This window comes from Shewanella sp. YQ_9 (genome assembly GCF_043103185.1).
GTDB lineage: Bacteria > Pseudomonadota > Gammaproteobacteria > Enterobacterales > Shewanellaceae > Shewanella > Shewanella algae.
In genome coordinates this window covers 1-115,343 of record NZ_JBICJO010000021.1, presented here as the reverse complement: position 1 = coordinate 115,343, position 115,343 = coordinate 1, and the positions used below count along the sequence as shown (strand labels likewise).

Sequence of the window (115,343 nt, the reverse complement as noted above, 5' to 3'; positions counted from 1 at the left end):
GCTGCCACGCAAGTTCACCCCAAAGGGTATTGGCCTCAATGTCGCCATGGCGGCGTGGCTGACTGACCGACAGGTTAATGCCGTCTATCACGGCAACCCTGGCATTGGGTAAGTCATGAATACCGGCCGCATCCAAAATCGGTGGAATACCCTGCAAACGGTCAGTGCTTACGGTACGTGAAGCCAGGTGATATACGGCCAGCATGGTGTGGGTTTTACCGCCACCGAATGCAGTTTGCAGCTGTACCACAGGGTCGCCGCCTTTACCGGCCAAGCGTTCAGCCACCGATGCCAGCAGTAAACGCATGCCCTCGGTAATAAAGGTACGGGCAAAAAATTGCTCTGCGTCCTGATACTCACGCGGCGCCATACCATTGGCCACCTGGGTAATATCCGCAGCAAATTCCGACTGTTTAAAGGTGCCTTCCAGCACGTCCCTGTGGGGACGGGCAACTTCACGCCAAGGCTTTAGGCTCATAATGTTGCTCCATTGGGGTCAATACATCCGTAGTGCATCAGTTACTTCTGACCCACTACTTAAAAATCAAACGATAAGGTGTCGCCGGTTTTGGCAGTGTCAGCCATGGCGCTCATCATGGCCTCCCAGGCCAGCACCAGCTCGTTATAGGCGCGGGCATCGCTGGCCCAGCCTTTACGCTCACACAGGGTATAGAGTCGATAAGCCAGGGCACGAATGGCATCGCTCTTATCGGCCATACCGGCAAGCAGGGTGCCAGCGGCGGCAGCGCCCTGGCCGTTCAACACCCGTATCAGGTGATGCAACCCTTCCCACACTGGAGTGCGGTTATCATGGGCTGGGTCCCAGTCGGTTGGCAGCTCTTGCCACTTATAGAGCTGCACATCGCCCTGGCCTGCACGCAGCACCCCGGCTTCACTTAAGCCCTGCACGCTGGTGCCCTTGGCGCGGGCCAGCACATCGGCCTCACCAAAGCGGCCAACACTCCAACCCTGCTGCTCAAACCAGTGCAGGCAGAACTGAGTATCATGGTCAAAGTCGTCTTCGGCCAAAAAGCGGTTAATCAGTTGCAGTGCGGTTTTCACGCTCATCTTGCTGCCATCGGCCTCAAGCACAGCGGCATATTTACTGAATACCCCCATGCCAGGGCCGATAATGGCCTGGGACAAATCCACCGGCGCGACCGCCGATTGGCTGATACCCTGAGCGTCGATGCTGCCCTGGGTCATCTCATCCAGCGCCTCCGGCAGCACCCGGTTCAGCTCGCGGATAAACTGACGGCGGCTGATACTGTCGGCATTGGCATCCCGCTTATTGCACACCAACACTACACTGGAGGCCAAGGCATTTGAACCCAGTCCGATTGTTCTCCCTTCACGTTCCGTTCTCAGTGGCCAGGTGCCACTGATGGCAAACCCGGCATCAATGACTGCCTGTAAAAAGGTCTCCCAACCGGCACTGGAGGTGCCATCTGCCTTGGTTTCCGACTGTTTAAAGGCGTAGTAGATAGTGACCGGGAACGCCGGATGGGCCTGCTCCGCCAACCGGTGAATCGCCTTACCCATGCCGTCCAAAAAGAATGCCTCTGCGCCCTCTTTGCTGCCGTGGCGATAGGGGGTTGCCACCAGCTCCTCTGCTTTAGGTACAGCCATGGTGGCATAAAGACCAGGGAAGACTGGCCGTAGAGTTTTCCGCAACCAGACATAAAAAAAATCCGACAGATCGGCATAACCTATATTGTCGTAATATGGCGGGTCGGAGGAGATAACCTTATTTATACTAACGGACTGAGTTTGAGCATCAGCCTGTACAACAACGCCATTCGGTCTAGCTGGAAAGGCATCAAATGCTTTTTCGACCCAAACTAGAGCCCCACCAAAATTCCCTGTTGAATCGGAAAATGGGTTTGCTTCTGCGTAATCCCAAACCATAGGGATAGCTTGTCTGGCAAACGTATTTCGCAGTGTATCTCTTTGCGCGGTCCAACTTGTGATTGTTGAGTGTGAATCACTCATTCGATCGGATGCTAAACCTAAATAAAGTCCCACAGCCTGAGCATAAGCTGTCGCGCCTATGCCACCGGCATCGAGGCCTATGCCATCATCGGACATGCCAGCTGAGAGCGCATCTTGACGGCAGCGTTCAATTGCCTCCCCCACCAACTCAGAGAAGGTGGTTAAAGCGACTAATTGGCGAGGGGTGAAGAGATCGCCGTAAACATCTAAGCCGTAATTAGAGACGTTAACACGACACTTACCATGTAAGGGTACATCAGGTTTCCAGCTAGGTTGTGCCTGTGTTGATGCGAAAAATTGCTCTTCATTTGGGGACAAATACACCCGTCCCTTTTTGCCCTCTGCAACAATGGCCATCAGCCGTTGGCCCATTCGCCCTGCGCTGCCTTCGCTACGAATATATTTATAATCCACCGGAGAGCCTGACATCAGACAAAGAAAAGCTGCTCGTTTACCCGCTGTTGTGCCACCCTTGGCTGATTCTGGCGGTTGACCCACCTTCACTGTGAACTGGTAGCTATCACCGGATACCACAGGCTCGACATAAGCCTCTTTTCCAGCCTTGGAAGACAGGATAAAGGTGGACGCCAGCGGCACCTCGACATGGGCAAAGGCCGGGCTGGGGCTTTTGACGGTACGGGCCCAAAGCCAGGCAATCACGGTCAGCTCATCGCCAAGATACGGAGCCAGATCAGGGCGCTCCGCCACCATTTCAGCAGTAATCAACACCTTGGGATAGAGATGGCCGATGCGCTTTTGCGCCTCGTCGCGCATCCAGGTACCATAGCGACGCACATCTTCCGCCAGGCCTTTGGCACCGGACCAATCGGCAAAGGCATCTTTGGTGGCCTTTTTCTTGCTAGTTTTGTCGGCCACGGGCTCCGGCCCCACCGGCGCGCGACCATCAAACTTGGGCGGAATTTCAATCATGGCCTTGTTGATGGTGACCGCCACCGGGTTTAAGTCAGAGGCATAGGACTCAAGCCCCAGGCGCTGAGCTTCCAGCGGCAGCGCGCCGCCACCGGCAAAGGGGTCGTGAAAGCCGGGTAATTTTTCCGGGTTAAACAGCTCGGCGGCCTGTGGGTGGTCTTTATTGAGAGCACAAATTTCGCGCCAGCTTTCCATGATAGCGGCGCGCGCTTCGGCGAGTACCGTTTCGTTATTGGTGTTTTCCCACTTCACCAGCTCGCGCAGAATATTAAACAGCTTCTCACGCTTTTTGGCGGCTTCCTGCTTGTTCACACCGTACTTAAAACCATCACCCTGCTGGTAGCCAGGGTCGTTCACCATCTGGGCAAAAATCACCGCGCGGGCGGCGGCCAAAGGACGGCGGGCCCACCACAGGTGCAAGGTAGAAGGATGACCATGGCGAATGGATTTCTCCCTCGCTGCGGCAGCATTGATATCATCCAGCGGCAGCGCCACTTCAATCAGTTTTTTGGGGGATTTGATGGAATGCATGTTGATTTTTACCTACTTAAATATTCTGTAGTGCATGTTTTATGGCTGTCGCAAATGGCAAATGTTCAGTCTCTGCAAGTTCATCAGCCAGATATGCTGCTGCTAGCGCAGCATCTTCGGCGGCCAACTCAGCTATCTCTTCTGCTGTTTGCAGGTAGCCAGCAACTGCAGCCTGTCGCTGCCACCGCAGGGAACCGTCTCTTAAATTGAATAATCGCAGAGTCTCCTTCGCTCGGTTTTGCTCAACATCGCCCAAACCATCACGTATTGAAATCGTTCCATCGCTGTGGAAATGGAAATAGTACTCAGGATCTTCCCCATCAGGCTTTATCAACACTGCTGGCGGATAAACACCCTGTTCATCTTTATATTTGCCACAAGTATTGGGGTTATTACAGGACCCAAACAAGTTCTGCCAAGCAAAGGTCTGAGTTGGGTCTCGCCCCTTCTGACGAAAGTGTTCTATATGCCTTGAACCTTGGCTAATACCGACTTCACAGTAAGCACAACGCTCTCCTTGCATCGCTGTGAGTTCAACCCAAATGTCGTTCTTATTGTCTGAAGTCACATCTCCCCAGTTATGACGACCATGGTGAAAATGACTTAAACACGTCGGGGCAGCACCTCGCTTTAACTTATGCATCGGCGCCAGGCCCCTTCACAGACTTAGAGGCTGGTGGCAGCCGTTTCTTGAGCGATTGCAGACGAATAAGACGCTCGCATTCCAACATAAGCGGATGGGTGGCACCAAAATGCGCCAACAATTGCTCACGTAATTGATCTGCATCTGAACTACTGAGTTGATCCATTTCAATCATCTGCTTATATCGCGAAAGCGCTAGCGCTTCCGGCACACTTGGCACCGGATCGATCCCCATGATTGAGGCCAGCACATCAGCACTGCCTACACCCTTGGTCTGCCACTGCGGGGTAACAACTTCGGTTCTCGAAATATTATTTTCCGGACTCTGACGAAAGAGTCGAATGCAGTCTTTATCAATAGTTGTCAAAACTTGTGGGCTATGGGTAGTAACAATAAATTGCACCTGCGGAAACGCCTGTTGCAACGCTCCCAGCACCTGCTGCTGCCATGCAGGATGCAGGAACATATCCACTTCGTCGATAAGGACAATACCGCGGGTTTTTTTGGTAGCTAGTGCGCCAAATTGAGGGTTTAACTTGCCACATCGCCATGCCAGATCGGCCACCAAGGAAACCATGGCACGCACGCCGTCACTGAGCAGCTCCACCGGTAAAATACCTTGCTCGGGATGCGACATCGCCAGCTCTTCATGGGAAAAGCTGTAGTGGAAGTTGAGCCAGCCCGAGGCGGGTTGCAACACAGAGTCAATAGCCGCTTGAATGCCTGCTATTTGCTCCTTCAGTGAGTAGCCCTGATAAACATCGGTCATCTGCTGCTGCTGCAACTCAGCAAATGTGGCCTTGGTAAACCACTGTTGCAACTGTTTGAAATTTGAGGCTGGAGTCAGGCAATCTTCATAGCCCATACTTCGGCTGGCACTCACCACTGCTTTACGATCCATGTTGCGGTGTTCTAACCACAATCGGCTAGTGCCGTAGTAAGCGACAAGTGGTAAGTTCACGTCCTGCAGGTTGCGTACTTGTGACATCAAGCTCTCACCATAAGCGGCAAGTTCGCTGGCCTCCTTGATGGTGGTTTTGTTATTGATGCCAGTCAGCGCTCTTTTTATTTGGCATGCAGGCTCATTGAACCTGGCAGTGATTTCAACCGGGAACATTTGCTCACTGCTGGTCATCTGCTCCTTTCGCAAATAACGCGCATCCGACTTGGCAATCGGCCTGCCTTTACCCAAATCAAAGGCGGCAACATAAGGGCTAACAGCAACAGCAACGGCATCCAGAATTGTCGATTTACCTGCTCCATTGGGGGCAATGAGCACTGTCATCTGCGGATGAAAAGTCACATCGAGCTGCTCAAAACAGCGGAAATTTTTTAAGCTAACTTGTTCAATTTTCATAAGCTGCCTTTGGCATCTGTCGCTTTTGCCAGCAAATCGGCTAGATCGTAGTTAATACTGGCCACGCCGAAATCCGGCTCCTTTGTGAACGGATTGCGAACATAATAAGGCCCTTGCGTATCACCGTTACTGGCGACCAACACAATGGCCAGCAAAAACTTATGCCCTTGGTTTAACGCGTACATAATTTCGTTGCGGGTTACTGTGATAGTGGTTTGACCTTGGCTGCGGCCTTTGACCTCGATATGGCGATCAATAGGTAGCGAACCATCAGGGTTCAAAGGCGGCCTGGCAGTAATATCCCAGCCGCACTTATCGGCTGACACATCAAAAATCTGGTGACCCAATGCCTGCTCGGCCGCTATCACAGTTTGCATGGCTTTTTGCTCTACAAGAGCCCGGCTGGCAGCATCGACACTAAACAGAGTTTCACCCTTGCGCTTGGACAGCAGCCCCTGAGGAATAACCAAAGCGCAGCCCATAACAACCGGTGTGGCGGAAACCACATTACGCAGGGCATTAAGCTCCTGAGTACGCTGCTGCAGCCGCGCAGTCAGCTCGTCAACCCGGCGGCGGGCGTTTTCAGGCTGCAATCTTGGTTGCTTACCGGCTTTTACGTCGTCAGAAAGTTTAAGGTATCTGTCTTGCCAGTAATTGATTTCCTTGACCAGACGTTCATGCACTGCCTGTAAGGTTTTATCGGCCTGCAACTCGCGGCGTGATTTTACCTCATTGAAGTGCTCGGGCACCAATTTTTGCGACGCTAGTTGTATTGCCAGCGTATCAAGCGGCTGACTGAGCCAGGTGGAGCGCAAAATATCTTGAACCAAGGGTTTATCGGCATCGGCTATAGGCACCAAATCGAGGTGTGGTGCCCAACCGGCATAACTAGCCTGGCCTTGAGGATTAATGGCAACAAATTGCAGGCGTTTTGAGGCGACTGACTTGGGCTGCTCAACGGATTCACGCACTTGATGCTCAAGCATCATCAGGATGCGCGGCTCCCCACCGTCATCACTTGGGTCAACCAAGATAGCACCTTGCTTGAGTTTGCTTCTATGGGCCTGAAGCACTAAATCCAGCGTAGCGTGCATCAAAGGGTGAACAGGGTGGATGAGTTCAGCAAGCGCTTTGCCTGTTGGTCTAATATGTTGCTTCTCAAAACAAATCCGTTCATAACGGGTCAGTACCGGGGTACGACTTTCACCAATGCTGCGGTCACGCTCGCGAATAACACCTGGGACATGGTTAATTTCAAAACGCCCCGCCTCCCTCGGGCGCAGTTCGCCGCCCACGCTGGCAAACGCTTCCTGGAAGAAGGAACGGATAAAAAAGGGTTGTAAGCGTCTGGCTTCAGCCTTTTCCATTTCATCTTTAATAGCGTATAGCCCTTCGAGCCCCATGTGGGATTCGACCAGCGCATTGCGACGCACAATGTCTTTTAAATGGTCGGTATCGAGCGCCCCTTCAATTATCTGATCCATGCGGGCACGTACGTGGGGATCTTCACCGTAGCGAATGGCCTCAATCAACAGGTCTTTTAATGAGACATTGTCAAAAGCTTCACCGAGAATATCGAATACCTTACCTCCCAGCGCCTGCTTCTCTATTTCAAGCTTTTCGAACAGCTTTTGGAATACCGCACCTTCGCGGGTTTGGTCGGCAACCAGATTCCATAAATGGCACACTTCTTTTTGACCGATACGATGAATACGACCAAAGCGCTGTTCAAGACGATTGGGATTCCAGGGCAAATCGTAATTCACCATGAGATTGGCATTTTGAAGGTTTACCCCTTCGCCGGCGGCATCAGTGGCTATCAGCACCAATACATTGGGGTTGCTGCGAAACTCTGCCTGGATTTTGCGCCGCTCATCGCGATTGGTGCCGCCATAAATGACCCGAACGGAATCCGGACTACCCAATAAATCGGAGACCCGCTGCCTTAGATAGTTGAGGGTATCCTTATGCTCGGTAAAGATGATGAGCTTGCGACGGGACTCATCGCGGTTTTTCATTTCGGGTGCGTCTTGCAGCAAGCTTGAAAGCTGCTCCCATTTTTTATCGTTTCCTGATTGCACCAAGGCTAACGCCTGTTGCTCCAGATCCCGTAAAGAGAAGATTTCGGCTTCCAACTCGACGACGGTTTTCGCGGCAGTAGCCTGATCGACGACTTGCTCGGCGTATTGTTCGTACTCTTCAGCACTGAGCTCCTCATCCAGTTCATCCCAGTTGTCGGGCAAGTCGATTTGCTTGGTTACCAGAGAACTGCCAAGTGTTTCGGCGACACCTGACTGACGGGCCATTTCTCCTTTAGCCAGCAGCTTCATTTCTTCCAGCTTGTCTTTTAAACGGTTGCGGCGACGCTTAAGCGACTGATAAATGGCTTCGGGGCTGGATGCAAGGCGACGTTGCAATTGAGTAAGCGCAAAACCTACCGTGGTCTTATTTTTGTTGTCTAGCTTGTCAGCGCGATTCATCTCTTCCCGCACATAGGTGGTGACCTGCTCGTACAAGCTTGCTTCAGCATCGGACAACTCATAATTGGCCGTATAAGCACGACGCTCGGGAAACAGTGGCGTACCATCGAAGGTCAGCAGTTCTTCTTTGACCATGCGACGCATCATGTCGGTAATATCCACCTTATGTGCGCCCTCACGGAATTTGCCATAAAAGCGGTCGCTGTCTAGCAGTGACATCCAGACCTGAAAGTCTTCTTCTTTGCCGTTATGAGGTGTCGCTGTCATCAGCAAGAAATGGCGGCAAACCGAGCCCAAGAGCTCGCCAAGAACAAAGCGTTTGGTCTTATTGACTTTGGAACCATAGTAATTAGCGGATAGCTTGTGTGCTTCGTCAACGATGATGAGGTCCCAGTCGCTGGCCTTCAGTTTTTCCTGGTAGTCTTCGTTTCGTGACAGCTGATCAAGGCGACAGATAAGCCTGTCTGTTTCACTAAAGTAGTTGCCGGTAGCGCACTGCTCTTGTTTCTCGCGGCTGAAAATATCGAACTGCAGACCAAACTTTTCTAGCAACTCGTCTTGCCATTGTTCGGTCAACGAGCCAGGTGACACCACCATGATACGCCGGGCATCTGCGCGCAGCAGTAGCTCAGAGATCAACAGCCCCGCCATAATGGTTTTACCTGCGCCGGGGTCATCTGCCAGTACATAACGCAGTGGCTGTTTGGGTAACATTGACTCGTAAACTGCTGAAATTTGGTGTGGCAGCGGATCTACGTTTGCCATATTAACCGCCATCATGGGGTCGAACATAGCTGCTTGAGTGATACGGTAGGCTTCCAATCCTAGTTTGAACTCGTTCCCAGGCGCATCGAATGACCAAGCACGGCCCACATCGGCAAGAGATAAATTTGGCTCATCAGAGCGAAACAACATTCGCTCACCAAGACAGCCTTTATCATCCCGGTAATAAACCGTTAAAGCATGTTCACCAATGGGCTCAACTGTGACAACTTTCACAATCACCCCATCAATGATGCCTTTGAGCTGGGCGTCCTTTTTAATCTCTTCGAGTTTTAGCATCTTTAAGTTCCCGTTCATCCTTGATGTGGACGTCCGCCTAATTTTACACTAATCAAGTAAGACGTAATCAATAGAGCCTATCATTAAAACAAATCACTTAAAACCATTTTAAGATCATCACGTTAATCATAAAAAACATCTCATTGTTATACTAAAACCCGAGATACTAACCCACTTATTCAAAACTCTCACGCCTACACTTAGAACGTTAAAAACTTGTGTCAATTATGGAATACTTACGCACCTATCATCATACAAGGTTGGTATACAAACATCGACCAAATGTCATGGTCTTAAATTCGGGAGAAAGGTCAGTAAGCTTCAAACATGCACTAGCTGTTATTGCGCGCTCTTATCAGCGTAGCAATCAAGTTTGCACTTCTTCTTTCACTTAAGCCACCAGCCGGGGCGGGTTTTATGGATCAAAGAAAGCTGTCTTCATTGTGGAACGTCAAAAGCAACCGGCTGGTGTATTTGAAGAATTACTGCGCGTAATGTAATTGGGAGAGAAGCTCACTTAGGAGTTGAATTTGCGAGTACCAATCACTGCAAAACACATTTTGATCCGCACCGCTAATACAGGACACGCTACTAAGCAACACTCTTTAGTTCGTAGTTTTCTGGACTGATATAGCCCAGAGCACTGTGCCTTCTTGTTCGATTGTAATCAACCTCGATGTATTCAAACACAGCCCGACGCATTGTTTCTCGATTCATGATTGGCTCGTATTGCACCGCTTCAACCTTCAACGAGTGGAAGAAGCTTTCGGCGCAAGCATTATCCCAACAATTCCCTTTACGGCTCATGCTTATCTTCAAACCATGCGCCAAAGCTAGGTTTCGATAAGCGTGTGAGCAGTACTGGCTGCCTCTATCGCTGTGAACGATGACTCCTGTGGGCATGCCGCGACGAAACAGTGCCATACGGAGCGCATTACAGGTTAAGTCAGCTGTCATTCGGGGGCTCATCGCCCACCCTACGACAGCGCGTGAGTAAAGGTCGATGATAACGGCCAAGTACAGCCAGCCCTCGCTGGTCATTAGGTAGGTGATGTCGCCCACCCATTTTTCATTGGGCGCCGCAGCGGTAAAGTCTCTCCCAAGCAGGTTTGGCGCCACAGGAAGGCGATGGTCGCTGTTAGTCGTCACTTTGAATTTGCGGGCTGCTTTGGGCACGAGCTGTTGCCGTCTCATGCTATCAGCAATGGTTTTTACATTGGCTCTCTCGCCGTCATCTGCCAGTTCGGCCTGAATGCGTCGGGCACCATCGCGCTGTTTGCTGGCGTCAAATGCGGCCTTGATTTTCCTATCCCTGTCATCACGTTTCAGTTGTCGTTTACCAAGCTCGGAGCTGGCGTTACGCCATGCATAATACCCACTACGCGAGACCTTGAGCACAACAGTCATACGCTTTACCGAGAAGCGATGCTGGTGCTCAAGCATGAATGCAAACCGGTTCACTTTTGATTCTTCGCGAAGTAGGTAGCCGCCTTTTTTAGAATGGCTAGGTCCTCTGCTTGCTCTGCGAGCTGGCGTTTGAGTCGCGCCACTTCGGCCGTGAGCTCAGCTTCGCGCTGACTGGTGTTCGTATTCTTCTCTGCGGCATTACGCCAGTTGTAGAGTTGGGAGTCGTATATACCCAGCTCTTTAGCGGCGGCGCTTACCCCTTTGATTTTTGCTAGCTTAAGGGCTTCAGCTTTGTACTCAGATGTATAGGTTTGTCGTTTGGTCTTTGATGTCATTGTTCACCTCGTTAAACGATTTTACTCGCTTAGCGTGGTGTCCAAAACTATCGGGGCGGATCATTTCAAAGAAGAAAACCACATAGTTCAATGCCTCTCTGACTCATCCGCCGAATTTGATACTGAATCAAGTTGGTACAAAAGCTCTGAGAAGGAAATGAACTTAGGTCACTTCAGTTGAGGGGATATACTTTAAAAAAACGCTCTAAGAAAGAAGCACTCGATGTCCCACAAGCGATGCAAACAGCCTCCAACTCCAAAATCCTCAGTTGTCGCTCACCACTTTCATATTTAGAAACAAAGCTCTGAGGCTTGTTGAGTCTTTCCGCAAGTTGAGTTTGGCTAAGCCCTGCGTTTTTCCGCATTGCTTTCAGTTCATTACGTAGCGACTCTTCGCGTTCCAACCAGCTTTTTTGCATGGCTGGATAGTAAGTCATGTTGTAAAATATCCCATTTTGGGATATTTTGCTTTCGGCCATATTTAGGAGCGAATATCAAAGGGCTAAGCCCGATTTACTCAGGAGTTGCTGTAATGGATAGATACATTCGATATTTGATAATTAGCTTTGTCTTAATGTTTGTCATGGTGCTGGTAACAGTATTCAACAGCCATGTCTCTGTTGGTTTTTTGGGATGGTTGGCTTTTTTAGTGTCTGGCACTTTGCTTACCGGCACTGGGGCTTTTATAGGTCGCTTGTTTCTGGACTTTGTCAGACCCGATATTTACCTAACCACCGGCGCAGTAGACGCTTTTTACAAGCGCGTATTTTGGAGTATCGGCCCTCAGTTTATCGGTGGCCTTATTGGTTTTATGGCAACACAGGGGTTTATGTCCAATGTACTAGGTTACGCCCAGTTCAGTGGATAAAGCCGAGATTCAGTCAAATATGGGAAGAAGGGAATTGTCAGGTGCTACTGACAATTCCCTTCCTTCACTTGTTTAAACGTTACCTACGCCAAGCCTTCATCCCGGTCTTCAATTCGTTCAAGAATCCACTCCTCTACTTCAGCGCCAACCCAAGCCACAATTCTCGGTCCAAGCTTCACAGGTTTTGGGAAGCGTCCCTCGCTAATGTAGTTATAGATAGACGAGCGACCTAACCCTGTACAATCCATCACCTGCTTCAATCGTAATAGTTTCATGATGAGCTCCTGTTATTGACTCATCACATAAGCGCTGCCAGTAATTTTTAACTTTTCCGTATCCCCACTCTGCAGCCCGCTTTTCGAAACATTTTCAGATATATATCACCCCTGTGCATAAACCAGAGTCATCATCAAGGAGGCGATATGCACAGAACCATTTCTGCACCCAGCAACAACTGGTCTCACACATCCAGTCAAATCCTCGAAACCGCGGCCGGCATCATCGCCGAGCGCTATGTTCGAGATGGCGTATTCACCAACCCAAGCGCAACCATGGACTTTCTGCGCTTCAAGTTGCATCAACATGAACGCGAGGTATTCGCGGTCATGATGCTGGACAGCCAGCACAGATTAATTGAGTTCACGGAGCTGTTTTACGGCACGATTGATGCTGCCAGTGTTTACCCCAGGGAAGTTGTTAAAGCGGTACTGAGCTGTAATGCAGCGGCAGTTATCCTCACTCACAACCACCCTTCCGGCGTTGCCGAACCTTCTCAGGCCGACAGGCGTATCACCGAGCGGTTAATCAACGCTCTCAGTACCATAGATGTGCCGGTGCTGGACCACATTGTGGTGGGCGACCAGTGTGTATCGTTTGCCGAGCGAGGTTGGCTGGAGGGAAGACGCCATGATTGAGTTTACCGACAGCTTTTCGCAGGCTGCGGTGGCTGAAGCCTGTCAGGCATTCCCTGAATTGCGGGCGTATCTACTCAGAGAGCTTACCCTGCCCACATTCGAGCGGCCGCTGAATGACACTGGCGAGGCGATTGGTGCTCCCCAGGTGATGCCATTAACGTCGTTGCGCAAAACCGTGTTGTATGTATGCCGTAAGGATATGAATGGTCACATTCCCAGGGAAATCGGCTTTTGTCGCTACCTGCAGCGCTGCGACACTTACGGCGTGCCGTTTGGTCCTTGGCTTAAGGTGATCAACGGCTGCTATTTCAATCACGGCTCCAACACCCAACCCAATTGGAGCGCCCACAGCTGAACCGCAAACCTTTTATCTATCCCCCTGCCCGCTTGGCATTCCACCAAGCGGGCTTTTTGTTTATGGAGAATCGATATGAACATTATCCAGTACCAGGCTCTGACGTTACCCGCCGACTTTTATGAACTGCTAAAGATGCACGCCAAGGACTATCAAACCCAGGAAGCCCGCTTTATCACCCTCAATTTTGCCGATCCGGATTACAACGCCGAGCGGGGTGGCTTCCATCCGGTAGAGATAGGTTTGAGTCGTCAGGGCGATGCCTGGGCACTCAGCTACTTTACCGACTTCGCTTTCTATGGCCGGGTCATGCCGGAATTGGAGCGGGAGATTGACGTGCATTTTCAGGCTCAGGAGGTTTACAGCACCTTTTACGGAACTCGGCCTTTGCGGGAAGTCGCGGGGTTGGTGCAACTGCTGCTCAAGAACTTCCTCAGCTATGTCGCCATCGACGCTTATGTCGTCAAAGTGCAGGCCCACTGAAGTGGTTCTCAAAAAGGTATTGTGGGCACCAGCAAACCCAGGCCCGATAGGGGTTGGCAAGAGGCTGGTTCCCATATTCATCAAATAGCCAAATGAGGGAACTTCATCATGAAAGAAGTCGAGGCGGTGAAAAGCCGTGATACCATCAAGCTTATCAGTTATCTGCTTGAGCGTCACTTTGGTCAGCAGATGGCTGATGTCTGGAATATCGGTCTTAATCTGGCACTGCGGATCTCAGATCTACTGGCGATCAGATTCAGTGATATCCAAGGTGACAGGCTCAGCATCATTGAGCAAAAAACCGGTAAAAGAGCCGACATTAAACTCAACGCCAAAACCAAGGCTTTGATCGACGCTATCCGCCAGCGTCACCCTGACCACATCTATCTGTTTCAATCCTATCGTAGCCAGCAGATGCAACATGCAGCGCCTAGGCCGCTCAGTCGTCGAGCCGTGACCAAAGCCTTTGCCTTCGTTGGTGAAGACATCAGGCTTGCGTTAGGGACCCACTCAATGCGTAAAACTCGCGGTTATCACTTGTACCAATCCTGCAAGGATATTGGCCGAGTGATGCGTATGCTCAGGCACCAATCGGAAGCGGTCACGCTGCGTTACATCGGCATTACCCAACAACAGATAGACCGCGACTTTATTGAACTGGAAATCTAACCCTAAACCTTTCCCACTTGAGAGCAGTTGCCTAAAAGGGCGCTGCTCTCTTTTTATTTGGAGTACAACATGAAGAAATTCAAAGCCGGTGATCATCTGGTTACCAATATCGATCCGCTTGGACTGACTGAACACCATGGTCTGTGTGTTGGGAATGACCAAGTTATCCACCAACGTAAAGATGGTTTTGTTGAGCAACTCAGTCTGAGTGAATTCTCGGGTGGGGCCAAGGTTCGTCGCAAAGCGATTGCATATGATAGAGACAGCTCTGTGGAGCGAGCAAAGAGCTTACTCGGTTATCGGCCCTATCACCTGCTCAGCAATAACTGTGAACACTTCGTCAACTGGTGTATCGATGAAACAGAAACGTCCAACCAGGTCAGTAACAACCTCCATTTCACCGCACAAGTGACAGCACGAGCCGGATTGCTTGGCAATGCCGCTCAACGTGCAGCACAAGGGAGCCTGGCCAATATTACCCTTGCATCAACAGCAGCCAAAGCCGTCGGTGAATACATTGGGTTACCGGATGCAGTGAACAGGGCCATTGGGACTCCAGGCGATTTGGTAGCCAAACCACTTGAGACTTTTATCAATGGCACCTGTGAAACACTGAGTACGTCCTCCGGGCATTTAAGAGCAGGAAACTATAGTGAAGCTGCAACATCACTCGTCAAAGGTTCATTGGAAACGGCTGTAGATTGCACCATAGTCAAACCCCTTGAAGTTACCGGAGACGGTATTGTGGCAATAGTGGATGTTGGTAGGGATATCTGGAGCTGGCTACGCTACTGATATTTAAGCAGTCAGGCGCGAATGCCCCTGACTGCTTAGCCATTACCCCATGAAAATCTTCTGACTGCTACCAAAGTGGCGATTACCATCACCTATGTATTTTGTTTCTTTCTTCGCCAAATAACTAAGACGATTCATCCCTGCATCATAATGCATCACAAAGTCTGCTGCATTTTGATCTAGCCAGTACACACCATTTTGACAGATATGCACTAAGCCAATGGCATATTGTACATTCAGCCCAAGTGCACTAGCCCATGCCCCAAAAATACGGTTATATGTATTGTCCTCTCCGAGCACCTGAGTGCCAAAGGTGAATACCGCATCTTTGTTAAAAACAAAGGCCACGTGGTAGTGCCAATTCCCTGTACCGTCAACCTGCTCTCGACACCATATGTAACCGAAACCAATCGGATGGACTGAAGCACGTCTATCCTTCCAAGCCCTTAAACGACTTTTAAATGCCTCGATAAAACGAGAGATTACCGCGGTGTCATCTGATTGAAGGTAGGCTGGGAAGCGTAAATCAAATCTAAGAATCGTAACCCGCGTAAATCTCGCTAAATGTCGGTTCACCACTGCATGGATTGAATTGAGATAGTCGTTAGATAGATCGTACTTGCCTGCAATAGAAAAGCAGGTGTTAGTGTCAAAGCCTTTCATGGATATGTCCTTGTGTTTAGTTAGTTCAAACAACACGTATAAACACAAGATGAACAGGTACTGTAATTTTAAACTTACAATCATCCTCCCCCTGACCAAGGAGAAATAACCTACAGCTAATATATTACTATACCGAAATGACCGTTATCAGTTGAGCCTGGGAAATTTGAACTTATTAATGCTATTACATAGCCCTTTTATCGCACCAGTACTCTGGAGTTAAGGAAGGTGCGAATAAGTCCTCGTGACACTCTGGCTTACACAGCAATTGGCGTTCAAGGCATCTGACTGAAGGCATGCCGGGGCCTGTCGAAGTCGGATAACGCAGAGAGCCGGTTGCTGTGAAAGCCTCGAAGGGCGTGGCTTACAGGCCTGCCTGCGGTGTTGTGCTTCTTGCAAAGGACTAGGGCCATTTGCTGCGAACCACGCCTTGCATCCAAGCCAGTAAGCCGACGCAGACCACACATGGGACTTGTTCGCACCTTCCTTAATGACTGAAGAATGCCAGAGATACAGGAAACGTTTGCATTCGACCGTTGAAGAAATTTACCTATGCAATATGAAAAACTACCGTCAAAAACCAACAAAAACGTCTAAAACAAGGTATTTCCCCGCAGTAACGCTTACGTTTTTATGACATAAATAATGGAAATAATGACAATTACCAGTCAAAATATATCAAAAAGTTGGATTCTAAATGACGTAAGTTTGCGTTATATTATTTATAAATAAATGCTTTCTAACTGAACAAACGAATATGAATAGAAGACAGCGAAATTTCATTATCAGATGGTTGGAATTCAAAGGAGTCTCATACCTCCCATTCGGACAAGATGAGCTAAAATTAACTGAAGGAATTTACCTGAAAACATCGATAGGCCAAGCTAAACAACTCAAAGTAGATATAAAGAAATTTTGGGAGCATCAAGCAATTGCTCTAGATAACATCTCATGGCTCTCACCAAAATTAGAAAGACAATGCAATTGGATTTGGGGTCAACTCGTCATTGAGTTTAAGCAGAAAACTAAAGAAATTTACTTACCTCCAACATTTTCATTTGATACATATGCATTCACAACAAAAGATCGTTATCAGTCTATTATTGATTTTTTTGATTATCTGAATGTACCTATGGCTGAAAAGCTCAGAAAAGTAGAACAGCTCAAAAAAAACTGGGTTGAAAATGCCCCCCAAAGGGCAAAAATAGACTGGCTTGATATAGACAACAAAGAGCAATGCGATTGGATTTGGGAACACTCCAGTAAGCTACTGGACAACATTTTTCTGTTAGCGCCACGGGATAATAAAGAAAAATATCATGACGCCATTCTACTTTATGACACCTTTTTAGGAGTATTCGATAAAGATAAATTAAAAAAGCTCAAGAATGGCTGGGCCCAACAGAAATCTAGGACAAACCAGAAACAAAAAGGTGTGATAAGCGAGAAAAGCCTAAATAAAGTTCGCAAACAGGCTAGCAAGTTGAGCATTACACCTGATGAGTTAATAGAAAAGTTGCTGTTAGACTAACTAAAGCTCAATGACCAAATGGTGGGCAATACGGTGGGCATTGTTCATCCACGCTTAAAAAATACACAACAACTATATGTTTTTAAAAGAATTCACCAAATAGACCACAAGAAGATCCAGAACGTGGAGTGATATTCCGCACTGTTAAAAACGTTCAAAAATCCAGCAAATCACATTTCAAAAAGCCCCTTCAATAAGGGGCTCTGTCATTTCTAGATCCTACCTAATAGCTGGTCGGCACGCACAAATGAACACTAAGACCGGAGACAGGGCCTAATAGCGCAAACTCTGCATTGAACAGTGGCCAACTGTGGCAAGCTCATCAGCGAACCCGGCTTACCAACAGCGCCATGCTGCCGCAGGCGAACAGTACCCATCCCAAGTGCTGCACCGCGCCTGCCAGAGCCAGACCACTGCCGATGAGTAAGTAGTACATCAAGCCGAACAGGGCACCGGCGCTGCCGGCCTGCTGTCGGTACTGAGCCAAAGCCATGCTGAGCACATTGGGGATAGCTATTCCGAATGCCATAACCACGAGTAGCATAGGCGCCAGAAACCCGATGGAGTTCAGCGAGAGTTGTACCCCTATGGCTCCCATAAGCAGCAATAGAGCAGCGCCTTGCAGGAGTTTGCCTTGAGAGACTCCCTTGGAGATCAGGCATTTATTGCTGTAGCTGCCGACCAGTGAGCCTAGGCCAAGGATTAAGCCGCTGTAACCAAACTGTTCCGGCGTGAACCCAAGCCTGGCAAAGTTGAATCCACCGAGTTGGTAATAAGAAAACAGGGCGACGTTATAGGCAGTGACCAAGAGCGCAGATTGCCAGATTTGCCTGTCACCGAGCATACGTTTACTCAAGGCGAACAGTTGCAAATTCTGCCTGCTGGTTTGGGTTTCCGGCAGCCTGATAAAACAATAGGCGAATAAACCCAAGGCCATAATAAACAAAGCCAAAAACACCGCATGATGACCACCCACCTTGACCAATTGGCCACCGGAAAACATGCCGATAACAGGGCTGATGGCAATCCCAAGTCCCATCACACTAAACACTTTCCCCAACTCTTCACCGCTGAAGGCGTCACGCAGCATGGTTTGAGTGACGATTGAGCCGACAGCAATCCCAAAAGCGCTGCAGGCTCTGGCGGCCATCAGCACGGCGAAGCTGGTTGTTGACATGGCCACCCAGGCTGCGACGCCATAGATAAAGAGTCCCAGCAACATGGTCGGGCGACGGCCGCAACTGTCGGCCACTATGCCCCACACTGCCACGCCCAAAGCGAAAGCCAGAAAATAAACCGATAGGGTTTGCGCCGCCTGAGGGTAGGACACGGCAAATGTCTGCGAAATCGCCCCCAGGGCCGGGCTGTAAATGGTTTCCACTATTTGCGGGAACATCAGTAGCGCCAGCATCAACCATAGCGAAGGTTTGGTTTTCATCTCTTATCCTTATCACAATCAAGCAAGCTGCGAACAAGCCCTGTTACTCTATGCAGGCTTGATCCGCGCTTTTCCGGGTCGGCGCGCAGTGTATACTCGTGATGAAATGGAACGTTAACGACATAAAGACAAGAAACATCAAAATAGGGACATCATGGCGATTATTGAGCAGGAAACTGAGTTCGATGCGGATACCTTTCCAGCCAGTGTTATCGGCATTGCGGCCGATGTTGGCCAGCACGATTCGGGCATGCACCAACACCATAAAGGGCAACTACTTTATGCCCCCCACGGCTGCATGAGCTTTGCATTGGAGAACGCCATCTGCATCTTGCCGCCCACCAAAGCCGTGTGGATCCCGCCCGGTATTTCGCACCGCGCGGTAATGACCAATGTGGTGGCCTATCGTTCTTTGTATTTTGATTGCGCCAGGTTCAACACTCCGGCTGAACTTCGCATGATAGAGGTCAACGCCCTCTTGAAAGCCTTGATAGACAAGATGGCACTGTGGCCTTGGGACACACCGGAGCAGAATATGGCCAATAGCAGTGCGTTATTTTGGGAAGAGTTTTATGCCGCCAAGAAACATTCATTTCAGCTGCCACTGCCACGGGATCGCAGGTTTCGCCGATTCCGCCAGCAGCTTATCAAGGAAGAGTTTCTCGCGCCTGATATAGGCCGACTTGCCGGCAGTGTCGGCGCCAGCACCAAGACAGTCACCCGGTTATTCAAGGCTGAAACCGGTATGACTTATCAGCAATGGCGCCAACAGTGGCGCCTTTTGAAGGCCATTGAACTCCTATCCGGCGCCAGATCTGTCAGTGAAGTGGCCCACAATCTGGCGTTTTCTTCCGACAGCGCCTTCATTGCGTTTTTTAAAAAGCAGACGGGCCAAACGCCTTTGAGCTTTATTCACAATCCAATTAACTGAAAACAAGAGTAAAATGCACAAAAAACAGCCTAAAATCACAGTTCCCCAACCGGTTGATTTACATCTAACATCCTTAGTGGTAAAAATTGAACAGTAAACCTACTTTCAACTCTCATTGAGGCATTGATGCTGGAGATTGTAATCATCAGATAATCAGTTAACTGACCTTCCAAGGCCGGTCTGATTATCAATGCGCGTAAATCAAAGGTGGACACTGACAAGTGCCCGCATGTTTTGCTCATGATGATTATCGAGTTTTTCCAGTATGAATATATCCCGTCAGGAACAACGTACCCTGCACGTCCTCGCCAAAGGCGGACGCATTTGTTATTTCCGCGACACTTCAGGTCGCGTCACAGCCGTTGAATGTTATAGCCGCGAAGGGCTTGTTCTTTGCGACTGTACCCTCGCCATTTTCAAAAAGCTCAAAGCTAAAAAACTGATCAAATCTGTCAAAGGTCAGCCCTATCGCATAACCACGGCCGGCTTGCACAATGTGCGCGCCCAACTGGACAACCGTTGAGGAAAGAAAGATGAATACACTATTTTCCCGTGACTATATCAACAGCAACATGATGGGCCCCAACGCCCTGCGGCTGGCCGAAGAAGTCTGCCGGTCACTGCAACTGCAACCAGGGATGCGGGTGCTGGACTTGGCCTGTGGCACAGGCATGACCTCCATCTATCTGGTGAAGGCCTTCAACCTCGAAGTCACCGCCATGGATCTTTGGATAGCGGCCGAAGACAACCAGGCAAGATTCAAGGCCGCTGGCCTGGAAGACAGGATCACGGCAGTGAACTTTGACGTAACCCAGATGCGGCCGGGACATGCCCCATTTGCAGAAAACAGTTTCGATGCCGTCTTGTCCATCGATGCCTATCACTACTTTGGTGCCAGTTCAGCGTTTTTTGACACCCACCTCGCCCCTTTCATCAAGCCGGGCGGTCAGGTCGCCATAGTGGTACCCGGGCTGAAAAAGCCTTTTCCACTGCAGCAAAGCGTTGCCCCTGAGCTGGCCCCCTGGTGGCAGCCCGGGATGAACTTTTTCACCGTCGACTGGTGGATGCAACTCTGGCAACAGAGCGCATTTTTACAGTTGGAGCTGTGCGAAGAGAGTGGGCAGTGCACCCAGGCATGGCAGGAGTGGTTGGCATGCGACAACCCTTATGCCGTACGGGATCGCGAGATGATGGCCGCCGAAAACGGCCAGTGGTTCAACTTTACCAAAATGACAGGCCGCATACACAAATAAGCTTTAGAAAAGCAAGGAAATGTATGAATATCAATAAGCTAATCAGCCAGCATTTTCCAATAAGGCTGTTGCCGAACGAAAGCAAAATTCCCTGGAATGATGCTGATTTCAGCCAGCGAATGCTGGAAAATCACCTCTCCCAGGAACACGATTGGGCCAGTAGAAAACTGGCGGTGATTGAGCGCCAGGTAGATTGGCTCTACAGCCAACTGGCTCCTGGCGCAAAAGTGCTGGATCTGGGTTGTGGCCCCGGCTTTTACACTCAATTGCTGGCAAAACGCGGCTTTTGCTGCACCGGTGTCGACTTCTCACCAGCCTCTATAGCCTACGCCCAACAACAAGCGCAGGCGGCTGGACTGGATATCGACTATCAATTGCTGGATGTCAGAAGCTACCGGCCGACCAAGAAGTTTGACTTCATCATGATGACCTTCGGTGAGCTGAATGTTTTCAGCGCAGCGGATGCCAAGAGTTTACTCAAGGATTGTGCAAACTGGCTGACGCCGAATGGCAAACTACTTGTGGAAGTTCACAGCTTTGATGAAGTCAAACGGCAGGGACAGGCAGAGCCAAGCTGGCAAAGGCATTCACAGGGCCTATTTCTCGATGCACCCCACCTGCTGCTGACGGAGCATGCTTGGGACGAGGCACTCCAAACCAGTTCCACACTGTTTTGGGTGATTGAAGAAAACGGCAAGGTGACGCGATTCGGCAGCCGGATGCAGGCTTGGCAAGATGAGGAATATCTGCAGCTGTTAAACGAGTGCGGCTTCAACAAGATTCAGCGGGTAGACACTGCAGTGTGGCCCAGCAGCAATACCTTTGAGGGCAAGCTTTATACACTAATGGCATGCTACAAGGCATAACCTGAGTCCGTTTGAAAGAGGAAGGTGTTAAGGTCTAACCCCCGGGTACCTTCCTCTTTTTTATTGTTATCAACACCAATACATTTCAGTAGCGCTTTCTAAGCAGTCTCAAGGCGTTGGCGGTTACCAACACAGTTGCGCCTGTATCGGCCATCACAGCCAGCCAGAGGCCGGTTATCCCCAGTAAGCTGGTCACCAGAAAAATCGCCTTCAGCCCCAGCGCCAAGGCTATGTTCTGGCGGATATTGCTCAGAGTTGCCCTGGCCAAGTGGATCATTGCCGCCACCCCTCCCAACTGATTATGGGTCAGGGCCGCATCGGCGGTTTCCAGCGCGGCATCGGTTCCGCCGCCCATGGCAATGCCGATACGGGCTCGCTTCATTGCCGGGGCATCATTGATACCATCTCCCGTCATGGCCACATTGCGGCGCTCGGCCAATGCCGCCACCTCAGAAACTTTATCTTCCGGCAGCAGCCCGGCGCGCCAGTCGATGGCCAGCTCCTCGGCAATCGCCTTGGCGGTTCTTGGGTTATCACCTGTCAGCATTATGCTGTCGATACCGAGATGGCGTAGCTTGGCTATGGCTTCGGCGGCCTCGGCGCGCAGCTGATCCCTGAGGGCAATGATGGCCACAGGAAAAAGTGGCTCCTGCTCGGCATCACACAGTACGACCAGGGTTTGCCCCTGCTGCTCCAGTTCTGTGACACGTTGCAGCAGCTCAGGTGCTAAACTTGGCAACCTTGAAGGGGCCAGCAGTCGCCAGTTTTGCGAATCGACCCGCCCTTCAACGCCCATACCGGGTAAAGCCCGAATAGCTTCTGCGCCTGGCAGTTCCAGCTGCTGCGCTTTGGCATGCTTGACTATCGCCTGTGCCAGGGGGTGATGTGAGCCCAATTCAATGGCGGCGGCCACCCTGAGCCACTTGGTCGCATCCTGCTCAGTGAGGCTCTCCACCAAGGTAACTTCAGGTTTACCTTCTGTGAGGGTGCCCGTCTTATCGAAGGCGACGGTATCGACATGTGCCAGTGCTTCCAATGCCGCGCCGCCCTTAATCAAGGCTCCCTGACGGGTTGCGGCGGCCAGCGCAGAGGTTACCGCCGCCGGCGTCGAAATCACCAAGGCGCAGGGGCAACCTATCAACAACAGTGTCAAACCACGGTAGATCCATTGCTCCCAAGGCTCGGCGTACAGCAGAGGTGGCAACAGCACAGTCAACAAGGCCAGCAACATGATGGCTGGAGCGTACCAGCGACTGAACTTGTCGATGAATCTCTCTATCGGTGCTCTTTGCCCTTCGGCCTCTTCAATCAAATGCAGGATGCGGTCTATGGCGTTGCTGCCGGGCTCGGAGACAACCTTCATCTTCACCAGCCTATCGGCTGCCAGGCAGCCGGCGGCGACCCGTTCGCCCTTAACCCTTTCTACCGGGATAGATTCTCCCGTAAGGGCGCTTTCATCAAATGCCGCCGAGGCATCAAGCAGTTCGGCATCGGCCGGCAGGCGAGCTCCAGGCGCTACTTCTATGATATCGCCCGGGCGCAGCTCAGAGGCGGCCACCTCTTGCCTCTGGCCATCTTGCAACCTCAATGCCTTATCCGGCACCAATGCCATCAAGGCGCTGACTCCGGCGCGAGCGCGGCCGGCCGCAAACGATTCGAGCTGCTCACCGAGCATAAACAGGAGCAACACCATGGCCGCCTCGGCTGTTTCGCCCAGCAACATGGCACCTATGGCGGCAACTGTCATCAGGGTTTCAATGGCAAAAGGGGTGCCGCTGCGAATAAGGGCCCAAGCCTTGCGGGCAATAGGCAGCAGCCCCCAAACTGTAGCCAGAGTGAACAGGCTGGTGCTGATACTCGCAGGCGCCAGAGCCGCCAGCAGCATTAACAGTGCCAGTGACAGTGGTTGCCAGTATTTGGGTTGCCAGTATTTGCCAAGCCAGCTCGCCGGGCCGGGCTTGGAACCTTCCTTACCTGCCTGGGCCTGCTGCTTAAGCTTAAAGCCGGCCGCATGCACAGCATCGACTATGCCTTGGGGCGAAACGCCGGGCGTCAGTTCCACCAGCAGCTTTTCGGTGGCAAATACCACCCTGGTGCTGCAAACGCCGCTCACCCTGGAAACCGCAGTTTCGACTTTACGGGCACAGCTGGCACAGTCCATACCCAGTATTTGCCACTGATGCTGCTCACCTTGAGCAAGCCTGGCAGTGTTGACTTCGGCAGCGGAGTCGGCTTGATGGGACTCATGATGATCATGGCAACAAGCCGAATGACAGCCAGAATGCTCGTTGGAATGACTGACAGCGTGACTGACTATGTGACCATCTGTACAACTTGCTGTGCAATTTGCCGGGTCCTTAGCCCACGCCTTTACAGGCTCGGGCGTGGGTTTGGGATCACAACAGGAATGACTCATAACTGTGCCTCATGCTATGGCTCAAATGATGCCTCGGAACTCAAATGTGACTATCCGGGCCGTTTGTTATTGCCAAGGAGTGTAAAGCTTGGAGTAAGCTCCAGAGTCAAGCTTCTGTGCCAAAGTATTTGCCCGGCCCGAAAACCAAGCCCTATCAATTAACCAGCCATAGCCGCTATGCCGTCCTAGCCGACAGCGGCGCCGATTGTCCCATTTACCGGCGCCAGTGTTGCGCTTGACAGTCAACCGGCTTCCACCAAAAATGCGCCGGGGATTTAAAGTGCCAGTCGCAGTTTCGCCACAAAGCAACATACGGGTAAAGGCTCAGGAAGATGCTGAAAGACGCTGCATTGCAAGCCATCTTCTGTACAGCGCAGAGATATAGATGGCGCAACTTATACGGCTGAAGCAGGCTAAACCTCTTGTACCAATGCTTATGTGAGCAGGCCCTAACTCCCTGTCAACGCCAGCTTAAGATTGAAGCCTGGTGGCGACTGCGGTTAACATAGTCGGTCGATTTTTCTTTTTATGATCCTGAGGGAGCCCAAGTTGTCCTTGATTCGAGGTTGTCTTGCCTTTAGCGGCTATGTTATCAACACCCTGTTTTGGAGCCTGCCAATTCTGCTGGGCAGCCTGATAAAACTGCTTCCAATAAAGCCATTACAGCGCCTATGCAGCCACGCTTTGGATTTCTGCGCCAGTGCCTGGATCAGTGTTAACGGCGGCATAGAAAAGCTGCTTCATCCGCTGAAGATGCATATAGACGAGCTTCCGGAGCTGTCAGAGCAGGAGTGGTATATGGTGGTAGCCAACCACCAGAGCTGGGTCGATATTTTGATCCTGCAGCGACTGCTTAATCGGCGGATCCCTTTTCTCAAGTTTTTCCTGAAAAAAGAGCTGATTTATGTGCCCGTACTTGGGCTGGCCTGGTGGGCGCTGGACTTTCCCTTTATGCGCCGTTACAGCACGGCTGAGTTGAAAAAGAACCCGAAACTCAGAGGCAAAGACATTGAAATTACCCGTAAGGCCTGCGCCAAATTCAAGCACAAGCCGGTGAGCGTGATGAACTTTGTCGAAGGTACCCGCTTTCAGCCCAGCAAGCACCAGAAGCAAAACTCACCGTTCAAACACCTGCTCAGACCCAAGGCCGGCGGCATGGCCTTTGCGTTGTCGGCCATGGGCGAGCAGATCCACAAACTGGTGGATGTCACCATCTATTATCCCGGCAAGATCCCCAGTTTTTGGGACTATATCAGCGGCCGTTTGCCTGAGGTTTACCTCCATTTGGAGGTCAAGGAGATAGACTCGGAGATGCGGGGTGACTACGCCAATGATCGTCAGTTCAAACAAGCCTTTCAGGAGCGGCTGAACGCCCTCTGGCAGCACAAGGATGAAGTGCTGGAACAATTGGCCGCCAAGGCAAACCATTCTCAAGGGGACTCCTGATGTTGCACTTCCTGCCCGGGCCTGTGCTGTTTATTCTCAGCCTGAGCTTGCTGATCATCAATACCGCCGTTTGGGGGTCGCTGGTGTGTATCGGCGGCCTGTTCAAATTGTTGCTGCCCTGGAAGGGTGGCCGCATCGCCATGACCCGGTTAATGAACCGGTTCATGTGGGCCTGGGCCAGCTGTAATGGCGGCATACTGCACCTGATAGCCAAGGTCGAATGGGATGTGCAGGGACTTGAAAGCCTCAAGCCAGATGGTTGGTATCTACTGATCAGCAACCACCTCAGTGGCTTTGATATTGCTGCGCAGACCTATATCCTGCGCAACAACATCCCCATGCTGAAGTTCTTTCTCAAGAAAGAGCTGCTGTATGTTCCTATCATGGGCCTGGGTTGCTGGGCGCTGGACATGCCCTTTATGAACCGCACCAGCCCGGAAAAGCTGAAGAAGAACCCCAAGCTCAAGGGCAAGGATCTGCAAACGACCCGGCGCTCCTGCGAAAAATTCAAAGACTTGCCCACCTCCATCATCAACTATGTGGAAGGCAGTCGCTTTACCGAAGACAAACGGCAGCGGCAAAAATCCCCCTACAAGCACCTGCTGCGGCCAAAAGCCGGTGGCATTGCCTTCACCTTGTCAGCCATGGGCGAGCAGTTTGATGCCTTGCTGAACGTGACTGTGCTTTATCCCGATGCCCCCAAGGATATTCTCGGCGCCGTGATGCAGGGTAAAGTGCACAAAATTGTGGTGCGAATCGAGGCTCTGCCTGTGCCTCAGGTGGATTCTGTTCGCTACTTCAGCGAGCCAGAGTACAGGGTAGAGTTTCAACGCTGGCTCAACGACATCTGGCAACAAAAAGATGCCCAAATAGACCAGTTGCTGGCCGAATGCCATCCCGCCGACGACTACAACAAGCTGGCACAAAAAAGCCACTGACAGTGATTGTCCAGGACAAAACAATGCCGGGCCTAAGCCCGGCATTGTTGTTTTAAAACTGAGTATTTCGACTCAAGCGCTTTTATCGCATTCAGTAAGATACTTCTCGGCGGCGTCCAGCTCAAATTCGCTGAATACTTGAATACCATGGCGCATCAGCAAGGCGGCGGTCACGCCGTCGCCCTCTATAAGTTGGCGGGAGAAACTGCCATCGTAAATCTTGCCTTTGCCACAGGAAGGACTGCGGGCCTTGAGAATGGCCGCAACCACTTGCTGTTGCTGCGCCTTGGCCAGTGCCAGCTCGGCGCCTCGCTCAAAGGCCTCGGTCACGTCCTCACCGTCACAGGTCAGCACTCGTCCCTGTATCTGTTCGGCCGGAGCTCTGGGTGTCGGCAAGCCGCCGGCGCACTCGGGGCAGAAAGGCACAAACCGCCCTTGGGCCTGCCATAGCTGCACTCTGGCATCATTGAGCAAGTTATGGCCACCGTCATAGCGTACTTCTTGCCCCAATAAACAGGCGCTTATCAATATCCGATTCGGTTTTGCTGTGTTGATGATTTCTGCGCTCATGCTTTGTCCACTCTTGTCACTCTTGCCTCTCTCCTCACTCGAACGATTCACTCCGGGCAACCGCCCTCCCCTAATTGGCAGTGGCTCATGCTCTCGGTTTAACGGCCCAGGGTCTGGGACACTGCTACGGATAACAAGCTTCGCTCTTTTCCTTGTCTGCCGCTGACAAGGAGCATTCTATCAGTCGCCCCTCAAGAAAACTGTTTAAAACGGGATTGTCGACAATAGTTGCAATAGCAAGTGTAAACCCATGCTAACAGCAAGTTTAAAAAATAAACCCAAGACAATGTTAAGTAAGGGTTTAACCACCAAAAACACCAAATTATTAGACTTACGTCTAGGTAAAGGCATTGTTGACAATGACCCAGATCACATCTAATGTCGAACCATTGTTAACAATCGAGCGAAACTTAAGCAGTGACTCAGGCACCTGTATTGGACAAAAACGGCGTTGATAAAGCCACTCCGGAGAAGAGCAGTACCCTGGTGGATCAGATCCTGGTGCAAATTCAGACCAGCATCATCAAGGGTGAGTTGGCTCCCGGCAGCAAGATCAACGAGCAGGCGCTGGCACTCAAGTACGGTATCAGCCGCGGTCCAACCCGTGAGGCCTTGCAGATCCTCGAGCGTCAGCGCTTGGTAGTACGTATCCCCCATGTGGGTGCCAGAGTCGCCGCCATGACAGTGGCCGAGCTCAACGACCTCTACGAACTGCGCAGCACGCTGGAAGCCATGGCCTGTGAACTGGCCGCCAAACGGATAACCGATGAGCAGCTCAGCCAGTTATGGCAACTGCTGGCCCGTCAGGAAGCGGCGCTGGCAGAAGGCGATACCTATTTTCAGGAAGAGGGTGATGTGGACTTTCACTACCAGATCATCCGCGCCAGCGGTAACAAGCACCTGCAGGAAACCCTGATCGGCGGCTTATATCACCTGCTGAGAATGTATCGCTATCAATGCACCAATAAGAACCGCCCGGTCAAAGCCATCGCCGAGCACAGACGCATAGTCGAAGCCATAGCCCAGCGCGATGCCGAACTGGCCGGCTTGCTGATGCGCCGTCATATCGAACAGGGGCGGCGCAATACCGAACTCAGACTCAAACAGCTTCAGGCGGAGCATGCCGCCCTGGACTCAATATAAGGAAGCAAACAGATGACTCGCAGCGCAGGACTCAGATTCCGCCAGGCTCTGGCCAAGGCCAAGCCGCTTCAAATCGTGGGAACCACCAATGCCTATTTCGCCCTGATGGCCGAGCAATCAGGTGTTCAGGCCCTGTACCTTTCCGGTGCCGGTGTCGCCAACGCCTCTTACGGCCTGCCGGATCTGGGCATGACCTCAATGAACGATGTGCTGATCGATGCCGGTCGTATCACATCGGCCACCGAACTGCCGCTGCTGGTCGACATAGACACAGGCTGGGGCGGCGCCTTCAACATTGCCCGCACCATCAAGGAATTTGAAAAGGCCGGTGTTGCCGCCGTGCATATGGAAGATCAGGTGTCACAGAAACGCTGTGGTCACAGACCCAACAAGGCCGTGGTCAGCACCGAAGAGATGGTTGACCGTATCAAGGCTGCCGTGGATGCCCGCACAGATGAGAACTTCGTCATCATGGCTCGCACAGACGCAGTTGCCGTGGAAGGGCTGGATGCCGGTATCGAACGCGCCCAGGCCTATATCGAGGCGGGTGCCGACATGATCTTTGCCGAGGCGCTGACCGAGCTGGATCAGTACCGTCGATTCAAGGCGGCCGTCAACGCCCCGATCCTGGCCAACATGACCGAATTCGGCAAGACAGAACTGTTCAACAAGGAACAACTGGCCGAAGCCGGTGCCGACATGGTGCTCTACCCACTGAGCACCTTCCGCGCCGCCAACCTGGCCGCCCTGAAAGTGATGCAGGCACTGATGGCCGACGGTCATCAACGCAATGTGGTCGATGCCATGCAAACCCGTGAAGAGCTGTATAAGTTCCTCGGCTACCACCACTACGAAACCAAGCTCGATGAGCTGTTCAGCCAAAAGTAACGGCTGAATCCAGGGATGATTGACCGGCGCAGACGCGCCGGTTGCAGGGTTTGCCCCAAGAAACACCCGGGGTTGCCGCCCTACACAGCACCCCAGAGCGCTGAAAAAGGCAACCGCATACCAGACCAGCCATGGCTGGCCAACAAATTGACAAGAGTGTAACGGAAGAGGGAATGCATTATGACTGACAAGAAACTGAGCGGCGCCGGATTACGCGGCCAAAGCGCAGGCGAAACTTCACTGAGCACAGTCGGTAAGTCCGGCTCAGGCCTGACCTACCGCGGCTATGACGTCAAAGATCTGGCCGAAAACGTCAGCTTCGAGGAAGTGGCCTACCTGATCCTCTACGGCGAACTGCCCACCGAAACTCAACTGGCGGCCTATCGTCAGAAACTCAAAGGCATGCGCGGCCTGCCACAGGCACTGAAAGAGGTGCTGGAGCGGATCCCGGCCGATGCCCACCCCATGGACGTTATGCGTACCGGTTGCTCCATGCTGGGTAACCTGGAAACCGAAAAAGATTTCTCCGAGCAGAGTGAAGTGGCCGACCGTCTGCTGGCGGCATTTCCTTCCATCATCTGTTACTGGTATCGCTACAGCCATGACGGCGTGCGTATAGACACAGAAACCCATGACGACCAGATAGGCGCCCACTTCCTGCACCTGCTGCACGGCGAAGCTCCATCTGCCCTGCATGCCAGGGTTATGGATGTGTCACTGATCCTCTACGCCGAGCACGAATTCAACGCCTCTACCTTCACCGCCCGGGTTTGTGCCTCTACCCTGTCTGACATGCATTCCTGCATCACAGGTGCCATTGGCTCACTGCGCGGCCCTCTGCACGGCGGCGCCAACGAGGCGGCGATGGAGCTGATTCAGGATATGCGCGATGAAGACCATGCCCGCGAAGTGCTCAAGGGCAAGCTGGAGCGCAAAGAGAAGATCATGGGCTTTGGTCACGCCATCTACCGCGAGTCCGACCCCCGTAACGTGATCATCAAAGAGTGGTCGGAAAAGCTGTCGCAGGAATACGGTGATGATCGCCTCTATCGCGTTTCTGTCGCCTGTGAAGCCCTGATGTGGGAAGAGAAGAAACTCTTCTGTAACGCCGACTTCTTCCACGCCAGTGCCTATCACTTCATGGGGATCCCCACCAAGCTGTTTACCCCCATCTTCGTTTGCTCCCGCCTCACCGGCTGGGCCGCGCACGTGATGGAGCAGCGCGCCAACAACCGCATTATCCGCCCGAGTGCCGATTATGTTGGAGTTGAGCCACGCAAGGTGACGCCTCTCAGCGAGCGTTGATCCCGGCGGCGGCCAAACGGCCGCCCGATGAATGAGCAAGAGCGGGCACCCAAGTGAGCAGGGGCCCGGCTCTTTTTGCAGTTGCTTCTCAGTGGACAGAACTCATGAATACCAATTACCGAATTCCCCTGCCCGGCACCAGCCTCGAGTATTTCGATACCCGCGCCGCGGTCGAGGCTATCAGCCCCGGAGCCTATGCCAAACTGCCCTACACCTCGCGGGTGTTGGCTGAAAACCTGGTCCGCCGCGCCGAGCCAGGCAGGCTCAACGACTTCCTCGAACAGATTATCGAACGCAAACGGGATCTGGACTTCCCCTGGTTCCCGGCGCGGGTGGTGTGTCACGACATTCTCGGCCAAACAGCACTGGTTGATTTGGCCGGTCTGCGTGATGCCATCGCCGACAAGGGTGGCGATCCGGCCAAGGTTAACCCTGTGGTGCCAACCCAACTGATTGTGGATCACTCTCTGGCAGTGGAACACCCCGGCTTTGAAGCGGATGCCTTCGAGAAAAACCGCGCCGTTGAAGACAGACGCAACGAAGACAGATTCCACTTTATCAACTGGACCAAGACGGCCTTTAAAAACGTCGATGTGATCCCGCCCGGCAACGGCATCATGCACCAGATCAACCTGGAGAAGATGTCCCCCGTGGTCCAGAGCCGCGACGGCGTCGCCTTCCCGGACACCTGTGTCGGCACCGACAGCCACACGCCACATGTGGATGCCCTCGGGGTGATCGCCATAGGCGTGGGTGGCCTGGAAGCCGAAAGCGTGATGCTCGGCCGCGCCTCCTGGATGCGCCTGCCGGACATAGTCGGCGTCAAGCTGACCGGCAAAGCCGCTCCCGGCATTACCGCCACGGATATAGTGCTGGCGCTGACCGAATTCCTGCGTAAAGAGCGGGTGGTGGGTGCCTATCTGGAATTCTTCGGTGAAGGCGCCGCCAGCCTGACTCTGGGTGACAGGGCAACCATCTCCAACATGACTCCCGAATATGGCGCCACTGCCGCCATGTTCTATATCGATCAGCAAACCATAGATTATCTACGCCTCACCGGCCGTGATGACCAGCAGGTGGCGCTGGTGGAAAACTATGCCAAGACCACGGGTCTGTGGGCCGACAGCCTCGAAGGCGCCGAATATGAGCGGGTGCTGGAGTTCGATCTCTCCTCCGTGGTGCGCAACATGGCCGGTCCTTCCAACCCGCATGCCCGTTTGGCCACCAGCGACTTGGCCGCCAAAGGCATTGCCGGCAAGGTCGAGCAGCAGGAAGGCCTGATGCCGGACGGCGCAGTGATTATCGCCGCCATCACCAGCTGTACCAACACCAGTAACCCACGCAACGTGATTGCCGCCGGCCTTATCGCCCGCAACGCAGTGGAAAAAGGTCTGGTACGCAAGCCTTGGGTCAAGACCTCTCTGGCCCCCGGCTCCAAGGCGGTGGATCTCTATCTGCGCGAGGCAGGGCTATTGCCTTACCTGGAACAGCTGGGTTTTGGCATAGTCGCCTTCGCCTGTACCACATGTAACGGCATGAGCGGCGCGCTCGATCCCAAAATCCAGCAGGAAGTGATCGACAGAGATCTTTACGCCACCGCGGTATTGTCCGGTAACCGTAACTTCGATGGCCGGATCCACCCCTATGCCAAGCAGGCATTCCTGGCCTCGCCGCCTTTGGTAGTGGCCTACGCCATTGCAGGGACTGTGCGTTTCGACATAGAGAAAGACCCACTCGGCACAGATCAGAATGGCAACGCCGTTACCCTCAAGGACATCTGGCCCAGCGACGAAGAGATAGATGCCATCGTCAAGTCATCGGTCAAGCCGGAGCAGTTCCGCAAGGTGTATGAGCCCATGTTCAATATCGCCGTGGAATACGGTGATGGGGTCGACCCTCTGTATGACTGGCGCCCAATGAGCACCTATATCCGCCGTCCGCCCTACTGGGAAGGCGCCCTGGCCGGTGAACGTGCGCTCAAGGGGATGCGGCCACTGGCGGTACTGGGTGACAACATCACCACAGATCACCTGTCGCCGTCCAACGCCATTCTGCCATCCAGCGCCGCCGGCGAATACCTGGCCAAGATGGGCTTGCCGGAGGAAGACTTCAACTCCTACGCCACCCACAGGGGTGACCATCTGACGGCTCAACGGGCCACTTTTGCCAACCCCAAACTGTTCAACGAAATGGTCAAGGACGACAGCGGCAAGGTGATCCAGGGCTCGCTGGCCCGTATCGAGCCCGAAGGGCAACAGGTACGCATGTGGGAAGCGATAGAAACCTACATGGAGCGCAAGCAACCGCTGTGCATCATAGCCGGTAAAGACTATGGCCAGGGCTCCAGCCGAGACTGGGCCGCCAAGGGCGTGCGTCTGGCCGGAGTCGAGGCGATTGTGGCCGAAGGCTTCGAGCGCATTCACCGAACCAACCTGATAGGCATGGGCGTGCTGCCGCTGGAGTTCTTCCCGGGGACCGACAGACTGACCCTGGGCATAGATGGCACAGAAACCTTCGACGTTCTCGGCGAGCGCACACCCGGCGCCACTCTGACCCTGTTGCTGCATCGCAGCAATGGCGAAACGGTGGAAGTACCTGTGCGCTGCCGCCTGGATACCGCTGAGGAAGTAACCATCTATGAAGCCGGTGGTGTACTGCAGCGTTTCGCGCAGGACTTCTTGCAGGGCAATGTTTAAGCCGGCCCTTGATGCGTGACCAAGTCGGCCATAGCCAAGGTTATGGCCGACTGATAAAAATATTTATGTCAAAGGATCCAATGCCATGGCATTTAAACCACAGATAAAAATTCCCGCCACCTATATGCGCGGCGGCACCAGTAAGGGAGTGTTCTTCCGCTTGGACGATCTGCCCGAGGCGGCCAGAGTGCCCGGCCCGGCCCGCGACGCCTTGTTGATGCGGGTCATCGGCAGCCCTGACCCCTACGGCAAACACACAGACGGCATGGGCGGCGCGACCTCAAGTACCAGCAAATGCGTGATCATGAATGCCAGCCAGGTTCCCGGTCACGACGTAGACTACCTCTATGGTCAGGTCTCCATAGATAAGCCCTTTGTCGACTGGAGCGGCAACTGCGGCAACCTTTCCACTGCGGCCGGCGCCTTTGCCCTGCATGCCGGTCTGGTGGCCCCAGAACGGGTACCGGAAAACGGCATCTGCGAAGTGCGGATTTGGCAGGCCAATATCGGCAAGACCATTATCGCCAAGGTGCCGGTCAGCGCCGGTGAAGTGCAGGAAACCGGTGACTTTGAGCTCGATGGTGTCACCTTCCCCGCCGCCGAAATTGTGCTGGAATTTATCGACCCAGCCGATGACGGAGAAGACGGCGGCGCCATGTTCCCTACCGGCAAGCTGGTGGATGAGCTGACGGTTCCCACCCAAGTACACCCCAGCGGTAAAATTCAGGCAACGCTGATCAACGCCGGGATCCCGACCATTTTCGTCAATGCCGCCGATCTCGGCTATCAAGGCACCGAATTGCAGCCGGAGATCAACGGCGATCCCGAGGCGCTGGCTCGCTTTGAGCTGCTTAGGGCACACGGCGCGCTGGCGATGGGGTTGATTAAGGATCTATCCGAAGCCGAAACCCGCCAACACACTCCCAAGGTAGCGTTTGTGGCCAAACCGCAGGCGCATCCGGTTTCCAGTGGCAAACAGCTGGCCGAAACCGATGTCGACCTCCTGGTTCGCGCCCTGTCGATGGGTAAATTGCACCACGCCATGATGGGCACGGCGGCAGTGGCCATAGGCACGGCCGCGGCTATCCCGGGCACCCTGGTTAACCTGGCGGCCGGCGGCGGTGAGCGCAGTTCGGTACGCTTCGGCCACCCATCTGGCACCTTGAAAGTCGGCGCCGAAGCCGAGTTCAAAGACGGCCAGTGGCAGGTGACCAAGGCCATCATGAGTCGCTCGGCGCGTATCCTGATGGAAGGCGCAGTACGAATTCCGGACGACAGTTTTTAACAGTAGCTTGGCTTTCGATGGCAGTCGTTGATAACACAGCTGTCGATTGCCTCTCCCCCTTTCCAAAAGGCTCCGCTTCCTCCCTTCCGGCGGGGCCTTTTTTCCTTTCTGTTATCAACTGGGCAACAAAGTAGGATAAAGTGCGATAAAGTTTGCCAAACTGAGAAAAGAAATCTGTTATAAAATAAATTCTCACCAATCAAAAACCTACTGAAAAAAGAGGGCCTCTTGTCTCGGATCTGCTGCCTACTCGCCGCTCTACTGTTATCTGTCTGCCTGTTTGAGCTCAGGGCAGAACCTGCGCCCCAGCTCAGATTCCAGCATGTCAGCAGCATGAATGGCCTGAATCAGAACAGCATCACCAGCCTCTACCAGGACAAGGCGGGCATTTTGTGGATTGGCACCCAGGATGGGCTGCACAGTTACAACGGCATCGAATTTACTCTGTTTCAACATGACCCCTACCACAGCCAGACATTGTCGGATAATCATGTCACCGACATACTGCAGGATAGCCGGGGGCAGTTGTGGATAGGCACCTTCAACGGCGGACTGAATCGCCTGGATCTACAGACGGGAGTATTCACTCCCGTTGGCCGTGACAAGGGGATCAACAGCAAAAGAATCAACCGCCTGACTCTGGTGGGTGAGACACTCTGGGTTGGAAGCGGCAATGGACTCTACGCCCTGGATACGGTCAGCGGCGAGCTGCATGAGTTGTCACTGGGGCAAAATATCAACGCCGATATCCGGGTACTGACTCCCATAGGAAAAGATGCTCTGCTGATTGGCACCCAAAGTGATGGTTTGCTGGTTTTGCGCAATGAAGGACTCAAGCCCCTGCCCTTACCCGATGCCGAACATGGTCATCCGGTACAGGCCCGCCAGAGCGAAGATGGCGCCCTGTGGCTGGTTATCGATGATGCACTCTGGCGTTATCCGCCCGGGCTGAAAAACCCAGAGTTCATCTACCGGCTGCCAACGCCCAATCGGGGCATTCTGGAGTTTATCTTTGACAGCAGGGGCGGCATCTGGCTAGGGGGCCAACAGACGGGGCTTATCCAGCTACAACTTAAAGAAGGCCAGTGGCAAGCCAGGCACTATCGCTATGACCCATCCGATCCCAATAGCCTCAGCGATAATGATGTCTACAGCCTGCTGCAGGACAACAACGGTATTCTGTGGATTGGCAGCCTGTTTTCAGGCATAGACAAGGTGAATCTGGCCCGGCAGTACTTCGAGCATATCTACAATAATCAACAACCCCTGGAGCGCCAGCGGGATAACAATATCCGCGCCATTTTCCGCTCCGGCGACGGCTTGCTGTATTTGGGCACCGACAGGGCCGGCTTATTTCATATGGATCAAGATGGCCGATTTTTCTCCCACAACAACCAGCTCGCCAAACTACTTGGCCAGGATGAATCCTTTTTGGATCTCACTATCAGGGCGATTACCGAGGACAGCAGCCGGAGGCTATGGCTGGCCAGCAGTGAAGGCTTGATAAGACTGAACAAAAGCGGCCAAATGCAGCTGTATCGGCCCCCGGGCAACGAACCCGGTATTCGCGATTTGATCATCAGCCCAGATGAACAGATCTGGCTCGGTGCCGGCAACACTTTATACCATTTCGACCCGGATACCGGTGTTTTCCAGGCCCACTTTGTCAACGAGTATCTTGAAGAAGGGCCACAGTCGCAGATGATCCTCAGCCTGACCACGGCCAACAATGGCATCTGGGTCGGCACCATCAATGGCGCTTATTGGCTGCAACCTGACACGGGCCAACAACAGATCATCCGCGGTGATCGCCTGGCCAATCCCATGGTGCGGGATATTCTCAGAGACAGGGACGGCAATATCTGGTTTGCCACTCACGGTGGCCTCAGTCGCCTGCGCCAGGATGAGCTGCAACACTTCGGCCGTAATCAGGGATTACCGGGCAATACCGTCTATGCCATGGAGCAGGACAAGAGCGGCGACCTCTGGCTCAGCAGTAATTCAGGGATCAGCCGCTTTGCCATCGACAAGGAAAAGGTGCTGACCTTCAACGAATATGAAGGTTTGCAGGCGCTGGAATTCAACGGCAATGTCAGTTGGCAGGACAAGGATGGCAGTATCTGGTTTGGAGGCATCAATGGGTTGAACCATTTCTACCCTCAGCAGGTGCCCAAGGTACGCAAGCAACCCAAACTGGCCCTGGCCGGTTACCGCCTGGGCAACAGCTATTTTCCCAGGCTGGATCTTGGCCATATACCCAAGCTGACGATTCCCTATAGTGAGCAGTTAATAAGCTTTGAGATCACTGCACTGGATTTTGCCTATCCCCAACGCCACAGATTCAGCTTTTTCCTTGAGGGCTGGGACAAGAGTTGGCATCCGGCCCAGTCGCTGCACGAGATCAGCTATACCAATTTGGCGCCCGGCGACTATCGGCTGTTTGCCCGCCATCAGTTGCAGCACAATCCCGAAGGACATGAGCAACTGTTGTTAAAACTCACAGTGCCGGCCCCTTTTTACCGCACCACCCTGGCTAATCTGTTTTATCTGGCACTGGCGCTGTTGTTGTTTGGCCTCTGGCTAAGGCGTTTCCTGTCGCAACGTCGTCTCGAGCAGCAAACACAGTCCAATATCCAGCTTTCTGAAGAGAGGTTGAAACTGGCGCTCTGGGGCTCGGGTGACCGGATGTGGGACTGGCAGTTGGAAGACGATCGCTTCTTCGTTACCGGCCCCAAACAAGGCTCAGAAACACCACTGGAAACCAACGCCAGTCGGCAGATGGCGCTGGTACATCCCGACGACAGGCCCCATGTTCAAGCGGCACTGGAGAGCTACCTGCAGGGAGATGCCGAATTCTTCGAGGCCGAGTATCGTATCAAGCTTGGCAACACGCACTGGGGCTGGGTGTTGGATCGCGGTAAAATAGTCGAGCGCGACCGTAGTGGCAAACCACTGCGCCTGGCGGGCACCTACACGGATATCAGCATGCGCCGTGGTCAGGAAGAGGCGCTGCGGCTATCCTCCCAGGTACTGGAAAGCATGAATGAGTCTGTGGTGGTCTGCGATCTCAACTACCGCATCATCTCGGTCAATCCGGCGTTTTGCAGCACGACCGGCTTCAACGAACAGAAGATCTCCGGCAAGTCTTTCCTGTTCCTGACCCGGAGACTCTACGCCAGAAGCTTCTATCAGCAGATAGAGCATCAATTGCTGAACCAAAAACACTGGTCTGGTGAAGTGCAGATCCGCACCCACAGCAAGCAGCCGTTGCTGGTATGGATGGAAGTCAATCAGGTGCTCAACAGCCAGGGCGAAGCCAGCCATTTCGTGGTGGTATTTACCGATATCACAGACCGCAAACAAGCCGAGGAAGACCTGCGTCTGTTGGCCAACTATGATCAGCTCACCGGCCTGCCCAATCGCACTCTGTTCCAGGACAGACTGGATCATGCCCTGCGCCAGGCGCACCGTAACCGTAACATGGTCGCCCTGCTGTTTCTGGATCTGGACAGGTTCAAACACATTAACGATTCTCTGGGCCATCATGTGGGCGATCAACTGCTGAAAGCGGTTTCCTCCAGACTGACCCAAGCGATAAGAGATGGAGATACGGTTGCCCGTCTGGGCGGTGACGAGTTCATCATCATCCTCGAAGGCCTGCAAAAAACCAAGGCGGCGACCGTTATCGCCGAAAAACTGCTGGCAGCGTTCGAGCGTCCCTTCGCACTGGAGAACTTCAGCCTCAATGTTTCACCATCCATAGGTATCAGCCTCTATCCGGATGATGCCGAAGAAGCACTGGAATTGCTGAAGTTTGCCGATACCGCCATGTACCATGCCAAGTCGCTGGGGCGCAATAACTTCCAGTTCTACACAGCTAAACTCAACGCCTATGCGGTGCGCCATGTGCAGCTGGAAGCCGGGCTGAAACAGGCGCTGGATCGCGACGAATTCTATCTGCTGTACCAACCCAAATTCTGCGTCCATACCGGTAAACTCACCGGCATGGAGGCCCTGCTGCGCTGGGAAAGCCAGGATCTGGGGCCTATTTCTCCGGCGGAGTTTATTCCGCTGGCCGAGGAAACCGGCCTGGTCAACGCCATAGGTCAGTGGGTACTGCTGAGTGTCTGCAGTCAACTGGAGCGCTGGCAGAATCAGGGGCTGGAAGCGGTTCCGATAGCGATCAATATCTCCGCCAAACAGCTGCAGACTGACATTATTTCCAGCATAGAGGTTGCTCTTGCCATGCATGGTCTGGCTGCAGATCTACTTGAGATAGAGCTGACAGAGTCAGCGGTGATGCAGCAACCGCTGGAATCAGTGGAAATACTCAATCAACTGAAGGGGTTGGGGTTAAGCCTGGCGGTCGATGATTTCGGTACCGGCTACTCCAGTCTGGCCTATCTCAAGCGTTTCCCGCTGAACACCTTGAAGATTGACCGCGAGTTTGTCCGTGATATCACCAAAGATCCTGATGATGCCGCCATTACCAGCGCCATCATAGTCCTGGCTCACAGCCTGGAGTTACAGGTGGTGGCAGAAGGGGTAGAAACCCAGGCCCAGCTTAACTTCCTCGCCGCCCAGGGCTGCGATCAGGCCCAGGGCTTCCTGCTGGGGCGCCCAATGACAGAAGCGCAAGCACAAGCCTTACTCGGCCGAAAATAGCATCACCCCATAAAAAACGCGGCTCAAATGGCCGCGTTTTATCAATAATTAGTTATTGGCTTATGCCTTCTCCAGCCTGGGCACTTTGCAAACCCAGCCTTGTGGGCCTGGTCTGTGCCCTTTCTGGATTTCGGTGAAGATTCGATAGATGCGACTGATATGTTCACCCACCTTGCCGTCACCAACAGTAACCACCCGGCCATCTTCAAAAATATAGGAGCCGACCGGAGAAACCACGGCGGCTGTGCCGAAACCGCCGGCTTCGATGATCTCGCCCGACTCGACACCTGCAATAAAATCATCCAGTTTGACCTGCTCCTGGCGGACTTCACAGCCAAGCAGTGGCGCCAACTCAATAATAGACTGTGAGGTGATCGACTTGAGAATGGTATCGGTAAACTCAGGGATGATCACTGTGCCATCCTTGAGAATATGGAAGTGGTTCATCGCCCCGGCTTCTTCGATATATTCATTGGTTGAGTCCAGATACAGCACCTGGGAAGCACCGTGAGCCGCGGCAGCCTTACCGGCACGCAGTGAAGCGGCATAGTTGCCGGCGGCCTTGGAGGCACCGGTACCACCGGATACTGCACGGTGGAATTCTTTACTGATCAGCAGGCGAATGGCGTTGAGGCTCTCACCATAGTAGGCACCGCTGGGGCTCATCACCACACAGAAGGTGTAGCGGTTGGCCGGGCTGACTGACAGTCTGTCTTCGGTGGCAAAAATAAAGGGCCGAATATAGAGGCAAGCCCCGTCCTGCATGGGGAACCAGAGACGGTCGACATCGATAAGGGCATTGATCGCCTTAAGCTGCATGGCTTCATCAATATTGGGAATACAGACGATATCGGCAGAGCGGTTCATGCGTTCGGCATTCTTGTTGAGACGGAAGGTATAAATCTCACCGTCTTCATGCATAAAGGCCTTGGCGCCCTCAAAAATACTCTGACCATAATGCAGCGCCATCGCGCCGGGAGCCATCTCAAACGGACCGTAGGGGACGATGCGGGGATCCCGCCACTCGCCATCATAATAATCCATCATGAACATATGGTCGGTGCGCAGACGACCAAAGCCAACATTACCTTCAGGACAAAACTGCTCTGAGCGACGCTCTGCGGCGGGCTTTAACTGATACTTGATTTCCATTGCTTACCACCTTGACTATTGTTCAAGCAGACTAGGGAGCGCCCGGAATAATGTCAAGAGGGCCAAGGCCTGCGTCCAGCAGGAGTACTGTAAAAAATTTAGCCATCAAATATCGGTAAGTTCCCCCTGGGGAGCTAAGCGGGAAAAGTCGCTGCCCTCTTCAGGGCTGATCAGAGTAAACAGCCCTGCATCCCTGTGCCGCTTAAGCAAGAGATCCACTTCCAAAGTGGCGTCCTCCTTCAGCAGCCTGGATACCGCGCCGGCATCAGACTGGAACTCAACCGCACGATAATAACAGGCGCCATCATCTGGGCGCGGTACCAACTTAAAGCCGATTTTCCCTTGAGGCAGGGTCTGCATCTTGGCGGCATCCAGATACAGGGTCAGGCAGTTGGGGCTCTGCTGGTTGCGCTGTTTATCCTGCATAAAGCCTCTTGGCAGAATACCCGGCAGATACTGCTCGCCACTGAGCAGATAAAAATCGAAATCCTCTATGGCGGCGCCGGTATCATCCCACACCCGAATCACCAGCATGGTGTAACGCTTCTTGGTGGTCCGGCTTTGGGTTTGCCGCGTAAGCTCCTGACAGGCACGGCGGTAAGCCTCTACCGAGTCGACCTTCAACCAATTCAGAATCGCCTGCACTACCGGCTTGTTGGCGGCGTTTCTACGGCTGACGGAACGCATGATCCCCATTTTCTCTTTGCTGTGGCTGGCCTTGGGAATAATGCCGAAGCCACTGACAGGGGCCTGAATGAAACTTTCCGGCGCCAGCTTGGCCACGCAGGCACCATCAAAGCTGTCACATTCCTGTACCTGCTCCACCAATTGCAACCGAGCATAATTCATATTTGCCGCGGCTACCCGCACGACACCATCCGAGCCCGGCTCGGCGGTATAGGAGTTGAGATAATCATAGAGGGACGCATCTATACTTTCGCCGGTCAGCACCAAGGGCCAAAGCCGAGCGGCCTCAAAATCATAGTTCAACCAGGCTTTACTTAAAGCAGCCTGCCCCAGGCTGCCCAGCTCCAACCAGTCGAGGATCTTCTGCCCCGGCTCCAATCCATCGAACCAGGCCTTAATCCTGGCGAGGCGCGACTTGCCAAGCTGTGCCAAGGCGGAGCCGTGGTTGGCTGGTGCCAGCATGATCATATGAGTCACGGGACAAGCCGCCAACTTTTGGGCTCCGAAGAAGGTCTCCAACCAGCAACGTATCACGGCTGCTCCAGTGCTGTGGGTGATCACCGCGAAAGCTTCATCCCCCAGCACTTCACGTCTGGCAGCCTCGAAGGCCAGCGCAACGTCCTCCAACTTCACCTGGTCCTGAAAACTGATATAGCGTCCCAGGTGCAGATGACTCACCTCAAGCTCAGTGTCTGCCAGCTTGGCCAATGCCTGCGGCAAATAACCATAGGTCTCTGTGGACGTCACACTCCAGCCGTGTACAAATACCAGTCTCATCCCTTTTCCCTCAGGTTAACAGTCTATTTTTCGACCACAAACCCATCACTGACCCACAACAATTGGAATTTCTAACATCAGGTTTTTTAACACAAAAAGCCAATACATACGATTAAAAACCCGATCCAGCTCTCATTCAGGTGGAGTTCAGTAAAGCGGTCCTAACCTGCCGATGAACACAAGTTGACCCGGCTTAAAAACAGCCATCCGGACTTTCCCGGATCCAGGAGTAAATTATGAAAATTCAATCTCTAGTACTGGCTTCCGCTGCGGCTCTCGCTTTCTCAGCCCCTTCTTTTGCAGCTGACTGGTTTGTTGGCGGCGGTGTTGGTGCGCAGCAAAATGACTACTCTCATAAGCCCACTGATGGCGGCAAGTTCAGCGATGATGATCGCAATGCCGTCTACATGCTGCGTGGTGGTGCCTTCCTGACCCCCAACCAGCGTCTTTACGCGACGTACAGCTACAACAGCGATGACTTTGCCAAGCAGCAGATGGGACTGGTTTCCTATGACTACCTGATAGGTTTGGATCAGGCCAACAAACTGAACTGGTTTGTCGGTGCCAGCGCCGGTATCAACCACACGGCACCGGACAGCGGTGCCCTGGAATCAGACAATAATTTTGTCTGGGGTGGTCAGACAGGTCTGGTGTATAAGCTGAGCGACAATCTCAATACCGAGATAGGTTATCGCTATCTGAAGCAGGACTATGACAACAAGATAGACTCAGGCAAATATGCACTGGATAACACCCAGCAACTGTACCTGAGTGTCGACTATCGATTCTAGCCAAACTCCAGCCTCTAAAAAGCCCCATTAATGGGGCTTTTTGTTTAATATCTCTTCTTGAATCGAGTGGCATGGTTAACAGCCACGACGATACAGCGACTTTAGCAAGCCACTCCCCCACCAAGTTCATGTCTCACAATTTACTGCAAGTTATTTTGGTATAAGTGAAAATTCGAACTACTTTTATACCATTCTGCATGGAAGCAGGTGCAACTTTGGATAGCTCAAGCTTCCATCTGGAAGCGCATTATTTAACTTCAAACTAAAAGACCAAGATATGAAACCTTACCAAGCCATAGATTGCGGCCGCTATGATTACCTGGAGCTGGCCTGTATTCGCGGTTATCCGCTGAAAATAGAGCTGTTGCAAGGAGAGATACTGCATGGCAAGGCGCTGATCACCGAGACCCGTCCCGACAAGAGCGAGTGGCTGCTGGTGCAAACGGCCACCAGCAACCGCGCCATTCGAATGGATCAAATGCTGGCTATCACACCTGAGCAGGAAGGCGCCGAGTTTGGCCGAGTGCTGATTGCCTCGGCAGGCTGTGAGATTTAAATCGCCGCAATAACCGAGACTTCCACCAGATACTCGGGTTCGGCAATAGCCGCCTCCACACAGGCTCTGGCCGGTGCATGCCCCGCCGGTAGCCAGGCATCCCAGATAGCATTCATGGCATCATAATCGCTCATCTGTTTCAGGTAGATAGTCGCAGAGAGGATCCGCTCACGACTACTGCCAGCCCGCTTGAGCAGTTCATCCACCTCTTCGAGCATGGTACGGGTCTGCTGCTGAATATCGGCAAACTTATCCTTGGCAACCTGACCACAGAGATAAACCGTGTTGTTGTGGATCACTATGCTGCTCATGCGCGGATTGGTATCGATACGTTGAATTGTCATCGGCTTGGTTCCAAGTGAAAACCGTTATTTTATCCGGCAAAAGTCGGCTTGGGACAGTTGTGGTTCAGATAAGTGAAAAAAACTGCCAAACAGCCAATTTTATCGCATATTTTTTGGACACTTGGAGATAAGAGCTATTCCTTAAGCCAGCGGCACTGATAGAATCAATATCTCATTCGCCCAACTATTTAAGGACTCCTGTATGAGCCTAGAATTACTGTCCAAACTGGAGACCAAGATCCAGGCCGCGCTCGAAAATATTGAGCTTCTGAAAATGGAGCTGGAAGAAGAAAAGCAGAAGAATGCCCATCTGATAGAGCAAAACCAACAACTTCAGCAAGATCTCAACTCGTGGAACGAGAAAGTCACCGGCCTTGTTGGTCTGCTCAACGACGAAGTCAACTGAATCTAAACGGTTTTAGCTTGGCTATTCTGAGTTTCAATGAGTTCGTTCAATTCCATGATAGCCTGCTTTACCTTTGGCAGGCTTTTTCTCGGCAGCAAAAAGCGCCCTTTATCAAACTCTAATCTTCCCAGATCTTTCACCCAGACGGCGCCGGTCAAGAATATCCTTACGTGTTTGACAATCAGCTTGGGAGCATAGACAGGAAATACACGCACGAGAAACCTCCTTTAGTTGATTTCCGATCCCGAAGTTTTGACCCCCCAACCCGGTGGAAGGTTTCATTTCAATCCGGGAAAATGAGTCAAAATTCGCAAATATGCGCCTTTGTTCTAAAAATCTTGCTGTTATACCTCTCGCCCAGGTGAATTAGTCAATAAAGCAACACTTGCCAATTTTTTGACGCACTGCTAGAGTAAAGCCGTTACTCAGGGTAAAAACTGAGCCCTATGGCTCTAATCCGTGCTTCTTGCGACCAGGGAGTACGGTTTTTTTTTGCTTTATGCCCAGCTGTTTTCCGGGTAACAAAAAAGGGCCGTTAAGGCCCTTTTTTGTATTTAGATGCTAAATTATTTCAGCTGAGTCAGATAGATAGCAATATCCAACATCTCGTCATAAGACTTGATGGCACCGGTTTCAACCCGATACTTACCATTCACCACCAGCGCAGGAACACCTGAGATCTTGGCGTTTTCTGTGTTGCGCTTCATGTTGGCCACCATGCTGTTGACCATAAAAGAGTTGGCCGCAGAATCAAACTGCTTGGGATCCACACCATTGGCAACAAAGATAGCCTTGATGTCGTCACGATTGGTGAAGTGCTGCTTCTTGTCCTGAATCGCGCTGAACATGGCATGATTGACCTTATCAGACACCTTCAGTACTTCGGCAGTGGCGAAAGCACGGGACATCTCAACACCCATCTCGCGGCCGATAAAGTCGACATGGTTTTGCTCAAAAGCCACACCTTCGGGCAGACGGGCCTTCAGCTTGGGGATCACGTTCTTTTCAAAGTTATAGCAATGAGGACAGTAGAAAGAGAAAAACTCTGTGATTTCAGGCTTGGCGGAGGCGGGGCCTTCACTAACCACAGTATAATGCACGCCTTCTTTGTACTGGGCCGCTGTGGCCGCCAGGGGAAGCAGCAAAAATGCCGCCGCCAACATCAGGATTTTCTTCATTGGAGTTCCTTGTTTATTAAAATTTCAGCCAACACTGCTGGAGTTGCTGAATAACATAATCTTCTTTTTGAGTCGAACTCAAGCTCTGAGTTCCCTTTTTGTTAAATCCAAATGCCGGGCGGCCATATCCTCAACACCCGGCACTCGTTCGATGCAGCCTCAATAAAGAATAAGACTCAGTGGCGCTTCATCCAGGCGCTGTTGCTGTTCTTTAAAGGCTTGCAACTGCTGTAGCCAGTATTCTTCGGTCGCAAACCAGGGGAAGTGGCGCGGAAACGCGGGGTCGTCCCAGCGCTTGGCCAGCCAGGCGTTGTAATGCAGCATTCGCAGAGCTCTGAGTGGCTCTATCAACTGCAGCTCTTTGGTATCGAAGTTGGAGAAGGCCTCGTAGGCCTCCAGCAAGACTTCCAACTGCAACGTCTGTTGCTGCCTGTCGCCAGACAGCATCATCCACAGATCTTGCACCGCAGGGCCGTTGCAGGCATCGTCGAGATCGACAAACCCGGGGCCATTGGGGGTCCAGAGAATATTGCCGGGATGCAGATCGCCATGCAGACGCATACTCTGATATTCGATACCTTGCCAGCGCCGCTGCAGCTCAGAGAAAAGGCTGGACGCCGCCTCGAGCAGATGTTCCCGCAAAGCGTTCGGGATCAGCTCTGTGCGCTGCAGTTGCTCCAGCGCCGGAGTCCCAAGGGTTGTCGGCGTCAGGTTCAAACGCTGCTTGAACAGGCTGCCACGGGAATACTGGTGCAAACGGCCGATAAACTGGCCGGCGCCCTCTATCTGATCCAGGTTGTCCACCTCGAAGCTGCGACCCCCTATGGAAGGAAACAACGCAAAACGCCACTCTTTGAAGTGATGCAGACTGCGGCCGTCGAGCACCACAGGGGCGGCAATGGGGATCTCGGCTTCGGCCAACTCGAACGTAAATTCATGCTCTTCCACGATTTGGGCATCGGTCCAACGCTCGGGGCGATAGAACTTAACCACGTACCTCTGGCCACGATCGCAGCGAAACTGATAGACCCGGTTCTCATAGCTGTTGAGTGGCGTTAGCCCCGTCTCGGGGTAAATCGCCAGACTTTCAATGGCATCCAAAATCAGTTCGGGGGAAAGATCCCGATAATGAAACGCCGCCGTGGCCTGCTTTTCTGTCATGCCTGTGACTCCAGTAAGTGCTTCAGGTATACCAACACATCCCAGTCTTGTTCACTCTGGCAGCTCAACCAGCACACATCGCCGTAGAACTCATAGTTGAGCCACAAGAGACTGCCTTCAAAATCCAGCAGCCATTGGTGACGATCTGCACCCCATTGCCGCTCCAGTACCTTGGCATCGAGTGCCCGGCACAGGGGCTCGGCAAAGCTGTCGAAGGCTTCGAACTCGACCCCGGCCGTCATCGACAAGGTTTTATGCTCGGGATCCAAGCTAAGATTTTGATACTGCATATTTTAATCCTATTTCTTAACTGCTGCAGGACATGATCAACCCCTGACCCCAATCCGGTGGTCGCTTGGCATACTCCTGCATCTCTGGCTGTTCATCGAACGGGCGCCTGAGGAGCTGGTGCAACTGCTCAAGCGGCTGGGTATTGCCCTCCTCTTCGATGGCAATAATCGCTTCCTGAGCCAGATAGTTGCGCAAGATATATTTGGGGTTGTGAGCCCGGCGCTCGGCCTGCCACTGCTCAAGTCCCTGGCGGGTATCGATACGGCGCCGGTACTCGGGCAGCCAATCATCCCAGCCCTGACGATTGATAAAATCATCCCTCAGACTGCTGTTTTCTGCCTTGGGATCCAGCTCGCCGAAGCGGCGCAGGCTCTGGGTGTAGTCCAAGGCGTTTTGTTCCAACAAGCCGGTAAAGGCGCCGATAAGCGCCAGGTCCTTGTTGTCCTGCTCCAGCCTGGCATCAAGGCTTAAATCTTCGGCCAAAGGTGCCAGCCCCAACTTGGCGCGCATCAAGCCAAGATATTGCTGCACTAACTCATGCTGATAGGTATTGAGCGCGGCTATCAAATCATCGGAAGCCAGCACAGGCGTCAACGCCTGCGCCAAACGTTGCAGGTTCCACAAGCCGACGCCGGGTTGCTGACCGAAGGCGTAGCGCCCCTCGGGATCAGAATGGTTACAGATAAAGTCTTCCTTGAAGGTATCGAGGAAGGCGAAGGGGCCAAAGTCGAAGCTGTCACCGAGAATCGACATATTGTCGGTATTCATCACCCCGTGGGCAAAGCCCACCGCTTGCCAGTGGGCTATCATGCGCGCGGTATCACGTACCACCAGCGCAAACCAGGCCTTGTAGCCCTCATAGTCCAGGCTGAGCTGGGGATAATGTTGGCTGAGGGTGAAATCGAGCAGCTGCTTGAGCTTGTCGGCCTGACCCTTCTCGCTGTAACAGAAATACTCGAAGTGGCCAAAACGTATATGGCTGCGGGCCAGGCGCACGGTAATGGCGCCTTTTTCCAGCGACTCGCGCCACACCGGCAGCTCAGAGCCGATCACCGCCAGCGCCCTGGTGGTGGGCACGCCCAAATGATACAGCGCCTCGGAAACCAGAAACTCGCGCACCGCAGAACGCATCACTGCACGGCCATCACCGTGACGAGAGTATGGCGTGGGTCCCGCGCCCTTCAAGGCCAAATCCCAGGCACCGTCAGGCCCCTGCGCCTCACCGAGAATGATCGAACGGCCATCGCCCAACCTGGGGCTGTAACCGCCAAACTGATGTCCACTGTAGACTTGGGCGTAATATTCGGCGCCCGGCATTCTCTGGTTGCCGGCGAGTTGCTGCAGCAGGGTTTCATTGGGGTCAGTCAGGCCCAAAAGCGCCGCCGCATCATCGCTCCAGGCCAACCAATGGGGCGAAGGTAGCCCGGCAGGCAGTACCTGCTGGTAAAATCCCGCCAGGCGGGTGAAGTAATCCTGTTTAAGTTTCATGTCCCTTAGGGGCCGTTATTGTGCCATTGGTCACAGATTATCATATCCCTGTCGTCGAGACGGCAGTTGTGACCACACTCGAAGCTGCCCTTGCCCTCATTGAGGCGCTGCATGCCTCTGCCCTTGTCCTGACACTGCTGCAGGGTTTGATAATAACCGGCAATGGCGTGGTAACGATCCGGTTGCTCGGTCAATTGCGACTGAATTTCCGGCTTACCTGCATCCGGCTTGTCTATATCCGACATCTTTATATCCGGCTTCTTTATATCCGGCATCTTTATATCCGGATAGTAAAACAGGGTCCATTGCGGCTGCTTGCTGCAGGCTGCCAGCAGCAACAGCGAAGTGAGGGCAACCCATAAAGTCGCTGGTTTCATTGCGGCTCTCCATCAATAAAAAAAGCGAACCCGCAGGCTCGCTTGGGAAGGAGTGAAAAAGCACTTTGCCCTTCACTCCTTGCTTGATTCTACACATTGAATCGGCTTTTGTACTCAGGCTGAGGCTTTATCTCTGGCCTTTTCTATCCGCTTGATACGACCTTCAAAGCCCGTAACTGTGCCATCTTCCAGCCCATATTCAATCGCCTTGTTGCAAAGAGCTATGGCGGCATCGAAACGACCTGCATCGCTGCACAGGGTAGAGAGCTGCATAAAACCCGTGCCCTTGAACTCGGCCTTGGGTGATTTGCTGAGTACTTTCTCCCGACTGGCGGCAAACAGGGCGCTATATGCGGTATCGTACTCTTGCCCCAACTGCAGATACTTGCTGTTTTTCCGCTGCTTGTAGCATTCACCTATCACAGCCAGTAAAGCATCATGCGCTTCGATAGCGCCTTCAGAGGCCTGATACTGTTCCATCGCCCGCTTGAGGGTGATATTGCCCCAACTGATATCCGGCGCAGCCGCCTTAACTGGCTCTGGCTCTGGCTCTGGCTCTGGCTCTGGCTCTGGCTCTGGCTCTGGCTCTGGCTCTGGCTCTGGCTCTGGCTCTGGCTCTGGCTCTGGCTCTGGCAGGACAGTCTCGACCTCGGCGCGGCCAACTTCCACCTCAGGGGCGATATTTTCCGCTTGAGGTTCAAGCTCAAGCGACTCTGCGACCGCTTGCTCAGCCGATGGCTGAGGCTTGGGTTCGGCTTGCTCTTTCGATTCGGCAAAGTCCAGATCGACACTCTGGTGCTCTTCCTGAGTCTCGTTTTCCGTCTCGGCCTGTGGCGACTGAGGCATGGCCGAAGCTCTGTCTTTGAGCTTAAGCGCCTCATCACGCTCCTCTTTTGCCAGCCGCTGCGCCCGGTTATAGAGGAAAATACCCGCTGCGACCAACAGTACTACGACCAGGATTTTAAACATCTTCGTCCACCATTTCTTGAGTGCCGGGCCAACTGGCGGCCCTGTTTTGTGGTATTGGCAATCCGCCAAAGCCACCCCGCTCTGCACAGAGTTTAACCGATATTAATAGAGTATCGTCTTAGTATAAATCAAGTATTTATGCTTTTTCTGCTCGCTTTTAGGCGCTTTTTGCAATTGAAACTCAGTCTGTGAAGCCTGGCGCGCCATCGACAGATACAAGCTGGTACACTCCTAGGGTTTTGATCCCAAGAATGGCAAACAAGGATTCAGATGCAAAAATTACTGATAGTGGCTCACGCCAGCCCTTATGGCACAGAAAAATTATTCAACACTCTGCGTATCGCCCTGGCGCTGAAAGACCAGGAGCAGACCGAAGTGGAACTCAAGTTATTCCTGATGTCAGACGCTGTCTTTGGCGCAGTAAAAGGTCAGAATACCCCTGATCTCAGCTACAACCTGCAGCAGATGTTTGAAATCCTCACGGCCCAGGGTGTGCCCTTGCTGCTGTGCAAGACCTGTGTTGAAGCCCGCGGCGTAGTGGCCGACATGCTGCTGGACGGCGCCGCCATTGGCACACTTGGCGATTTGAGCCGCTGGACCCTGGAAGCCGACAAGGTTATCCATATCTAGGGTTAACTTGTCATTTGACCTTGGGTGCGCATAAAGCTTCATTTTGTGCGCACCTTCATAATTCCTGCCACTGACTTTGAACCCTGCCCCACCTCAGGACTAAGATGACCATAGTTGAGTTATTTACTAAGGTAAGGCTATGGAACTGCTGCAAGGAAAACTACTGACCGAATTCCGCACTGTTTCTGCCATGGTGTGGATCTACTGCCGTGACCATCACCCCAGAACTGAAGATGGCAGCCTCTGCCCCGACTGTCAGGCCTTGATGGAGTACGCTCACACCCGCCTCGACCGCTGCCCCTACGGTGAAAGCAAGCCCACCTGCAACAAATGCCCGGTACACTGCTACAAACCTGAACCCAAAGAGCAGATGCGTCAGGTGATGCGTTATGCCGGTCCCAGAATGCTGTTGAGCCACCCGATACTGGCACTGCGCCACCTCTGGTGCGAGCGCAAAGCCGCACCGGGCAAGCCTCCGAAGGATGCCTCCAACCGCCATAAGCGCATGCAGTGCGCCAAAAACTGACTATTTTTTGTTGCACCCCTCAAGCGGCTGAGATAAGAATGTCGTTAAGGGGGCCAGATGACAGCATTCAGCGACATTTTTACCCAAGCTTACTGGTGGCTGTCGCTGCTTGGAGGCCTGCATTGCCTGGCGTTGTCCATCTACGCCCGCTTTGTCTATCAGGACAGCCATAGCCAACGTCGACTGCTCGCCGGCATCTTTGCCTTGATGGCACTCTATTTCTTTACCGGCCTGTTCAATAGTGACAATACCCCGGCGCCTATCCATTTGCTGTTTCTGTTATTACTGCCGCTGTACTTCCTGTTGATGCCGGCACTGTATCAATACCTGAAGCAACAACTCAGGCCGACTGTAGATGCAAGGTTGCCGCTCAAGCATCTGTTGCCGTCCATACTTGCCATGTTCCTGGTGGTGTTGCTGTGGCTATTCAATCCCAGCCTGGTCACTGGTGTGGCTCTACTGGGCTACCAGCCCAGCCTGAGTTGGGGTTCCCTGCTGTTGCCACTGTTGCTGTTACTGCAAACCACCCTGTACCTGGTATTGGTGCTGCAGCTGATGAAGCGCCACTTTCATGCATCGGCTCAGCAGGACAACAGATTGCAACAGCTGCGCAGTAACTGGCTGCTGGTATTGACCCTGGCACTGATACTGAACTGGTTGGTTCGTAACATTGCCGTGCTCTTGACTCTGTTTCTCGGCGATCAGTTTTCGGCTGTGGCGCAGGCAATCCCGAGACTGGCACTGCTGCTGACCCTCTATTTGCTGGCCATCTACGGCCTCAATCAGCTCACCCGCGCCGCCTATCTTCGTGGACGCGAATCCCGTGCTCAAGCCGCCTCTGTACCCAAACAGCCTCTCGATAAGGAAGAGCTGGATTTTCTCAATGAGATACTGCACGAAAAAAAAGATAAGTAACATCGCCCAGGCTGTGACCTTTACGTTAATCTAATGCGGCTTTTAATAACAAAAACAAAGGAACAGAGATGGGATTGCCTAACAGCTACAGCCTGCTGGCCCTGTGCCTTATCGGTATGGGAACCCAGGTATTGGCCGCAGAGCGGCAGCATAAAATAACCAACCAGGACTTTTTCGAGATAGCCAACATGGGCCAGGTAGTGCTCAGCCCGGATGCCAAAATGGCCGCCTGGTTGGAATCGCGCTGGGACAAAAATCTGGATAAGGCCCAGAAAGACATCTGGCTGGTCGACAGCAAGAGCCGCCAGAGCAAACGACTGACCTTCAGCAACGAGAGTGAAAGCGCTATCAGCTGGAGCCCTGATGGCCAATATATCTACTTTCTCAGCAGCCGCGGCAATGCCGAGCAGCCGGCGCCCTTCAACGCCAAACCACAAATTTATCGTCTCTCTATCCAAGGTGGTGAAGCTGTTCCCGTTACCCAAGAGGCCGGTGGCGTCAAGAGTTACCAGTTGAGTGACGATGGCAGCCAGCTCTATTTCCTGAACCATAAGACCCTGACAGACAAAGATCCCTGGGCCGGTATACGCGCCGCTCACCAAGGCCCTGAGTATGCTCACGGCAATCGCGATACCAATCCCCTGTACCGCCTGGATCTGAACCATTTTCGCAAGCAGTTGCTGCTGGATGATGACAAAGTGGTTTGGGAGTTCAGCGTCAGCCATGATGGCAATAAACTGGCGCGGATCACCACAGAAGACAACGAGTTGGTCAATCTGGAAGGTTGGTCCCAAGTAGAAGTCTTCGATATCAAAAACGCCGGCAACCAGGTTCTGGCCGACAAGCGTTGGCGTGAACAGGCGCCCTCTCCTTACGGCTGGCTGCTGGGGCTGAGTTGGGCCGAGGATAACCGCCGTCTCGCCTTCAGAATCGATTTCGACGGCCATCCCGGCAGGCTGTTTATCAGTGATACCAGTAAACCCGAACAGGCACCTTTGAGTGTTAAACGCCAGGGTGATATGACACTCAGCGGCGGCGACATCCATTGGCGTCCGGGCAGTGAAGAAATCTGCTATCGCGGCGCCGATCATGCGCTGGTACGCCTCTACTGCACTGAAATCAATGACCTGGAACAGGGTGACACCCGGACTCTGCTGCAGGATGATACCGTCATCGGCAGTTACAGTTTCAGTCACAACGGCAAGCAACTGGCGTTCAGCCATAACGGCCTGGATCACTTCTACGATCTGTTCATCGCCAACGCCGAGAAGCGCAAAGCACCGGCCAAACGCCTGACCAATATCAATCCGCAAACCGATTCCTGGTTGCTGCCACAACTGAGCATAGTCAAGTGGCAAGCCGCCGATGGCACTCAGGTTGAAGGCATACTGGAATTACCATCCGGCTACCGCAAAGCCGATGGCCCCCTGCCACTTGTTGTGCAAATTCACGGAGGCCCCACTGCTGCTACCCCGTTTGCACTGCAACACAGATCCTATGGCCGTGCTACTTTCGCCGCCAACGGCTGGGCCTTGTTGTCGCCCAACTACCGCGGATCTACCGGTTATGGCGACAAGTTCCTCACTGATCTGGTGGGCCATGAACACGAGATTGAGGTAAACGACATCATGGCCGGTGTGGACAAGCTGATTGCCGAGGGCCTGGTCGATGCCGACAAGCTGGCCGTCATGGGCTGGAGCAACGGCGGCTATCTGACCAATGCGCTTATCGCCAGCAGCGACAGATTCAAGGCTGCCAGTTCAGGGGCCGGAGTATTCGATCAGCGCCTACAATGGATGCTGGAAGATACGCCCGGACATGTGGTCAATTTCATGCAGGGCTTGCCATGGGAAAAACCCGAGGCTTATACCCATGGTTCGTCGCTGACGCATGCAGACAGAATAAAGACCCCGACACTTATCCATATCGGAGAGAAAGACGCCAGGGTACCTTTGGGCCACGCTCAGGGGCTATATCGCGCCCTCAAGCATTACCTGAATGTGCCGGTGGAACTGATTACTTACCCGGGTGAAGGCCATGGTTTGAGCCGCTACAAGCACAAACAAGCCAAGATGGACTGGGATCAGGCCTGGTTTGAACATTATGTTCTCGGCAAACCCTTTCCTTAGCAGCGCTGTATAGGAGACGGGTTAACTGAACTCTAGTTAACTGAACTTTGGCTGACATTCACTCCAAAAAGCGCCGTTATCGGCGCTTTTTTAGTCTCCCCCTCTGTATTTTTGCTACCGGACAAGTAAGCTCAAGAGTACCTACAGGTACCCAGTCTCTCATTGACGGGGAGCTTAAGACTCTCAATTTGGAGGTTCATCATGAAAGCCATTTCAAGTACCTTGTTTGCCTTATTAGCCCTGGCGAGCAGCCTGCTGCTGATCCCGACGGCCAGTGCCAATGACAGCTACAGCAGTGCCATAGCTACCTTCAAACAAGCCAGTGAAACCCATAAATTCTTCGACTCTGCCTATGGTTACGCCATATTCCCCACTGTCGGCAAGGGAGGTCTGGGCATAGGGGCGGCCTATGGTAAAGGACGTGTCTATCGCGGCGGCGTTTATACCGGTGAGTCGAGCATGACTCAGGTTTCCATCGGTTTTCAAATCGGTGGTCAGGCCTACAGTGAGATTATTTTCTTCAAGGATGAACAGGCCTACCGCGACTTTACCAGCGGCAGCTTTGAATTCGGCGCCCAGGCTTCCGCCGTAGCCATCAACGCCGGTGCCAACGCTCAGGCCGGTACTACAGGCAACTCGGCCGGAGCCGGCCAATCCGGCGGCAGTCAGGCTGCCAAGGCCTCCTATATCAACGGCATGGCGGTGTTTACCGCTGCCAAGGGTGGCCTCATGGTTGAAGCCGCACTTGCCGGACAATCATTTACCTTCGAAGCGCAATAAGCCCATGGGTGAGGTGATCCTGAGTCGCCTCACCCATTTGCCAGTATTATCAATGTCCCCATGGCGCCGGAGGTGGCGTTACTTCATTGCTTAATTTGAACTGCAATAGAAAATCGCGCTTCTCCCGGGTCAGGCGATAACTGAAATTCTGCTGATCCAGCCCCAGATGCCAAACATTGGTTACCGACTGGGCCAGACCATGCTGTTTGAAATTGGCAATTGAAAATTCATCGACCGGGAATGACTGCCAGGACTCGGTTCCCGGACTGCGACTGTCACCGCCATACTGGGTTACGGCATCTTCGCTGCCATCCTGATGACGATGATCATGCTTGAGCCTGAGGCCATCGGCCGTCTTGCTGATAACCCAGGTGCGGGATCTGTCCTCTCCCACATGCAGCGGAATACGGATCTCGGTTTTTGAGCATTGGCGCACATGCATTACCAGTGGCTGGCCCGTAAAACCATCACCGCTGCTGCCCCCCTTGATCAACTCACCACTGTAGGCCTTGCCACACAAACCGGATAAGTGGTTAAAAAACTGCTCGGCAGCAGTCAACTCCTTCCCCTGCACCGTCGTTGCCAGCAGCAAGGATGCCATCAGTCCCAATCGTTTCATTATTCTTGTTCCTTCTCCATTAAATGAACGACTATAACGGCGCAGTTTGAAACCAAACTGAATCCCTATAACAAGTTTTTGCCATGCGCAAGTAGCAAAGTCACAAGTGAGTATCTCGAAAATACTTTCACTGTATTACTTGAGTAAATTCACACCCTGAGAATAAAAACAACCCTATGTTAATTTCGCCTGCGGAAATAAGGTTTTTTCGCTTAGTTAAAAATAGGAAGCAATTCATGTTTCAAATAATTAACTATTTCTCAATGTGATCTTAATCTTGGCAATAGGCCAATAATGAATTCATAGTAATGTCTCAGCAGTGTGGGGAGCGATTACATGAAAATTGACAGCCTTAATTATAACCAATTAAAAGTTTTACTCGCTGTATATAAACACGGTCAAGGAAGCTTGGCCGCAGCCGAATTAGGTATATCCAGTTGTGCCGTCACCCGTACACTAAATGCGCTACGTGATGTTTTTATGGACTCTTTATTTGTCCGTAAATCAAATGGATTAATTCCTACACAAAAGACCGAAGAGTTAATCCCACACGCCAAATTATTGGTAGAACAATATCAACTGCTTGAGAGGCAACATTCTGTCTTTTCCCCCAGCCAATCCGGTGGTCATTTTGTTATCAGAGCCTATGATGAGTTTGTCTATGCGGTTCATAAAGTCATAGATAACTATATTCTTCCCGAAGCCCCCAACTTGCGTTTCGACATCCGTACACTCAGCCATGACTGCAGCAATGAACTCATTGGTGGCGGCGTCGATTTCGTGGTGGTCTACGAAGGTTTTGATGACACCAGGCTCAACTATGAAATCTTCTCTGAGACAGGTGATATCTACATTCTGGCCAGAAAAGATCATCCAATTCTGTCCGAATCCATGTCATTGGAGCAGCTATCCCACTATCCCTTGCTGGAAATCGACAACTACAACGACCTCACCTGCCCTTTGCTGGTCAATCTGTGTCGGGACAACGGCCTGCAGATGGATGTCGCCGGTTATACAGACAGTGTTGCCACCGCGATGCAGATCCTTGCCGAGTCGGACAATATAACCCTCAGCTGCAATCAATTTACCCGCAAGTTTGTCGACATGTTGCCGGCGGTCAGTTATCGAAGATTATCTGACAACATGATTGAAAATATAAAAGAAATCCGTAGCGAACATCGTACTGTCGGCAATTACATTCTTTATGGAAATATTAATAATTCCCCGGCATTCAACTGGGTGAAATCAAAACTCGTTTATGGACTGGAACGGGAATGGCGTTTGGCTGCGGCCACATAGAGATAAATCACAAGTGAAACAAGAGGTATCCAATGGAGTTCACACTATTTTGCATTACGGCCTATGCCGCTTATCTGGTTTATAAGAAACCAGAAAAAGAAAAACTGGCAGATAAACTTCTTTTCGGTTGTATCGGAATGAGTTTCTTTATTTGGATCATGATGTCCTGGGGCATTTTACTTCCAGTCGGAAATTACTAAAGAGTCGTTATGAAAGAGCATATATTCAACAAGTTGGCATCCTTAGCCGCTATTGTCATCATGGCCTTACCCGTAGGTATTGCCTGTTTCTTTTTCGGATTTATTCTCCTGGATAACCCTTGTGCATTTTGCTGGCAAGAACGTACGGCAATGATTCTGGTGGCGCTGACCGCTCTGTATATTGTGCGCTTTGGCCTCAAGCCGAAATATATTGCCGCGCTGGTTTGGCTGGGTATTTATGGTGCCTTTATGGCATCCGTGCATACTTCCATCAACCTCGGCAGCGACATAGGCCAGGGCTTCTCATTGAAGATCATGGGCGCCCATACCTACACCTGGGCACTGCTGGTCTTTATCGTGGTCCTTGTGGTTGTTGCTCTGCTGATGCTGACCCTGGGCAATAAATTTCCCGGCAACGCCTATGGCAAACAGCAGCTGGACACCCTGCCAAAATTGGCCTGCGGCGTATTCCTGGTGGTAATAGCCGGCAACATAGTACAGGCCTTCACCCAAACCGGCCCGATTCCCTTCGTCGGCCAGGACAGTCCAGGCCGCGTATCCTTCAATCCCAAGTTCATGAGCTGGGAACTAGACCACTGGCCAACCTATACCCCGAATGCCCGCGGCGCCTATGCCATCAGCAACCCGGATATAGAAAGTTGGAACAAGACGGCTGCACTGTTTACCTCGGCTCCAGAAGCCAGACTACTGAGTCAAACGGCATTGCCGGAAGCGATTTCCGGCCGGGTAACTGCCATCGACTACCAGCCTGAAAGCCAGCTCTACGCCCTGACCACTTCAGACAACTGGGTCTACATACTCGACCGTCAGTTCAAACTGCTCACTCAGGCGCAAATCGACGGCATGTATATGCTGCACATTGAAACCTTGAGCGGCGTCAGCTTTACCTCGGCCAACAGCCTGTTGGTGATGGGGTTCAACAAGGCCTGGGCCGAACTGGTAGTGGATCCTGAGCAAAATTGGGAAATGAACTATCGCCGCTTCAGTCAGAGCAGCGACGGTATAGGCGAAACGGCCCGTGGTCAGTTCAGCACTGTCAGAGCCAAGACCAGTTATAGCCTGGCACTGGGTTACAGCAAAGCGCTGGATCAATACGTCACTGTCACCACCCGCAACGAACTCAGCGATGCCTTGGTGGTATCCCGTTTCGACAAGGGTGACATGACACTGTCTGCCGAAGCCAATCTCAAGGGGCTTGAAGGCAAGGCGCTGCCACAACTGACGGGTATCAGCGTCGATGGCGAGCAAGCCTGGCTGCTCAACAATGATGCGAGTGAAGCCATGCAACTCAACCTGCTCACAGGTGAAGTTCACTCAGGTGTGAAACTGCCTGGCACAAACAACCCACAGGGCTTGCTGGTTCGCGATGGTCAACTGCTGACTGTCAGCCTGGTGAATGGCCGTAACCAACTGCAAACCTTTGTAATGTAACGCACCTTAGCTCCGGGGGGTATCCCCCGGGGTAACGCCGGGAAACCGGCACTATAAAGGCCCTTGGGCCAACAATCATAACGGACCCAGGGTCCAAATTATGGTGAGTGATGACTATGAAAATCAACAGACGCACATTTCTACAGGGGGCCAGCGCCACAGCCGTGCTTTCCTCCCTGTCAGGGTTGACTCCCGGTGTTGCCAATGCCAAAGAGGCGGGAGCCAATTCAGGGCTGCTGGCCAAGCGTAACGGCAAAGTCGTGTACCACAGCTGCCTGCGCAACTGCGCCGCCCGCTGTCTGCTCAAGTTCCGGGTTCAGGACGGCAGAATGACTTATGTCACCGGCGCCGAGGAACAGGCCAAGACTGGCAAGGCACCCTGCCTCAAGGGGCAAAGTTATGTTCAGTACACCTATGCCGCCGACCGTATCCTGCATCCCATGGAACGGGTGGGTAAGAAGGGTGAAGGCAAGTGGCGCCGGATCACCTGGGATCAAGCCTACAGCAAGATCGCCAGCCGCTTTAAGCAGATCATCAATGAGCACGGTTCGGAAGCAATTCTGCCCTACAGCTATTCGGGTAACTATGGTGCCATCGGCATGTCGGCCTCCGGCGAGCGTTTCTGGAACCGTATCGGTTCCTCCATTCTGGAACGTAAGGTATGTACCTACGCCGCCTACGACGGCCTCAAGTCACTCTACGGCACCTTCCTCGGCCCGGATCCTGAAGATGTGCTGCTCAGTGACGTCTATCTGACCTGGGGACACGATGAAGTCGTTTCCAACACCATAGCCATCAAGCTCATCAACCAGGCCAGGGATCGCGGCACCAAGCTGCTGGCGGTCAACCCACAGCGCACACCTTTGTGCTCTCAGGCCGACATCTACCTGCAACCTCGCCCCAGCACAGACGTACAACTGTGTGCCGGTATCATGAAGTATCTTGTAGAAAAAGATCTGGTTAATCATGAATTTATTGCCGAACAGACCATAGGCTACGACGAGTTGCTCAAGCGCCTCGATGAAATCAGCTACGACGAAATCGAAGCCATTACCGGGGTACCCAGAGCCAAGATGTTTGAGTTTGCCCAGGTACTGGGTGAAAACGAAAAAACCATGCTGCGTATGGGTTATGGCTTCCAGCGCAACTTCAACGGTGCCCGTATGTCTCGTGCCGTCGCCATGCTGCTGGCGGTCACAGGCAATTTCGGTAAGCGCGGTAACGGCCTTATCTATGACAACGTTCATGCCGGTGGTGGCTTGAATCAGTACCAGGCCAGCGGCAAATATATGCGCCCGAATCCGGATGCCCAGCGGATCAATATGACAGAGCTGGCCAAGGCGCTGCATCCAACCAATCCCACCAGCCACGACAAGCCCAGCAAGCCGATCCACGGGATGATCATCTATAACGGTAACCCTGTGGTTGTGGCACCCGATACCAATGCGGTGCTCGAGGGGATGAAGCGCGAAGACCTGTTTGTTGTCGGCCACGACATGGTAATGACAGACTCTCTGCAGTACTGCGACATTATAGTCCCGGCTGCCAGCCAGTTTGAAACCGATGATATTGTCGGCGACTACCACGGCTACTATGTACAGGTGTGCCAGAAGGTGATTGAACCTCTGGGTGAAGCCAAGTGTAACTGGACCTTCTTCCGCGAGCTGGGCCAGGCAATGGGCTTTGAAGACCCCGCCTTCCGGGCAAGCAATGACGATGTGATCCGCGAGCTGCTGGATACCGACTCCGAGTACTATAAAGGAGTAACCTATGACCGGCTGATGAAGGAGAAATACATCAAGCTGGACATTCCTCAGCCCGTATTGGCCGACGGTAAATATGAAACCCCAAGCGGCAAGATTGAATTCAGTTCTCAGTTGATGGCCGATGCCGGTTTCCACCCGGTACTGGATTGGGGCCTGCCAGAGGATGAGATGGAACCCAGAGAGCGAGAGTTGCCATTCCGCTTGCTATCTTCCGGGGTACCACAGCGGGTTAACAGCTCCTTCTACAACGTGAAATATATCCGCGCTATTCCAGCCTACTACGTCAAGATCAATCCCAAAGATGCCCAACAATACGGCATTGCCAACAACGACACAGTCAAACTCAGCAACCACAGAGGTGAAGCCAAATTTGTGGCCATGGTCACCACAGGTGTGCCAGAGGGCTCGCTGATGACTCCCAAGTGTAACTGGCTCAGGCTCAATCCCAACGGCACCGAAGGCTGCACCAACTCGTTGACCACAGACAAATTGACCGATATGGGCGGCTGCTCGGCCTATCACTCAACCCGCGTGGCACTGGCCAAAGCCTGAAGGAGATCCTCATGGAAAACAAACATCAACTCGGATTCGTCTTCAGACAGGAAAACTGTGTCGGCTGCCAGGCCTGCACCATAGCCTGCCAGATCCACAATGAGCTGCCGGAAGACGTGCGCTTTCGCAAGGTAGACCGCTACGAAGTCAAACGTGACGACGGCATGGTGGACGTGTGGCTCAGCCATTCCTGCATGCATTGCGGCAACCCGGCCTGTCTCATGGTGTGCCCGGCTCAGGCCTATACAGTGCGTGACGATGGTTTGGTAGTACTCAACCGCGAGAAATGTACCGGTTGCGGCCTGTGTGTCAGTGCCTGTCCTTATGATGCGGTAGTCATGCTGAAAACCGATGGCAAAGCCGCCAAGTGCAACATGTGTATTGAGCTTATCGATCAGGGTCTCAAGCCCGCCTGTGTCGACGGTTGTCCGGTCAAGTGTCTGGATACCGACAGAGTACAGCAGGTGTTGGCCCAGAAACCTTCAGCCAGTAAACAAGGCGTAGGTTACGGCGACTGCATCACCAAGCCCAATATGGTCATCATCAAGGAGCGGCCATGACAGATCTCGACCTCGGTCCGGTCGCCAGCGGCTATCAGGCCTTGAAGGGAATGCTGTTTGCCCCCTCAAGCCCTGAATCGCTCAAGCGGCTTATCGATTGGCTGGAACAGGAGCAGCGCTATCCAGAGTTGCTCCAACAAGCCAAACATTGGCAATCAGAGCCTCTGGAACTTGAGTGTGACTTCAACCGTATGTGTATCGGCCCCACCAAGTTGCTGGTGCCTCCCTATGAGTCTGTCTACCGCGATGTCGGCCGGCAGATCCATACGGATCGCACTCTGGAGGTCGCCGACTTCTACCAGCAGCTGGGACTGGTGACAGATACAGGTTTCAACGAACCGGCGGACTACATAGGCAATGAGCTGGAATTTCTGTTTTGTGCCGAGGCCCTGCGCCATCAGCAGCAAAACGAAGACCCGGCCGCAGCCGATGAGCTGGAGCAGTTGGCGCAAGTCTTCCTCGAGCAACACCTGGGCACCTGGTATCAGGCGTTTGCCCAGGGGATCAGCCAACATGCACGGCTGGATTTCTGGCGCTGTTATGCCCAGGCGCTGGAAGACTTCCTCACTTCCAGACTGAAGAATTCCGGGGTCGAGACTCCGACTGCAAAGCATCATTAAGATGTTTAAGGATTTGACATGAAAAGTTTAAATGCCTTTATCTCAGGTGCTGTGGCCTTAGTATTCAGCTTACCGCTGCTGGCTGCCGACACTCTGACACCCGAGCCACAACAGTGGCAACCGATACAGGAAGTGGCAATTCAGGGCGATATCCCCGAACTCAGGGGCATGCCGCAACAGGCACAGTTCCCGGACGCGTTGCCCCCTGTCAATCAAGGGTATCTCGATACTCTGGCGCCGGCCTCCTGGTGGGCCGACCTCCTGAGCTACAGCTTCTTTGGCATGATAGTACTGCTGGCATTGTTCGTGGCCATCAATGGTAAAGCCAAGCTGAGCCAGGGCTTTTCCGGCAAAAAGGTCGACCGCTGGAGTGGCATGGATGTGCTGGTGCACTGGGTGGGCGCCATCGCCTGCCTACTGCTGATCATCACAGGCCTTATCATGGTTGCCGGCCGCTTCTGGCTGGAACCCAACATGGGCGCCTCCCACTGGACCGGCTTTATCGGTACTTCGGTAGCCCTGCATGACCTGATGGCCTTCCCCTTCATCCTGGGATGGGCGGTCATGGTGGTCAAATGGGCCGGTAAGCAGCTGCCGGAAGCCTGTGATATCGGCTGGCTCAAAGTGGTTGGCGGCTATCTGAACTTCGGCCCCTTCAAAGGCAAGCATCCGGATGCCGGTTTTGCCAATGCCGGTGAAAAACTCTGGTTCTGGTGCTTCGCCTTGTTCGGTGCCCTGATGGTCGGCTCGGGTCTGGTGCTTATGTTCCCAAGCCTGGTGGCCACCAAAGACGGTGCCAATCTGGCATTGATCCTCCACCTTGTCAGTGCCTTCGTACTCGGCGCCTTTACAATAGTGCACATCTATATGGCCACAGTGATCTCTGAAGGCGGTATGGAATGTATGCTCAGTGGCAAGTGCGACGAAAACTGGGCGAAACAGCACCACAACCTCTGGTACGACAGCCTCTCCAAAGGCAAATAACCCCTGCGCCCTCCTCCTGCTCCCGGGGGAGGGTTTTCCAAACCTATGGCAACCACGGCCCTGATGGGTCGGGGATCCCTATACCCATATGAGGGACAAACAGATGCGAACATCTTCCCTGTATTTACTCAGTTGTGCCCTGCCGCTGACAGCAATGGCGGCCGATAATAACAGCAACGGTGACTGGCAGCAGATTGACCAGCGCCTGCAACGCCTGGAACAGCAACAAGTCAGCTCCAGTGCCGAGAACACCAGCTTCAGTCTCTATGGCTCACTGCGCCCGACCCTGGTTTACAGCGACAGTGACATCACAGATGAGTGGGATGTGGGCGATGCCCTGTCCCGTATCGGCGTCAAGGGCCGCACCGAATTTGCCCCCGGCTGGGCCTTGCTGGCTCAGGGTGAATGGAAAATCAACCTCAATGGTGATGGCAGCTTCGGCGATGCCAGGCTGGCATTTGCCGGGGTGGATTCACCCTATGGTCAACTCAGCTTCGGCCGCCAGCGGCCGGTACAATACACCCTGGTGGCCGAATACACAGACATATTCAACAACGCCAACAGCCCGTTTGCCTACAACCAGGAAAGCCCCTTCTTCGCCGACAATCTGGCGCTGTACCAGTTTAAGTTACAGCACTTTACCCTGATGGCCTCGGCGCGTTTCGATGGTGAAGGCGATAACAGCGGCGCCGATGCCATCAATGCGGGTCTGGGCTTTGACTGGCAGGGTTTGCATCTGGGGGTGAGCTATCTGGAACAGGACAATTTCGAGGGTGAGCTGAAAACCGGCAAGGATAAGACCAGCGCCGCCGCTGTGGCCTACAGCTTCGACAACGGTATCTACCTGGCGCTCGCCTACCAGTACAAAGACTATCAATTGACAGGCAGCGAAGACAGGGACGGCAGCACCCTGGATGCGGCAGTGGCGATCCCGCTGTGGCAGGATTACAAACTCAAGCTGGGTTACTTCCGCTTCGATGATGGCCTGGAGCCCGATATCAGCTTGGATTATCAGGGATTCAACACCACACTGGAGTGGAACCCCGCCGGCAATGTACGCCTGCACCTGGAGTACCTGCAGCAAGACAACAAACAAGGTGCCACCGACAAGAGCATTGCCATAGGCATTCGCTACGACTTCGATCTGAACTGGCGCTTCTGAACCTTCTCCATTGGGCCAGGGACGGCCAACCTTGAGTTACTGCTCATCCCCAAACCAGCGCTTCAGCGTCTGATCGGCTTCCTGCTTCACCTCGGCATTCACGTAGAGGCTCACCATGGTCAGTGCCGCTGCCAGCGCACCGAGATCATCACTGAAACCCACCAAGGGCGTCAGATCCGGAATGGCATCCAAGGGAGTAATGAAATACGCCAGGGCGCCAAAGATCACCGTCTTGGCCCATTTTGGGGTATCGGGTCTTTGGGCGGCATAGTATAGCCAGAGCGCCTTTTGCACTACCTCCCTGCCGGCCTGCCTGGCATAACCCTTGAGTTTGGCCCAGAAACCACTGTCGCTGTACTGCTCTTGTTCCATCTCACTCTCCACTGCCGATATAGAGGACAGTATTCAACCCAGGCCCCGAAAACGTCAAGCACCATACAAATATCTGATACTGGAATAATCCGTCGACTCATTTACCTTTATGCAACAGTCTTAATAAAGTGAATATTTAATCAAATAATCGCAATATAATCTCAAATATATCGATATATCATACATATCCATTTATTTTAAATGTTCCTTATTTTATGTATAACCAAAACAATATATAAATATAAAGTGTAAATTTTTGGTACAACTCATTAAAAACAATAAAAATTTAAAATAAGCAGATACACTTTTTCACAAGTGATTGGAACTATGACTTAGCTCATACTTTTATTTTTTGGCCGGATATAAACTCGCAATTAAGTTATCACCAGTGCTTTTCTCTAAACGTAATGGAGTTGTATATGAAGAGAAAGTCCAAAATCATGGCGCATATAAGGCGCACCCGACATATCATGATGCCAACCCATCGTGACTATTTTGACTACTCCTACTTTTTCCCCGCCTCAATCATCGCTGACTGAGGAGATAGGCTGCTCCGCGCATCCATCTCCTTAGCATCCCCAATACATACAATTAGTTGCTTTTACTCGGCCGGTAATATCCTGCACGCGTAACGGTAAGGCTTTCTTATACCTTTTCTCTGACGAAGCATTCGTCATGGTATCTCTACGCCTTACATAAATATCGCTGCTTGAATATATCAGCCCAGGGCTGACTTTATCTAAATTTTAATATTGGAATTTATTTTCCGATACGAGCCCTGCTGACTTTTTTAAATAAGGTTATTTTATGAAATCACTAAAAATTGCAGCAAGTTTATCTGTTCGTTCTTGTTTTGATACTGAAAGAGAAGTTGTCAACGTATTAACTACCGACTTTTGCGATATTGGTGCCGTGGTTGTTTCAGTCACAGACGTTAATAACGGTATAGTCGACAAAATCAATAACACAGGCCTGAAACTGCCGATCTTCGTTGCCGTATGTTGTGAAGAAGCCTTTCCCGATGATATCTGCTCTTCCATTACCGGCGTATTTGAGCTGTGCGCCAGCAGCAGTACTGAGTTTTACGGCAAACAGGTAGAAACCGCGCTCAATAAATATGAGCAGGCCCTGCTGCCACCTTTCTTCGGCACATTGAAGAAATATGTGGAAATGGGTAACTCCACCTTTGCCTGCCCAGGACACCAAGGCGGCCAGTTCTTCCGTAAGCACCCGGTTGGCCGTCAGTTTTTTGATTTCTTTGGCGAAACAGTATTCCGCTCCGACATGTGTAACGCCGACGTCAGACTGGGCGACCTGTTGATCCACGAAGGCGCCCCCTGTGATGCCCAGAAGCATGCCGCCAAAGTATTCAATGCCGACAAGACTTACTTTGTCCTCAACGGCACTTCAGCCTCCAACAAGGTTGTGTGTAATGCGCTGCTGACCAAGGGCGATCTGGTACTATTTGACCGCAATAACCATAAGTCAAACCACCACGGCGCGCTGATCCAGGCCGGTGCTACCCCGGTTTATCTGGAAACTGCCCGTAACCCATTCGGCTTTATCGGCGGTATCGATGCCCATTGTTTCAGCGAAAACTATCTGCGCGAAGAAGTCCGCAAGGTTGACCCCAGCCGTGCCGATGCCAAGCGCCCCTTCCGTCTGGCGGTGATCCAGCTGGGTACCTACGACGGCACCATATATAACGCCCGTCAGGTCGTGGACAAGATAGGTCACCTGTGTGACTACATATTGTTTGACTCCGCCTGGGTGGGCTATGAGCAGTTTATTCCCATGATGAACGACTGCTCACCTCTGTTGCTGGAGCTGACCGCAGAAGATCCGGGGATCCTGGTGACCCAGTCGGTACACAAACAGCAGGCCGGTTTCTCACAAACCTCGCAAATCCACAAGAAAGACAGCCATATCAAAGGCCAGGACAGATACTGCAACCATAAACGTTTCAACAACGCCTTTATGTTGCACGCCTCCACCAGCCCCTTCTATCCGCTGTTTGCCGCACTAGATGTCAACGCCAAGATGCACGAAGGCGCCAGTGGCCGCTTCCTGTGGCGTGAGGCGGTGAAAGCCGGTATCGAAGCCCGTAAACTGCTGCTGAAAAAGTGCAAATATATCAAGCCGTTCATTCCGCCAATGATAGAAGGTACCCCATGGCAGGATCATGAAACCGAACAGATGGCCGATGACCTGCGCTTCTTCGAATTCGAACCCGGTCAGAAATGGCATGCCTTCGAGGGATATGAGAAAGGCCAATACTTCGTCGACCCTTGTAAGTTCCTGCTGACGACTCCGGGTATCGATGCCGAAACCGGCAAGTACACCAACTTCGGTATTCCGGCAACGATTCTGGCCAACTTCCTGCGTGAAAATAACATCATTCCGGAGAAGTGCGACCTCAACTCGATTCTGTTCCTGATCACCCCGGCCGAAAACATGGCCAAGATGCAGCATCTGGTATCTCAGATTGCCCGCTTCGAGAAGCTGGTCGATGAAGATGCACCGCTGTCTGAAGTGCTGCCCAATGTCTACAACGCCAACAAGGAACGCTATCAGGGTTACACCATACGCCAGCTGTGTCAGGAGATGCATGATCTCTATGTCAGCCATGATGTAAAACAGCTGCAAAAAGAGATGTTCCGTCAGGCCCACTTCCCCAAAGCCGTGATGAACCCACAGGAAGCCAACATAGAGTTTATCCGCGGCAATGTGGAGCTGGTGCCCCTGTCACAGGTGGAAGGTCGCATCGCGGCCGAAGGCGCCCTGCCTTACCCACCGGGAGTGCTCTGTGTAGTTCCCGGCGAGATCTGGGGTGGCGCAGTTCAACGTTACTTCCTCGCCCTGGAAGAAGGGATCAATCTGCTGCCGGGTTTCTCACCTGAGCTGCAGGGTGTGTATCTGGAACAAACCCCTGAAGGCCGGCAACAGGCCATGGGCTATGTCCTGAAAGCTTAACCATAAGCGGCGGGGCATGGCGCCCCGCCACCTGGCAACATGACTTAGGTAAATAATTATGAGCAAAGCAAATAATAAAATTGGCGTGGTTCAGCTAACCATACTCACCATAGTGAACATGATGGGCTCAGGTATCATTATGCTGCCAACCCAGCTGGCTCAGGTGGGAACGATTTCAATTCTGTCCTGGTTGGTGACGGCGGCGGGTTCAACGGCATTGGCCTACGCCTTTGCCAAGTGCGGTATGTTCAGCAAAAAATCCGGTGGTATGGGCGGTTATGCCGAATATGCCTTCGGTCGCAGTGGCAACTTTATGGCCAACTATACCTATGCGGTATCTCTGTTGATCGCCAACGTGGCCATCGCGATTTCCGCCGTGGGCTATGGTGCCGTGCTGTTCGGTGTCGAACTCAGCCCCATCGCTATCTGTCTGGCCACCATAGGTGTGCTCTGGCTGGCCACTGTGGCCAACTTCGGTGGTGCCCGCATCACAGGTCAGGTATCCAGTGTTACCGTGTGGGGGATTATCATTCCGGTTATCGGGGTGTCCCTCATAGGTTGGTTCTGGTTCGACTTTGACCTGTACAAAGCGGCCTGGAACCCCCACGACATGCCATTCTTCAAGGCTCTGGGTGGCTCAATCGCCATGACACTGTGGGCCTTCCTGGGATTGGAATCTGCCTGTGCCAACTCTGAAGCAGTAGAGAACCCAGAGAAAAACGTGCCTATCGCGGTAATGGGCGGCACCATAGGTGCAGCGGTTATCTACATCATCTCTACCAACGTGATCGCCGGTATTGTGCCCAACGGTGAGCTGGCGCTGTCCAACGCACCTTTCGGTCTGGCCTTTGCGCAAATGTTCAACCCCACTATCGGTTCTATCGTCATGGCCTGCGCCATCATCTCTTGTACCGGTTCCCTGCTGGGTTGGCAGTTCACCATCGCCCAGGTGTTCAAGTCATCTGCCGATGAAGGTTTCTTCCCTAAAGCCTTCTCCAAGGTGACCAAGAAAGACGCCCCGGTTGTCGGCATGCTGATCATCGTTTCGGTACAAACGGTACTGTCACTGATGACCATCAGCCCATCGCTGAGCAAACAGTTTGAGGCACTGGTTAACCTGGCCGTGGTCACCAACATCATCCCATACATCCTTTCCATGGCTGCTCTGGGTGTGATGCAAAAGCAATTGAATATCCCTGTAAAACAGGCCCGAATTGCCAACTTTATGGCCGTGATTGGCGCCCTGTACAGCTTCTATGCCCTCTATAGCTCAGGGGAAACCGCCGTGATGCTGGGTTCTATCGCAACCTTCTTCGGTTGGACCCTGTTCGGCATTATTTCCAACAAAAACGACAAGCAAAAATTGAAACACGCTTAAGGCTTACGGGTGTGCACTCCCCTGCGTGCGCGCCCACCTAAAAGTTAAATCAATAACAATATTGGATGAGGTGGACTATGAACAAGACAATACTGGCGCTGGCAATCCCTGCGCTGCTGCTCTGTGGCTCAGCCCAGGCAATCGATCTGTACAACGATGATACCAATAGCTTTGGCATCAGCGGCTGGCTGGGTTTCGCCGCCTACAATGATGGCCACGAGACCTCGGTAATTGACGACACATCAAGGATACGTTTGAGCTTCGAGCGTAAAGAGCGCAACGGCTGGACCGCCTATGCGGTCACCGAATGGGGCATCAACATGGTCACCAGTGATGACAATCTGGTGCTACAGGGCGGCAGACTCGCCGCAGAGAAAACCGATGACTTCCTTAACAACCGCCTGGGTTATGTCGGTCTGTCCCACGATACCTGGGGTAGCCTGACTTTCGGGAAGCAGTGGGGTGCCTATTATGACGTGGCCGGTACCACAGACTTACCCAATGTCGTGGCCGGTTATGCCGTCGGCGCTTACACCTTCGGCGATGGTGGCCTAACGGGTACCGGACGCGCCGATGCCGCATTCCAATACCGCAATGACTTTGGCCCACTGCATCTGGCACTGCAATACGCCGCCAAGCAAGATGGTGAGGTCTCGGTACAAGACAGCAACGGCGAACCACTGGCCAACTCTGAACTGGACTTTGATTCCAGCTACGGTGCCAGCCTGACCTACAGCGTCACTGACAAGTTCAAACTGCTGGCCGGCTTCAACCGTGGTGATATCGATGGCCACCTGGAAGGTACCGAACTCAAGGTGACCAACCAGATAGTAGGCATAGGTGCCATGTATGGCGACTATTATCACTATGCACCCAACCGTGAAGCCAGCGGTTTGTATGTGGGTTTCAACGCCCACAAGAGTGACAACAACGAACTGGTTGGCGGTGAACTGTACGACGCCACCGGCGCCGAGCTGATGGTGGCCTACCAATACGACAACGGCTTTGTGCCCATTGCCATGCTGAGCTACCTGGATCTGGATACAGATCAGCATAGCGCCATTCAAGGGAACTGGCGTCGCCAGTTTGCCATGGTGGGTCTGCACTATAGATACAGCAGAGACACTGTGATGTTCTTTGAGGCCAAGCTGGACTTCAGCGACATGGATGACCCGGCCGAAGATGCCGCCCAGGACAATAACTTCGCAGTGGGGATCAACTACTTCTTTTAACTGAACTTCTATAGCGGCACACTCCCGCTCCATTGCTGGCAGTACCCTTTTTGCCAGGCACGCTCGGCCACCCTGACCCCACTTCCTTCCAGGGTGGTTTTTTTTACTTGAAACCGAAAAGATTGGCGGGAGATATGCCCCCAGGCTCCACTCAAAACAACCGGCATCAAGGCGCATTTCTGGAAAGCTTACGCCTAAACCGTTAGGATACTTGCCATCCCGCGGCTTCAGTGGATGCAGTCGCGCCAACGTAAAAAAGTAGCCAAGGTCATGCCCGCCAAACCATTACTCGCTTACTACCAGGATTGCTATAAGGAAGATTGTGTCGACCTTAATCTGTGGCACCTTGGCAAACTAAACCAGGAAGACAGGTTGTTTATTGAGGGCGAGGATTCGCTGCTTTCAGGCTTCCTGCCAAGACAGCCAATCGCCCATGAAGCCGGGGCGCAGCTCCTACCCAGAATCGCCATGTACCAGCGCGAGCGCCAACTGCTCTATGTTTCCCATTTCGTGGTCGGCCAGCTAAAGGAAGAGGGGCAGACCCGCACTGTACTCAGCCCTCTGGTTTTTAAAGAAGCCCAGTTGGAAGAGGATGACGGCAGCTTCTATGTTTCCCTCAAAGAGGGGGCCCTGCAGATTAACGAGCCCTTGCTGCGGCTGTTGTTGCCGGAAGACACTATGGAAGCCGGCTTTGATGCCATCTTCGCTCCCGAGCGCCCCGACAGCTGGACCTCGCTGTTGAGCCAGAGCCACCAGAACATAGATACCCTGGGGCTGCTGGGATTCCCCAAACTGACAGGCTATGACAGCCTCGCCCGCCTGACCCGCAAGCGTAAGTTAACTCTGGTGCCGGCATCGGCACTGGTGTTTCTGAAACGCCCCAGCGCCAGTCGCGGCATACTGCATGAGATCTCTGCCATGATGAATGCGGCCGAACTCTCGGCGCCGCTGCAGAATCTGATGGGAACACAACTGCCACCCAAGACCGAAGCCAAGCGCCGCCTCAAAAGCCAGTACCTGCCCTGCCTCTTGTCCCGGGCACAGCAGCAAGTGCTGGAGATAGGCGCCGGCCACAGTCTTGGCTGCGTTGTCGGGCCGCCGGGAACCGGCAAGAGTTATACCATAGCCGCCGTCGCGACCGAACATATGGCCCGGGGCGAGTCTGTGCTGATCGTCGCCAACAACGAACATGCGCTCGATGTCATTAACGACAAGCTTGAGAGTCAGTTCGGGCTCAAGGACATCAGCCTGCGGGCGGGACAAAAGGCCTTCCTGAAACAGCTCAAGGATTATCTCAGCAATCTGCTGGACGGCTATCATTCACTTGAGCACACACCCCCGCGACAGTTGGAAAGCCAGCTCAATTTATTGAACCGGCAACTGGACAACTCAGAACGCCGGCTGCTGCGATTTTTACGCCGCGCCATTCGCCGCGGTCAAAGGCTGCACAAACTGGAACGCTCACAGCGGCGCTGGTTATTGCAGCTCTATCTTGCTCTGTTTGGCCACAGCATCGAAAACCTGAGCCAACATTGGGACACCCTGGATGAGTTGAACGATAGTCTGACAACCAAAGAGGCGTTGGCGGCCAAGTTGCTGCAAAATGTCAAAGCCAGCCGGGTCGCCGGCTTGCTGAACAACCACAGGCAACAGCTGCAAACTTTCAATCAAGCGATTCGTTCCCGCACCTCACAGCGACAGTTTGCACTGTTCGATACCTTGGATTACCAGGTGTTGCAGCAGGCGTTTCCCATCTGGCTGGTGAGCCTCAACACCCTTCACAAGGTATTGCCGCTGCAGCGGGAGCTATTCGATCTGGTTATCTTCGATGAAGCCAGCCAGAGCAATATCACCAGCGCCTTACCGGCGCTGTTTCGGGCCAAACGGGCACTGGTCGTCGGCGATGGCAAGCAGCTCAGGCATATCTCTTTCCTGTCCCGCAGCAAAGAGCAGGCGTTGCAACAACTGCATGGCGTATCCACTGCGCAATCCGGCATCTGCAGCTATCGCGATAAATCGATTTTGGATCTGGTGGCCGAGCAGATAGCCTCCCAGCAGCAGGTCGCCTTTCTCGATGAGCACTTTCGCAGCGCTCCCGAGCTTATCAGCTTCAGCAACTCGCAGTTTTATCAGCAGCGGTTGCGGATAATGCAGCACAGACCCTGTACCAGCAGCGGCCATCTGCATCTGCACTCAGTGATGGGCGAGCGCAGTGAACAGGGAGTCAACCAGGCTGAAATCAGTGCACTGTGCAACCTGATAAGGCAGCAGATAGACAGCTGCGAACAAGCGGGAATGACCAAGTCGCTGGGAGTGTTATCGCCTTTTAGAGCTCAGGCCGATGCGCTGGCCGATGCTTTGTTCAAACAGTTTTCCGCCACCGAGCTGGAAAAGTATCGCTTGCGGGCCGACACCCCCTTTGGTTTTCAGGGAGAGGAGCGCGACATTATGTATCTCTCCTTCGCCGTTGACCCACATAGCAAGAGAGCCGCGGTATATCTCAACCGCGAAGATGTGTTCAATGTAGCCATTACCCGCGCCAGGGAACAACAGCACCTGTTTGTTTCGGTGGCGGCCCAAGAGCTGCCGAGCAACTCACTGCTGCGCCTCTATCTGGAATCCAGCCGTCAATTCAATGCTCGGCACAGGCAAAATGACCAGTTGGATCAATTTCAGCGCCAGCTTTGTGACGCCTTGGCCGGGCACAATATCGAAACCTGGCCGGGCTATGAGATAGCCGGCACAGAGGTGGATATCCTCTGCCGCTGGCAGGGCGAGTATCTGGCGCTGGATCTCATCGGCTTTCCCGGCCCCTGGATGGACTTCTTTGAACTGGACACATACAAGATACTGCAGCGGGCCAAGGTGCCCATGTTGCCCATCAGCTATGGACTCTGGTTGAAGAATCCCGGTGCCTGTATCGAGCGCATTCGCAGTAAGCTGACTCGGGAACCTCATAGTTAACAATCATCAGAAGCGGTTTTGGCGGCCGCAAGCGAACCCAAACGGGGATGACGCAGCAGCAGTAACCATAAGGTCATCCCCAAACAAAGCACGCCGGCCCAAAACATGGCGACCCCAAAGCCGGCGGCAACCGCCTGATGATTTATCGCCGCTACCCCACTCGGTTCAAACTGTCCCCCACTTTCAGTCTCTTTGGCCGTGTAGATGACCCGGCTCATCAAGGTGCCCAAGAGGGCGATCCCCAAGGTCATACCCGTCTGCCTCACGGCATTCATGGTGGCCGAAGCCATGCCCGAGCGCTGGGCCCCGACACTGGCCATCACCAGCTCACTGGTTGCCGGTACCGCCAGCCCCATTCCCAAACCAAGCAGGGCAAGATAGCCCGCCGTCAGAGAATAAGCCGTTTCCGCTTGCAGGTTTGACAGCAACATGAGCGCCAAAGCCATCAATCCATACCCCAGACTCATCAGTCGCCTGACTCCAAAGTTCGCCGCCAGGCGGCCAAACCCCATGGCCGCCACAGCCATGGCGATAAACTCGGGCGCCATCCGCCAACCGGCCTCGGCGGCATCCCAACGCTGCGCTTCCTGAAAAAACAGCGACATAAAAAACACGCTGCTGTAGGCAGAAAAGCCCAACACAAAGGAAGCCGAGTTATAGCAACCAAAGTCCCGCTGCCGAAACAACTTCAGCGGCAGCAGTGGCCGCGGCGCCTTAAGTTCAACCCGGATAAAGACCGCAAACAAAATGGCGGCCAACAGCAGCGGCACCAAGGTGTGATAACTCAACCAATCATGCTCACCCAAGCCGATAAGGCCATAGGTCAGTCCCCCAAGGAAGAGTATGCTGAGCAACTGCCCGGCAAAATCCAGTGCCGCCTGTTCCGGGTCGGCACTCTCGTCCAGCCCCCAAGCCCCCAGCAGTAATGCGATTATGCCTATGGGGACATTGATCCAGAAAATGCTCTGCCAACCCACATGCTGCACCAGCAAACCGCCGACTATCGGCCCCAGTATCAGTGACAGGGCGCTGACCGATGACCAGATGCCTATCGCGCGGGTGCGGGCGCCAACGTCAGAAAAGGCGTGGGTCAACAGAGACAGGGCTCCCGGGATAACGGCGGCACCGGCAATCCCTTGAATCACCCTTCCCAGAAGTAACAGCCACAGAGAGTCTGCCATGGCGCAGGCGATTGAACCCAGAGTGAACAGCACGCCCCCGCAGAGCCACAACAACTTGCGGCCAAAACGGTCCCCCAGCGGCCCGGAAGAAAGAATTAAAGCCGATAAACACAGGGCATAGGCGTTCACCACCCATTGGGAATCCGCCATGCTGATTGCCAACTCCTGTTTCATAGTCGGCAAGGCGACATTGACTATGCTGATATCCAGAGTCGCCATAAAAGTGCCCAGACAGATGGCCGCAAGCAGAGCGACCTGACGCAGAGAAGACATGCTGTTCCTCCTTGAAGCTCAGTTGTTATTGAGAACAATTCTCAATATAGGTTTCGACCGACCGTCGGTCAATGGCATTTACAATCACTGGATGGCCGGCATCTGGCCTTGGATCATCACTTTAGGTAGGATGAATGCCGATTCTGACAAGGCGGTCATAATGCACAGGGGCTTGATTCACTCGGCGAGTATGAAAGAATTTGGCGGCCAATCGGCCAAGAAAAACATTATCCTGGCCGACGCAGTTTCCTGGCAGATCAAACTTCTTATATTGAGTGGTATGGCTAATGACAAATAACAGCACCCCGGGGGCTCCACGCACTAAACCGGCCGAGGTTCGTCTCGATGAACTCATGGATGCGGCCCAGAAGTTATTTATTGAGAAGGGGTTTGAAGCCACTACAGTCAGCGACATAGTGCGCGAGGCCAAGGTCGCCAAGGGGACTTTTTACCACTACTTCAATGCCAAGCCGGAGATACTCTCGGCTCTGCGGCAACGCTTTAGCCGGCATTTTGTCGAGCAGGTGCAACTGGCAATGGATGCCTGCGATAGCGATGACTGGCCGACACGACTGGATGTTTGGTGCCGGGCCAGTGTCAACGCCTACCTGGCCGGTATAGAGCTGCACGACCTGCTCTTCCATGACAACTATTACCACGGTCACGGCAACAGCGAGCGGGATCGGGTGTTGGCGCAGATTATTGAGCTTTTGCTAAGCGGCAAGCGCCATGGCGCCTGGCAGTTGGAAAGGCCAGAGCTGAGCGCCATCATCCTCTATCACGGCATGCATGGCGCGGTAGACAACGCCATGCATAACGGCATCAAGGACCGCCAAGCGACGGCGCAACAACTCGGCGAAGATCTGTCACTGGAATTCCGGCGTCTGCTGGGCTGTTAGCCTACGCAGCCCTTGTTTAGAGCAAAGGCTTGCTAGCGCCCTCTATCCTCTTGGGTTTTTACTTTGATTTCTTACTCTGGCCCTGGCTTTTACCCTGACTTTTACCCTGAGTATGGCTCAGAGCATGGCCAAAGACAGGCCTGGCTCCGGGTCTGGCTTTGCCACTGCCGGGCTTGGAGCCTTTAGCTGTTGCCACTTTGCCTGTTGTTGTGTGGTCGCCGCCCTTGCCTTTTCCGGCCTTGTTACCGCCTTTGGCCCCTTCAGTGGACTTACCCTTGGCGGCTTTGCCGCTGCGCTCTGCAAACTGATTGTCGCTGAAACGGGTGAGTCCCTGGCGGCCCTTGTCTGCCCCCTTGCGGTTATGCTTACCGGCCCAGGCTTCGGCGCGGCCTTCCGGGGGCACCAGATGCTGTGGCCCAGTGCCGATAAGATGCTGTTTCCCCATGGCGATAAGCGCCTCGCGGATCAGCGGCCAACCTGCGCTGTCGTGATAGCGCAGCAAGGCCTTGTGCAGTCGCCGCTGGCGCCCCTTCTTGGCCACCGGCACCTCTTCGCTGCTGTGTTTGACGTTTTTCAACGAGTTCAGCTCTGTGTGGTAGATGGTTGTGGCATTGGCCATAGGCGATGGGTAGAAGTTCTGCACCTGATCCAGCTTGAACTTACGCTCCTTGAGCCACAGCGCCAGGTTGAGCATGTCCTCGTCCGTGGTGCCCGGGTGAGCCGAAATAAAATAGGGGATCAGATACTGCTGCTTACCCGCTTCGGCCGAGTATTGGTCGAACAGCTCCTTGAACTTGTCGTAGGTGCCCATACCTGGCTTCATCATCTTGGATAAAGGCCCCTCTTCGGTATGTTCCGGCGCTATCTTGAGATAGCCGCCCACATGGTGCTTGGCCAGCTCTTTAACGTAACGCGGATCTTCAATCGCCAGGTCATAACGCACGCCGGAGGCGATCAGCACCTTCTTGATCCCGGGAACATCCCGGGCGGCGCGGTAAAGATCTATGGTGTGCTGATGATCTGTGTCCAAATGGCCACAGATGCCGGGAAAGACACAGGATAAGCGCCGACAGGTTTTTTCGGCCTTTTCGCTCTTGCAGCCGAGACGATACATGTTGGCCGTTGGGCCGCCGAGATCGGAAATCACCCCGGTAAATCCAGGCACTTTCTGCTGTATATCTTTAATTTCTTTGATAATTGATTCTTTCGAGCGGCTCTGGATAATGCGCCCTTCATGCTCGGTTATCGAACAAAATGAGCAGCCACCGAAACAGCCTCGCATGATATTGATCGAGGTCTTGATCATGTCGTAGGCCGGGATCTTGGCCTTGCCGTAAACCGGGTGTGGCACCCTGGCGTAAGGCAAGTCGAATACCGCATCCATCTCATCTGTGTTGAGCGGCCAAGCCGGTGGGTTGACCCAAACACCACGATCGCCGTGGGGCTGGAACAGGGCTCTGGCACAACCTGGGTTTTGCTCCTGATGCAAAATCCTCGATGCATGGGCGTACAGGTATCTGTCTTCACTCACCCGCTCGAAGGCCGGCAGCAACACATAGGTCTGCTCCCAGGGCCTTGGCTTGGGTGGCTGCACACTGATGGGCTTGGGAGCGTCGTTGTCGAAGATCTTCTTGTCGGATGGCCCGGACAAGTTCTGGCAGCCGACATCATCGGCGCCATAGGGATTGGGGATAGGGTCAATTTTGTGCAACTGATCTATCTTGCGCGAGTCCATGCCGCGCCATTCTGGCAGTGGCTCTTTTCGGATAACCGCTGTGCCGCGGATATTCTGCATCTGCGCCATGGTTTCACCCTTGGCGAGACGGTGCGCCACTTCCACCAGCGGCCGCTCGGCATTACCGTAGATCAGGATGTCGGCCTTGGCATCAAAAATCACACTGCGGCGCACTTTGTCGGACCAATAGTCATAGTGGGCAATCCGCCGCAGGCTGGCCTCGATACCGCCTATGACCACGGGCACCTCTTTAAAGGCTTCCTTACAGCGCTGGGTATAAACAGTCACGGCGCGATCCGGGCGCTTGCCGCCTTCATTGCCCGGGGTATAGGCATCGTCGTGGCGCAGTTTACGATCGGCCGTATAACGGTTGATCATCGAATCCATATTGCCTGCAGTGACCCCGAAAAACAGATTCGGTTTACCCAGGCTCATAAAGGCCTCTTTGCTGGACCAATCCGGCTGCGAGATGATCCCCACTCTGAATCCCTGCGCTTCCAGCAAACGGCCTATCACCGCCATGCCAAAACTGGGGTGATCCACATAGGCATCACCTGTCACCAGGATCACATCACAGCTGTCCCATCCCAGTTGTTCCATCTCCTTGCGGGACATGGGCAGAAAGGGAGCCGTGCCGTAACACTCGGCCCAATACTTGGGATACTGAAATAAGCTGGATTCGACTTGCATTTGAGACTGACCATCAGAGGATTCGACACACGGCAGCCACGCTGCCTCAGGGCCGCGGAGTATAACAGGCTAACCTGGTTAAGTGTGACTAATTTTTCACCAATTGCCGACTATTTGTGCCCCTTGTTTGTGCCTGCAAGCCAAGGCCCTACTAGGATTGTGGCTTATCTCGGGCTCAGAGCAATAAGCGCCCCACATACTGCCATAGGTTAAACAGCGCCAGCACGAGTATGCTTATCCAGGTGAACAAGGTGCCGAGGAAACGGCCCGGGTGGTAACCGCCCTTGCCTTGGGTCAGACCTATGGCATGCAGCAATCTGGCCACCAGCCAAATCGTCCCCAGTAGATGTAACCAAACGCCGGCCATGCCGTTGGCCTCGGCCAGCACCAAAAGCAGCAAGGCTATCGGGGCATTTTCCAGCAGGTTACCGTGTACCCGGTTGGCCAAATGCAGTGCATCGTTACCGCCATCGCCCAGGCCTATCTTGTAAGCACGGCGCAACCGCACCACCCGGTAAGCCAAAGCCAAGACCAAAATCCCCGTCAATGAGGCATAAAAACCCGATATAAACAATGACATAAGTTCTTTTATCTCCTTTTGAAATTCTCTGTTCAGCCTTGGCTGATGCGACGCTGTCCAAGCGCAGCCAATCAACCTTAACGCAACAAGCTTGCACTTAAGCTCACATAAAGGAAATAATTTTTAAAATGTCATTAACCGGATTCTGCCCCCTTACTGTAGAATCCGCGCGGGCAAAAAACCGTCCATCCAACCAAGGGCACAGTGGGAAACCGAGTGGATAATCAAGAATTCATTGAAAAGCGCCGTTTTATCATCAAGTTGGGTAAGGCTCTGCATAAGTTCGGCACCCCGGCTTATCGGCTCGAAACCCACTTGCAGACAGTGGCCAAGACGCTCGGCATCGAAGGCTATTTTCTGATCTCGCCCACTTCGATGACCTTTGTGCTGCAGCACGACACAGATCAGGAATACAATCATGTTGCCAGGGTCAAACCCGGCGAGCTGGATCTGGGGTCGCTGGCCCGTACCGACGCCTTAGTACAGGAACTGAGCCTGGGGCAACGCAGCCTGAGTGAAGCGCTGGAACGGCTGGATGAGATAGCCAACAAGCCCAATCCCTACGGCCCTATGTTAACCCTGGGCGCCTTTGGCACCTCGGCCGCAGCCTTTGCCATGCTGATGGGCAGTAGCTGGAATGATGTATTCTGGTCGGCCTTGATAGGCATGCTGGTCTATGGCTTGGTATTCAGCGCCGAACGCTCGCGACGAATGGCCGAACTGCTGGAGCCTTTGGCCGCCATGCTGGCCGGTTTCGCCGCCTGTGGCCTGGCGCAACTGGATGCCGGGCTGAATATCCCCGTGGTGGTACTGTCGGGGATCATCGTCTTTATTCCCGGCCTGGCGCTGACCCTGGGCCTGGCCGAACTGGCGGCAAGGGATCTCATGTCAGGCACCATGAGGATCATGGATGCGGTAATGCTGCTATTCAAACTCTACTTCGGCGCCGTACTCGGCGTGGCAATAGGCAATGCCCTGTTCGGCGAATCCCTCTATATTGAGCCCATGCCGTTGCCTCGCTGGGCCATCTGGTCGGCGGTGCCCATCCTCTCCATGGCGCTGGTGTTCATCTTCAAGGCCAGACTCAAAGACGCCCCCTGGGGCGTACTGGCCGGTATTGTGGCCTTCTTCTCCGCCATGTTCGGCGGCCTCTATTTGGGGGATTCTCTGGGGATCTTCTTCGGCGCCCTGGCCGTGGGTATTTACGCCAACCTGTTTGCCCGCTGGATGAAGGCACCGGCCTCCATCGCCCTGCTACAGGGGATAGTCATCCTGGTGCCTGGCTCCAAGACCTATATCGGCCTCAATGTGCTGATCTCGGGTGAAACCATGTTGAACCAGTCGCATCTGGGGTCGCAGATCTTTCTGATATTTATGTCACTGATCGCCGGGCTTATCTTCTCCAACGTGGTGGTGCCGCCGAGAAACACCCTCTAAACGCTGCTGCCGTGGGCATTTAGCGCCGGAAAAAGATAGTTTATTACAAGCTAAATCATTACTTTATTTCGAAGGTCGCCTTGACTAACCGCCCATTCGGTTGTGTTATTGAAGTGTGAATATCAGCCCGATATTCACTACCGAGAGGAGGCAGTCTATGGCAACAAGCCGCAGTGTCTTGCTTCTGGCAACCCTGTTTGCCAGCCTCTCCGTTTTGGCCGACACAGGCACCAAAGGCGATAGCACAACCTCGTCTTCCCAAGGCCAAAATCCACTCCCTGAGCGATTCAGGGTTGGCAAAATTGTGGTGGTCAGCAACCCAATTTTCGACGAGTCTGCCGACAACGCCATCTTCCTGCATAATTGGGCCAACGCCCTGCATATCAATACCCGGGAGTCGGTGATCCTCAATCGCCTCAGTATCCAGGAGGGGCAGGAAGTGACCCCAAGGCAATTGGAAGAAGCGCAGCGAATTCTTAGGCGTGAAGCCTATCTCAGAGACGCCAGGATCTCTGTGGTCAAGGCCGACCCGAGTGCCGATCAACAGCCTGATGGTGAAACCTTGCTGGTGGAAACCTGGGATCAATGGTCGCTGCTGCCCACTATCAGCCTGGGGCGCAGCGGCGGCAACAACAGCTTCTCCGTCGGGTTGAAAGACGACAATATTCTGGGTCTGGGGATCCGCACCCGTTTGAAGTATCAATCCGACGAGGACAGAACCGGCTACAAAGTCGCGTTCGAAATGCCGCTGAACATCATCAAAAATGCCACTGTGGCGGCCAATTTCTATGACAACAGCGATGGTCAGGCCAAACAACTGTATTTCGACAAGCCTTTCTATACCCTGGACGACACCCGGGCCTACGGCGCCGAGTATCTGGATGAAGACAGAATCGACACCATTCGCCAAAACGGCCTGGACATCAACGAGTTCGATGAAGAGATCCGCTATCGCAACCTCTACTGGGGCTTTATGTTCGCCAAAGAGAACCAGAGTCGGCAAAGATTACGCCTTGGAGTTACCCAGGATAAGCACAGCTTTCACGCCCTGCCTCAATACCCGCAGCAGCCCTTGCCTCAGGACAGAGACTTTCTCTACCCCTGGGTAGAATGGGAGTACCTGCAGGATGACTTTCGGGTGCTGACCAATATTCACCTGGTCAACTATAACGAAGACTTCAACCTCGGCTGGCATCACAGCGTTAAATTGGGGCTGGAAACCAAAGACAGTGACAACCTTGGCTATCACCTCAACTGGCGCAGCAGTCGTGGCTATTTTGAGGGTAAGGAACTACTGTTGCTGGCATTTGGCGGTGAAGCCACTCTGGCCACCCGGCAACGGGACTTTTATCAAGTGAATGTTGCCGCCGAGTATTTTTATAAGTTCACCCCCAAGTGGACCGCCTATTCCAAGGTGCGGCTGTCCAACTCCAACAACAACTATATCGACCGTCCCTTTGCACTGGGGGATGAAACCGGCATTCGCGGTTATCCCAACGACTACCAGCACGGTGACAATCAATGGCTGCTGACCGGCGAAATCCGCTATTACCCCAATATCAACCTCTACCAGCTGGCAGAGTTGGGCTGGGCCGCCTTTATCGATGTCGGTCAGGCCTTTGGTGGTGCCATGGCCAATGACAACGAAGTCTCAGGCCCCATAGGCTCTATCGGCATAGGTGCCAGAATCTACTCTTCCCGCTCCAGTTATGGTCATGTCGCCCATATCGATTTCAGCGTGCCCTTTACCCGGGGCGAGGAAGTGGACGGCTGGGAATGGCGCTTTCAAGTGAAGCAGAGTTTCTAGGCTGACTTTGCCACCCCAGCGGCAAACTCTGCACTAAACTTGAAGGGTCACAGCAACCTGGACCTGACATGAAAAAACTCCTTTCCTCTGTGCTGCTCGGCCTGTCGTGCCTGATATCGGCACAGGCAAACACGTTGAAAATCGCCTTTTTTGATTTTGCGCCATACAGCTTTCAGGAAGAAGGAGAACTCAAGGGCATCATGGTAGAGATGACTCGCCTGGCCTGCCAGCGCTGGGAGGAAGGCTGCCAACTCAAGCTGTGGCCTAATCGCCGCGCCAGGCAGCAGATGAACTCGGGAGAAACCGGTGCCATGGGGCTGGCCTGGGCAGATTATCGCACCTCACAATACTATTTCTCGGTCCCCCTGTTGCAGTCTGAATATGGTTTCTTCAGCCTCAAGGCACTGAGTTTGAAGCAGATGCAGCAGCTATCGGATCAGCGTGTGGCAGTGTTCTCACCATCCAATACCCACAATGCCCTGCAAAAATTGAATCAGGAATTGCTCCGGCAACAAGTTCCCCCCATGCAGGTGGTTACCTTTCCACAAAGCGATGAATTGCCACTGAAAATGCTCGCCAGAAAGCGTTTTGATGCCTATTTTGTCAACCGGGATGTCGGTCGCTGGTACGCAGGGAAACAGGGGATTGAAGGCTTGGACTATCTACCCAGCCAACCCAAGACTTACTACTGTCTGGCATTCGATATCCGTCATAATGACCGACAAACCATAGCCCGCTTCAATCGGCTGTTGTTGGAGTTGCAGCAGGGAGAAGCCTGGCACCAGCTACTGCAGCGCTGGCAGGTTGAACCGGCCCAATGGCAGCCTGAGCAAGCCCAAGCCATGAACATTCCACTCGAGTAGAAAAGCAAAAGGCCGCCCGTGATAACACGGGCGGCCTAGTTCTATTTGGTGAGTTGGCCTATAAGCCGGGTCCTGTTCTCCCGAAGGAGCGGCAGTCATTCCTCTAGGCCTGCAATCGCTCACAGGCTCAAGCAATCTACCCGGTTCCAACGCGAGCCACGCATTAATTCCGAAGAATAGTGGAACCCTATTTGATCTTGCTCCGGGTGGAGTTTACCGTGCCGCGAACTGTTACCAGCCGCGCGGTGCGCTCTTACCGCACCCTTTCACCCTTACCGGCCCGAAGGCAGGCGGTCTACTCTCTGTTGCACTGGTCGTCGGCTCACGCCGCCCAGACGTTATCTGGCACCCTGCTCTATGGAGCCCGGACTTTCCTCCCCGTTCTTGCGAACGCAGCGACTGCCCGGCCAACTCGGCGCGGATTATAGCCCATAGCGGGCTTCACACCAAGGCATTTCCTTACCAGCCCAGCTCCAGCCCTTTTTTATAAAGAGCATTTTTCTTCAACCCATGGATCTGTGCCGCAATGGCGGCCGCCTTCTTCAGCGGTAATTCATCACAGAGTAGTTTGAGGGTATCCAACGCCGCGGCGGGCGTTTCGTCTGCTTCTTCACTGACAAAACCGTGCAGCATAAGCACGATTTCACCGCGCTGCTGGTTGGCATCGGCTTCTACCTGCGCCAGCACTTCGGCCGTGGTGCCGCAGAGGAAGGTTTCAAAGGTCTTGGTCAGTTCCCGCGCCATCACCATCTGCCTATCCGGCCCCAGGACCTCCACCAGCGACTTTAGGCTGGGCAGAATTCTGTGGGGAGACTCATAGAAAATCAGGGTGCGCGGGTCTTCCCTAAGCGCCAGCAGTTTATCCTGGCGCCCTTTGTCTTTGGCCGGCAAAAAGCCTTCAAACGAGAAACGATCCGAGGGCAAGCCAGATGCCGACAACGCGGCAATGGCGGCGCAGGGGCCGGGCAGCGGGATCACCGGATAACCGGCGGCGCGCACATGGGATACCAGGTGATAGCCGGGATCGGAAATCAGCGGCGTACCGGCATCGCTGATCAGCGCTATGGCTTCACCTTCGCCGAGGCGTTCGACAATCCACTGCGCCCGGGCACGTTCATTGTGGTCATGCAGCGCTGTCGTGCGGGTGTCTATGCCGAAGTGACTCAGCAATTTACCGCTGTGGCGAGTGTCTTCACAGGCGATCAACGCCACCCGATTCAGTACTTCCAGAGCCCTGGGGCTCAAGTCCCCCAGGTTGCCTATGGGAGTGGGAACTATATACAGCGCGACCGACAGGTCCATAACTACCTCGGAGATGAAAGTGCCGAGACTTTCGTCAGGCACAATAGAAGGTTAAACTAGAGCCAGCATCTTACCAGAGTGAAGCCCTGTGTTAAAAAGCCTGAATAGAGTTAAATACATTTCTGCTGCGATTTTGCTTGCCAGCCTGTGGGGCTGTGGCAGCACGCCATCGGCAGACAAAGATCAGCTGGCCGTCGTTTCTCTGGTCAGTGCCCCGCAAGCCCCGGCCGAGTATTTGGCATTTGCCGCCAAGGCGCCCAGCAAGGAAAACCGCGAGCGTTACCTGCTGTTGGCCGCCAATGCTTACCTCAAGCAAGGTGATACAGATGCCGCGGCAGATATTCTGCGTTCAATGCAGGCCGGGCTAAGCCCTGTGGATGAAATCCAGGCCGAGCACCGTTTTCTCAGCGCCCGCCTGCAAGAACTGACCGGCAAAAACGCCGAGGCCCTGAGCACCCTGAATTACCCCGGCAATTGGCAACTGGCCGATTGGCAATGGGCCAGTTATCACCAGGCTCGTGCCCGACTGTTTGCTGCCAACCAGCAACCCGTGGAGCAAGTGCGTGAGCTGAGTAAGCTCAGTCAGTATCTGCCGGTGAAGGCGACCGGCGAGGTTAACGACGAAATTTGGCAATTGCTCAAGCCGCTGCAGGAAGAAACCCTGCAGAGCTTTGCCGCTCAAGAGAGCAATGCCGTATTTACCGGCTGGCTGCAGCTGGCTTATCTGGCCAAACACTACGCGGTGGATCCCTCAAGCCTGATCCGCCAGTTGAGTGATTGGCAGAAACGTAATCCTTATCATCCTGCGGCGGTGCAGTTGCCTTCGGATCTGCAGCTGGCGCTCAGTGCCAAGCCATACAGACCCAGCAATATTGCCGTGCTGCTACCTCTTTCGGGCCCAAGAGCCGGAGTCGCCAACACAGTGCGTCAGGGCATACTGGCCAGTTATCTGAGCGACCCGGACAGCAATGTCAGCCTCAACTTCTTCGACACGGCCCAAGGTGCCGATAAAGCCTACCAGCAAGCGCTGCAGAGCGGCGCCGAATTTGTGATCGGCCCGCTGCTGCAAAACGAAGTGGAACAGGTGATGGCGGCCCAGCAAGCTGCAAAGACAGATACCCCGCCGCAACTGTTTCTCAATCAAATAGATAAGCTGCAACCGCAACAGAATAAATACTACTTCGCCCTGTCTCCCACTCAGGAAGCCAGCGATGCCGCCAGACGCATGTATCAGGATGGCATACAGGTGCCACTGCTGCTGGCCAGCAATGATGCCGTAGGCCAACGTATGGCCCAGAGCTTCAAGCAGACCTGGATGGAGCTGACCGACAGTGATGCCGAGGTTCACTTCTATGATAACGGTGACAAGATGCGCGAAACCGTGGAAGAAGCCCTTGGCGTGACTGACAGCAAGGCGAGGATCCAGGCCATTAAGGCACTGCTGGGCAGCAAGGTGAAGGCCGACTTCCGATCCCGTACCGATATCGATGCCATCTATATGATCTCGGGGATTCAGGACTTACCGCTGCTGAAACCCTTTATCGATGTCAACTTCAGTGTCTTTGCCGAGCAAGTGCCGCTGTATACCAGTAGCCGCGCCCGTCAGGAAGACAACGCCAAGCAAACCGCGATTGAACTGAACAATATCACCATCAGTGATATCCCCTGGTTGCTGCAGGCCAGTGAAGAAACCGAAGCGGTCAACAAGTTGTGGCCTACCTGGGGCAATGCCCAAAAACGCCTGTATGTGATGGGCTATGATGCCCTGCAGCTGGTCAATCGTCTGGCCCAGATGCATGCCTTCCCCGGATACCAATACAGTGGCCGCAGCGGCCAGCTGACGGTGAGCCCGGATGGCGTGATCGATCGCCAGCTCAGCTGGGCCAAATACCAGCGCGGCGTTTTGCGGCCACTCTAAGCCAGCTTATGGATCTGGGACAGGAAGGCGAGCGTCTGGCTCGCCGCTATCTGGAACAACAGGGCCTGACCTTTGTCGAACAGAATGTGCGCTACAGTTTCGGCGAACTGGACTTGGTGATGAAACAGGGCAGCCAATGGGTGTTTGTTGAGGTAAAATACCGCTCACCCAGCCGATTCGGCGGTGCTTTGCAGTCATTGAGCCAGGCCCAGATAACCCGGCTTCGCAAAGCCGCCAGCCAGTATCTGCAGCAACACAGGATCAATGCCCCCTGTCGCTTCGATCTACTGGCCATTGATGCCGGCAAGGTGCAATGGCTACAGGACGCTTTTTAGTAAGCGCTTAACCCGAAACAAATTTACACTTTAATGCCTGAACAAAGCCCCTGGCCTATGGCATGATAGCAACACTTGATAGTGAAGGACTTATCCATGTTAGAACGTATCAAAGACAGCTTCACCGAGTCGATTCAGACCAAGATTGACGCCGCAGAGGCGCTGCCTGAGTCTATCGCCAAGGCCGCAGAAATGATGGTGCAATGTCTGTTGGGTGGCAATAAGATCCTTGCCTGTGGTAACGGCGGCAGCGCCGGTGATGCCCAGCACTTTTCAGCCGAGCTGTTGAACCGCTACGAAGTGGAACGCCCACCTCTGCCGGCCATAGCTCTGACCACAGACACTTCTACCCTGACGGCCATCGCCAACGACTACAGCTACGACGAAGTGTTCTCCAAGCAGATACTGGCACTGGGTCAACCCGGTGACATACTGCTGGCCATTTCCACCAGCGGTAACTCAGGCAACGTCATTAAAGCGATGGAAGCCGCGCTGAGCCGGGATATGACCATAGTAGCGCTCACGGGTAAAGACGGCGGTGCCATGGCCGGATTGCTGAGCACCAATGATGTGGAGATCCGCGTCCCCTCCAATGTCACGGCCCGCATTCAGGAAGTGCACCTGCTGGTTATCCATTGCCTGTGCGACAACATTGACCGCACCCTGTTCCCGCAGGACGAACATCAATGAGACGTCTGCTGCCCCTGTGTCTACTGCTTACCAGTTTGACCGGCTGTGCCGGAGCCGTAATGGTGGGTGCAGTTGGCGGCGCCATGGTGGTTAACGATGAGCGTTCGCTCAAGACCCAGTTGGATGACACCAATGCCGATTTTCGTATCTCCAGTGTACTGGGAGCGGAAGATGATCTGAAGAATCAGACCAATATCACCGGGGTCAGCATGAACGGCAATGTGTTGATGATAGGTCAGGCGCCCAACTCCATGCTCAGGGACAAGGCGATTCGGCTGGTCAAAGAGCTGCAACTGGGTGGCAAGATCCACAATCAGATCCGTATCGGCAACCCAACGTCCTTCACTACCCGCAGCAACGACACCTGGATCACCACCAAGGTCAAGGGGCGGATGCTCAACGACAAGAATCTGGATGTCACCAAGATCAAGGTGATCACAGAGAATGGCGAAGTCTTTCTGCTGGGCCTGGTCGAGCGCGAGCAAGCCGATCTGGCAGTGGAAATCGCCCGCAATACCGCTGGAGTACGTAAGGTTATTAAGGTGTTCGACTACGTCACCCCTTAACGCCCTTTATATCGAGTCGAACGAGAGCCGGTCACACCGGCTCTTGTGCTTTCAGCTCGCGGGCTTTCATCAACTTGGCGATGGCGGGCAGGCACAAAGTCGGCAGCACCACCAGGGCAGCCCCTACCCAGCTCAAAGTATCCAGCCACTCATCGAACAGCAGCCAACCGAGGAAGACAATAAAGATAAGCCCGCTGTATTCGGCTACGGCAATTTCACTGGCCTTGGCCCTGCGATAGGCCAGGACACAGAACCAGTTATATGCCAGCAGGAAGGCATTGGATAACAGCGCCACTCCAAGCAGTTGCCAGCTCAGCCCGGCCAGTTGTTGCGACAGCGCCACCAGCAAGATCAGAGGCAAACTCAGCAGGTTGTAACAGAGCAAAGTCAGACTGGCAGCCTCGGTACTGGGCAGCTTGCGCAGGCTCATCTGGTTCAAGGAGAAGGTAAAGGCCGAAACCAGCACGGCAATGCCGGCCAACTCCAACTCGCTGGGCCTGAGGATCAATAAGATACCGGCAAATCCCAGCGCCGCAATCCCCCACTGCAACGGCGTGATCTGTTCTTTCAGGAATACGGCACCCAGCACCATGATCATCAAGGGCGCCGAATAGAACAGTGAACTGACAGTCGCCAAGGGCAGCGCCATCAAACCAATAATCAAAAAGAGCGCACCAACAGCTCCTGTGTTGGCACGCCAAAGGTGGATCTTAAAGTGAGAAGTCCCCGGGCGACCGGCCTTGAGCCACAGGGGCAGCAACATAAGTACCGCTGTCACCTGGCGCACCAGCAGGAAAGTCGCCGCATTGGCATCATCCGGTAACCACTTGACCGACACGTCATAAAAAGCGCTGAAGAGATTTCCTACGGTCAATAAAATCAAACCGATAGCAACGGTTCTCTGCATCTTGGTTATCCTGAAAGACTCTCAATCGGCGGCATCATATCCGGGTTAAAAACCAAACTGAAATGATGTTTTTTACGTATAAATGAATTAAATTCATACTAAATTTCCGGAAAGAATAGCCGATGCGAAAACTTCCCCCCTTGAGAGCGCTGCAGGTATTCGAGGCAGCTGCGCGCCAGAGTCACTTTTCCCGCGCCGCCGAAGAGCTGTGCATCACCCAGAGTGCCGTGTCCCACCAGGTCAGATTACTGGAGGAACACTTTGGCGAGTCCCTGTTCCAACGTCAGGGGCGCAGCCTCAAACTGTCACCCAAGGGGGAGATCCTCTACGGGGAACTGGAGCGAATATTCAACGAGCTGGCTGACCTTGGCCGTTTGTTCGGTGAACCCAATCGCGAGCTGAAACTGGCGGTTTACAGCTCTTTTGCAGTTAAATGGTTGATCCCCAGACTCAGCGACTTTCGCCGCCGTCACCCCGAGGTGCAGATCAGGCTGGAGATGGTGACTCAAGATCCCGAGCTCAGCGACAGCGTGGCCGATCTCTTTATCAGTGGTGGCCTCAAACGACGGGGTTACTGGCAGACGGTGCTGCACAAGGAGCGGCTTATTCCGGTTTGCAGCCCGCAATTACCCCCCAGAGCCGGGCAGATAACTATCCAGAGTCTGCAGCAGTATCCACTGTTGACTGTAGATGAAGGCCCGTTGGGGCTGGACTGGAACCGTTGGGCCGAGGCCAACGGTGTGACTCTGACAGCCAATCACAGGCAGCATATTTTCAGCCATGTGTTGATGGCCATAGAGGCCGCGATTGCAGGTCAAGGCATAGCACTGGCGTCAGACTTTATGGTGGAGGATGATATTGCCAGTGGCCGTTTGATTGAGGCCGAACTGCCGGATGTGCATACAGGGTTTGAGTTCACTTTTTGCTGTAAGGAGCGGCGCCTCAAAGAACCGGCCATTGCGGCCTTTGCCGATTGGCTGATGTTGATGGCAAGCCAGCCGCAACCGCAGTAACTCGAACGCAGCCACAAAAAAGCCGACCTTGTAGGTCGGCTCTCAAGATTGGCTGATTTACACCAGCAAGCCTATCTTCTCATAAACTTTCTTCACTGTGACTTCGGCGCGGGCCTGGGCCTTCTCGGCGCCCTGCTTCATCACAGACTCCAGGAAGGCTCTGTCTTCGCGGAACTCACGGAAGCGTTGTTGCAGTGGCTCCAACATTCCGACCACGGCTTCACCGGCGGCCACTTTCAAATGGCCATACATCTTGCCTTCAAACTCGGCTTCCAGTTCGGCTATGCTCTGGCCTGTCACCCCGGACATCAGGCTCAGCAGATTGGATACCCCAGGCTTGTTGTCTATGTCGAAACGCACCACAGGCGGCTCATCGCTGTCGGTCATCGCCTTTTTCAGCTTCTTCATCACCGCCTTGGGATCTTCCAGCAGGCCGATGACATTGTTGCGGTTGTCATCTGACTTGGACATCTTCTTGGTGGGATCCTGCAGCGACATCACCTTGGCACCCAGCTCAGGGATAAAAGGCTCGGGCACTGTGAAGGTGTCACCATAGGCGTTGTTGAAGCGGGTGGCGATATCCCGGGTCAATTCCAGATGCTGTTTCTGATCCTGACCGACAGGGATCTCGTTGGCCTGGTACAGCAGGATATCGGCCGCCATCAGCACAGGATAACCGAACAGGCCCACGTTGATATTGTTGGCGTGCTTTTGCGACTTGTCCTTGAACTGAGTCATGCGACTCAGCTCGCCCATCTGGGTATAACAGTTCAAAACCCACCCCAGCTGAGTGTGCTGTGGCACCTGGGACTGAATGAACACAGTGCTCTTCTTGGGATCGACACCACAGGCAAGGTACAGCGCCAATGTGTCCAGGCAAGCTTCACGCAAGGCATTGGGATCCTGGCGCACTGTGATGGCATGCAGATCCACCACGCAATAGAGGCAATCATGGCTGTCCTGCATGGCTACCCACTGACGCAGGGCACCCATGTAGTTACCTATGGTCAACTCGCCTGAGGGCTGGGCACCGCTCAATACTATGGGTTTGGGACTGCTCATGAATTTCATTACTCCGATTGCTGTGGCGGCAAATGCGCCAAAATTTGCTCAAAATGATCGCATACGGCATCTGGGCCGCAAAGCCCAATATCTTCACCGTAGTTGTAGCCATAGGTCAAGCCGATTGAGGCAATACCTGCGGCTTTTGCCGCCAGAACGTCGTTGCGGGAATCGCCCACCATCAACATCTGCTGAGGCTGCAACTGCCATTTATCCAGCAGGTGGGTCAGCGGCAAGGGATCCGGCTTCATCTTGGTGAGTGAATCGCCGCCGAGAATTTCACTGAAAAACGACTCAATACCAAAGGCCTGCAACAGAGGCACAGTAAAGCGATAAGGCTTGTTGGTGACTACCGCCAGCTTGAAACCTCGTCGCTGCAGGGTGCCAAGCACGGACTCAACCCCGGGATAGAGCTTACTGTAACGCTCGAGGCAGGCCTCATAGTGCCTCATAAATACCGGCATGGCATCGGCCATGACAGAGGCATCCGGCTCATCGCCCAGGCTCGAGGTCAGCGCCCGGCGCATCAACATCTCTGTGCCATTGCCAACCCAGCTGCGAACCTGGTCTTCAGTGCAACCACGCAGTCCCATATCGGCCAAGGTTGCCTGGGTTGCAGCGGCCAAGTCCGGCACACTGTCCACCAGAGTGCCATCCAAATCAAAGGCGATCGCACTGATACTGCTTGCGATCATAACTTACACTCCTGCCAGTTCACTGCGCATCTGGTCGATAACAGCTTTATAGTCCGGTTGGCTAAAGATGGCAGAACCGGCTACAAACATATCGGCACCGGCGGCGGCGATTTCGGCAATATTGTCCACCTTAACCCCACCGTCGACTTCCAAGCGGATATCGCGGCCACTCTCATCGATGCGGCGACGCACTTCGGCCAGTTTGTCCAGTGTCGATGGAATAAATGACTGACCACCAAACCCTGGGTTGACCGACATCAGCAAAATCACATCCAGCTTATCCATCACATAGTCCAGGTAGTGCAGTGGCGTGGCAGGGTTGAAAACCAAACCCGCCTTACAGCCATTGTCGCGGATGAGTTGCACTGTACGATCCACATGCTCGCTGGCCTCTGGATGGAAAGTGATGATAGAAGCCCCCGCCTTGGCAAAGTCAGGCACTATGCGATCGACCGGCTTCACCATCAGGTGCACATCGATATCGGCGGTAATACCATAGTCACGCAACGCCTTGCAGACCATGGGGCCTATGGTCAGGTTAGGTACATAATGGTTGTCCATCACATCGAAGTGAACCACGTCGGCCCCCGCATCCAATACGGCTTTAACATCATCACCCAGGCGGGCAAAATCGGCAGACAGAATGGAAGGAGCAATAAGATATGGGCGCATAGCATTCTCACAGGATGTTTAAGAAGTCGCCTATTTTACCCGCCAAGGCGCTCGGGCTCTATAGCCTGGCGCCCATTTCTGCCGTTGAAAAGCGCCATAAGTTGGAATAAAGTTGTTACTTGGTAAAAAGCTGTTCAATTTATCAACGGCTTTGTTATAATTGACCGATGTCACATTTGGGATTGGAACAGGATGAACCAGAAACCGCAGGTTTTCACACACAGCATCAAGTCAGCAGTCATACTCGCTGTCGCCGCTGGCGTGGTGGGAGCAACTGCCGTTGGTTTCCAAAGCCTGGGTTCTTCCAGCAATAATCTGGCCTGTAGCTGCAGCCAGGAAAATGATTACAATCCCAACCTGCCTTCCAGCCATCCCAATAATCGCTGTGCGACTCAGGAAGATGATCTGAGCTGGAAGAGTTGGCTCAGCGGCAAGAGTCGTTCGGGTCAGTTCCATTTTGTTGACTTGTTGGAGTTGCTGCACGGCCATCAACGTAAACCGGTTGATGATATGGCTCCGGCGAATTCCAATAACGGTTTCTAGATGCTTGGCCGCTACTGGCGTTACCTTTACAGTACGCTGGCAGCCTTCTTCGGCGTGCAGAGTGAGTCCAATCGCGTCAGGGACTTCAGCGCCAATTCCTCACCTCTCCCTTATATCATCACGGGCGTGTTGCTGGCCGCACTACTGGTACTAGGTCTGTTGCTGCTGGTAAATCGAGTACTCGCCTGATTACTTTGGCAAAGATGACTTTCAGTCGTTCTCGTTGTGATAGGTTTCGTCGTACAGGGCCATCAACTCGTTCACCTTGGTTCTGGTGCTGCCTTTCTGGCTGATGTTACGTTGAACCTGTATCGCTTCCATTCTCGAGCCGTGATAGAGCTCACGGGTCAACGGAATATCATGGTTGCTGATAAGCACAGGTATGCCACGCTCAATGGCGGTATGACGGGAATGCCTGGCCAGCAGTGCCTGGTCATCCAAAGAGAAGCCGGCACCGACATAAGTGGTAAAACTGGCGGTGGTCGATAAAGGTGCGTATGGCGGATCGCAATAAATCACGTCACCGCTTTTAGCCAGGGAAAACGCCTGCTCGTAGCCGATGCAGCGAAACTCGGCATTTTGTGCCTTGGCAGCAAAACCGCGGATCTCTTTCTCAGGGAAATACGGCTTCTTGTAGGAACCAAAGGGCACATTGAATGAGCCTTTACGGTTATAACGACACAGACCATTAAAGCCGTGGCGGTTGAGATAGAGAAAATAGACTGCCCGCTCGAAGGGGTCACGACTGCGATTGAATTTTTCTCTGACCAGATAGTATTGCTCTTTATCGTTCATTCGCGGTACAAACAGTTCCGCCGCCGCCCCTATGTATGCTTCCGGACGAGTCTGAATGATAGAGTAAAGATCGATCAGGTCGCGATTGATATCGCACAACAGATAGCTCGGATAATCTGTGTTGAGAAACACAGAACCGGCACCGACAAAGGGCTCAACCAACCGCTGACCCTTGGGCAAGTGCTGAGTCAGGGCATCAACCAGTTTAAATTTACCACCGGCCCACTTAAGAAAGGCTCTTTGTTTTTTCTTCATTAAAATTGATTGGTGCCCGGAAAAACGAAAGTGAGGATTGTACTCCGTTTAAGATGAAATTTCACTGTTACTTAGGCCAGCTTGTAAGCGATAGTGTTGCAGTGATTGCCATGACTTGACCAAGGGTTGAGACAGGCCCAAAGTCTGCTGCAACACTTTGCCGGCTTCGATGGCCTCTTGCTTACTGGCATATTCCCCTACCAATACCACCCACCAATCCTTGTGCTTGGCTACCCTGACATTTTCCACTTTTTTCAGCTTGGCCATAAACGCCGTCAGTGACGATTCACGTTTCAGACTCACCAACTGCAAAGTATAACCCTGTGTCGGTAGCACTCCGGCACTGGGCTCTTGTTCTAGCTCAGATTTATTCTGAACTTCTTGCGACTTGGTATCTTGAGAAGCCTTAGCGGCCTCTTTGACCTGCGGCTTTTGGGTAACCGGCGTAGTAACAGGAGCGGTTTGCACATCCAGTATTGCCTTGGCGTCACTCAGTAGCTCAGATTCTGACTCTGAGGATCGCGCTGTAACCACTTGAGTCTCTACATGCTGATCGTTTATTTGCTCCAAGACCGCCTGCGGCTCTGTTACCTGGCTTTGTACTTGTTCCAGGCGAACGTAAACGGGCGTAGTTGAGAGCGCCTCCTGATCTTGGTCAATATCGAGCCAACGTTCGGCAAATTGGCTTAAGGGACTTGTACTATGCTCCAGCACCAGGGCTGACTTGGGCAATTCAGGCAGAGGCTCGGTCGAGCGCAGCAGATACCAAGAGAGCAGCGCCAGAGAGATAAGCACGGCAAGGCTCGATGTCAGTATGGTCTTCCAAGGGAATACCCTTGGCCTCGGCGGCTCACCATTCAATGCCAGCTCCAGCAATGCCAATACCTCGGCCGGTGTGCCTTGTTGCCTCTCCAACTGCTTGACCACTATGGCCCGTGGCGTGAAAGTGTGCACTGCGCTGCGGGTCAACAGTGTCTGATACAGGCCCTCACGCTCGACGAGAGAAAGCGGCTCAAGCTTAACCGGCAACACCTGTTGTTTCTGTGCTTTGGGCAGTTGAAGCTGTAGCTGCTCGGCAAACTCCGGAGAGACAGAACAGGTCAACGTGATAGGCTCACCTCTGGCCTGCAGCTGAGTCAGCAATAAACACTCGGCCCAAAGCGCCAAGGGCATATTATCGGCATCGTCGATCAGAATGTGGATAGGCTTGCGCATCTCACCCAGATAGCGCAGCAGGGTATCGGCCAGAGGCTGCTCGTCGTCAAACAGGGGATCGGGCAGCAACTGGATCAGCAACTTGCGCCTTATTTCAGCAGCATCGGCATGTTGAGGGCAACTGACCAACGCCAGATTATGCTCATCGAGCACATTGGCCAAGGCGGTCAACAGTCGTGTCTTACCTGCTCCAGCCTGCCCCTGCAACAAAACCAGCTGCTGACCATAACAGGCCAGATGCTGCAGTCTTTGTAACAGTGCCTCTTGCGAGGGCAGGAGAAGTTCTTCGGTTGCCACCATTGTTACCCATCAAGGATCAAGTGCGGCAGATCACCTGTTCGAGTAGGGATTCCGGCACTTGAGCAAAAATACCGGCCTGACCCATGTCTGTGGGCAAAACCAGGCGAATTTGCCCTGCCAAAACTTTCTTGTCACGCCGCATGTGTTTGATAAAACTTTCAAAATCCATGGACTCTGGTGCAGTTACCGGTAAGTCGAATACCTGTAGCAGCTCAGTGATGCGACGGAGAATTGACTCGTCAATCAGTTCCATGGCTTTTGCAGTTTGTGCAGCAAGGACCGTGCCAGCGGCAACCGCTTCACCATGAAGCCAATTGCCATAGCCCATTTCGGCTTCGATGGCATGACCAAAGGTATGCCCCAGATTCAACAGAGCGCGAACCCCCTGCTCTGTCTCGTCTTCGGCAACCACTTCGGCTTTTATCTCACAGCAGCGACGTATGGCATAAGCCAGAGCCTCTGGCTGCTGCGATTTGAGTGACTCAACATTGTTTTCGAGCCACAGGAAAAAGTCAGCATCCCAAATGATGCCGTATTTGATCACCTCAGCCATGCCGGCGGCAAATTCACGCACCGGCAGAGTCTTCAGGCACAGGGTATCTATCAGCACAAGTTGTGGCTGATAAAAAGCGCCTATCATGTTCTTGCCCAGCGGATGATTGACCGCTGTTTTGCCGCCCACAGAGGAATCGACCTGAGACAGGAGCGTAGTGGGGATCTGGATAAAGTCCACGCCCCGCTGATAACAGGCCGCAGCGAAGCCGACCATGTCACCAATGACACCGCCACCGAGAGCCACCAGCACCACATCACGACCGCAGTTGTGCTCAAGCAGAGCCGTAAATACGCTTTCGAGTTGTGCCAGTGTCTTGTACTGCTCACCATCGGGCAGAATATGAGCAAAAACCTGAGCCGCAGGCAGCAGAAGGCGCTGCAAAGACTGCAGATACAGGGGAGCTACTGTGTCATTGGAGACAATGAGGACTTTTTTACCCGAGACACTCGCCGTCAGGCAATCGCTCTGGGCCAACAGACCCTGGCCAATGAAGATAGGATAACTGCGTTCACCTAAATCAACCCGGATCTGTTGCATCTTGCGTCCTAGAAGCCTAATTGTTCAATGATTTGATTGGCCACAACTTTGGCGCTTTGCTCGTCTGTCTTGACGATAACATCGGCGATTTCCTCATAGAGAGGATTACGCACGTCTGCCAGTGCTTCCAACACTTCACGAGGATTATCTACCTGCAGCAAGGGACGACGCTTGTCGCGCTGGGTACGGGCCACTTGCTTGTCGATAGTGGTTTCCAGATACACCACGATACCGCGGGCAGAGAGGAAGTTGCGGATATCTTTGCTTTGAACTGAGCCACCACCTGTGGCCAGAACTATGCCTTGTTTCTCGGTCAGATCGGAAATCACCTGAGCCTCGCGGCGACGGAAACCTTCTTCGCCTTCAACGTCAAATACCCAGGCAATGTCAGCGCCAGTGCGATTTTCAATCTCTTGATCTGAATCGTGGAATTCCAAATGCAGCATTTGTGCCAGATGACGACCTATGGTGCTTTTGCCTGCGCCCATAGGGCCTACCAGAAAAATATTACGTTTTTCAGCCATTTCTTGTACGTCTGAATCTTATGAAAAGTTTGCCGAATGTCGACTTACTATCAAATCGACGGGATTTGTTACCTTGCTCTAATGAGACTTGACCGGGGATTATCTCAGCTTAAGGACATTCAAGGCAAGTAATGCCGACTATTAAAGCCAAATTTCCCCGGGCCCAAACATCAAAGCCAGCGACTGGCACTGGCTTTGATTGAGGTTTTACAGGTTTGGAAAAAACTTAGGTTGACCCCGGCATGCCTTCAATCAGATGCTTTGAATGCCAATTGCTGTGCAAGCCACGCTCTACAAAAGAGAACGCCACGATGACCCATTCACACCTTCCCTAGATTTCTTCGGTCACTATCTTGGGCGTTACGAAGATCAGTAGCTCCTGGCGCTCATTCTTGTCCGAAGTATTGCGGAACAGGAAGCCGACCAAGGGGATATCCCCCAATACAGGAACCTTGCTGACCCGGCTGATCAGGTTCTGTTGATAGATACCACCCAAGACTATGGTTTCACCATTATCCACCAGCACTTGAGTACCTATGCGCTGGGTATCGATGGAGACAGCCTCTCCCAACGGAGTTTGTACTACCTTACCCTGCGAGTCCTGAGTAATTTCCAGATCCAGTATCACGCGGTTGTCCGGGGTGATTTGAGGTGTTACCCGCAGCGACAGTACCGCTTTCTTGAACTGTACAGTTGCCGCCCCACTGGAAGCCGATTCCACGTAAGGGATCTCGACACCCTGCTCAATATAAGCGGCTTTCTGATTCGAAGTGGTAATCCTCGGACTGGCAATGATTTCACCCTTGTTTTCCTGCTCCAGCGCACTCAATTCCAGGTCCAAGACGGTACCGTCAGCCAATTTGGCCACATGAAAAGCTATGCTGGTAGCATTGCTTGGTGCTGCCGGCAGATTCACATTGAGACGATCGCCAATTGATGGAATGGTGCCGTTGGCTATGTCCTGAGCACCTTCCAGGCTACCCGATGTGCCCTTATTGCCCTGCTGATCTGTAATTCCCCAACGGATACCCAGGTCTTCCGAAACATCATCTTTAACCGTGACCATTCGGCTTTCAATCAGCACCTGACGAATAGGCACGTCCAATACTTCAATCAACTTATGCACATTTTCCAGAATATCGGCCGTGTCTTTAACCAACAGAGTATTGGTTCTTTCGTCCACGGCAACAGTGCCACGCTTGGACAACAGGCTGGAGCCTTCTCCCTTCAGCAGGTTGGCAATATCATTGGCCTTGGCGTAATTCACCTGCAGATACTCTGAGTAAAGCGGTGCCAACTCTTCAGAAACCTTTTTCTTGTTCTTGAGTTGGTTTTCTTCACGAATGGCCAGCTCTTCCGCCGGCGCCACCATCAGGATATTACCCTCGATTCGCTTATCCAGCCCCTTGGTTTGCAGGATAAGATCCAACGCCTGATCCCAAGGGACATCGTCCAGTCTCAGGGTGATGCTGCCGTCGACAGTATCACTGGTCACCAGATTGAAATCATTGTAATCGGCGATAATCTGCAGCACGGTTCTGACGGAAATATTCTGGAAGTTAAGTGACAGAGTCTTACCTGAGTATTTCTTCTCTTCTTCCAGTTGAACTTCACGCTCGACCTTGTTCATCGCCAAGGTGAACATATTGCCATCTTGCTTGTAGTTATATTCGTAGTCACCTTTGATATCGATTAGCACCCGGGTAGTCAGCTCTTCTTTGAAGGTCTCAAAGCTCTTCACCGGAGTGGCAAAGTCCTGCACATCCATGACATATAGCATGTCAGATGGAATATCTGTGTTATACAACTTCAGCTCCAGCCTGGAGCCAACTTGCTCCACATTGGCGGCAACCGATGAATTACGCAGCTCAACCAGCAATTCTCCGCCATTGTCACCCAAGCGGCGGAAATCAATATTCTTTATGCTATTGACGAAAGGACTACTGGCCTTGCTCTGGGGATCCATGACCTCATCATTGACAGTCAAACGATAAACGTTGTCTACCGCTTTACCCTGATAAGGTTTCACTTTTTTCAGTGCCAGAACCAGTCGTAAATTATCGCCGTCCTGCATGCTGGACAGCTGCTCGACACCGGCAGTATTAATAGGGATCTGTGCTTTCTCCAGCGCCGAAATACTGTCGCTGAAGTCCAATTGGATACTGGCTGGATCGGCACTCAAATTGATTTCCGGCTCAGATATCGGCTTGTCAAACACCAACTCCAGCTCCAGTTGATGATCCACAATGGCGTGGTACTTTACATCCACCAGCTTGTTGGCAGCACCAGCGTAGGGACTGAGCCCCAGGACGAGCAGGCTGCCCAGGATAAACTGCATCCATTTGGCTGCATTCTTCGGGGTGATATTCGCGGCAGAAGATTCCATTATTCCCTCATCCTTCGCTTGTTATTCTCCGGTCAATTCCAGGCTGCTGTTGCGCTCTGTCCAACAGCCGGAACCGTCCGGTACTAATTCAATGATGTCGATATTCTGTGCTGATACTTTGGCGATGCGGCCGTGATAGAGTCCCAAATACTCGCCCACTCCCATCCGATAGACATTGCCATCGGTTGTTTCCACCAAGGCCCAAACCACGTTGTCTTCGCTCAGGGTGCCGCGCATCTTGAGGTTGTCCAGCGCATAGGTTTCGAGACGGCTCTTGCGACGCTTGAGATCCGGCTGCAGGCAATCCTTGGTGGTATCTATCACCTCTTCCGTCAGTTCCCGGGAAGGCGGCACAAAGGGACTACGCAACATATCTGCCTGATAATCAAAATGCTCAAACTGAGGCGGCTCTTTCAACGGCGGGATCCTGGCAACATGCTGAGCCTTGGTGCTGGTGACAAAGGCTTCAAGATCTGTTCTGTCACCGATACAGCCGCCAAGCATTAACGCCGCCGCGATCAGGGGGATGAGTTGTTTCATTTACCTTTCCCCTTAGCCTTCTCCGGCGGTAATTCCGTTCCCTCTTTAAATCTGTAGGTCTTGGCCAGAATTTCCATTGCCAAGGTGCCGGATGGATCGCGCTTAACCACAAAGTCATGCAGGCTGACGATCCGTGGCAGCTTGGCAACTCCGCCGACCATGTGCCCCAATTGGTGATAGTCACCGGTCACAGCCATGCGTATCGGAAACTCAATATAGAAATCCCGTTGGATCTCGGCATCCCAATCCAGACTCTGGATCTTCAGACCCGCATCTGTGGCGACATAGGTCAAGTCATCAAGCAAACCCGGCATTTCATTCTCTGATGGCAGCATCTTCAACAGTTCGGCAAATTGTGCCTCCATCTGTACCAATTGCTCCCTATACAATTTCAGGTTAGCGGCCAACAGATACTTTTGCTTGAAATCATCACGCAGTTGTTGCTCTTTCACCTGTTCAGACTGGTAAATATCTATGGCGTCTGAAACAAACAGATAATAGCCACCGACGAACACCAGAATCGCCAGCAAGCCTGCAAATACGGCCTTGACCTGAGTCGGCCAGCCGCCGATATTCTCCATGTCCAGATCATTGAACTGGCTCAAATCGAAACTCATTTGCCCGCTCCTTTCGCCATCTGTGCCGTCCCTTCAAGCCGGTTTGCTCCCTTGATACTGACTTTGAGACTGAAGCGTTGCAGCTCTCTGAGTTCTTCCTGTTGAGAGACTATCGACTGCATACTCGGATCCTGAAGCCATTCTGATGCTTTAATTTTTCGCATCATGTTGGCGACATTGTTATTGGACTCACTGCGTCCTTCGATCCAGATAAGGCTGCCTTTCTTTTCTATGCTGGAAAGATAGATACCTGGCGGAATAACCCGTACCAGCTCATCCAATACGTGGGTTGGCAAATTACGCGCCTGTTGCAGGTTAAGAATAATCTCGGTGCGACGTTCAATATCCTTTTTGCGCTGTTTTATCTTGGTGATTTCAGCTATCTGCTTGTCAAGCAAACTAATTTCTGACTGGAGATAAGCATTTCGCTGACGCTGATCCTCTGTCATCAAGTCGATAAAATTCAGTGCCAAATAAACCAATAACGCGGCGCCAATAAAAACAGCAGCCAGAATACCTATATAATCGCGCTTCTGTTTTTCCCTGGCTTCTTCACGCCATGGCAATAAGTTTATGTTCGCCATTGAGCATAACTCCTCAGTGCCAGGCCGCAGGCCACCATGTATTTACTGATATGGGGTTGCAGGGCATTTTTTACTGAATCGTCCGCATGTAAACTTCCCTGAAAGGGGTCGGCAATTATAGTGTGAACACCTAATTCATTGGTTAGAAGATTAGCCATGCCTTCTAATTTGGAAGTGCCGCCACAAAGCACCAAATGATCGACTTTATCCTTACCACTGGAAGTGCAATATATTTGCAGCGTACGTTTTATCTGTTGCAATAATTGCGTTTGAAATGGCGATAACACCTCAAACATATAATTGCGAGGTAGATCACCTTCTATCTTGGCCTTTTCCGCCTGCTCATAGGACATACCGTAAAAAGACAATATAGATTGAGTGAAGAGTTCACCACCAAATGCTTGCTCGCGGATAAAGGCTGTTTCCCCTTTTTCCACCACGGCGAAGGTGGTCATGTTGGCACCGATATCAACCAAAGCGACAACCTGATCTGCTGCGCCATCCGGAAGCTGCCCCAGGATCAATTCATGGGCACGTCCCAGAGCATAGCCTTCTACATCAACAACTTTAGGCTCAAGGTCGACACTGTCCAGCGCGTCGATTCTGGCATCAATATTTTCGGTACGGCAAGCACTAAGCAAGACATCAACCTTGCTGGGGTCTGTCTTGTTGACGCTCAGCGTTTCAAAATCAATGCTGACCTCATCAAGTGAATAGGGAATGAGGTTATCCGCTTCAATCTCAATCTGCGCCTCCATTTCAACCTCACTCAAGGAGGCGTCCATGTAGATGACTTTAGTCATTACGGCTGATCCGGATACAGCGACAGAAGCAAATTTAGTTGATTTGGGCAATTGCCTCTTCAGCTGTCTCATTGCTTCAATAACGGCTTCAGGATCGCGAATATCATGATCATTGATGGCTCCTTTTTTTACAGGAGCAGCGGCATAAGCCTGGATTTTATAACCATCGCCTGTCTTGCCCAGCAGGATCGCTTTGACCTCGTGAGAACCGATGTCAATACCCACCATTTGCGGAGCCTGACGCTTCCATAGATTCGAAAGCATAGTCCTTTGTCACTTTGTTATTGTTAGGTTTTAGATTAGCACATTTTCAAATTGTTACGCCCCTTTGTATAAAATGTTTGAGCACATTACAACGGCTAATTTTTTGACGCTGCCTTTTTGCTTCACCCTGCACAAAACGCCTTATATACTATTGTGCCCGCAGCAAGTTTTGGAATAATCTCGTGAAGTGGTTAAAACGTATACTCATAGCTCTATTCAGTCTGGCCCTTCTTGGGGTTGCAGCTATCGTTGGAGCCTACTTCTACGTCCTGCCCGAACTCCCGGATGTCGCTACACTCAAGACAGTTCAACTGCAAACGCCACTGAGGGTGTATTCCAGTGACGGCAAACTGATCTCGCAATTCGGTGAAAAACGCAGGATCCCGCTGGAGTTGGCCGATGTGCCCAAACCACTATTGCAGGCCTTCCTGGCAACCGAAGATTCACGCTTTTATGAGCATAAAGGTATCGACCCCATAGGTGTGGTGCGCGCCGCATTGGTTATGCTGGCCACCGGCGAGAAAAAACAGGGTGCCAGTACCATTACCATGCAAGTGGCCAGGAACTTCTTCCTGACTCGAGACAAGACAATTATTCGTAAAGTCAAAGAGATATTTATCTCTATCCACATAGAGCAGCTGCTAACCAAAGATGAAATTCTGGAGCTCTATGTCAACCGTATCTATCTTGGACAGCGTGCTTACGGGGTTGGCGCCGCGGCTCAAGTTTATTATGGCAAGGAAGTCAAAGACTTGACGCTTGCTGAAATGGCAGTTATCGCAGGTTTGCCAAAAGCCCCTTCAACACTCAACCCTATCACCTCCCCCAGCCGAGCTTTGACCCGTCGTAACCTGGTGCTCAACCGTATGCTGGAGGTCGGCTATATCACCCAGAGTGAATATAACGAAGCCAGTGCTCAACCTATTACCGCCAAATACCATGGCGCCGAAATCGATCTCTATGCCCCTTACATTTCAGAGATGGCCAGAGATTATATGGTGCAGAAATATGGTGAAGAGGAAGCCTATACCGGTGGTTACGATGTTTACACCAGCATAGACTCATCACTGCAGTTAAAAGCCCAGAAGGCACTGCGCAACAATGTCTACGCCTATGATGAACGCCATGGCTATCGAGGCCCAGAAGCGGTTCTATGGACAGACAAGCAGCCTGATGAGAGCGAGTTGATTGCCACCCTGAAGAAAACTATGCCCATTCAGGAGCTCAGGCCAGCCGCCGTATTGCAAGTAGAGGAACAGCAAGCACAGGTGCTGCTCGCCTCGGGAGAAAAACTCACTCTGCCTTGGGATGGCCTCAAATGGGCCCGCAAGTTTATCAATGACAAACGCCAAAGCGCACCACCGAAGAAAGCCGAACAGTTTCTGAAAGTGGGCGAGCAGATTTGGGTGCGTAACAACGGCGATATCTGGCAGTTGGCTCAGGTGCCTCAGGTTGCCAGCGCCATAGTCTCGATAGATCCCAAAGATGGTGCAATTCAGGCTCTGGTCGGTGGTTACAGCTTCAGTCAGAGCCAGTACAACCGGGTAACTCAGGCCAAACGTCAGCTGGGCTCCAACATAAAGCCTTTCTTATATGCTACGGCGCTGGAGAAAGGCTATACCCTGGCGACACTGATCAACAATGCGCCGATCAACAAGCCCGACCTCAGCCAAGGTACGGCATGGCGCCCCAAAAACTCACCCGACGTATACGGCGGCCCCACCAGGCTGCGTCTGGGACTGGCCCAGTCTATCAACGTGATGTCGGTGAGAACCCTGCGTTATGTTGGGCTGGATGCCGCCATCGACAAGCTGGTGCAGTTTGGTTTCGATGCCAAAGAGCTCAACCGCAACGAGTCTCTGGCGCTGGGTTCGCCATCTGCCACACCTTTGCAGGTGGTCACTGCCTTCTCTGCCTTTGCCAACGGGGGCTACCTGGTTGAACCTTACTTCATTAAACGGATCCAGAATGCCCAGGGCGAAATCCTTGAACAAGCTCATCCGGCTCTGGCTTGTGATGCGCCGCTTAAGCCTGAAGAGGATATGGCGGATAACGCGATAACCGATTTGACTATGCAAGAGCCGCTGCAGCCCCAGGTTCAGGAAGATCCTTTCAGCTGTGACAGCCCAAGTGCCCGTCACGCCAAGCAAGTGATCAGCGAACAGACCGCATTCCTGATCACCGATGCCCTCAAGAGTGTTATCTGGGGTGGCGGTAACTGGAGCAAGGGCACTGGCTGGAACGGTACCGCCTGGCGCGCCGCCAGAGTGGTCAAACGCCATGACATAGCCGGTAAAACGGGAACAACCAACGAATCGCGGGACACCTGGTTCAGTGGCTACAATCCCAAGCTTGCCACCACCGTCTGGGTCGGCTTCGATGACCATGGCCGTGAGCTGGGACGTACCGCCTGGAATGCCAGCGGCGCCAAAGATCAGATTTCAGGGGCCGAATCCGGTGCCAAGACCGCGGGCCCAGGCTGGAACGAGTTTATGCGCGATGCTCTGGAAGGAACGCCGGAAGAACCCAGCATTCCACCGGCTGGAATCGTTTCGGTGCGTATTGATTTGGATAGCGGCAAGCTGTCGCGTAAGACAGACTACACCAGCGACTTCGAGTACTTTATTCAGGGTACAGAACCCAAGGAATACGCCACCGGCGCCGAAGATGACAGCGACATCTTTATCGAAACACCGCCGGAAGAGCTGTTCCAGTAACTGTCTGTGTAACACCGTCTGTTAAACATTAAAAAACGCGCCGATTGGCGCGTTTTTGTTTGGCTCGAATCCGAGGGATAGCTTCTATTTGGCCTGTTTGGCAGCCAGCGCTGCCTTGACCTGCTCTACCGCGGTACCGCCGAGAATATTGCGTTTCGCCAGGCAAGAATCGATACCCAAATGCGGATAAACATCCTCCGCTATGATATCGGCATAGCTTTGTAAGATTTCAAGTGGCAAGGCTTCCAGTGGCTTACCCTCAGCAATAGCTTGCAGCACCACTTCACCCACAACGTGATGCGCCTGCCTGAAGGGCATGCCTTTACCCACCAGATAGTCCGCCAGTTCAGTGGCATTGGCGTATCCCTGTTGAGCTGCGGCCAACGCATTGGTTCGGTTAACCTTGACACCTTCAAGCACCAGAGCCGCCATTTTCAAGCACAGGCTCCAGCTGTCCATCACATCGAACAAGCCTTCCTTGTCTTCCTGCATATCCTTGTTGTAGGCGAGTGGCAGCGCCTTCATGGTGGTGAGGATCCCCATCAAGCTGCCGTATACCCTGCCCGCTTTACCGCGGATAAGCTCAAGCGCATCGGGGTTCTTCTTCTGCGGCATCAAGGAAGAACCTGAGGTGACATTGTCGGCCAGCTCGATAAAGTTGGCTTCGCCGGAATTGAAGAAGATCATATCTTCAGCCATACGACTTAAGTGCATCATGCTGATAGAGGCATCGCTGCAGAGCTCGATCACATGGTCACGATCAGACACGCTGTCCAGGCTGTTGAGGGTAGCAGAGGCAAAGCCCAGGCTGGCCGCCAGCGCCTGACGGTCGATGACATAAGCTGTACCCGCCAAGGCGCCACAACCCAGAGGGCAGGTGTTGAGGCGATTCAGTGCATCCTGCAAGCGGCTGATATCCCGCTCAAACATTTCCACATAAGCCAAAGCCCAATGGCCAAAGGTCACGGGTTGCGCCCGCTGCAGATGGGTATATCCCGGCATCACGGCATCCAACTCACGCTCGGCCAAGGCCAGCAGCCCCTGTTTGACTTCAATCAACAGACTCAGCAGGTGTGCGCCTTCCTGTTTGCACCACAGCTTGAGATCGGTCGCCACCTGGTCATTGCGCGAACGGCCGGTGTGCAGCTTCTTACCCAAGTCACCCACCTTGGCGATCAGCTGTGATTCCACAAAACTGTGAATATCTTCGGCGCCGGAAGCGATGATCTGCTCCGGCGTATCTTTAACTTCTGCGAGCAACTCAGCCAGCGCCTGAGTCAGGGTCTGGCATTCCTCCTGGGTTAACACGCCGGCCTGGGTTATCGCCTCGGCCCAGGCGACTGAGCCCTGGATATCCTGCTCCAGTAAACGGAAATCCACCGGCAGGGAATCGTTGAAGAGTTTGAAAAGTTCGCTGCTTTGGCCGCTGAATCTGCCACCCCATAAAGCCATGATAAGGTCCTCTTTCTCGGGCATAAAAACTAAGGGGCGCCGATGCGCCCCTGATATACTGACGCTTACTTGCTGTTGAGCGCGCGGATACGGCTCGCCAATGAGTAGAGGCGGATAAAGCCTTCGGCGTGTTTCTGATCGTAAACCGTGTCTTCACCGAAGGTGGCAAACGCCTCGGAATACAGGCTATTGGGAGAACGTTTCTTCACGGCAACCGCCTGGCCCTTGAAGAGCTTGATCACCACTTCGCCGTTAATGTCCTGGGCCAGTGCCTCGGATGCCGCTAACAGCGAGTTGCACAGAGGTGTAAACCAACGACCATCATAGACCAGATGTGCCATCTGAGCGGCCACCTGTTCACGCCAGTTACGGCTGGTCTTGTCGAGCACCAACTCCTCTACCGCTCTCAGAGCAGCAAACATGACAGTGCCGCCCGGTGTTTCATAACAGCCACGGGACTTCATCCCCACCAGCCGGTTTTCAGTGATATCGATACGGCCAACACCGTGAGCGGCAGCAATCTGGTTCAGCTTCATCAGCGCCGCATAGGGGCTCAGGGCTTCACCGTTGACTTCAATCACCCGGCAGTTTTCCACTTTCAGGCTGACATACTCAGGCTCATCTGGCGCATCCAGCGGATCGACTGTCATGGTCCACACCTCTTTGCTGGGCTCATTCCAGGGATCTTCCAGCTCCCCACCTTCGTGGGAGATATGCCAGGCGTTGGCGTCGCGGCTATAGATCTTGGTGGCCGAAGCCGAGGTCTTGATGTTGCGCTCGGCCAGGTAAGCCAGCAGATCTTCACGGCTCTCCATGGTCCACTCACGCCAAGGGGCAATCACTTTCAGATCCGGCGCCAGTGCGGCAAAACAGCCTTCGAAACGCACCTGATCGTTACCCTTGCCGGTACAACCATGACACAGGGCGTCGGCGCCGACCTTACGGGCCACTTCCACCTGAGCCTTGGCGATGATGGGTCTGGCCATGGAGGTGCCCAGCAGATAGGTTCCCTCGTAGATGGCACCGGTTGCTATGGTGGGATAGATGTAGTCTTTAACAAACTCTTCTTTCAAATCAACAATATGACATTCACTGGCGCCGGAAGCCAACGCCTTTTCTGTCAAACCTTCGAGTTCGGCTTCCCCTTGTCCAACATCGGCACAAAAGGCAACGATCTCACAGTTGTTATAGTTCTCTTTCAGCCAGGGAATGATGGCCGAGGTATCCAGGCCGCCGGAGTAGGCCAGGACAACTTTTTTCACATCTGTGTTTTTCTGTGCAATAGACATCTTAATTTTCCTAGATTCAACTGGCCCTTGGCCATCAGCTCAAAAGTGTTACCAGAACGGCATTCTGCGCGTGCATGCGGTTTTCTGCCTGTTGCAGGATCAGAGAACCTTTGCCATCCATCACCTCATCTGTCACTTCTACCCCTCTGTGAGCGGGTAAACAATGCATAAAATACTTCACCTTATACTGATCCATCAGCGGCTGATTGATCTGATAAGGATTAAATTTTGTTTCAATATCAGAAAGTTCTGTTTGGTCGCCCATGGAAATCCAAGTATCAGTGTAGACGGCATCCTGACCTTCCAGGGCGGCGATGTCTGAAGTCAGTATCAGGCTGCCTCCATTCTCGGCCGCCAGTTGCTGTACTTCATTGACAATCAGACCATCGGGGAAATGCCCTTCGGGGCAGATAACCGTCATGCTGGCACCCAGAATAGCAGCGCCTATCATCAATGAATGGGTCACGTTGTTGCCATCACCTACATAGGCCAATTTCACCTTGCCCAAGTCACCGAGCTGTTCTGACAGGGTCAGAAAATCCGCCAGTGCCTGACAAGGGTGGTACAAGTCCGACAGCGCATTGATCACAGGTACAGTGCCGAACTCGGCCAGGCCTTCTATGGTCTTGTGGCTGAAAGTCCGTGCCACTATGGCGTCGGCCCAGCAGGAAAGGTTACCGGCGAAATCGGCAACAGATTCGCGCTTGCCCAAAGCACCATTTTGTTGATCCAAATAAAGACAGTGACCACCCAGCTTATGGATACCGATATCGAAACTGACCCTGGTACGCAGGGAAGGTTTTTCAAACAGCATCACTACGCTCTTGCCCGCAAGCGCGTGTCGGTAGTCTGCCGGATTGGCCTTGATCTTCTTGGCCAAGTCCAACAACGCCAGCAACTGGGATTGGGTGAGTTCTTTAATGGTCAACAGGTGCTTCATACTGCCTTCTCCTATGGTTTTATTTGCGTACCCACGGCTTCGCCCTGAGCCAATGCAGCCAGTTGCGCCGCATCTCTCCAGGAAGCAACCTGTACCGGCTGCCCCATGAGTTCTGCGACTTCCAACGCCGCCTCTACTTTGACTTTCATACCTTTCTCTATCACGCCCAATTTCACCAGGTCGTCGATTTCGCTACGATTAAGACTGGCGATCAACTGCCCCTTACCGTCCAATACTCCGGAAACATCGGAGAGCAGCACCAGCTTGCCCTGCACCAGCTTGGCCAGCACTGTGGCAGCCTGATCGGCATTGACGTTAAGCAGTTGCCCTTCGCTGGATACTGCAATGGAGCTGACAATGGGCATCCAACCCTGAGACAGGACGAAATTGATATAGCTGCCGTCTTTGGGGGAAACTTCACCCACCAGCCCCAAACGTTCATCTTTAATTACCGCATCGACCAAGTTGGCATCCGCCAGACTCATGCCAACGCTGGCGACACCAGCCTTGATGGCCGCCGCCTGCAGTATCTTGTTGGACATACCGGCCAGGGCGCCGGCGATGATCGGCATCTGCTCCGGCGGGGTGACCCGCAAGCCATCGAGCTTCACCGTATCCATGCCATTGGCCTTGAGCTGTTCATCCACCAGATAACCGCCACCATGAACCAGAACCACCTTCTGTCCCTGGGCCAGCATTTTCGCCGCCGTATCCATCAGCCTGGCCATTCCCATCTCACACTGCATCAGTGCGCCGCCAACTTTCAGAACCAACACCTTGTCTTTCGTGCTCATAGTGACAACTCTCTCTAACCGTTCCGGGAATAATTAGTATTTAAAGTGAATCTTTATGCATTGCAGCGCCTGACTGGCAGCGCCCTTCATCAGGTTGTCTATGGCACTGGCCACCACCAGATAATGGTTCTGTTCATCAAACTTCCACCCCAGATGACAATTGCCTGTGTGTACCACGTCATCCACCTTGGGAAATTGGTTCTGTTTTACGCTGACAATGCTCGAGCCATGGTAGATGCTGTAAGCCTCGGCAACGTCCTCTGCCTTGGTACCCGGCTTGAGCTGCAGCGTAATGGTGGCGAGAATGCCGCGTTTGAAGTTGCCAAGGTGCGGAGTAAAAATCACTTCCTGCCCCAGTTGGCTGGCGATTTCGGGCTGATGCCTGTGACCAAGCACACCGTAGGGCGTTAAACTCACTTCACAGAAACTGGTGTGCAGCTGCGCCTTGCGCCCGGCTCCGGTCACACCGCTAACAGCATTGATAACGGGGAAAGCATCTGTCATCAGTGACTTGAGCGGCTTAAGCGCCAACAGGGATGCCGTGGGATAACAACCGGGAACCGCAATCATCTTGCTGTTGGCAATCGCCTCGGCATTCCACTCGGCCAGACCATAAACTGCCTGTGCCAATACTTCGGCTTGGTTATGCTCAAAGCCATACCACTTGGGATAATTGGCCGCGTCGCTGAAACGATAAGCACCGCTCAAATCAAATACCGCCAGCCCCTGGGCATAAAACCAGGCCGCCAATTCCAGGCTTACCGAATGTTCGGTCGCCAGCGCCACGGCGTCGGCCTGCGCCACTATCTGCTGTTTGGCCTCTGGCGTTAACGGCTGCAACACTGCAGAGATATGTTGATATACAGGATAAAGTTCAGCCAGGCTTTTGCCCTTATCCAGACTATTTTCAGAAACATACAAGCCTTGAATGCTTAACTCTGGCTCAGCTTGGATCAGGGCGGTTAACTGGGCACCTGTATATCCACTGGCCCCTATGATGGCGATATTTTTCATGGTTTCTAATTCTTCAAGCTAATCAAAAAAAGGAAGGGCACAACGAAAGCCCGTGGCTCAGCGCCTAATGACAAGTTTATCGTCGCAGGGAGTTATTGCAGTTTTTGGTCTGAATCAAGCTCAAGGTCGAACTCAACATACTTAGTCTCACTGAATTTAGTCACCATGAAAGATGACACTGGCTTTAGCTGTTTGCTAGACTAACACAGCAATTTATTTATGCAATATATATGAATAGTTATTTTTAATGTTTTGCAGGATAGTCATGAAAAAACTGCCGGAACTCACAGAAAGCTTCAGTGCGCTTATCGCCTCGCCCTCCATCAGTGCCCTGGAGCCCGAACAAGATCAATCCAATGCTGCCGTTATCGACTTGCTGGCCAACTGGTTTGCCGATTTGGGGTTGGAGTGCCGCCGCCAGCCGGTGCCCGGCAGTCGCAACAAACATAACCTGCTGGCCAACCTGGGCACTGGCCAAGGTGGCCTACTGCTGGCCGGGCACACAGACACAGTACCGTTCGATGAAGGCCGTTGGCAGCATGATCCCTTTCGGCTAACCGAAAAAGATAACCTTTGGTATGGCTTGGGAACTTGTGACATGAAGGGTTTCTTTGCCTTGATATTGGAGACCTTGAAACAACTGCCGCTGACACAAATGAAGCGACCTCTTTATATTCTCGCCAGTGCCGATGAGGAAACCACAATGAATGGGGCCAAGGCCTTTGCCGCCAACGCTGCAATCAAGCCTGAATTTGCCATCATAGGCGAACCCACCAGCCTACGGCCGGTTTATATGCATAAAGGGCACATGGCTCAAGGCATTCGAGTAACGGGCCGCAGCGGCCACTCGTCAGATCCGGCCAAGGGACTCAATGCCATAGAAGTGATGCATCTGATCATAGGCCGACTACTTAAACTCAAGCAGCATTTGAGCGAACACTATCGCGAAGATGCCTTCAGTGTGCCTTACCCAACCATGAACTTTGGCCATGTCCACGGCGGCGATGCAGCCAACCGTATCTGTGGTTGCTGTGATCTGCATCTGGATATTCGCCCGCTTCCCGGTTTGGCTTTGACCGATCTGCAACTCATGCTGCAGCAGTATTTACAGCCGGTCTGCGAACAATTCCCAGGATCAGTTTCCATCAGCGAACTCTATCCCGGCTCAGAGCCGTTTGCCGATGATAGAGACTCTCCCTGGAGCCAACTGGTCGCCAGCTTGGCGGGACAGCCACCTCAAGTGGTGAACTATGCCACCGAGGCGCCTTATATTCGGCAACTGGGGTGCCACACTCTGGTATTGGGACCCGGCAGCATAGAGCAGGCTCATCAACCGGATGAATATTTGGATACGGCGCAGATCAAACCTACAATAGATTTGCTGAAACAGCTTATTTATCATGCCTGTATAAAATAATGATCCAGCCCACAGCTGCTGGAAACAACGTAAGGCAAATACCTCAGCGTATTGACCATAGGGCACAGTGCTGGTTATTGTGCTCTACTCAAGTCCGCCCGAAACGACGACTCTTTCTCACTATTCTTTGGAGCAATCAACACGATGGCAGATATGTATGCATCCTTAAGATCCAACGTCAGTATGCTTGGGCAGATCCTCGGCGACACCATGCGATCCGATCTGGGGGAGCCATTTCTCGATAAGGTGGAGCAGATCCGTCAACTGGCCAAGAGTTCCCGTCAGGGTGATGAAAGCGCCCGTCAGCAGATGTTGGAACTGCTGACGGCCTTGCCCGATGACGAACTGGTGCCGGTCACCAAAGCCTTTAACCAATTTCTCAACCTGGCGAATATCGCCGAGCAGTTTCATACCATCAGCCGCAACTGTGATGAACTGGTGTGTGTACCGGATCCCGTGGAGCAACTGCTCGGACGCATGCTGAACGGCCCGATAGATCAGAAGCAGATGCTGTCCTGTCTGAGGGAGATGAACATAGATCTGGTACTGACGGCACACCCGACCGAGATATCCCGCCGCACCCTGATCCAGAAGTACTCATCTGTGGTCGATTGTCTGACGGCTCTGGAAAACGATCAGCTCAGCGAGCGCGAGTTTAAACAGATCAATCTGCGACTGCGGCAGCTAATTGCCCAGATTTGGCATACCAATGAGATCCGCCGCGAACGCCCGACACCGGTAGATGAAGCCCGCTGGGGTTTGGCGACTATCGAAACCTCACTGTGGCAGGCGATTCCCGACTTTTTACGCCAGCTCAACGACCAGGTAGAAGAGCGCACCGGCAGCCAACTACCAATTGATATCGCGCCGGTGCGATTCTCCAGCTGGATGGGTGGCGACCGTGATGGCAACCCCTTTGTTACCGCCAAGGTCACTCAGGAAGTATTGGATCGTAATCGCCATGCCGCCGCCAGACTCTATCTCAAAGATATCGTCTCTCTGGTTGGCGAATTGTCCATGGAAGAAGCCAACGAGGAGCTGAGCCAGTATACCAACGGCAGCTGTGAACCTTATCGTGACGTGCTCAGAGATCTGCGCCAAAAGCTGCGCAACACCATAGACTATCTCAATGCCCGCCTCGAAGGTCATCAGCCCGAAATCGACAGCCATAGCATCATCTGGCACCAGGACGACCTGAAAAAGCCGCTGCTGATGCTGTATCACAGCCTGTGCGATTGCGGCATGAGTCTGATAGCCAATGGCTTGCTGCTGGATATGTTGCGCCGCTTGGCCTGCTTCGGCATTCATATGCTGAGGTTGGATATCCGCCAGGATGCAGAGCGCCACGCCAATGCCATTGCCGAGCTTACCCGCTATCTGGGCATGGGTGACTTCAACCATTGGGATGAGACAGAAAAGCAGGCCTTCCTGCTCAGGGAACTGGCCAATCGCAGACCCTTGATCCCGGTAAACTGGCAGCCATCAGACGAGGTGGCCGAGGTACTGGCAACCTGCCGCTTGATAGCCACTCAGCCTCAACAAGCGCTGGGCTCCTATGTGATATCCATGGCCAGCCAACCATCCGACGTGCTGGCGGTACTCTTGCTGCTCAAAGAAACCGGCTGTCACTATCCCATGCGGGTAGTGCCGCTGTTTGAGACCCTGGATGACCTCAACAATGCCGCCGATTGCATCTCTGCCCTGCTCGATATCGATTGGTATCTGGGTTACACCAAAGGCATGCAGGAAGTGATGATTGGCTATTCGGATTCGGCCAAGGATGCCGGAGTCATGGCCGCGGCCTGGGCACAATATCGGGCGCAAGAACAACTAGTTGCGGTATGCAAGAAGGCTGGCGTCAAACTGACCCTATTCCACGGCCGTGGCGGTACTATCGGTCGTGGCGGCGGCCCGGCTCACCAGGCGATTCTGTCACAGCCTCCGGGCTCAGTTGACGGACGGATCCGGGTGACAGAGCAGGGAGAGATGATCCGCTTCAAGTTCGGTCTCCCTAAGTTGGCAGTGCAGTCACTGGCGCTTTACACCTCGGCGGTGATGGAAGCCACTTTGCTTCCGCCTCCCGAGCCTAAACAGGAATGGCGGCAATGCATGCAGCGACTGGCCGATGAATCTGTACTGGCCTACCGCAGCATAGTCAGGGAAGAAGCTGACTTTGTTGCCTATTTCAGAGCCGCAACGCCTGAAGTAGAGCTGGGTAAGCTGCCACTCGGCAGTCGACCGGCCAAACGCCGGGTGGATGGCGGTATCGAAAGCCTGCGCGCCATTCCCTGGATATTTGCCTGGTCACAGAACCGTTTGATGCTGCCAGCCTGGCTCGGTGCCGGTGAGGCGCTCGAAGCCGCGGCCAAACGAGGAGAGCTTTCTCTGCTACAGGAGATGGAACGTCAGTGGCCCTTCTTCAACACCCGTATCTCCATGCTGGAAATGGTGTATGCCAAGGCAGAACCCAACCTCGCCCGCTATTACGACACCTGCCTGGTGCCTGAAGACCTGCGTCATTTGGGTGAAGCTCTCAGGGAGAGACTGCAACAGGGGATCCAGGCGGTACTCGAACTGACCCGCTCTGACAGCCTGATGTCGCATACTCCCTGGAACAGGGAATCGGTGCGGCTTCGAAACCCCTATATCGACCCGCTCAACTTCCTGCAGGCCGAGTTGTTGGCCCGAAGTCGCAAGGAACAGGAAACTTCGGAACAATTGCAACTGGCGCTGATGCTGACCATAGCCGGTGTCGCAGCGGGCATGAGGAATACAGGATGAGGCTGCCCCTACTGCTGTCTCTGTGGTTGATGTTGATGTTGGGCGGCTGTGTCAGCCAATACAGCATCAGCGAAGGACAGCTGGAATCCTATCTGAATAAAGAGCTGCAACTGGATATGCAAGACACCCAGGGGCCACTGGCAACAGAGATCCAGTTGAATCGGGTAACAGTCAAATTGGGGCACAAGCCGGATACCATGGCGGTGAAAGCCACCTCGGAACTGATACTCAGAACGCCGCTGTTTCCCCTGCGTGCCAGCCTGACAACAGAGTTTGAGGCCAAGCCTTGGTATGACAACCAAACCCATGGCGTCTATCTCCGTGGTTTGGAGTTGACCTCTGTCGAGTCCAATCCCAAGGATATTCAGCGGGCTTTAAAAGGTATTGCCCCACAGTTGATGGGCTTTATCCGCAACTTCCTCGAAAGTCAGCCGGTTTATGTTCTGGACACCCAGGACAGCAACCAAGCGAGACTGGCCGATATGACCAAGAGCCTTCAGGTTAAACCAGGCAAGCTGGTGCTGGAGTTTAAATAAATCGATATTCAGAGCACAAAAAAGACGCAGCCTTGGCTGCGTCTTTTTATTTAACCTATTACTGGTTTAACCTATTGCTGCCTTTGACTATTTGGCAAATCGACCAATAGAGGAGTAGTCAACAATAACCGCCTCGCCCAGCAACTCGCGACGCAGCATGTCATAGGCTACTGCGCTGCTGAGGCTGCGAACCAGCTCTCGAGAACGTCTTGGCAGCTGAATCATCTGGCTGTAACAACCTCCTTTGGTTGCCAAGGCTATGGCGACAGTACCGACAGGCTTCTCCTCTGTGCCACCATCAGGACCGGCAATACCACTGGTGGCCAGAGCATAGTCACTATCCAGTATCTCCCTGGCCCCCATCGCCATCTCCTCAACGGTGGCAATCGACACAGCGCCATGGTCATCCAGTGTTGAAGGTTGTACCCCAAGAATACGCACCTTACTCTCATTGCTGTAGGTCACCAACCCCTGATGTAAATAGGAAGAACTGCCAGGGAAAGCCACCAATTGGCTGGTCAACATACCTCCTGTACAGGACTCGGCCAGGCTAAGACTAAGGCCGGAATTCAACAACCTATGATGGATCTCTTCCGCCAGTGTCGCGCGATTTTCGGCAACAACCGCAGTGCCCAAAACCTGTCGCACATGATTGGTTACTCGGGGCAACAGTGCAATGGCCTTATCACCGCGGGCAAACAACTTGATCTCTATATGTGGCATAGAGGAGCGATAACCTACGGTGATCCCTGCTGGCAACTCCAATGCTTCCAGCTTATCGGCCAGCGTCGATTCGCCATGGCCCAGGGTCAACAGCTTATTCAATGCGACTTTTGCATCCAGGCCGAACTCCTGTTTGATAAAGGGCAGAAACTGCTCCTGAACCATATGTTTCAGCTCAAATGGCACCCCTGGAGTGAAATAGAGCCAGGCACGATTGAGTTTGACTCTAAAGCCACAGGCCGTGCCAACCGGATTATCGACCATGACGGCAGACTCAGGCAGTAAAGCCTGTTTCAGATTACTGGCCGGCATCTCTCTGTTGTTACGGCTGAACCAGGCCTCCATCTTGGCACGCCATTCGGCGTTCTCAACCAGAGGCTCACCCTTAGCCTTGGCCATAGCTTCGGCCGAGAGATCGTCGCTGGTTGGCCCCAAACCACCATTAACCAGAATGATATCGGCATGGAGACTACGCTCCTGAAATACGGCTATCAGATCTTCGAGTCTATCCCCCACTGTGACCCTGCGCTGCACCTCAATCCCATGCTCCATCATCACATTGGCAAACCAGGCGGCATTGGTATCTACTATCTGACCGGACAACACTTCCTCTCCGGTACAAATCATCTCTAACTTCATTCAAAGATCCCTTTGGCAAAAACTGCATATACGTTAAGTAACAGCTGGATGAATAGCAAGCACGGCTTGGAAGACACAAGAAAGGGAGAAACAGGGAGAGTGGAAAACCAGCATGACACGCAGTTTAGAGAGTTGTACGCACGTTAGTTTGCAGGGGCAGAAGTCGATTTGTCGCGGGGTAAAGTTCAACGCAGTTCTGGATAAAAACGAAAAAAGCCTCATCTTTCGATGAGGCTTTCTCTTTAAGTTGGCGGAGCGGACGGGACTCGAACCCGCGACCCCCGGCGTGACAGGCCGGTATTCTAACCAACTGAACTACCGCTCCTTTAGTATCACGCCTTGGCGCACTACT

Annotated in this window: 103 protein-coding genes, 1 tRNA gene and 1 other RNA gene (1 of these 105 running past the window's edge); 56 read left to right on the top strand and 49 right to left on the bottom strand. The window is 53.1% G+C overall.

Annotated elements, in window-relative coordinates; translation table 11 throughout:
- The 7 genes from ACF8D4_RS06810 to ACF8D4_RS06780 all read right to left on the bottom strand — a co-directional run.
- Window positions 1-478 carry the 5' portion of a DUF499 domain-containing protein gene (locus tag ACF8D4_RS06810; protein ID WP_335924162.1) on the bottom strand. 2,354 nt of this gene lie to the left of the window's left edge, so the window shows 478 of its 2,832 coding nt (coding positions 1-478); the start codon lies at window positions 476-478; the stop codon falls past the left edge of the window.
- Window positions 479-537: 59 nt separating this feature from the next.
- Complete coding sequence (locus ACF8D4_RS06805) at window positions 538-3,453, bottom strand: DUF1156 domain-containing protein (RefSeq protein WP_392468559.1); 2,916 nt, start codon at window positions 3,451-3,453, stop codon at window positions 538-540.
- Between the two features lie 16 nt (window positions 3,454-3,469).
- Window positions 3,470-4,096 (bottom strand): retron Ec78 anti-phage system effector HNH endonuclease PtuB, encoded by a 627-nt coding sequence (gene ptuB / locus ACF8D4_RS06800; RefSeq protein WP_186265253.1) that lies wholly within the window; start codon window positions 4,094-4,096, stop codon window positions 3,470-3,472.
- Window positions 4,089-5,453 (bottom strand): AAA family ATPase, encoded by a 1,365-nt coding sequence (locus tag ACF8D4_RS06795; protein WP_219013224.1) that lies wholly within the window; start codon window positions 5,451-5,453, stop codon window positions 4,089-4,091. The genes ptuB and ACF8D4_RS06795 overlap by 8 nt, the downstream gene beginning before the upstream one ends.
- Window positions 5,450-8,995, bottom strand: coding sequence for a helicase-related protein (locus ACF8D4_RS06790; RefSeq protein ID WP_219013223.1), 3,546 nt, complete (start codon window positions 8,993-8,995; stop codon window positions 5,450-5,452). Before ACF8D4_RS06790 ends, ACF8D4_RS06795 begins: the two co-directional genes overlap by 4 nt.
- A 591-nt stretch (window positions 8,996-9,586) precedes the next feature.
- Window positions 9,587-10,737 (bottom strand): IS3 family transposase gene (locus ACF8D4_RS06785; protein ID WP_115389451.1). Its coding sequence is split into 2 segments (ribosomal slippage): window positions 9,587-10,494 and window positions 10,494-10,737, totalling 1,152 coding nucleotides; the frame shifts between segments, so codons are not numbered across the junction.
- Window positions 10,738-10,910: 173 nt separating this feature from the next.
- Window positions 10,911-11,174, bottom strand: coding sequence for a helix-turn-helix domain-containing protein (locus ACF8D4_RS06780; RefSeq protein ID WP_240539438.1), 264 nt, complete (start codon window positions 11,172-11,174; stop codon window positions 10,911-10,913).
- 95 nt (window positions 11,175-11,269) lie between these two features.
- On the opposite strand from ACF8D4_RS06780, the gene ACF8D4_RS06775 reads away from it, so the two are divergent.
- Complete coding sequence (locus ACF8D4_RS06775; protein WP_037467365.1) at window positions 11,270-11,605, top strand: hypothetical protein; 336 nt, start codon at window positions 11,270-11,272, stop codon at window positions 11,603-11,605.
- Between the two features lie 83 nt (window positions 11,606-11,688).
- On the opposite strand, the gene ACF8D4_RS06770 is transcribed toward ACF8D4_RS06775, so the two are convergent.
- On the bottom strand, window positions 11,689-11,880 hold the full coding sequence (locus ACF8D4_RS06770) for an AlpA family transcriptional regulator (RefSeq protein WP_144220510.1): 192 nt from the start codon (window positions 11,878-11,880) through the stop codon (window positions 11,689-11,691).
- Window positions 11,881-12,027: 147 nt separating this feature from the next.
- Between ACF8D4_RS06770 and radC the strand changes: the two genes are divergently transcribed.
- The 5 genes from radC to ACF8D4_RS06745 all read left to right on the top strand — a co-directional run bounded on the left by radC (window position 12,028) and on the right by ACF8D4_RS06745 (window position 14,821).
- A complete protein-coding gene (gene radC / locus ACF8D4_RS06765; protein ID WP_025888124.1) occupies window positions 12,028-12,519 on the top strand; it encodes a DNA repair protein RadC in 492 nt (163 codons plus the stop codon).
- Window positions 12,512-12,874 carry a hypothetical protein gene (locus tag ACF8D4_RS06760; RefSeq protein ID WP_144134363.1) on the top strand — a complete coding sequence of 121 codons (363 nt, stop codon included), beginning with the start codon at window positions 12,512-12,514 and terminating at the stop codon, window positions 12,872-12,874. Before radC ends, ACF8D4_RS06760 begins: the two co-directional genes overlap by 8 nt.
- A gap of 75 nt (window positions 12,875-12,949) precedes the next feature.
- A complete protein-coding gene (locus ACF8D4_RS06755) occupies window positions 12,950-13,357 on the top strand; it encodes a DUF2787 family protein (RefSeq protein WP_051541625.1) in 408 nt (135 codons plus the stop codon).
- A gap of 108 nt (window positions 13,358-13,465) precedes the next feature.
- On the top strand, window positions 13,466-14,026 hold the full coding sequence (locus ACF8D4_RS06750) for a site-specific integrase (protein ID WP_144134361.1): 561 nt from the start codon (window positions 13,466-13,468) through the stop codon (window positions 14,024-14,026).
- 69 nt (window positions 14,027-14,095) lie between these two features.
- A complete protein-coding gene (locus tag ACF8D4_RS06745; RefSeq protein WP_274626045.1) occupies window positions 14,096-14,821 on the top strand; it encodes a lecithin retinol acyltransferase family protein in 726 nt (241 codons plus the stop codon).
- A gap of 42 nt (window positions 14,822-14,863) precedes the next feature.
- Here ACF8D4_RS06745 and ACF8D4_RS06740 read toward each other — a convergent pair whose 3' ends face one another.
- Window positions 14,864-15,484, bottom strand: a complete 621-nt coding sequence (locus ACF8D4_RS06740) for an inovirus Gp2 family protein (RefSeq protein ID WP_208142395.1) — start codon at window positions 15,482-15,484, stop codon at window positions 14,864-14,866.
- 757 nt (window positions 15,485-16,241) lie between these two features.
- Between ACF8D4_RS06740 and ACF8D4_RS06735 the strand changes: the two genes are divergently transcribed.
- Window positions 16,242-17,015, top strand: a complete 774-nt coding sequence (locus tag ACF8D4_RS06735) for a hypothetical protein (protein ID WP_274626044.1) — start codon at window positions 16,242-16,244, stop codon at window positions 17,013-17,015.
- 322 nt (window positions 17,016-17,337) lie between these two features.
- Here ACF8D4_RS06735 and ACF8D4_RS06730 read toward each other — a convergent pair whose 3' ends face one another.
- On the bottom strand, window positions 17,338-18,453 hold the full coding sequence (locus ACF8D4_RS06730) for a multidrug effflux MFS transporter (protein ID WP_071237716.1): 1,116 nt from the start codon (window positions 18,451-18,453) through the stop codon (window positions 17,338-17,340).
- A gap of 154 nt (window positions 18,454-18,607) precedes the next feature.
- Here ACF8D4_RS06730 and ACF8D4_RS06725 point away from each other — a divergent pair, with 154 nt between their 5' ends.
- The 4 genes from ACF8D4_RS06725 (at window position 18,608) to ACF8D4_RS06710 (ending at window position 21,503) form a co-directional block, all read left to right on the top strand.
- Window positions 18,608-19,384 (top strand): helix-turn-helix domain-containing protein, encoded by a 777-nt coding sequence (locus tag ACF8D4_RS06725; RefSeq protein WP_045283610.1) that lies wholly within the window; start codon window positions 18,608-18,610, stop codon window positions 19,382-19,384.
- A 265-nt stretch (window positions 19,385-19,649) separates the two neighbouring features.
- Window positions 19,650-19,907: a YjhX family toxin gene (locus ACF8D4_RS06720; protein ID WP_025010861.1), complete on the top strand. Its 258-nt coding sequence runs from the start codon at window positions 19,650-19,652 to the stop codon at window positions 19,905-19,907.
- Between the two features lie 10 nt (window positions 19,908-19,917).
- A complete protein-coding gene (locus ACF8D4_RS06715) occupies window positions 19,918-20,637 on the top strand; it encodes a cyclopropane-fatty-acyl-phospholipid synthase family protein (RefSeq protein ID WP_208133924.1) in 720 nt (239 codons plus the stop codon).
- A 23-nt stretch (window positions 20,638-20,660) separates the two neighbouring features.
- On the top strand, window positions 20,661-21,503 hold the full coding sequence (locus ACF8D4_RS06710) for a class I SAM-dependent methyltransferase (protein ID WP_392466647.1): 843 nt from the start codon (window positions 20,661-20,663) through the stop codon (window positions 21,501-21,503).
- 85 nt (window positions 21,504-21,588) lie between these two features.
- On the opposite strand, the gene ACF8D4_RS06705 is transcribed toward ACF8D4_RS06710, so the two are convergent.
- A complete protein-coding gene (locus ACF8D4_RS06705; RefSeq protein WP_392466644.1) occupies window positions 21,589-23,919 on the bottom strand; it encodes a zinc/cadmium/mercury/lead-transporting ATPase in 2,331 nt (776 codons plus the stop codon).
- A 549-nt stretch (window positions 23,920-24,468) separates the two neighbouring features.
- On the opposite strand from ACF8D4_RS06705, the gene ACF8D4_RS06700 reads away from it, so the two are divergent.
- The gene (locus ACF8D4_RS06700) at window positions 24,469-25,365 is read left to right on the top strand and encodes an acyltransferase (protein WP_392466642.1); all 897 of its coding nucleotides are present in this window, start codon (window positions 24,469-24,471) and stop codon (window positions 25,363-25,365) included.
- The gene (locus tag ACF8D4_RS06695; RefSeq protein WP_208146088.1) at window positions 25,365-26,303 is read left to right on the top strand and encodes an acyltransferase; all 939 of its coding nucleotides are present in this window, start codon (window positions 25,365-25,367) and stop codon (window positions 26,301-26,303) included. Before ACF8D4_RS06700 ends, ACF8D4_RS06695 begins: the two co-directional genes overlap by 1 nt.
- 72 nt (window positions 26,304-26,375) lie before the next feature.
- Here ACF8D4_RS06695 and ACF8D4_RS06690 read toward each other — a convergent pair whose 3' ends face one another.
- Window positions 26,376-26,873 carry a DUF523 domain-containing protein gene (locus tag ACF8D4_RS06690; RefSeq protein WP_144377819.1) on the bottom strand — a complete coding sequence of 166 codons (498 nt, stop codon included), beginning with the start codon at window positions 26,871-26,873 and terminating at the stop codon, window positions 26,376-26,378.
- 417 nt (window positions 26,874-27,290) lie between these two features.
- Here ACF8D4_RS06690 and ACF8D4_RS06685 point away from each other — a divergent pair, with 417 nt between their 5' ends.
- From ACF8D4_RS06685 to ACF8D4_RS06660, 6 genes are all read left to right on the top strand, one after another.
- Window positions 27,291-28,016, top strand: coding sequence for a GntR family transcriptional regulator (locus ACF8D4_RS06685; RefSeq protein WP_025889868.1), 726 nt, complete (start codon window positions 27,291-27,293; stop codon window positions 28,014-28,016).
- Between the two features lie 12 nt (window positions 28,017-28,028).
- Window positions 28,029-28,904 (top strand): methylisocitrate lyase, encoded by an 876-nt coding sequence (prpB, locus tag ACF8D4_RS06680; protein WP_025889867.1) that lies wholly within the window; start codon window positions 28,029-28,031, stop codon window positions 28,902-28,904.
- 180 nt (window positions 28,905-29,084) lie between these two features.
- Complete coding sequence (gene prpC, locus ACF8D4_RS06675; RefSeq protein WP_335900457.1) at window positions 29,085-30,209, top strand: 2-methylcitrate synthase; 1,125 nt, start codon at window positions 29,085-29,087, stop codon at window positions 30,207-30,209.
- A gap of 104 nt (window positions 30,210-30,313) precedes the next feature.
- Window positions 30,314-32,905 carry a Fe/S-dependent 2-methylisocitrate dehydratase AcnD gene (acnD, locus tag ACF8D4_RS06670; RefSeq protein ID WP_101058309.1) on the top strand — a complete coding sequence of 864 codons (2,592 nt, stop codon included), beginning with the start codon at window positions 30,314-30,316 and terminating at the stop codon, window positions 32,903-32,905.
- A gap of 85 nt (window positions 32,906-32,990) precedes the next feature.
- The gene (gene prpF / locus ACF8D4_RS06665; protein ID WP_144133115.1) at window positions 32,991-34,190 is read left to right on the top strand and encodes a 2-methylaconitate cis-trans isomerase PrpF; all 1,200 of its coding nucleotides are present in this window, start codon (window positions 32,991-32,993) and stop codon (window positions 34,188-34,190) included.
- A 228-nt stretch (window positions 34,191-34,418) separates the two neighbouring features.
- Window positions 34,419-38,855, top strand: a complete 4,437-nt coding sequence (locus ACF8D4_RS06660; RefSeq protein WP_392468550.1) for an EAL domain-containing protein — start codon at window positions 34,419-34,421, stop codon at window positions 38,853-38,855.
- 60 nt (window positions 38,856-38,915) lie between these two features.
- Here ACF8D4_RS06660 and ACF8D4_RS06655 read toward each other — a convergent pair whose 3' ends face one another.
- A complete protein-coding gene (locus tag ACF8D4_RS06655; RefSeq protein WP_264920682.1) occupies window positions 38,916-40,007 on the bottom strand; it encodes a branched-chain amino acid aminotransferase in 1,092 nt (363 codons plus the stop codon).
- Window positions 40,008-40,112: 105 nt separating this feature from the next.
- Window positions 40,113-41,471 carry an alpha/beta hydrolase gene (locus ACF8D4_RS06650; RefSeq protein WP_335900454.1) on the bottom strand — a complete coding sequence of 453 codons (1,359 nt, stop codon included), beginning with the start codon at window positions 41,469-41,471 and terminating at the stop codon, window positions 40,113-40,115.
- A gap of 236 nt (window positions 41,472-41,707) precedes the next feature.
- On the opposite strand from ACF8D4_RS06650, the gene ACF8D4_RS06645 reads away from it, so the two are divergent.
- On the top strand, window positions 41,708-42,262 hold the full coding sequence (locus ACF8D4_RS06645; RefSeq protein WP_025010852.1) for an outer membrane beta-barrel protein: 555 nt from the start codon (window positions 41,708-41,710) through the stop codon (window positions 42,260-42,262).
- 277 nt (window positions 42,263-42,539) lie between these two features.
- Window positions 42,540-42,818: a Rho-binding antiterminator gene (locus ACF8D4_RS06640; RefSeq protein WP_392466633.1), complete on the top strand. Its 279-nt coding sequence runs from the start codon at window positions 42,540-42,542 to the stop codon at window positions 42,816-42,818.
- Here the strand turns inward: ACF8D4_RS06640 and ACF8D4_RS06635 are convergent.
- The gene (locus ACF8D4_RS06635) at window positions 42,815-43,162 is read right to left on the bottom strand and encodes a RidA family protein (protein ID WP_028781133.1); all 348 of its coding nucleotides are present in this window, start codon (window positions 43,160-43,162) and stop codon (window positions 42,815-42,817) included. The two genes, ACF8D4_RS06640 and ACF8D4_RS06635, sit on opposite strands and share 4 nt — an antisense overlap.
- Before the next feature lie 202 nt (window positions 43,163-43,364).
- Between ACF8D4_RS06635 and zapB the strand changes: the two genes are divergently transcribed.
- Window positions 43,365-43,568 (top strand): cell division protein ZapB, encoded by a 204-nt coding sequence (gene zapB / locus ACF8D4_RS06630; protein WP_025010851.1) that lies wholly within the window; start codon window positions 43,365-43,367, stop codon window positions 43,566-43,568.
- A gap of 2 nt (window positions 43,569-43,570) precedes the next feature.
- Here the strand turns inward: zapB and ACF8D4_RS06625 are convergent, their stop codons facing one another.
- The 7 genes from ACF8D4_RS06625 to ACF8D4_RS06595 form a co-directional block, all read right to left on the bottom strand.
- Window positions 43,571-43,783 (bottom strand): DUF1107 domain-containing protein, encoded by a 213-nt coding sequence (locus ACF8D4_RS06625; protein WP_025010850.1) that lies wholly within the window; start codon window positions 43,781-43,783, stop codon window positions 43,571-43,573.
- Between the two features lie 351 nt (window positions 43,784-44,134).
- Window positions 44,135-44,746, bottom strand: coding sequence for a thiol:disulfide interchange protein DsbA/DsbL (locus tag ACF8D4_RS06620; protein ID WP_025889862.1), 612 nt, complete (start codon window positions 44,744-44,746; stop codon window positions 44,135-44,137).
- Between the two features lie 159 nt (window positions 44,747-44,905).
- A complete protein-coding gene (locus ACF8D4_RS06615) occupies window positions 44,906-45,907 on the bottom strand; it encodes a serine/threonine protein kinase (protein WP_208136432.1) in 1,002 nt (333 codons plus the stop codon).
- Entirely contained in the window at window positions 45,904-46,197 is a 294-nt protein-coding gene (locus ACF8D4_RS06610; RefSeq protein WP_025010848.1) for a DUF3630 family protein, read from the bottom strand. The genes ACF8D4_RS06615 and ACF8D4_RS06610 overlap by 4 nt, the downstream gene beginning before the upstream one ends.
- A gap of 16 nt (window positions 46,198-46,213) precedes the next feature.
- Window positions 46,214-47,686, bottom strand: coding sequence for a YdiU family protein (locus ACF8D4_RS06605; RefSeq protein WP_208160394.1), 1,473 nt, complete (start codon window positions 47,684-47,686; stop codon window positions 46,214-46,216).
- A 5-nt stretch (window positions 47,687-47,691) separates the two neighbouring features.
- Window positions 47,692-48,063: a hypothetical protein gene (locus tag ACF8D4_RS06600; RefSeq protein ID WP_109247735.1), complete on the bottom strand. Its 372-nt coding sequence runs from the start codon at window positions 48,061-48,063 to the stop codon at window positions 47,692-47,694.
- Between the two features lie 114 nt (window positions 48,064-48,177).
- Entirely contained in the window at window positions 48,178-49,032 is an 855-nt protein-coding gene (locus tag ACF8D4_RS06595; RefSeq protein WP_109247736.1) for a hypothetical protein, read from the bottom strand.
- 270 nt (window positions 49,033-49,302) lie between these two features.
- On the opposite strand from ACF8D4_RS06595, the gene ACF8D4_RS06590 reads away from it, so the two are divergent.
- From ACF8D4_RS06590 to ACF8D4_RS06570, 5 genes are all read left to right on the top strand, one after another.
- Entirely contained in the window at window positions 49,303-49,662 is a 360-nt protein-coding gene (locus tag ACF8D4_RS06590) for a DsrE/DsrF/TusD sulfur relay family protein (RefSeq protein ID WP_025011924.1), read from the top strand.
- A 139-nt stretch (window positions 49,663-49,801) separates the two neighbouring features.
- Window positions 49,802-50,188, top strand: coding sequence for a nitrous oxide-stimulated promoter family protein (locus ACF8D4_RS06585; protein WP_025011925.1), 387 nt, complete (start codon window positions 49,802-49,804; stop codon window positions 50,186-50,188).
- A 57-nt stretch (window positions 50,189-50,245) separates the two neighbouring features.
- Entirely contained in the window at window positions 50,246-51,103 is an 858-nt protein-coding gene (locus tag ACF8D4_RS06580) for a hypothetical protein (RefSeq protein ID WP_044733502.1), read from the top strand.
- 68 nt (window positions 51,104-51,171) lie between these two features.
- Window positions 51,172-53,232, top strand: coding sequence for a prolyl oligopeptidase family serine peptidase (locus ACF8D4_RS06575; RefSeq protein ID WP_392466624.1), 2,061 nt, complete (start codon window positions 51,172-51,174; stop codon window positions 53,230-53,232).
- Between the two features lie 201 nt (window positions 53,233-53,433).
- Entirely contained in the window at window positions 53,434-54,012 is a 579-nt protein-coding gene (locus ACF8D4_RS06570) for a YSC84-related protein (protein WP_028780964.1), read from the top strand.
- A gap of 49 nt (window positions 54,013-54,061) precedes the next feature.
- On the opposite strand, the gene ACF8D4_RS06565 is transcribed toward ACF8D4_RS06570, so the two are convergent.
- The gene (locus tag ACF8D4_RS06565; protein ID WP_392466621.1) at window positions 54,062-54,631 is read right to left on the bottom strand and encodes a hypothetical protein; all 570 of its coding nucleotides are present in this window, start codon (window positions 54,629-54,631) and stop codon (window positions 54,062-54,064) included.
- Window positions 54,632-54,967: 336 nt separating this feature from the next.
- Here ACF8D4_RS06565 and ACF8D4_RS06560 point away from each other — a divergent pair, with 336 nt between their 5' ends.
- The 8 genes from ACF8D4_RS06560 to ACF8D4_RS06525 all read left to right on the top strand — a co-directional run bounded on the left by ACF8D4_RS06560 (window position 54,968) and on the right by ACF8D4_RS06525 (window position 63,226).
- Window positions 54,968-55,930 carry a LysR family transcriptional regulator gene (locus ACF8D4_RS06560; RefSeq protein WP_025011927.1) on the top strand — a complete coding sequence of 321 codons (963 nt, stop codon included), beginning with the start codon at window positions 54,968-54,970 and terminating at the stop codon, window positions 55,928-55,930.
- 32 nt (window positions 55,931-55,962) lie between these two features.
- Window positions 55,963-56,130, top strand: coding sequence for a hypothetical protein (locus tag ACF8D4_RS06555; RefSeq protein WP_164489371.1), 168 nt, complete (start codon window positions 55,963-55,965; stop codon window positions 56,128-56,130).
- 9 nt (window positions 56,131-56,139) lie between these two features.
- Complete coding sequence (locus ACF8D4_RS06550) at window positions 56,140-57,582, top strand: disulfide bond formation protein B (RefSeq protein WP_392466618.1); 1,443 nt, start codon at window positions 56,140-56,142, stop codon at window positions 57,580-57,582.
- A gap of 116 nt (window positions 57,583-57,698) precedes the next feature.
- On the top strand, window positions 57,699-59,900 hold the full coding sequence (locus tag ACF8D4_RS06545) for a molybdopterin-dependent oxidoreductase (RefSeq protein ID WP_144227677.1): 2,202 nt from the start codon (window positions 57,699-57,701) through the stop codon (window positions 59,898-59,900).
- A gap of 11 nt (window positions 59,901-59,911) precedes the next feature.
- The gene (locus tag ACF8D4_RS06540; RefSeq protein ID WP_025890007.1) at window positions 59,912-60,460 is read left to right on the top strand and encodes a 4Fe-4S dicluster domain-containing protein; all 549 of its coding nucleotides are present in this window, start codon (window positions 59,912-59,914) and stop codon (window positions 60,458-60,460) included.
- A complete protein-coding gene (locus ACF8D4_RS06535) occupies window positions 60,457-61,080 on the top strand; it encodes a molecular chaperone (protein ID WP_107006157.1) in 624 nt (207 codons plus the stop codon). The genes ACF8D4_RS06540 and ACF8D4_RS06535 overlap by 4 nt, the downstream gene beginning before the upstream one ends.
- An 18-nt stretch (window positions 61,081-61,098) precedes the next feature.
- Entirely contained in the window at window positions 61,099-62,064 is a 966-nt protein-coding gene (locus ACF8D4_RS06530; RefSeq protein ID WP_044733495.1) for a formate dehydrogenase subunit gamma, read from the top strand.
- A gap of 103 nt (window positions 62,065-62,167) precedes the next feature.
- Window positions 62,168-63,226, top strand: coding sequence for a porin (locus ACF8D4_RS06525; RefSeq protein ID WP_107111685.1), 1,059 nt, complete (start codon window positions 62,168-62,170; stop codon window positions 63,224-63,226).
- Between the two features lie 36 nt (window positions 63,227-63,262).
- On the opposite strand, the gene ACF8D4_RS06520 is transcribed toward ACF8D4_RS06525, so the two are convergent.
- Window positions 63,263-63,598, bottom strand: a complete 336-nt coding sequence (locus ACF8D4_RS06520) for a YkvA family protein (protein ID WP_025011932.1) — start codon at window positions 63,596-63,598, stop codon at window positions 63,263-63,265.
- A gap of 407 nt (window positions 63,599-64,005) precedes the next feature.
- On the opposite strand from ACF8D4_RS06520, the gene speFL reads away from it, so the two are divergent.
- The 5 genes from speFL to ACF8D4_RS06495 all read left to right on the top strand — a co-directional run bounded on the left by speFL (window position 64,006) and on the right by ACF8D4_RS06495 (window position 72,145).
- Window positions 64,006-64,137, top strand: coding sequence for a leader peptide SpeFL (speFL, locus tag ACF8D4_RS06515; protein WP_363325324.1), 132 nt, complete (start codon window positions 64,006-64,008; stop codon window positions 64,135-64,137).
- 268 nt (window positions 64,138-64,405) lie between these two features.
- Window positions 64,406-66,571, top strand: coding sequence for an ornithine decarboxylase SpeF (gene speF / locus ACF8D4_RS06510; RefSeq protein ID WP_025011933.1), 2,166 nt, complete (start codon window positions 64,406-64,408; stop codon window positions 66,569-66,571).
- 58 nt (window positions 66,572-66,629) lie between these two features.
- A complete protein-coding gene (gene potE / locus ACF8D4_RS06505) occupies window positions 66,630-67,949 on the top strand; it encodes a putrescine-ornithine antiporter (protein WP_028780970.1) in 1,320 nt (439 codons plus the stop codon).
- 77 nt (window positions 67,950-68,026) lie between these two features.
- Entirely contained in the window at window positions 68,027-69,181 is a 1,155-nt protein-coding gene (locus ACF8D4_RS06500; RefSeq protein ID WP_044733493.1) for a porin, read from the top strand.
- A 234-nt stretch (window positions 69,182-69,415) separates the two neighbouring features.
- The gene (locus ACF8D4_RS06495) at window positions 69,416-72,145 is read left to right on the top strand and encodes a DEAD/DEAH box helicase (protein ID WP_392468546.1); all 2,730 of its coding nucleotides are present in this window, start codon (window positions 69,416-69,418) and stop codon (window positions 72,143-72,145) included.
- On the opposite strand, the gene ACF8D4_RS06490 is transcribed toward ACF8D4_RS06495, so the two are convergent.
- Window positions 72,142-73,599, bottom strand: a complete 1,458-nt coding sequence (locus ACF8D4_RS06490; RefSeq protein ID WP_301561087.1) for an MFS transporter — start codon at window positions 73,597-73,599, stop codon at window positions 72,142-72,144. The genes ACF8D4_RS06495 and ACF8D4_RS06490 overlap by 4 nt on opposite strands.
- Here ACF8D4_RS06490 and ACF8D4_RS06485 point away from each other — a divergent pair.
- Both ACF8D4_RS06485 and ACF8D4_RS06480 read left to right on the top strand, forming a co-directional pair.
- Entirely contained in the window at window positions 73,598-73,897 is a 300-nt protein-coding gene (locus ACF8D4_RS06485) for a hypothetical protein (RefSeq protein WP_301561086.1), read from the top strand. The two genes, ACF8D4_RS06490 and ACF8D4_RS06485, sit on opposite strands and share 2 nt — an antisense overlap.
- Window positions 73,887-74,498 (top strand): TetR/AcrR family transcriptional regulator, encoded by a 612-nt coding sequence (locus ACF8D4_RS06480; protein ID WP_208137810.1) that lies wholly within the window; start codon window positions 73,887-73,889, stop codon window positions 74,496-74,498. The genes ACF8D4_RS06485 and ACF8D4_RS06480 overlap by 11 nt, the downstream gene beginning before the upstream one ends.
- Window positions 74,499-74,556: 58 nt before the next feature.
- On the opposite strand, the gene ACF8D4_RS06475 is transcribed toward ACF8D4_RS06480, so the two are convergent.
- Complete coding sequence (locus tag ACF8D4_RS06475) at window positions 74,557-76,923, bottom strand: YgiQ family radical SAM protein (protein WP_301561085.1); 2,367 nt, start codon at window positions 76,921-76,923, stop codon at window positions 74,557-74,559.
- Window positions 76,924-77,098: 175 nt separating this feature from the next.
- The gene (locus ACF8D4_RS06470) at window positions 77,099-77,503 is read right to left on the bottom strand and encodes an MAPEG family protein (protein WP_190534261.1); all 405 of its coding nucleotides are present in this window, start codon (window positions 77,501-77,503) and stop codon (window positions 77,099-77,101) included.
- 216 nt (window positions 77,504-77,719) lie between these two features.
- Here ACF8D4_RS06470 and ACF8D4_RS06465 point away from each other — a divergent pair, with 216 nt between their 5' ends.
- The 3 genes from ACF8D4_RS06465 to ACF8D4_RS06455 all read left to right on the top strand — a co-directional run bounded on the left by ACF8D4_RS06465 (window position 77,720) and on the right by ACF8D4_RS06455 (window position 81,610).
- A complete protein-coding gene (locus tag ACF8D4_RS06465; RefSeq protein WP_025889321.1) occupies window positions 77,720-78,940 on the top strand; it encodes a threonine/serine exporter ThrE family protein in 1,221 nt (406 codons plus the stop codon).
- Between the two features lie 157 nt (window positions 78,941-79,097).
- Window positions 79,098-80,747: a ShlB/FhaC/HecB family hemolysin secretion/activation protein gene (locus tag ACF8D4_RS06460; protein ID WP_243757281.1), complete on the top strand. Its 1,650-nt coding sequence runs from the start codon at window positions 79,098-79,100 to the stop codon at window positions 80,745-80,747.
- Between the two features lie 68 nt (window positions 80,748-80,815).
- A complete protein-coding gene (locus tag ACF8D4_RS06455; RefSeq protein WP_062793762.1) occupies window positions 80,816-81,610 on the top strand; it encodes an ABC transporter substrate-binding protein in 795 nt (264 codons plus the stop codon).
- Window positions 81,611-81,655: 45 nt separating this feature from the next.
- Here ACF8D4_RS06455 and rnpB read toward each other — a convergent pair.
- Window positions 81,656-82,025: RNase P RNA component class A (gene rnpB / locus ACF8D4_RS06450), an RNA gene on the bottom strand.
- A 44-nt stretch (window positions 82,026-82,069) separates the two neighbouring features.
- Entirely contained in the window at window positions 82,070-82,912 is an 843-nt protein-coding gene (gene rsmI, locus ACF8D4_RS06445) for a 16S rRNA (cytidine(1402)-2'-O)-methyltransferase (RefSeq protein ID WP_039035999.1), read from the bottom strand.
- Window positions 82,913-83,000: 88 nt separating this feature from the next.
- Here rsmI and ACF8D4_RS06440 point away from each other — a divergent pair, with 88 nt between their 5' ends.
- The 4 genes from ACF8D4_RS06440 (at window position 83,001) to ACF8D4_RS06425 (ending at window position 86,421) form a co-directional block, all read left to right on the top strand.
- Window positions 83,001-84,830, top strand: a complete 1,830-nt coding sequence (locus ACF8D4_RS06440) for a penicillin-binding protein activator (protein ID WP_301561084.1) — start codon at window positions 83,001-83,003, stop codon at window positions 84,828-84,830.
- Window positions 84,831-84,838: 8 nt separating this feature from the next.
- Entirely contained in the window at window positions 84,839-85,165 is a 327-nt protein-coding gene (locus ACF8D4_RS06435; RefSeq protein WP_025889313.1) for a YraN family protein, read from the top strand.
- Between the two features lie 96 nt (window positions 85,166-85,261).
- Entirely contained in the window at window positions 85,262-85,855 is a 594-nt protein-coding gene (locus ACF8D4_RS06430) for a phosphoheptose isomerase (protein WP_028780981.1), read from the top strand.
- The gene (locus ACF8D4_RS06425) at window positions 85,852-86,421 is read left to right on the top strand and encodes a BON domain-containing protein (RefSeq protein WP_025011605.1); all 570 of its coding nucleotides are present in this window, start codon (window positions 85,852-85,854) and stop codon (window positions 86,419-86,421) included. The genes ACF8D4_RS06430 and ACF8D4_RS06425 overlap by 4 nt, the downstream gene beginning before the upstream one ends.
- A gap of 31 nt (window positions 86,422-86,452) precedes the next feature.
- Here the strand turns inward: ACF8D4_RS06425 and ACF8D4_RS06420 are convergent, their stop codons facing one another.
- Entirely contained in the window at window positions 86,453-87,328 is an 876-nt protein-coding gene (locus ACF8D4_RS06420) for a DMT family transporter (protein WP_025011604.1), read from the bottom strand.
- 122 nt (window positions 87,329-87,450) lie between these two features.
- On the opposite strand from ACF8D4_RS06420, the gene ACF8D4_RS06415 reads away from it, so the two are divergent.
- A complete protein-coding gene (locus ACF8D4_RS06415; RefSeq protein ID WP_028780984.1) occupies window positions 87,451-88,341 on the top strand; it encodes a LysR substrate-binding domain-containing protein in 891 nt (296 codons plus the stop codon).
- A gap of 57 nt (window positions 88,342-88,398) precedes the next feature.
- Here ACF8D4_RS06415 and trpS read toward each other — a convergent pair whose 3' ends face one another.
- Genes trpS through rpe form a run of 3 tightly spaced genes read right to left on the bottom strand, consistent with a single transcriptional unit; the run spans window position 88,399 to window position 90,770 of the window.
- Window positions 88,399-89,403 (bottom strand): tryptophan--tRNA ligase, encoded by a 1,005-nt coding sequence (trpS, locus tag ACF8D4_RS06410; protein WP_025011602.1) that lies wholly within the window; start codon window positions 89,401-89,403, stop codon window positions 88,399-88,401.
- A gap of 8 nt (window positions 89,404-89,411) precedes the next feature.
- Window positions 89,412-90,098 carry a phosphoglycolate phosphatase gene (locus ACF8D4_RS06405; protein WP_037475295.1) on the bottom strand — a complete coding sequence of 229 codons (687 nt, stop codon included), beginning with the start codon at window positions 90,096-90,098 and terminating at the stop codon, window positions 89,412-89,414.
- Between the two features lie 3 nt (window positions 90,099-90,101).
- Window positions 90,102-90,770: a ribulose-phosphate 3-epimerase gene (gene rpe, locus ACF8D4_RS06400; RefSeq protein WP_025011600.1), complete on the bottom strand. Its 669-nt coding sequence runs from the start codon at window positions 90,768-90,770 to the stop codon at window positions 90,102-90,104.
- A gap of 192 nt (window positions 90,771-90,962) precedes the next feature.
- Between rpe and ACF8D4_RS06395 the strand changes: the two genes are divergently transcribed.
- Together ACF8D4_RS06395 and ACF8D4_RS06390 are read left to right on the top strand one after the other, a co-directional pair.
- A complete protein-coding gene (locus ACF8D4_RS06395) occupies window positions 90,963-91,313 on the top strand; it encodes a hypothetical protein (protein ID WP_025011599.1) in 351 nt (116 codons plus the stop codon).
- The gene (locus ACF8D4_RS06390; protein WP_025011598.1) at window positions 91,314-91,502 is read left to right on the top strand and encodes a DUF2970 domain-containing protein; all 189 of its coding nucleotides are present in this window, start codon (window positions 91,314-91,316) and stop codon (window positions 91,500-91,502) included.
- Window positions 91,503-91,523: 21 nt separating this feature from the next.
- Here the strand turns inward: ACF8D4_RS06390 and ACF8D4_RS06385 are convergent, their stop codons facing one another.
- From ACF8D4_RS06385 to ACF8D4_RS06345, 9 genes are all read right to left on the bottom strand, one after another.
- Window positions 91,524-92,363 carry a Dam family site-specific DNA-(adenine-N6)-methyltransferase gene (locus ACF8D4_RS06385; RefSeq protein ID WP_129980056.1) on the bottom strand — a complete coding sequence of 280 codons (840 nt, stop codon included), beginning with the start codon at window positions 92,361-92,363 and terminating at the stop codon, window positions 91,524-91,526.
- A 48-nt stretch (window positions 92,364-92,411) separates the two neighbouring features.
- Window positions 92,412-93,878 (bottom strand): AAA family ATPase, encoded by a 1,467-nt coding sequence (locus ACF8D4_RS06380; protein WP_392468535.1) that lies wholly within the window; start codon window positions 93,876-93,878, stop codon window positions 92,412-92,414.
- 16 nt (window positions 93,879-93,894) lie between these two features.
- A complete protein-coding gene (gene aroB, locus ACF8D4_RS06375; RefSeq protein ID WP_025889306.1) occupies window positions 93,895-94,971 on the bottom strand; it encodes a 3-dehydroquinate synthase in 1,077 nt (358 codons plus the stop codon).
- 8 nt (window positions 94,972-94,979) lie between these two features.
- On the bottom strand, window positions 94,980-95,495 hold the full coding sequence (aroK, locus tag ACF8D4_RS06370; protein WP_025011596.1) for a shikimate kinase AroK: 516 nt from the start codon (window positions 95,493-95,495) through the stop codon (window positions 94,980-94,982).
- Between the two features lie 331 nt (window positions 95,496-95,826).
- Complete coding sequence (gene pilQ / locus ACF8D4_RS06365) at window positions 95,827-97,881, bottom strand: type IV pilus secretin PilQ family protein (protein WP_144128708.1); 2,055 nt, start codon at window positions 97,879-97,881, stop codon at window positions 95,827-95,829.
- Window positions 97,882-97,902: 21 nt separating this feature from the next.
- A complete protein-coding gene (locus ACF8D4_RS06360) occupies window positions 97,903-98,421 on the bottom strand; it encodes a pilus assembly protein PilP (RefSeq protein WP_025011594.1) in 519 nt (172 codons plus the stop codon).
- Window positions 98,418-99,038 (bottom strand): type 4a pilus biogenesis protein PilO, encoded by a 621-nt coding sequence (locus ACF8D4_RS06355; RefSeq protein WP_025889304.1) that lies wholly within the window; start codon window positions 99,036-99,038, stop codon window positions 98,418-98,420. Before ACF8D4_RS06355 ends, ACF8D4_RS06360 begins: the two co-directional genes overlap by 4 nt.
- Window positions 99,035-99,622: a PilN domain-containing protein gene (locus ACF8D4_RS06350; protein WP_028780990.1), complete on the bottom strand. Its 588-nt coding sequence runs from the start codon at window positions 99,620-99,622 to the stop codon at window positions 99,035-99,037. Before ACF8D4_RS06350 ends, ACF8D4_RS06355 begins: the two co-directional genes overlap by 4 nt.
- Entirely contained in the window at window positions 99,610-100,689 is a 1,080-nt protein-coding gene (locus tag ACF8D4_RS06345) for a pilus assembly protein PilM (RefSeq protein ID WP_025011592.1), read from the bottom strand. The genes ACF8D4_RS06350 and ACF8D4_RS06345 overlap by 13 nt, the downstream gene beginning before the upstream one ends.
- Window positions 100,690-100,871: 182 nt before the next feature.
- Between ACF8D4_RS06345 and ACF8D4_RS06340 the strand changes: the two genes are divergently transcribed.
- Window positions 100,872-103,406 carry a penicillin-binding protein 1A gene (locus ACF8D4_RS06340; protein WP_028780991.1) on the top strand — a complete coding sequence of 845 codons (2,535 nt, stop codon included), beginning with the start codon at window positions 100,872-100,874 and terminating at the stop codon, window positions 103,404-103,406.
- 84 nt (window positions 103,407-103,490) lie between these two features.
- Here the strand turns inward: ACF8D4_RS06340 and argH are convergent, their stop codons facing one another.
- The 5 genes from argH to argC all read right to left on the bottom strand — a co-directional run bounded on the left by argH (window position 103,491) and on the right by argC (window position 108,895).
- Entirely contained in the window at window positions 103,491-104,858 is a 1,368-nt protein-coding gene (gene argH / locus ACF8D4_RS06335; RefSeq protein WP_025011590.1) for an argininosuccinate lyase, read from the bottom strand.
- Window positions 104,859-104,923: 65 nt separating this feature from the next.
- The gene (locus ACF8D4_RS06330) at window positions 104,924-106,147 is read right to left on the bottom strand and encodes an argininosuccinate synthase (protein ID WP_301561083.1); all 1,224 of its coding nucleotides are present in this window, start codon (window positions 106,145-106,147) and stop codon (window positions 104,924-104,926) included.
- Window positions 106,148-106,181: 34 nt separating this feature from the next.
- On the bottom strand, window positions 106,182-107,087 hold the full coding sequence (locus ACF8D4_RS06325; RefSeq protein ID WP_096142608.1) for an ornithine carbamoyltransferase: 906 nt from the start codon (window positions 107,085-107,087) through the stop codon (window positions 106,182-106,184).
- A gap of 11 nt (window positions 107,088-107,098) precedes the next feature.
- Complete coding sequence (gene argB, locus ACF8D4_RS06320; RefSeq protein ID WP_025011587.1) at window positions 107,099-107,881, bottom strand: acetylglutamate kinase; 783 nt, start codon at window positions 107,879-107,881, stop codon at window positions 107,099-107,101.
- A gap of 33 nt (window positions 107,882-107,914) precedes the next feature.
- Window positions 107,915-108,895, bottom strand: coding sequence for an N-acetyl-gamma-glutamyl-phosphate reductase (argC, locus tag ACF8D4_RS06315; protein WP_071237674.1), 981 nt, complete (start codon window positions 108,893-108,895; stop codon window positions 107,915-107,917).
- Window positions 108,896-109,160: 265 nt separating this feature from the next.
- On the opposite strand from argC, the gene argE reads away from it, so the two are divergent.
- From argE to ACF8D4_RS06300, 3 genes are all read left to right on the top strand, one after another.
- A complete protein-coding gene (gene argE / locus ACF8D4_RS06310; protein WP_096142610.1) occupies window positions 109,161-110,312 on the top strand; it encodes an acetylornithine deacetylase in 1,152 nt (383 codons plus the stop codon).
- Between the two features lie 144 nt (window positions 110,313-110,456).
- The gene (gene ppc / locus ACF8D4_RS06305) at window positions 110,457-113,093 is read left to right on the top strand and encodes a phosphoenolpyruvate carboxylase (RefSeq protein ID WP_392468528.1); all 2,637 of its coding nucleotides are present in this window, start codon (window positions 110,457-110,459) and stop codon (window positions 113,091-113,093) included.
- Window positions 113,090-113,629: a DUF1439 domain-containing protein gene (locus ACF8D4_RS06300; RefSeq protein ID WP_028780996.1), complete on the top strand. Its 540-nt coding sequence runs from the start codon at window positions 113,090-113,092 to the stop codon at window positions 113,627-113,629. Before ppc ends, ACF8D4_RS06300 begins: the two co-directional genes overlap by 4 nt.
- An 87-nt stretch (window positions 113,630-113,716) precedes the next feature.
- On the opposite strand, the gene ACF8D4_RS06295 is transcribed toward ACF8D4_RS06300, so the two are convergent.
- Window positions 113,717-114,991 (bottom strand): CinA family nicotinamide mononucleotide deamidase-related protein, encoded by a 1,275-nt coding sequence (locus ACF8D4_RS06295; protein WP_044733472.1) that lies wholly within the window; start codon window positions 114,989-114,991, stop codon window positions 113,717-113,719.
- Window positions 114,992-115,239: 248 nt separating this feature from the next.
- Window positions 115,240-115,316 (bottom strand) — tRNA-Asp (locus tag ACF8D4_RS06290).
- Between the last annotated feature and the right edge of the window lie 27 nt (window positions 115,317-115,343).

Excerpts from the sequence above, each read along its gene's own strand:
- ACF8D4_RS06805 (WP_392468559.1), bottom strand. The coding sequence starts at position 3,453 with ATGCATTCCATCAAATCCCCCAAAAAACTGATTGAAGTGGCGCTGCCG.
- ptuB (WP_186265253.1), bottom strand. The coding sequence starts at position 4,096 with ATGCATAAGTTAAAGCGAGGTGCTGCCCCGACGTGTTTAAGTCATTTT.
- ACF8D4_RS06795 (WP_219013224.1), bottom strand. The coding sequence starts at position 5,453 with ATGAAAATTGAACAAGTTAGCTTAAAAAATTTCCGCTGTTTTGAGCAG.
- ACF8D4_RS06790 (WP_219013223.1), bottom strand. The coding sequence starts at position 8,995 with ATGCTAAAACTCGAAGAGATTAAAAAGGACGCCCAGCTCAAAGGCATC.
- ACF8D4_RS06780 (WP_240539438.1), bottom strand. The coding sequence starts at position 11,174 with ATGACTTACTATCCAGCCATGCAAAAAAGCTGGTTGGAACGCGAAGAG.
- ACF8D4_RS06775 (WP_037467365.1), top strand. The coding sequence starts at position 11,270 with ATGGATAGATACATTCGATATTTGATAATTAGCTTTGTCTTAATGTTT.
- ACF8D4_RS06770 (WP_144220510.1), bottom strand. The coding sequence starts at position 11,880 with ATGAAACTATTACGATTGAAGCAGGTGATGGATTGTACAGGGTTAGGT.
- radC (WP_025888124.1), top strand. The coding sequence starts at position 12,028 with ATGCACAGAACCATTTCTGCACCCAGCAACAACTGGTCTCACACATCC.
- ACF8D4_RS06760 (WP_144134363.1), top strand. The coding sequence starts at position 12,512 with ATGATTGAGTTTACCGACAGCTTTTCGCAGGCTGCGGTGGCTGAAGCC.
- ACF8D4_RS06755 (WP_051541625.1), top strand. The coding sequence starts at position 12,950 with ATGAACATTATCCAGTACCAGGCTCTGACGTTACCCGCCGACTTTTAT.
- ACF8D4_RS06750 (WP_144134361.1), top strand. The coding sequence starts at position 13,466 with ATGAAAGAAGTCGAGGCGGTGAAAAGCCGTGATACCATCAAGCTTATC.
- ACF8D4_RS06745 (WP_274626045.1), top strand. The coding sequence starts at position 14,096 with ATGAAGAAATTCAAAGCCGGTGATCATCTGGTTACCAATATCGATCCG.
- ACF8D4_RS06740 (WP_208142395.1), bottom strand. The coding sequence starts at position 15,484 with ATGAAAGGCTTTGACACTAACACCTGCTTTTCTATTGCAGGCAAGTAC.
- ACF8D4_RS06735 (WP_274626044.1), top strand. The coding sequence starts at position 16,242 with ATGAATAGAAGACAGCGAAATTTCATTATCAGATGGTTGGAATTCAAA.
- ACF8D4_RS06730 (WP_071237716.1), bottom strand. The coding sequence starts at position 18,453 with ATGAAAACCAAACCTTCGCTATGGTTGATGCTGGCGCTACTGATGTTC.
- ACF8D4_RS06725 (WP_045283610.1), top strand. The coding sequence starts at position 18,608 with ATGGCGATTATTGAGCAGGAAACTGAGTTCGATGCGGATACCTTTCCA.
- ACF8D4_RS06720 (WP_025010861.1), top strand. The coding sequence starts at position 19,650 with ATGAATATATCCCGTCAGGAACAACGTACCCTGCACGTCCTCGCCAAA.
- ACF8D4_RS06715 (WP_208133924.1), top strand. The coding sequence starts at position 19,918 with ATGAATACACTATTTTCCCGTGACTATATCAACAGCAACATGATGGGC.
- ACF8D4_RS06710 (WP_392466647.1), top strand. The coding sequence starts at position 20,661 with ATGAATATCAATAAGCTAATCAGCCAGCATTTTCCAATAAGGCTGTTG.
- ACF8D4_RS06705 (WP_392466644.1), bottom strand. The coding sequence starts at position 23,919 with ATGAGTCATTCCTGTTGTGATCCCAAACCCACGCCCGAGCCTGTAAAG.
- ACF8D4_RS06695 (WP_208146088.1), top strand. The coding sequence starts at position 25,365 with ATGTTGCACTTCCTGCCCGGGCCTGTGCTGTTTATTCTCAGCCTGAGC.
- ACF8D4_RS06690 (WP_144377819.1), bottom strand. The coding sequence starts at position 26,873 with ATGAGCGCAGAAATCATCAACACAGCAAAACCGAATCGGATATTGATA.
- prpB (WP_025889867.1), top strand. The coding sequence starts at position 28,029 with ATGACTCGCAGCGCAGGACTCAGATTCCGCCAGGCTCTGGCCAAGGCC.
- prpC (WP_335900457.1), top strand. The coding sequence starts at position 29,085 with ATGACTGACAAGAAACTGAGCGGCGCCGGATTACGCGGCCAAAGCGCA.
- acnD (WP_101058309.1), top strand. The coding sequence starts at position 30,314 with ATGAATACCAATTACCGAATTCCCCTGCCCGGCACCAGCCTCGAGTAT.
- prpF (WP_144133115.1), top strand. The coding sequence starts at position 32,991 with ATGGCATTTAAACCACAGATAAAAATTCCCGCCACCTATATGCGCGGC.
- ACF8D4_RS06655 (WP_264920682.1), bottom strand. The coding sequence starts at position 40,007 with ATGGAAATCAAGTATCAGTTAAAGCCCGCCGCAGAGCGTCGCTCAGAG.
- ACF8D4_RS06650 (WP_335900454.1), bottom strand. The coding sequence starts at position 41,471 with ATGAGACTGGTATTTGTACACGGCTGGAGTGTGACGTCCACAGAGACC.
- ACF8D4_RS06645 (WP_025010852.1), top strand. The coding sequence starts at position 41,708 with ATGAAAATTCAATCTCTAGTACTGGCTTCCGCTGCGGCTCTCGCTTTC.
- ACF8D4_RS06640 (WP_392466633.1), top strand. The coding sequence starts at position 42,540 with ATGAAACCTTACCAAGCCATAGATTGCGGCCGCTATGATTACCTGGAG.
- ACF8D4_RS06635 (WP_028781133.1), bottom strand. The coding sequence starts at position 43,162 with ATGACAATTCAACGTATCGATACCAATCCGCGCATGAGCAGCATAGTG.
- zapB (WP_025010851.1), top strand. The coding sequence starts at position 43,365 with ATGAGCCTAGAATTACTGTCCAAACTGGAGACCAAGATCCAGGCCGCG.
- ACF8D4_RS06620 (WP_025889862.1), bottom strand. The coding sequence starts at position 44,746 with ATGAAGAAAATCCTGATGTTGGCGGCGGCATTTTTGCTGCTTCCCCTG.
- ACF8D4_RS06615 (WP_208136432.1), bottom strand. The coding sequence starts at position 45,907 with ATGACAGAAAAGCAGGCCACGGCGGCGTTTCATTATCGGGATCTTTCC.
- ACF8D4_RS06610 (WP_025010848.1), bottom strand. The coding sequence starts at position 46,197 with ATGCAGTATCAAAATCTTAGCTTGGATCCCGAGCATAAAACCTTGTCG.
- ACF8D4_RS06605 (WP_208160394.1), bottom strand. The coding sequence starts at position 47,686 with ATGAAACTTAAACAGGATTACTTCACCCGCCTGGCGGGATTTTACCAG.
- ACF8D4_RS06600 (WP_109247735.1), bottom strand. The coding sequence starts at position 48,063 with ATGAAACCAGCGACTTTATGGGTTGCCCTCACTTCGCTGTTGCTGCTG.
- ACF8D4_RS06595 (WP_109247736.1), bottom strand. The coding sequence starts at position 49,032 with ATGTTTAAAATCCTGGTCGTAGTACTGTTGGTCGCAGCGGGTATTTTC.
- ACF8D4_RS06590 (WP_025011924.1), top strand. The coding sequence starts at position 49,303 with ATGCAAAAATTACTGATAGTGGCTCACGCCAGCCCTTATGGCACAGAA.
- ACF8D4_RS06585 (WP_025011925.1), top strand. The coding sequence starts at position 49,802 with ATGGAACTGCTGCAAGGAAAACTACTGACCGAATTCCGCACTGTTTCT.
- ACF8D4_RS06580 (WP_044733502.1), top strand. The coding sequence starts at position 50,246 with ATGACAGCATTCAGCGACATTTTTACCCAAGCTTACTGGTGGCTGTCG.
- ACF8D4_RS06575 (WP_392466624.1), top strand. The coding sequence starts at position 51,172 with ATGGGATTGCCTAACAGCTACAGCCTGCTGGCCCTGTGCCTTATCGGT.
- ACF8D4_RS06570 (WP_028780964.1), top strand. The coding sequence starts at position 53,434 with ATGAAAGCCATTTCAAGTACCTTGTTTGCCTTATTAGCCCTGGCGAGC.
- ACF8D4_RS06565 (WP_392466621.1), bottom strand. The coding sequence starts at position 54,631 with ATGAAACGATTGGGACTGATGGCATCCTTGCTGCTGGCAACGACGGTG.
- ACF8D4_RS06560 (WP_025011927.1), top strand. The coding sequence starts at position 54,968 with ATGAAAATTGACAGCCTTAATTATAACCAATTAAAAGTTTTACTCGCT.
- ACF8D4_RS06555 (WP_164489371.1), top strand. The coding sequence starts at position 55,963 with ATGGAGTTCACACTATTTTGCATTACGGCCTATGCCGCTTATCTGGTT.
- ACF8D4_RS06550 (WP_392466618.1), top strand. The coding sequence starts at position 56,140 with ATGAAAGAGCATATATTCAACAAGTTGGCATCCTTAGCCGCTATTGTC.
- ACF8D4_RS06545 (WP_144227677.1), top strand. The coding sequence starts at position 57,699 with ATGAAAATCAACAGACGCACATTTCTACAGGGGGCCAGCGCCACAGCC.
- ACF8D4_RS06540 (WP_025890007.1), top strand. The coding sequence starts at position 59,912 with ATGGAAAACAAACATCAACTCGGATTCGTCTTCAGACAGGAAAACTGT.
- ACF8D4_RS06535 (WP_107006157.1), top strand. The coding sequence starts at position 60,457 with ATGACAGATCTCGACCTCGGTCCGGTCGCCAGCGGCTATCAGGCCTTG.
- ACF8D4_RS06530 (WP_044733495.1), top strand. The coding sequence starts at position 61,099 with ATGAAAAGTTTAAATGCCTTTATCTCAGGTGCTGTGGCCTTAGTATTC.
- ACF8D4_RS06525 (WP_107111685.1), top strand. The coding sequence starts at position 62,168 with ATGCGAACATCTTCCCTGTATTTACTCAGTTGTGCCCTGCCGCTGACA.
- ACF8D4_RS06520 (WP_025011932.1), bottom strand. The coding sequence starts at position 63,598 with ATGGAACAAGAGCAGTACAGCGACAGTGGTTTCTGGGCCAAACTCAAG.
- speFL (WP_363325324.1), top strand. The coding sequence starts at position 64,006 with ATGGAGTTGTATATGAAGAGAAAGTCCAAAATCATGGCGCATATAAGG.
- speF (WP_025011933.1), top strand. The coding sequence starts at position 64,406 with ATGAAATCACTAAAAATTGCAGCAAGTTTATCTGTTCGTTCTTGTTTT.
- potE (WP_028780970.1), top strand. The coding sequence starts at position 66,630 with ATGAGCAAAGCAAATAATAAAATTGGCGTGGTTCAGCTAACCATACTC.
- ACF8D4_RS06500 (WP_044733493.1), top strand. The coding sequence starts at position 68,027 with ATGAACAAGACAATACTGGCGCTGGCAATCCCTGCGCTGCTGCTCTGT.
- ACF8D4_RS06495 (WP_392468546.1), top strand. The coding sequence starts at position 69,416 with ATGCAGTCGCGCCAACGTAAAAAAGTAGCCAAGGTCATGCCCGCCAAA.
- ACF8D4_RS06485 (WP_301561086.1), top strand. The coding sequence starts at position 73,598 with ATGCTGTTCCTCCTTGAAGCTCAGTTGTTATTGAGAACAATTCTCAAT.
- ACF8D4_RS06490 (WP_301561087.1), bottom strand. The coding sequence starts at position 73,599 with ATGTCTTCTCTGCGTCAGGTCGCTCTGCTTGCGGCCATCTGTCTGGGC.
- ACF8D4_RS06480 (WP_208137810.1), top strand. The coding sequence starts at position 73,887 with ATGACAAATAACAGCACCCCGGGGGCTCCACGCACTAAACCGGCCGAG.
- ACF8D4_RS06475 (WP_301561085.1), bottom strand. The coding sequence starts at position 76,923 with ATGCAAGTCGAATCCAGCTTATTTCAGTATCCCAAGTATTGGGCCGAG.
- ACF8D4_RS06470 (WP_190534261.1), bottom strand. The coding sequence starts at position 77,503 with ATGTCATTGTTTATATCGGGTTTTTATGCCTCATTGACGGGGATTTTG.
- ACF8D4_RS06460 (WP_243757281.1), top strand. The coding sequence starts at position 79,098 with ATGGCAACAAGCCGCAGTGTCTTGCTTCTGGCAACCCTGTTTGCCAGC.
- ACF8D4_RS06455 (WP_062793762.1), top strand. The coding sequence starts at position 80,816 with ATGAAAAAACTCCTTTCCTCTGTGCTGCTCGGCCTGTCGTGCCTGATA.
- rsmI (WP_039035999.1), bottom strand. The coding sequence starts at position 82,912 with ATGGACCTGTCGGTCGCGCTGTATATAGTTCCCACTCCCATAGGCAAC.
- ACF8D4_RS06435 (WP_025889313.1), top strand. The coding sequence starts at position 84,839 with ATGGATCTGGGACAGGAAGGCGAGCGTCTGGCTCGCCGCTATCTGGAA.
- ACF8D4_RS06430 (WP_028780981.1), top strand. The coding sequence starts at position 85,262 with ATGTTAGAACGTATCAAAGACAGCTTCACCGAGTCGATTCAGACCAAG.
- ACF8D4_RS06425 (WP_025011605.1), top strand. The coding sequence starts at position 85,852 with ATGAGACGTCTGCTGCCCCTGTGTCTACTGCTTACCAGTTTGACCGGC.
- ACF8D4_RS06420 (WP_025011604.1), bottom strand. The coding sequence starts at position 87,328 with ATGCAGAGAACCGTTGCTATCGGTTTGATTTTATTGACCGTAGGAAAT.
- ACF8D4_RS06415 (WP_028780984.1), top strand. The coding sequence starts at position 87,451 with ATGCGAAAACTTCCCCCCTTGAGAGCGCTGCAGGTATTCGAGGCAGCT.
- trpS (WP_025011602.1), bottom strand. The coding sequence starts at position 89,403 with ATGAGCAGTCCCAAACCCATAGTATTGAGCGGTGCCCAGCCCTCAGGC.
- ACF8D4_RS06405 (WP_037475295.1), bottom strand. The coding sequence starts at position 90,098 with ATGATCGCAAGCAGTATCAGTGCGATCGCCTTTGATTTGGATGGCACT.
- rpe (WP_025011600.1), bottom strand. The coding sequence starts at position 90,770 with ATGCGCCCATATCTTATTGCTCCTTCCATTCTGTCTGCCGATTTTGCC.
- ACF8D4_RS06395 (WP_025011599.1), top strand. The coding sequence starts at position 90,963 with ATGAACCAGAAACCGCAGGTTTTCACACACAGCATCAAGTCAGCAGTC.
- ACF8D4_RS06390 (WP_025011598.1), top strand. The coding sequence starts at position 91,314 with ATGCTTGGCCGCTACTGGCGTTACCTTTACAGTACGCTGGCAGCCTTC.
- ACF8D4_RS06385 (WP_129980056.1), bottom strand. The coding sequence starts at position 92,363 with ATGAAGAAAAAACAAAGAGCCTTTCTTAAGTGGGCCGGTGGTAAATTT.
- ACF8D4_RS06380 (WP_392468535.1), bottom strand. The coding sequence starts at position 93,878 with ATGGTGGCAACCGAAGAACTTCTCCTGCCCTCGCAAGAGGCACTGTTA.
- aroB (WP_025889306.1), bottom strand. The coding sequence starts at position 94,971 with ATGCAACAGATCCGGGTTGATTTAGGTGAACGCAGTTATCCTATCTTC.
- aroK (WP_025011596.1), bottom strand. The coding sequence starts at position 95,495 with ATGGCTGAAAAACGTAATATTTTTCTGGTAGGCCCTATGGGCGCAGGC.
- pilQ (WP_144128708.1), bottom strand. The coding sequence starts at position 97,881 with ATGGAATCTTCTGCCGCGAATATCACCCCGAAGAATGCAGCCAAATGG.
- ACF8D4_RS06360 (WP_025011594.1), bottom strand. The coding sequence starts at position 98,421 with ATGAAACAACTCATCCCCCTGATCGCGGCGGCGTTAATGCTTGGCGGC.
- ACF8D4_RS06355 (WP_025889304.1), bottom strand. The coding sequence starts at position 99,038 with ATGAGTTTCGATTTGAGCCAGTTCAATGATCTGGACATGGAGAATATC.
- ACF8D4_RS06350 (WP_028780990.1), bottom strand. The coding sequence starts at position 99,622 with ATGGCGAACATAAACTTATTGCCATGGCGTGAAGAAGCCAGGGAAAAA.
- ACF8D4_RS06345 (WP_025011592.1), bottom strand. The coding sequence starts at position 100,689 with ATGCTTTCGAATCTATGGAAGCGTCAGGCTCCGCAAATGGTGGGTATT.
- argH (WP_025011590.1), bottom strand. The coding sequence starts at position 104,858 with ATGGCTTTATGGGGTGGCAGATTCAGCGGCCAAAGCAGCGAACTTTTC.
- ACF8D4_RS06330 (WP_301561083.1), bottom strand. The coding sequence starts at position 106,147 with ATGTCTATTGCACAGAAAAACACAGATGTGAAAAAAGTTGTCCTGGCC.
- ACF8D4_RS06325 (WP_096142608.1), bottom strand. The coding sequence starts at position 107,087 with ATGAAGCACCTGTTGACCATTAAAGAACTCACCCAATCCCAGTTGCTG.
- argB (WP_025011587.1), bottom strand. The coding sequence starts at position 107,881 with ATGAGCACGAAAGACAAGGTGTTGGTTCTGAAAGTTGGCGGCGCACTG.
- argC (WP_071237674.1), bottom strand. The coding sequence starts at position 108,895 with ATGAAAAATATCGCCATCATAGGGGCCAGTGGATATACAGGTGCCCAG.
- argE (WP_096142610.1), top strand. The coding sequence starts at position 109,161 with ATGAAAAAACTGCCGGAACTCACAGAAAGCTTCAGTGCGCTTATCGCC.
- ppc (WP_392468528.1), top strand. The coding sequence starts at position 110,457 with ATGGCAGATATGTATGCATCCTTAAGATCCAACGTCAGTATGCTTGGG.
- ACF8D4_RS06300 (WP_028780996.1), top strand. The coding sequence starts at position 113,090 with ATGAGGCTGCCCCTACTGCTGTCTCTGTGGTTGATGTTGATGTTGGGC.
- ACF8D4_RS06295 (WP_044733472.1), bottom strand. The coding sequence starts at position 114,991 with ATGAAGTTAGAGATGATTTGTACCGGAGAGGAAGTGTTGTCCGGTCAG.